The sequence below is a fragment of the Paraburkholderia sp. RL17-373-BIF-A genome, assembly GCF_046030175.1.
Lineage (GTDB): Bacteria > Pseudomonadota > Gammaproteobacteria > Burkholderiales > Burkholderiaceae > Paraburkholderia.
Window position 1 is genome coordinate 1 of sequence record NZ_JARESO010000011.1, and the last position, 114128, is coordinate 114128.

A 114128-nucleotide genomic window follows, 5' to 3' on the forward strand; every position below is an offset into this window, starting at 1 on the left:
GACGGCGGATATCGCGGCTTTTACGGCCCAGGCTACTACGAGCCCCATTACTACCCCCGTTACTATGGCCGTGGATACTACCGACATCGCGGGTGGCGCCGCTAGCGCCCGTCGAGTGTCGACGAAACTATGTCCTTAGTCGCCCAACCCTGCCGAACGATGCTCCGCAAGCACATCAGCAGGGTAAAAGGCACTGTCAACTTCTTGGCCCGGCGTGGTATCGAACTCGCAGTACTTAAGGACAGCCAAATTAATCGGCAAGGCGCTTGAACGAGATCACCATCAGGTCTGTATCGGAGTCCAGAAAGATATCCTTCAAGAATTAATCGGACCTGATGCATTGCAGGCAGTCAAGTTGGGTGCGCTGAATCGCATCAATCACGCGAGTGCATGGAACACGCCGGACACCAGTGTCCGTTCATATTGCGTGCGAATCAGGTCTTGTCCGGTGTTTTCAGCTCGATCAACATCCGCTCGCAACCGCCTTGATCCGGCGCCATGCAGCCGAGCAAATGTTCACTGTTCGGCATCAGCATCTCGCCGGCCGTCTGAATCGCCAACGTCATGCCGGGATTCTTCTGCCACGACGAGGCCGAAACATGCAAGCGCCAACACACGATGAGCGAGAACGCCGGAGGTGTTGCGCCTGTATCTTGAAACTGCCCTTTTAAAGCGAGGGTCATTCCATACAATGAATTTAAATTCAATTCGAATTTTACATTTACATTTCTATTCTTCTAAATAATCTTACACAACTGACAGGCGGCCGCTGCGGCTGTCTTTCCATTCAGCCATAGCCGAAAACACGTGATAGCCATCCTGTTCCACGGGGAGGAACCACGCTCAAAGCCCTTACCGATGCCAGGTTTTGCAGGGCTTTCATACGTATGTCACGCCATGGCCTCATGACGTTTAAAACGCCGGATCCCAAATAGCAGTCTTAATTGTGTTTCCATTCTCCCGGCCCCAAAACTCAATAGTTAAATCTCGTTTAATCCATACCGAAGACACTTGATGTGCAAAATTAAAACAGTTAGATTGCACAACAAAAATCGGGGTAGACATGAAACTTGTTCTAGAGGCACGTCATCTGTTCGACGGCAGCATTGCCGCCGTCGCTAACAAAGCAGCGCATTCTGCACACGAACACACCCATCCCGATGCGTCGCACGCGACGACTCATGTCCACCACCATCACCACCACGGGCTGAACGCGGAGCTGCATAGCGAGTCGGCGAATGCGGCGCTCTACCCCGGCGTCCCGGCCCTCGCGCCCAACCCGCACGCAACCGAAATCCTCTTCGTCGATCCACGCGTTTCGAACTGGCAAACCTTGGCGGCGGGCGTAAAGAGCGACGTCCAGGTCGTGTTGATCGACCCGGATCGCGACGGTATCGCGCAGGTCACGGCAGCGCTCAAGGGGCGTTCGGACCTTACCGCGATCCACTTCCTCACCTACGGCCAGGCCGGTCAGCTCGAACTGGGCAACGCGCCCGTCACGGCCGCCACGCTCGCGAGCCATGCGGGCCAGGTGGCGTCGTGGGGCGACCATCTCGCCGCCAATGGCGACATCGAATTCTGGGGTTGCGACGTGGGTGCGGGCGACAGCGGCGCGGCCTTCGTCAACAGCGTTCACGCGCTGACGGGCGCGCAGGTCGGCGCATCGACCGATGCCACCGGCGCCGCGCAACTGGGCGGCGACTGGACGCTCGAACGCACCACGGGCGTACTCGCGGTCGGCACGCCGTTCACCACGGCGGCCATGGCGGCCTACACCGGTGTGCTCGACACGCCGCTCCCGACCGTCACCTTCGACCCGACCACCGTGCCCGGCGACATCCTGCTTGGCAGCACCTTCACGGAAACGGTGAACTTCTCGAACGCGGCGGGCAACGCCGTCGGCTACGGTCCGTTCATCGACCTGTTCGTGCCGTCCGACGCCAACCAGAAAGTCACGCTGACTAGCGCGACGTTCCTCGGCACGGCCGTGAGCTTCCAGAAAATCACGATCACCAACGTCGCCGGCGAAGGGCTGGGCGCGTTCAGCCCACTCGCGCTCGGCAGCGACGGTAAGCCGGTGTTCATCACCGCGCCGCCCGGCTACCAGGCCGGCGATTCGATGTACGTGCTGGTGTTGCCGTTCGGCAGCTTCACGCCGGGCCAGCCCGCCGCGGCGATCAAGCTCACGTTTACGATGGACAACAGCACTGAGCTGTCCAGCGCGCCCACGGGCCAGCCGCTGAAAATCACGGCGAGCGGCGGCTTCCAGTACGGCGCCGATCCGCTCAACGACCCAGTCGTCGACCAGTCGCTGATCGGCGCATCGACATCCTCGTCGTCGACGGTTTCGTTGCTCGACGTCAGCGCCACAACCGACCTGCACGAAGGCGAAACCGCCACCGGTCCGGACTATCCGTTCAACTACGTCGTGACGATCACGCCCGCGCCCGTCACGAACGGCGACGCGATCCAGGGTCTCGATTTCACGTTCAAGCTGCCCGACCAGGTGGAATACACCGCCGGCACGATCGGCATCACCGGCCCCGGCGGCGTCACCGGCACGGCCACGTTCCATCCGGGCACCGGCGGCCCGGGCACGGCGGGCGGCACCGTTACGATCCATTTCGACTCGCTCGGCACCGACGCCAGCGGCGCGCCGATCGTTATCAAGATTCCGGTCTTCGTGCCGCAATTCGACGCCAACGGCGTGGCCGTGCTGACGCCGGACGGCGCGCCGCGCACGATCGACACGACCGCGATCTACAGCTACACCGGCGCGTGGCAGGCCACCACCGCGTCCGTCGATCACGCCGCCGGCCTGCAGCCCATCTCCGGCAACAGCTCGACCAACACGGATTCGACGTCGTTCGTCGCGAAGGCGCTCGCCATCCAGGTCACCGACAACTCGATGAACGGCAACATCGTGCCGGGCGAGCCCGTCACGTATTCGATCGCCTTCGAAGTGTCCGATTATTTCTCGCTGAACAACCTGAAAATCGCCGACCTGATCGGCGACGGCGTGACGCTGCTGGCGCCCGGCGACGTCGGTTACGTGACGCCGACGCTCCAGCTCACGAGCGGCGGCGCGACCCAGACGCTTCAGTTCGACGACTTGCCCAATAACACGCCGGCCGTCGTCAACGGCGAAACGGTGAACGCGAGCGGCTCCAGCGTCACCTGGGATTACAGTCGCGACGACAGCGCCGGCGGCACCGGCGCGACCACCGTGAACTTCAACGTCGGCATGCTGATCAGCATGATCGAAGGCGGCGCGCTCGGCTCGGTGCTGGTGGGCGGCGAAGTCGGCAACCCCGGCGCAACGTCGGTCGGCCCGACGCAAGGCGTGATCTCGTTCGTCGCCAAGGTGCTCGACAAGTACACCAACGCCAACAGCGGCGCGAGCCTGCGCGAAAAGGACACGATTTCCGACACGGTCACGCTGGCCGGCACGAGCGCGACGGTCGTGGCGGTCGACACCACGGCGCAGACCATCACGAATCCCAACCTCGGCACGGTCAGCGACGGCTCGGCGGTCACCGGCACCGTCGCGCCGGGTTCGATGGTGCTGAGCGTGATCGCGGTGAACGGCGACACCAGCAACACCACGGTCATCGAACCGGGCGACACCGTCACCTATGGCATCACGTACACGCTGACCACCGGCGACTACGGCAACCTCGACCTGACGGCCTTTCTGCCCGAGCCGGTCTTCAACACCGCCGACCCGCTGTCGAACGGCACCAACGTCGTCTACTCGGAAGACACGAACGGCGCCGACGTCGTGCCCGCCGCCGGCACCTACAAGGTGATCGACCCGCTCACCGGCGAGACGAGCACGCCGGCCGTGGTCGCCAACGGCACCGCGAACAGCATCTCGTTCAATTTCGGCACTCGCGACGACCCCAACAACACGCCCGGCCAGCAGGTCCAGGTACAGTTCAGCGTGGTGGCGTCAAACAAGCCGTTCGCCGACGGCCTCGCGCTGACCAGCCAGGGCACCAGTTCGTACACCAACGCGGCGGGCGACACGGTCGCCGCGTCGGCCATCAAGCAGACGCCGCTGGAAGAGCCTGAAGTGACGGTCAAGACCGGCGTGGTGTCGACTACCGGCGACAGCGCCGGCAACCCGTCGAAGGGTACTTTTTCGCCGGATACGTCCAACCCGAACGCCGCCAACCCGGGGCCCCCGCAGACGGGCATCCCGCCGAGCGGCACGAGTGGTCCGTTCGCGGTCGCCGGAACGGCGGTGGGCACGTTGTTCAGCCCGAGCGGCGCGAGCGATCCGGCTTCCGCGCTGAATTCCGACGACCTCAACGTCAGCGGCGTCGATGGCGGCGACCTGGTGCGCGTGGTGTCGACGGTCGACAACGAAGGTCACGCAACCGCCTGGGACGTCAACGTGCAAGGCACGCTGCCGCCCGGCTACACCACCGCCGACGTCCACAACTTCGCGGTCTACAACTCGGCGGGCCAGTTGATCACCGGCCTGTCCGGCACGGCGGAAGCCGACTATTTCAGCACCGGCCTCACCGTCACCACCGGCACGCAGGGCATCGCCGCCGGCGACAAGGTCTACGTCGTGTACGACCTGGGCCTGAAAGCCACGCAGACGACCGGCACCACGCTCGTGGCAAGCTCGGAGATCGTCAACTGGGCGAGCGTCGCGGGCGGCGTGGCGGCGGGCAACGGTTTCGTCACGGGCACCGGCGCGAACGAGCAGACGCTCGGCGAAAACGCGGCGGCGCTGTCGGACTCGGCAACCATCGCCGTCACCGCGCCCACCATAGCGAAGACCGTCATTGGCAGCAGCGATGCGGACGTGCCGCTCAACGATGTCGTACTCGGCGAGTCCGTGCAGTACCAGATCACCGTCACGGTGGCGGAAGGCGTGACGTCGAACGGCAGCAGCGACATCATCGTGACCGATACGCTGCCGGCCGGCATGACGCTCGCCAGCGTCGACGGAATCACCTTCAACGGCGTCGCGGGAAGCGGCAACGCCTCGGTCTCCATCGTCGGCGGCCAGACCGTGCTCACGTTCGATCTGGGCCCGACACTGACCAACAGCCAGCTCGACGCCAACGGCACGGTGGTCATTAAGTACACCGCCACCCTCGCCCCAGGCGCGACGCCCGATCCGGGTGGCACCTTTCAGAACACCGCGGTCCTTTCATACGACACCAACCAGACCGCGCGCGCCAGCACCACGCTCACCGAACTCGATCCGAGCGTGACCGAGCACATGACGGTAGCCGACAGCAACACCGGCGCGCCGATCGCGAACAACGGCACGGTATTCAGTAACGAAGACCTGACCTACACGGTCACGCTGACCAACAACGGCACCGGCATTGCCAACGATGTATCCGATCTGCTCAATCTGCCGCCCGGCCTGATCTACGACGCGGGCACGCTGGCATATACCGGCGGCGGCACGGGCGGCAGCGTCTCCGGCAGCGGCCCGCTGGACATCATGGTCGGCGCGCTCGGCGTCGGCCAGACTGCGACGTTCACGTTCCAGGCGCACGTAGCCACCAACCAGCCGGCCGGCACCACGATGACGGTCGACACGTCGGCCACGGCCACGCCGGTCACGTATTACTCGCTGCCGGGTGCGCAGCAGGGGCATCAGTTCACCGCCAACAGCGCGACGCAAACCGTGGAGATCGGTCAGATCACGCCGACGCTGTCAATCAGCGGCGAATCGAACAACACGGACCCGACGAACCCGCCGGCGCAGAACAATACGCAAGCGACTACCGAAGCCACGGTCGGCGAAGTGGTCACGCTGCACGGTGTGGTGCAGATTCCGGAAGGCGCCAACCCGGCCACGCTGACCTTCGACCTGCCGCCCGGCATGGAATATCTGCCGGGCAGCGTGACGTTCACGCTGGTCAGCCCGGACGGCGACATCGTTTCGAGCAACAACGCGATCTCGGGGCTGCCGCAGATGCAGGACGGCACGCCGGGCAGCGCGAACTTCCTGTCGCCGTCGGGCGCCACGAACACCGTCAGTTCGGCTGACGACGTCGCCACCTTCCGTCCGGGCAACGAGCTGCCGCCGGGCGCGATCACCGTCAACGGCAACACCGTCACCATCGACCTCGGCACGCTCTCCAATAACGACGGCAAGGCGCAGGCCAACTTCGTCATCGTCCAGTTCAACGCGGTGGTCGAGAACATCGCCAGCAACATGCCGGGTACGGTGCTTTCGGCGTCGATGTCGGTGAACAGCGGCGCCGCCACGTCGAACAGCGTCGCCGTCGCCGTCGACGCACCGGCCGTCACGCTGACGAAAACCGCGACCGCCGTCGACAACGCCGACGGCACCGTCACGTACCAGGTCACTGTGCACAACACGGGTTCGTCGACGGCGGACAACGTCGCCGTCGACGACCAGGCCGTGGCGAACGAAAGCGGCATCGCATTCATCGGCGCGACCGGCAGCGCCGTGGGCGGCGTCGATTCGACGACCGGCAGTGACCTGCATTACACACTGGGGTCGCTCGCCGCGGGCGGCACCGAGGTCATCACGTACACGGTGAACGTCGCCTCGGGCATGACGGTGCAGAACGACACGGCCGTCGCGACGTGGCAAAGCCTCGCCGGGCCGCAGACCTTCAACGGCTCGACCACCGGCGCGGCCGGCACGGACACCGGTCCGCGCGACTTCGACCCGGGTCTGAACCCGGCGGTCAACACGTACCGCGCGAGCGCATCGACCGACATCGGCACCGCGCAGGGCCGGGTCTGGCAAGACCTCGGCAACGACACGACGACCTTCTCGCAAACCGGTGGCTCGAACGACACGCCGCTGGCCGGCGTCACCGTCACGGCGACGATCACGCAGCCCGACGGCACGGTCGTCCACGAAACCACCACTACGGGCGCGGACGGAACGTACAACTTCGGCGTGCTGCCCGACGGCACGGTCGTGATTTCGCTCGCGGGCAACATACCGGCCGCCGACACGCTGGTCTTCGACCCGGACGGGTCGATCAGCAACAGCCCGCCGACGGCGACGTTCATATCCGGCGGCAACGCACAGAGCAATGTGGACTTCTCGTTCCAGGCGCCGGACACCGCGCCGGTCATCACGAACTGGAACGGCAGCGTCAACTACACCGAAGGCGGCGCACCCGTGACACTGGCCGGCTCAGCCAGTGCGCTCGACAACGAGATCGCCGCGCTCGGCGGTGACTTCGATGGCGCGACGCTGACGGTCCAGCGCTACAACGGCGCGACCACCGCGCCCGTCGGCACCGACCTGTTCACGGGCACGGGCCAACTGATGCTGTCCGGCGGCAACGTGACGTTCGGGGGCAGCGTGCTCGGCACTTACACGGAGGCGAACGGCAAGCTGTCGATCACGCTCGGCGCCGGCGCCACGAACGCGGCCGTCACCGAAGTGCTCGACAACCTCGCGTATTCGAGCACTGATACCAGCACGGTGAGCACCGGTATCAAGATCGGCGTGACGCTCGACGACCACAACACGACCGGCGCGCAGGGCACGGGCGGCGTGATGACCAGCACGCCCGTATTCGTCACCGTCAACGAAGTGCCGCAGACCGGCATCGTGACAGCCACCTTCGACGATCCGAACAACTCGGACCCGGCTGCCGCGGCCGTAGTGGTGGACCCGGGGCTGGCGGTGACGAGCGCCGACACGTTCTCGGGCGCGACGGTGCAGATCGCCAACTACCGGCCGGGCGAGGACGTCCTCGTCGCAGGCACGATGCCGAGCGGCGTCACCGCCTCGTTCGACACGGCCACCGGCACGATGACGCTGAGCGGCTCGAACCTGAGCGCGGCCACCGTCCAGACGGCGTTGCGGGCAGTCGAGTACTACGATTCCAACGACACCCCCGACACGACCACGCGCCAGGTCACCATTTCGGTGATGGACAGCACGACCGGCACGACGACGAACGCCGCCGCCGCGGCGATCCAGATCGTCGCGCACAACGATTCACCGGTGCTGGCCGGCAACCCCGTGTCGATCGGCACGCCCGAGGATTCCGGCACGCCGGAAGGCGCGGTCGGCACGCTGGTGTCGGCGCTGACGGGCGGCGGCAACGTGACCGACAGCGACGGCGCGAACGCGCATGGCGGCAGCACGCCAGGCGGCCTCGGCGTCGCCATCACGCAGGCGGACACGAGCGAAGGCTCGTGGTGGTATTCGACCGACGGCGGCGCGAACTGGACCGAATTCGCGGGCAGCGGCTTGCCGGTAATCTCCGCGACGAACGCGCTGCATCTGGCCGCCGACGCCAACACGCGGATCTTTTTCGACCCGAATCCGAACTGGAACGGCACGGTGCCGAATGCGCTGACGTTCCGCGGCTGGGACCAGTTCGACGGCGCCGCCAACGGCTCGCTGTCGGCGTTGCCGAGCGGACTCGGCAGTGGCGTCGACACGAGCGGTTCGGCGTATACGGCGACGGCCGAGACGATTGGCTTCACCGTGAACGCGGTCAATGACGCGCCGCTCGCGAGCGGCTCCGCCACGCTGCCTGCCACGCCCGAAGACACCGCCGCGCCGGCGGGGGCGACGGTCGGCACGCTGTTCGGCGGCAATTTCTCCGACACCGCCGACCAGCAGCAGAGCGGCGCCAATCCGACCGGTTCGACGGCCAACACGCTGGCCGGCATCGCGATCACCGGCAACGGCGTGGATCCGTCGCAGGGCGCGTGGCAATACTCGACCGACAACGGCGCGACCTGGAACACGATCGCGGCGACTGGCCTGAGCGATTCGAACGCGCTGGTGTTGTCGTCGTCGGCGGAATTGCGCTTTGTGCCCGCGGCGAATTTCAACGGCACGCCGGGACAACTCACGACGCGCCTGATCGATTCGTCCAGCGTGGCGATTGCCGGTTCGGTGACCGGCGCGGACCTCGCCGCAGGCGACACGGCGCTTACCGGCGTCGACGTATCGGGCGCGCATAACGGCGGCACGACCGCGGTCAGCGCGGCGACGGTCGATCTCGGCACCGCCGTCAGCGCGGTCAACGATGCGCCGCTCGCGAGCGGCAATGCCACGCTCGGCACGGTGAGCCCGGACGATCCGAACCCGCCGGGCGACACCGTCGGCGGACTGTTCGGCCACAGTTTCAACGACGGCGCGGACCAGCAGCAGAGCGGCGCCAATCCGACCGGTTCGACGGCCAACACACTGGCCGGCATCGCGATCACCGGCAACGGCGCGGAGCCGTCGCAGGGCACGTGGCAGTACTCGAGCGACGGCGGCAAAACGTGGACCGACGTGCCCGCTACGGGCCTCGGCGACAACGATGCGCTCGTGCTGTCGGCAACGGACGGGCTGCGTTTCAAGCCGTCCGGCTCGTTCAGCGGGACGCCGGGCGGCCTGACAGTGCGGCTGATCGAAACCACGGATACCTCGGGCAGCCCGGTCGCCGACGCCACCGGAGTCAACCTCGGCGCGGTGGGCGGCACGACGCAGTACAGCGCGTCGACTGTGCTGCTGTCGACCCAGGTCTCGAATTCGAACCGACCGTTCTTCTCCGAACCACAAGACCTGATCCCCGACTTCAACGCGCCGAACGACTACAACAAGCTGACCGATTCGCACGGGCTCGATAACTCACAGTTCCCCGACGACAACCTGGTCACGCCGTCCGAAGGCCGCGGCTACCGGACGAGCCTGTCCGGCGAGCCGATCATTCCGCAGGTCTGGCTGAGCGGCTCGGTCGGCAACCGCTTCGTGATCGAAGAGCAGCACGCGATCATCCAGGTGCCGTCGAACCTGTTCGACGATACGTACCAAGGCGCGGAGCTTTCCTACGACGCCCGCAGCCCCGGCGGCGGACCGCTGCCGCAATGGCTGCTGTTCGACGCGCGCAACCTGACGTTCACCGGCACGCCGCCGCGGGGCACGCACGGCACGGTCGAAGTGGAGATCGTCGCGCGCGACCAGTTCGGCAACGAGGCAACGGCGACGTTCCAGATCATGGTCGGACGCGAGCCGCACGATCTCGATCAGATGCTCAAGCGCCTGGTCGTCAAGGATGCGCCCGCGCCAGTTGCGCGCACGCATGCGCCGGAGCATGGCCAGCCGGTGCACGGACGGCATGACGTACAGCATCAGCCTGCGCACCCGCAACCTCAGCAGCACCCGCAGCAACACGCCCAACTGGGACGCAGTGCGTTTTCTGCGCAGTTGCGCGACGCGGGGCCCATCGGAAGGATTCTCCAGGCACGGCAGATCGTGCAGACGATCGCTGAAGTCGCTCCGGTGGAGTCCGCCTGATTCACTTTCCATAAAGCGAACTGAAAAAATGAAAACTCCAACCGGCGACCGCTTCAATGCGGCGCGGTCGAAAGCGGCGCCGACCACGCCGCAACGCGAACCGCAGTTGTCAGCGGTACGCCTCGGGCTGACGGGCGCAACGCTGCTGTCGGCGGCGTTGCTCTCGGCGTGCGCGGTGAAGCCGCAACCGATCTCGCAGGCCGAGCATCTGCAACGCGCAAAGGATGACTACACGACGCTGTACTCGACCTACGTGCCACTACGCGGGCCGCTAACGCTGCCCGACGCGATCGCCCGCTCGCTCAAGTACAACTACGACGCGCAGCTCGCGAAAACCGAGGAAACGCTGCAGGACCGCCAGCTCGATCTCGCGATCGCGCAAATGCTGCCGCGGCTCGCGGCCAACGCGGGGTACGACTGGCGCAACAACGAAAACGCGGCGGAAAGCGTGTCCGTGGTGACGCGTCAGCAGTCGCTGGAACCCTCGTTCTCCGAGTCGCCTTCGCACGCCACCGCTTCGCTTGAACTGTCGTGGAACCTGCTCGACGTCGGCGTTAGCTATTTCCAGGCGAAGCAGCAGGGCTATCGCACGTACGTGGCGGTGGAGCGTCGCCGGAAAGTGATCGACGGGCTCGTCAAGAGCACCCAGGAAGCGTACTGGAAAGCAGTCGCCGCCGACCGCCTGCTGCCGCGTCTCCAGCCGCTGCTCGTCGACGCGCAGAAGATGCTCGACAACTCGCGCGAGGCGAGCCGCGAAAAGCTCGTGTCGCCGCTGCAAGGGCTCGATTTCCAGCAGAACATGCTGTCGGTGGTCGGCCAGTTGCGGCACATGCAGACCGATTTGAACACCGCCAAGGTGACGCTCGCGTCGTTGATCAACGTGCCCGGCGACGCGCCGATCGAATTCGCGCCGATGGAGCTGGACATGAGCACGGCCACCACCAGCGTCGATCCGCGCAAGCTCGAGATGATCGGTCTCGCGATGCGCCCCGAACTGCGTGAAGAGGCGTATCAGGGAAAGATCGACCAGCAGGACGTCTACAAGGAAATCGTCAAGATGCTGCCGGGCGTGGGCCTGCTGGGCAGTCTCAACTACGACACCAACCGCTACCTGTTCAACCCGAACTGGGCGCAGCTCGGCGTGAACGCCACTTTCAACCTCGTCAACCTGATCGAAGGGCCGAAGGCCATCGCGGCGGCTAAAACGTCCGTCGAAGTATCTCGCCAGCGCCGGCTCGCGTTGAGCGTCGCGGTGCTGACACAGGTGAACCTGAGCTATCAGGAATACCTCGCGGCGGCGCAGGATCTCGACATCGCGAAGCAGATCGACGACGTCGAGCAGAAAATCCGCGTGGCGTCGGCGAATGCGTCGCGCGCCGAGGAGGAATCGGAAGCCGACCGCGTGCGGCGCGAGCTGGCGTCGATGGTGTCCGAGTTCACCTACGACCGCACGGTGGCCCAGGTGCATACCGCGTTGACGAATCTGTACACGTCGGTCGGTGTGGATCTCGTGCCGCCGAACGCGGACACCGACGATCTGTCGACCTTGAGCCGCAGTGTGAAAAGCGCGATTGCCGGCTGGGAAGCGGGTCAGTTGCCTGAGCTGAGCATGGCCATGCCGGCTGCTGCCGCGGCGCAGGTTGGATCGGCGGGAGCGCCTGACGCGGCTCCGGCCACGGCAACGGCAACGGCTCCGCTGGCTGCGACCACGGTTCCGGCCGGCGCGCAAATCACAAGCATCGCCGCGGCGCAGATTTCGCCGTCAGCGAAATGACCACGAAGTCGAAGGTGAAGAAGTTGAAATCGATGAGGTTGCAGGTAACGAAGTTCACGCGCGGTGGCCTGGCAATGGTTGCATTGGGGTTAGGTGTATCGACGGGTTCGCTCGCGTTGGCCGCGCCGACGCCCGCTGCCGGTCTGGCCACCGCCACGGCCAACGCCGTCACACCGGTCAGGCCCATTACGCCGGCCGCACAGCCTGTGGCGGCCGCCCAACCCGCAGCGTCTGAAATCCGCGTACAGGTCGTGGCCGAAACCAGCGCGACCATCGGCGCGCCGATGTCCGGCCGGCTCAGCCAGTTTGCGCTGCGCGACGGCGATCGCTTCAGGCAGGGCCAGGTCATCGCGCGCTTCGTGTGCGCGGAGAAGGAAGGCGCGCTCGCACATGCGCGAGCCGTGTTCGACGGCCGCCAGATCGTGAACGCCAGCAAGCAGCGGCTGCACGCGCTCGGCTCGACAAGCGACGTGGAGTACAAGGTCGCGGAAGCCGACGAAGAACAGGCTGCCGCCGACGTGAAAACCGCGCAGACGCTGGTCGACACCTGCGTGGTGGCCGCGCCGTTCACGGGCCGCGTGTCCGCCGTGTTTGCGCACAACTTCCAGTTCCTGCAGACCGGCGCGCCGCTGCTCGATGTGTTGAGCGACAGGAATCTCGACCTCGAAATGATCGTCCCGTCGATGTGGCTTGCGTGGTTGAAGCCGGGCAACACCTTCAACGTCGCCATCGACGAAACCGGCAAGACCTACCCCGCCACGCTGACGCGCCTGTCCGGCAAGGTCGACGCAGTAAGCCGTTCGATCAAGGTCTACGGTCACATCGACAACCCGCCCGATACACTGTTGCCGGGCATGAGCGGTCGCGCCGTCTTCACGCCGCCCGCCGGTACAGCCGTGTCAGCGCGGCAATGAACGCGCCCAATCCTGGCCAGGCGCTCAACTATCAGTTGCTGCGCCTCGGCGCGCTGCTGCAACTCGAACAGCGGGCGCGCGCGGCGAGCCGTCACGAACTCGAATTCCTGATCGTCAACGAGACGGCGGGAATCGTCGCGTACCAGCAGGCCGCGCTGTGGCAGAACCCGGCGGCCGGCGGCGCGCCGTTGATATTGTCCGGTGTCGCCACGCCCGACGAAGGCGGCCCTTACTACCTGTGGCTCGACCGCGTCTGCGCGGCGATCGGGCGCGGCGCCGACGCGCACCAGTCGCACGGCGTGAACGCGGCCGACCTGCCCGAGGCGCTCGCGCGCGAATGGCCCGAGTGGTTCCCCGCTAACGCGATGTGGTGTCCGCTGACGTGGCGCGACGGTGTGCTGGTCGGCGGGTTGCTGCTCGGCCGCACCGACCCGTGGAACGACGGCGAGCGGCAGTTGCTCGACGCGCTCGCCGGCACCTATGCGCAAAGCCTGCTGCTGCATCAGCGCCTCCGCGAAACGGGCTTCTGGCGGCGCCTGCCTGCGAAGCGCCGGCCGCTGGCGATCGCCGCCGCGGTGCTGCTGCTGGCCGCGTTGCTGCCGGTGCGCGAATCCGTGCTCGCGCCCGCTGAAATAGTGCCGATCGATCCCGCGCCCGTACGCGCGCCGTTTGATGGGGTGGTCGGCGGCTTGCGCGTCGCGCCCAACCAGACCGTGCACGTCGGCGAGCCACTGGTGTCGCTCGATCGCACGCAACTGCAAACGCGCCTTGCCGTGACGCAGAAAGCGCTCGACATGGCGCGCGAAGAATACAGCGACACGTCGCAGCAGGCGATGAGCGACGACAAGGCCAAAGGCCGTCTCGCGATGCTCGTCAGCAAGGTCGCCCAGGAGCAGGCTGAGCTCGCCTACGACCAGGACATGCTGACGCGCGCCGACATCACAGCACCGTCCGACGGCATTGCCGTTTTCGACGACAGCAGCGAGTGGGTGGGCAAGCCCGTCGCGCTCGGCGAACGGATCATGATGGTCGCGTCGCCGACGCATACGCAGTTGCAGATCGAAGTGCCGGCGGCGTCGGTGGTCTCGTTCAAGCCGGGTTCCGAAGTGGTGTTCTTCAGCAACCTGTCGCCCGACGAACCCGTGTACGGCAAGCTGGTTTTCGCGAGCTATTCGAGCACGCTGACCGCCGACGGCGTGATGTCGTATGCGTTCCGCGCCGCGCTCGCTCCCGGCGTGACGCCGCGCCTCGGGCTGAAAGGCACCGCGAAGATTTACGGACCGCGCCGCGTGCTCGCGTTGTGGTTGTTGCGGCGCCCGCTGGCGGTGCTGCGCGAGTGGGTGTCGGTATGAGCACCGCTACCGCCGGCCCCGCTACCGCCGCCGGCGCGGCTATCGGCGCACCGGTCGCCGAAGCGGATGACGCTTCGGCAGCGACTGGAGGAGCGCCGCCGGTTGCCTTGCCGCGGTTGCGCGAAGACCTGAAGCTGCTTGCCGGCGGCGCGTCCGCCGACGGCAGTCCCACCTGGACATTGCAGGATCCCGCGCGGCACCGGTTCATCCGGATCGGCTGGCTCGAATTCGAGATTCTCGCGCGCTGGACACTCGGCAATACCGACGCCGTCGCCCGCTCCGTGTCGAGCGAAACGACCCTTCGCGCGACGTCGCAAGACGTGCTCGACGTGCTGTCCTTTCTGCATCGCGCCGGCCTGATCGCGCCCTTCGGCCCAGCCGCGATGGACCGCCTCGCCGTCGAAAACAGCGGCAAGCGGCTGTCCGCCGCGCGCTGGCTGCTGAAAAACTATCTGTCGATCAAGATCCGCCTCGTCAATCCCGACCCACTGCTAAGCGCGGTGGTGCCGCGCATCGGCTGGGTGTTCACACGCGGCTTCGTGACGCTGCTCGGACTGCTTGCGCTGCTTGGTTTTTATCTGATCAGCCGCCAGTGGTCCGCTTATACGCATAGCCTGCTGCATCTGTTTTCGTTGCAGGGCGCGCTGATGGTGGGGATCGCGCTGACGTCCGCGAAGGTCGTTCACGAAATCGGCCACGGCGTGATCAGCAAGCGCATGGGCTGCCGGGTACCGTCGATGGGCGTCGCGTTGCTGGTGCTGTGGCCCGTGCTGTGGACCGACACCACCGACGCATGGCGTCTGACCGACCGCCGCAAGCGCCTCGCCATCGACGCCGCCGGCATGCTCGCCGAGATGACGCTGGCGATCGTGGCGTCGCTGGCGTGGTCCCTGTTGCCCGACGGGCCGTTGCGCACCGGCGCGTTTTTGCTGTCGAGTTCGACGTGGCTGCTGACCATTGCCGTCAATGTGAATCCGCTGATGCGCTTCGACGGTTATTTTTTGCTGTCCGACTGGCTCGACGTGCCGAACCTCCAGGAGCGCGGCTTCGCGATGGGACGCTGGTGGTTGCGCGAGATATTGTTCGGTCTCGGCGACCCGCCTCCCGAACGCTTCGCGCCTGCTAAACGACGCGTGCTGATCATCTATTCGCTGGCCGCGATGGTGTATCGCTTTTCGCTGTTTCTCGGCATCGCGCTCGTCGTGTATCACATGGCGTTCAAGGCGTTTGGGCTGTTTCTGATGTGCGTGGAAATTGGCTGGTTTCTGGTGCGGCCGATTGTCGGCGAGATCGCGATATGGCGGCGGCGTCTTGGCGGCGCGCGTCCCGACCGGCGGGCGGTCATCAGTTTGAGCCTGCTGGGCGTGGCGTTGGTGCTGTTTGTCGTACCCTGGCATCGCGACCTGTCCGCACCCGCGCTTTTGCGGGCCGGCAAGCAGACGACGTTATATGTCGCGGAGCCTGGACAGTTGCTGAAGTTATCCGTCGACGGGACACGTGTTGCTGCCGGCAACCCGGTGTTCGTGCTGGCGTCGCCGACGGTTGCGTACCACAAGGCCGTTGCGGTGGCGACGCTGGAGGGCGTCGACACGCGGATGAAGGGACAGTCGTTCGATCCCGAACAGGCCGCAATGATTGGTGTTGGGCAGCAGGAACTCGAAGGCGCGCTGGCGACGGTTGATCAGGTCGCTTCCCAGGAGGCCTTGCTGACCGTGCGGGCTCCTTTTTCCGGTGTGCTCACCGATGTGCCTGCCGGCTTGCGGGCGGGGGAATGGTTGCCCCGGCGGGAAGTGCTGGGGATGTTGATCGATCCTTCTTCGCAGATCGTCGAGGCTTATATCGGCGAGGCTGATCTTGGACGCGTTCATCCCGGCGCCCGCGCGCGGTTTTTTCCCGAGAACGGAGATGCGGGGGTGGAGCTCGCTGTTGTCAGCGTCGGGAGTGTTTCCGTGCGGGCGCTGGATGTGCCTGAGCTTGCTTCTGTCTATGGCGGTGGGGTTGCGGTTCGCAAGGATAGCGAGAATCGGCTTGTGCCTGAGACCGCGGTTTATCGGGCGGTGCTTGCGCCCTCCCCGGCTGGATCTGGTTTTGCCGCGGCTGGCGGAGAGCCTCTTGTCCCCAAGCGGCTGCGTGGCTCCGTTCGGATCGAGGCCGATCGTAGCAGCCTCCTCGGACGGGTCTATCAACGTGCCGTCGCTGTCGTTATTCGTGAGAGTCAGTTGTAGTCTGGTTTTTTTCGTTCGCACTTTCGCTGTTGTCTGGTGCTGATTTATCACTGAGAGATTGATGCGTTGCCCTGTACGGGCAATGCTCTCAGCTTAAGCGCCATCACCGGACAGCACACGCAATTCAAGATGGGCCAAGATCGATTAGTCGACCGGCGTAAAACGAAGTAAAGTCGTCACCAAAAATGAAGTAAGGTCGTCAACACCCGGTTTTGCGTATCGCACACGACAGTTTTGGGGCGTCGATCGTTGGAAGCTTCTCAAGCACCGCCCCTGCCACCTGAGCCCGCGAGCTGCAGGTCGCGATCGTCAATGCCAAGGCGAAAGCTGCCTGCCATGCGATTATGGAAATGTCGCGCGATAGCAATACGATGCTCGTTGCGCATCGCTGGCTTCGTTGCAAAAGCTGGAGGCGATCGGGTTGCGTAAAGCGCGCCGCAGCGCGCACAACGATACGGTGAGCCCACAAGACTCGCGTTGAGGATGTAGGGTGCCTCCTGCCCGCAATGCTGGCATTTCGTCTCAAGCTTCTGTCGGTGAGCGGGACACCGGTTTTCACTGAACATCTGGTACGTCACGCTGTGATGACCAAGCGATGTGCATTGCCTGCAGTACGGGAAAACCGGGTGATACCGTCCCCGCTGGCCAGGGTCAAGGAGTGAAGCGCGCAGCACGTTGCCGGGCAGTAGCAGCATGCGCCTCAGATGCTTCAGATCAATGACATCACGTATCGGCTCAACGCCTTCGTACGGGTCAATGTCCCGATCCATCAGCCGGACCAGTGCGTGCCCGGGTAGTCCATTTGCACGCGCGAACTTCCACAGGATCGATACGATCGATTCACGAGGCAACAGCCACTCTGCATCGAATATGAAGCCCAATGCCGGGGTCAGTCGTCGCTCATCGAGGCTGACGATCGGAAAGCGCGGCGCAATGAGCGCCGGGCGCCTCCTTACGCGTGGACGAGCACACGCCCGGTTGCATGGCGCGACTGGACATAGGCGGAGCGGCGCACCGCGTGTGCTCACGAGGATGGGTCCGGGCAATACCCTGGAGCATCCATGAGTTGGCTATCCTTGAGCACAACCTCGACGGCCCGTGCGAACGATTCCATCGGCGCCTCCAGACGGCCAGGCAGGGTCGCCTTGTGATGCGCGGCCTCGAAGGCATTCCAGAGTACGGCCGCATCGTTGACAAGTCGATAACCTGCATCGAACGCCTGTGGCAGGTAGAACCTCGTGAAGCTCCACTGCCTGCCCTCGGGATAGGCGGTCTGGTCGTAACCGTTCAGACACGTGGCGACATCTTCGGCATTGCGGATGCCGAGGAAAGCAAGTTCTTCGACCATCAGGCGCGCGACGATCTGCGTCTTGCCGGCGATCTGCAGTGCGCTCTTCTGGGCGAGCAACTCCTGCTGACCAACGAGGAACGTGAACAGCTTGATCTGCTGGCGGTCGAGTGCATCGTGTACATCCCTCCGCCACTCGTATTCGCTTTCGTTGTAACGTTGCGCCTCATCGCAAAAGAGCAGAACCGTCCCGCTGCCAGCGCGCGCAGCCGCTTCCCGGATCCGCAGCGAAAGCCGCATGCGTTTTGTGGGGTTGGTGCCCGCGTTCGGATCATGATCGCCGACAGCTTCCAGCAGGTTTGAAAAGCGCCACGCACCTTGTGCATCAAGGAAACCGATCTCGCTGCCATCAGCGATGGAAAGCACGTACGCAGCGCAGATCGTCAGCGTTGATGTAGACGCGAAGCGACTGGCCAATCAGCTGGGCGCTGCTGGCTAGGACCATGTTGGTATAGCGCACGCCGAACAGGTTAATGTGAGGACGGACGCCGAGCGCAAGATAGCCGCGCACACGGCAGTGCCGCGCGGATTGCATCAGGCATAACTTACGTCGGCGCACTTCGGGCAACCAGGCCAGCAGTTGCCCTCTTCCACGAACAAAGAACTCCATCGCTTCGAGCGGCGTCGCGCCATTCAGCCCTCCGTGAAGCGTGCCGTGATAGCTTGCAATCGAATAAGTGATCAACTCGTCCAGCCCATCGAGCGACACATACAGGCGGAGATTACCTTTCGGGTCGGCCAGCGCGCCGCGCAGGTCACGAGGATGGGAGCCCGTGTAGCCTGGGAGGCGTAAGGACAGCCTGCTAGCGATTGTGACCATCCCGAGAAAGACGCTGCCAGTGCCCGCGTGCAGCACCCATGCGAACATGGGCAGCACCGCTAGAATCGACAGGAACTGCGGCACGACCAGCAAACGGCTGCGCGGAAAGCGGTCGGAATACATCCCCGCGCTCAGGGACGCGAAGATACCGACGCCGCCCGTGACAAAGCCCACGAGCATCGACGTCGAGGTCGGCAGATGCAGCACCCGGATGCCATACGTGGTCATGTAGTGGCCCACCACATACACGGTGATGGTCAGGCCGATCAGCACGCAACAGGCGAGCACCAGTTCGGACAGTGCGCATCGACGATGCCGCGCAGCAGCTCGCGATTGCTCTTCACCGCGTGTTCGGCGCTGAGCGTCTCACGCAGCCGGCTGGGGATGTAGATGCCGAGCGGCGCGATCAGCAGCCCGAGCATGAACGGAATGCGCCAACCCCATGCACTCAGTGCTTCGGCAGACAACACCAGATCGCGGCGCGCCCTCCCTTCATCACAAACGCCGGGCACTGTCATCGGCGTGAGAAATGGTTATGTTTATTCGTTGACGGGTCAAACCGCGAAAAAAAAGACGCGCATGAAATGCGCGTCAAATTGCTGTGGTCCGGGTCTTGCTTTGTGCCGCGGTCGGAGCATGTCTAGCGTTCCCTCAGCACACAGTCGACCGCATGAAAGACACGTCTGCTCAGTGGGTCGGACGTATTGGCATCGTCGATAATGGTGTCCTTCAGGCTTTGAATGAAGACCTTCGCCGCCGCGCTTAACGGAGTTCCGCGCCGATACATCAGGTTCACTTCCACTTCCGGGATGGTCTCCGTCACGGGCAGCACGCAGAACCCTTCTTTCGCGACGAGCAGTTCCGCGAGCGGCCAGGGCATGATCGAGAGGACGTCGGTGTTACAGATCAGGCCAATCATCATCGACGAGGAATGTGCGACGTGCACGCGCGGCTTGTAGCGGCGAAAGTACTCTCCGAACGGGCCGTCGCCTTCGGCGTCGTTTTCCGTGAAGTCGCGGTTCAACACCAGCTCGCGCCCTTCAGTTGCGACAACGTGCGGCATTTCGCGAGCGGATGCCCCGCGCGTCCCACTACCGCGTAACTCGAGAGGAAGAGCGGCACCTGCTGGAATTCGTCGCGGCATGAAGGCGGGCAGGCGCGATTGACCGAAAGGTCGAGTGTGCCGTCACGCAGTTTCGGCACGGCGACGCTCAGCAGGCTTTCGTAGAACACGATCCGCGTATCGGGCATTTCCTGCTCGAAGCGCTTCATGATGCCGCCAAGCAGCGCGATGGCGATCCACGTCGGCAGCGCAACCGTCAGCCGCTCCCGGCCCGCTCCGGAGAAGCGGTCCATCTCGTCCTGCGCACGTCGCAACTGCTGGATCATCAGACGCGCGTGCGCCAGCTAGGCTTGCCCGGCATCGGTCAGAATGATCCCGGAGGCCTCGCGGACGATCAATGCCACCCCAACCTGGGCCTCGAGTTCGCGCATCGCCTTGGTGACAGCCGCAGGCGAAAGGTCGAGCGCCTTCGCTGCGTTGCGAATGCTTCCGGTATCGGAAATCGCAACGAGCGTGCGCAGTTGATGAATCTTCATGAGGGGGGCGTCTCCACATCCAGTTCGCAACCAAAAGTGAACGGGCTTACTTCCATTGATGCCCGCCGCAGCCCTTCTCGCCTGGTGCGCATGCGAACGGGTGCAGGTCCCTCGCGTGCCGGTGGGCGGTATCGTCCTCGAGTATCGGAGCACGTGACGGAACATGGTGCAAAGGTAATGCAGTCTGCCGCGTGAATAAAGCGAAAAGAGCGGCCTTGCCGGATCGACAGGCCGCACGACACGTGGATTGAATGACAGGAGCACAGACAGGCGGGGCAACGCACGAGGCGCTGATGAATGCCGGCGAGAAGGCGCCGCGAGCAGCGCGACCCGGTCCTGCCGGGCCGACGTGCTCGCGCCGTATCAAAAGTAGTGTTGCACGCCGAAGCGCAGCGAGGCCTGCGAACTCGTCGACGAAGGAGCGAGCGACGGCAGGGCCGCCTTGGCGCCACCGCTCGCGTGCTGATACGTCGCTTCGGCGTAGAGCATGGTGCGCACCGAAAGATGGTACAGGTCCGACAGCGCGACCGTGGTGTAGGCGTGGCCGTTGAACCAGGTCGTCGAACCACCCGCGACGACCGCGTTGAATGGCGTCATGCTCCAGTTGACGCCCAACTCCGCAGTCGTGGCATGCGCCGCGTCGGCCGCATCCGCGATTCGCACCGTGTTCAATACGCCGTGCACGGCCCACGTGCGATTCGGGGTCCACGAGCCAGCCATGCCCGCGATTCGCGTACTGCTCGCACGAAACGCGCTGCCGCCCGCGAGATTCTGACCCAGAAACGACGCATAACCGAGTGCCGTGTTGAACGCATAGGCCTTGTTGCGTGTGTCGCTGTACACGGCAGACAATTTCAACGGTCCCGATGCGTAGAAAACATCGGTGCCGAAGTAGCGTCCCTGCCCCGTCGACGCATCCGCGAAGGCGTACATCACGTGCGCGGACATGCCGTACCAGACGGGGCTCGCGTACCTGATCGTATTGCTGAGCGGGGTGACCGCGGCATTGTCGATATTTCCGGGATGATAGGCGAGATAGTTGTACTGAACCGCTCCATTCGCGTTCGGCGTAAACACCTCGTTGGTCAGGTCCCACTGCCGCCCCATGGTAACGGACCCGTAGCGCTCATTCGACAAGCCAATCCACGCCATTCGACTGAACAGCACGCCTGCCGTTGCGAAACTGCCGGTATTCGAAAAATAGCCGTTTTCGAGCCGGAAAATCGCGCTGGTACCGCCTCCCAGGTCTTCGCTTCCCTTGAAACCGAACTGGTCCGGGACGGCTATCGGCCCCATCACCACTGCGTGGCCGCCCTTCGTGTTGGTCACATACCCCATGCTTTCGTCGATGCTGCCGTAAAGTGTATAGCTCGATTGTGCATTTGCATCCGCGCATGCGGACGCCAGCACGCTCGCAATTACGAGCGTGCCTGCTTTATGTAGGCTCATTGTTGTGTGGTATGGAAGAGGCCGTCGCTTCTTGACCCCGTGTCACGACGGCCGTGAAAGGGTCGACTAGGGCTTCAGTGCAAGGAGCGTTTCTGCCCACATCGGGTGATGAATGTTGCTGCCTTCAAACGGTGGGAATTCTTCGAAATCCGCGCGCATCTCGTGTCTGACTGGCGAATTCATCGCGCACGTGATCGCTTCGGCGCTGTCGAACATCAGCTTGTTGCGCTGCATGTAGTGCACCCGCTTCCACGGCATCGCATCGACCCAATCGACCCGCGTGAAGATCTCGATTTCGCGCACGCCGTCAAAGAATTTCATGATCTGCGGATGATGCGACAGATAGTACGCAAGCCATTCGTCGAAATTCTCGGCGCGGCCCGGATAGTGAACGAGAAACTGGCAAGGCAACGCCCCTTGCGGCACCTGCGCTTGCGAATCCAGCACCGGAAAAGGCCGCCGCGCCATGACCTGCTGTTCGACCGCACATGTCGCGAGGCTCGGGTAATCGTCCCTCGCCAGTTGCTGCAGATGACCGTCGGCGGCAATCGCCGATTCCAGATCCGCAAGCCGTTCGAAGTCGAGCTGCACGGCGAAGATCGGCGATGGACCGTCGTCCGTGTAATAGTCATTCGCCGCGGATGGCGTGTACAGGCGCGCGCGGCTCAATGCAGGCGTATTTTCCACGCACGCGCGGATATGGCGCCGATCCTCGTCGCTGATACGCGCACTTGGGTCGGGATGCTGGAAGGTGACGAGATAGGAGAATTGCATGTTCGGTCCGAGTGGTTCGATCGAATGAGGTGGCGGCGCGGTCGGGCAATTCACTTCACAGTTCGAGCAAAATCCTTTGCACGGTGTCGCGATCCACCTGGGTGCGATCACGCGGGGCCGCATCGCTCACGCCGAAGCTCGCGAGTATCAGCATCAGTGCGATGCGCAACTTCTGCGCGGAGAGATCGCCACCCGCGACTATTCCGTCGGCGGCGAGGAAACGCTGCTTCGGCACCGTGCCGCGCGGCGCGCGCGTGGCCTGCACCACCACCACACCAGCCGCGACGGCGTTGCACAACGCCTCGCGCTCCCCGGACGCGGGACGCCCAGGCGCAAGCCCCGCGGAGACGATGCCGCGCGCACCCGCCGCGACAAACGCTTCGATCGCCGCGCCGTCGGCACCCGCATACGACATGGCAATGTCGACCCGCGGCAACGCGGTCGACGCGGCTGCATCCAGTACCGATGCGAAACGCGGGCTCTGCCGCGACGGCCCCGCATCACGAAACACGCGACGCCGCCAGACCACGCCGGCGTCCGCATCGATCCTGCCGAGTGGTCCATACGGCGCGGCCTCGAATGCCGCGAGTTCGAAGCTCGCCGCCTTGGTCACGTCACGCGCGGCGAAGAAAAGGCCGCCCATGGCAACGAGCACGCCCGCACCGCGCGACTCCGGCGCGGCGGCCACGGCAACCGCGCCGCGCAGATTCGCCGCGGCGTCGCTGCCATCCGTGTTTGCCGGGCGCTGAGCGCCCGTCAGCACCACGGGCTGATCGAGCTCCAGCACAAGGTCGAGAAACCACGCGGTTTCCTCGAGCGTCGCCGTACCGTGCGTGATCACGAAACCCGTCAACGCGGGATCGCTTGCAGCGGTGTCGCGGATCAGCGTGGCAAGCTCCAGCCAATCGCGCGGACCGATGGACACGCTCCCCAAGCTGCGAAACGGCACGGGCACGATCTCGACATGCGGGACCAGCTCGCCCAGGCGTTGCAGCAGATCGTCGATCGGATGGATCACGCCGCTGTCGGCGTATTCGATCCAGTCGAAGCGATGACGCCCATGCATTGCAAACGTCCCGCCGGTGCCGATCACGGCGATGCGGGGACGCTTTGCAGACACAGCTTGCTCGCCGACGAGTGTGGACACCGCGGGAGCAATCGGCTCTTTCACGTCAGCGCCGTTCATGCCTGCACTCTCACGAAAAGCACGTCGGCCTCGACCCTGGTCTCATGATGCCGGGTGTCGCGCGACACAGGCGCGGCAAGCGCTCGGCCCGTTCGCACATCGACCAGACCGGCATGCAGCGGGCATTCCACTTCATGCCCCTCGAAATCGCCATCGCTGAGCAAAGCCGCGCCGTGCGTGCAGATGTCGTCAAGCGCGTGAATCTCATCGTCGACACGGAATAGTCCGATCTTGACGCCCTCGATCTCGATGCCACGGCACGCGCGCGCGCCGAACACCTCGTCAAGCGATCCGATTGCAAACCAGCCGTCGTCGCCGCGCACGTACTCGCGTGCGTCGGCGGAGTTTATCTGGATCACCGCGTTCATAGCGCCACCCGTTGCTGGAGACTGACAGGTTCGTGCATCTTCACCGCGCCGATCAGGTCGGTGAGTTTTGCCACGCCGTGCCGCTTGCACCACTCTGTCAGATCGTCGATCAAGCGCGGCATCGCCGTGGGCGAAACGAAGTTCGCGGTGCCGACCTGCACCGCGCTGCAACCCGCGAGAAGAAACTCGAGCGCGTCCGCGGCCGTGGCAATGCCGCCGCATCCGATGACGGGAATCTTGACGGCCTGCACGCATTGATAGGCGATCCGCAGCATGATCGGTTTCGTGGCGGCGCCCGTGAGGCCGCCCATGACGTTCGCCACACGCGGGCGAAATGTCTCGACATCGATCGCCATTGCAAGAATCGCGTTGCTCACCACGAGCGCATCCGCACCCGCGTCTTCAGCAGCCAGCGCGACCTCGACCACGTTGCCCGCATTGGGCGTCATCTTGGGCCAGATAGGCAGCGAGGTCGCGGACTTCATCGCCTTGATCACCTGCCAGGTGGCTTCCGGATCCATGCCGAACGCCTGACCGTTCTTCTTCAGGTTGGGACAGGAGACATTCGCTTCGATCGCCGCGACGCCTGGCACGCTGATTTTTTCCGCGAGCCTGCCAAACTCCTCGATCGTGTTGGCCGAAATGCTCGCGACGAGAGGCGGACTATAGCGCCGGTAGTAGGGCACGGTCTGTTCGACATAGTAGTCGCTGCCCTTGCTCGGGATGCCGATCGAAAAGAGCGTGGCGTCGCGAAACTCGGCGACACGCGGAGGCGGCACGCCTTCGCGCACGTCATGAGTAATCGTCTTGGTGACGATTGCGCCGAGACAGTTGAGGTCGAATATCTGCGACGTGCCTTCGGCGAAAGTACCCGAGGCCGGCATCACCGGATTCGCGAGCTTGAGCGAACCAATATTGACGCTGAGATCTACCATGATGTCGTTTCCTGAAGATCGAAGACCGGGCCTTCCCAGCACACACGGCGGTAACTGAGCTCTTGTGAACCCGCCTCTTTCCGAAAAGGCCGCACGCATGCGTAGCACGCTCCGTAACCGCAACCCATGCGCTGTTCGAGCGCGACCTGGCCACGGATGCCTAACTGCGCGGCCACGCGTTGCAACATGACGAGCAGGCGGTTCGACCCGCACGTGCTGACGAATGTGATGCGACGTTGCTCGTGCACTTCCCGGATCAGGCTCTCGACCTGGACCACGTCGCTGGTCTGCTCGTCATCGGTGACAGTGATCACATCGGCGCCCACGGCTTTCAGATAATCGGCCGACATCATCAACGCCTCGCTGCGCGCGCTGAGGACTGCGGTGACATGCGCACCCGCCGCGCTCGCCTGCTGCGCGAGCGGCGCCATCGTCGCGAGGCCGACGCCGCGGCCAAGCAGCAGCACGTGTGCCGGTTCCGTCGATGTGGGCAGCGCAAAGCCGTTTCCGAGCGGGCCCAGCGCGTCGAGCGTATCGCCCGGCCGAAGTTGAGCCAGGCCACGTGTTCCCGCACCCTGTACCTTGTAGAGAAATTCGATGCGGCTGTCTTCCGCGGCCACGCAGTAGATGCTCATCGGCCGGCGAAGATAAGGCGTGTCGTCGTGCGAAGCCGGACACGCGAGATGAAAGAACTGCCCGGCGCGTGCCGTCAGCGCGAGCTCAGGCGCCGTGAGTACGAGATGCTTGTACTCCGCGTTGAGCCATGCGTTCGAGCGCACGTGGCACTGGTTCTCCGCGATCGTCGGCGTACTCTGGCAGGTGTGGGCGACATCCGCGTGCGCGCGATCCGGACACAATGTAATCACGCGCGCGGTGGCGGGATCGGTGGCCGTGTCGCTTCGCGCCGCATTCGGCTCTGCAGAAAATGTGTTCATAAGAATTCCATCCATCAAACGGTTCGGGTCGTTTCGCTGGGTCCGGACTTGCGCAATGCGGTCAACGAAGCGAAATCGCTTGCCAGCGGCGACATCCGGTCGTCGGGCTCCATCATATGAAGCTGCGTGAAGCGCATTTCACTGATCAGCCACGTGCCGGAGGGCGTACGCTCATACTTCTCTTCGGTGACCGCCCCAAGCAGTACCGCGCGCGCATCGTCATCACGCAGCGCGAGTTGCCAGAGCCGCCAGTTGCCAGTCGCGTGCATGGCCTCGGTCACTTCGAGTGCTTCACTCACGTAGTAATGCATCGCGAAGCGCCACGGCGAACGCTGAAACCATTCGCACAGAGCGGCGCGTCCGACGAGGTCGTTGCCGAATCCCGCGCCGCCGGTCCACACCGCGCGCTCCGTGAAGCACATGGCCTGCTGCAACGCGATTTCGTGCATCACGGGTTGCGGCTGCCGTTGATAGTCGTTCGTGTATTTCTGATCGGCGAGCGCGGCGTAGCGTGCCTTCAGCGAGCGGATCGCGTCGATCGCTTCGAGCCGGGCGACGCGCGCCTCCAGCGACTGTATCGGCGAGTTGCGTTCCGTCATCACGCCAGCTCCTTCAAGGGAACCGACGTGTCGGCCAATCGGCCCGTTTCGATGCGCCTGCGCGCGCTGACGAGACGTTCCAGATGCCGCCGCTCACGGCTCTGGTTGACCGTCACGCCCGCGGCCACGCAACCGTCGCGCAGCGAAATCACCGTCGCGTCCGCCAATGAAAGCGAGCCGCGCACGACGATTTCATCGCCGGGTTCGTGCACGCCCGTCACCTGGATTGCGTGGCCGAGTTGATCCGTCCACATCCATTGAATCTCTGCATACGGTTCCATTCGCCCGGTGATGATCCCGGCTACGGCGCGCGCCTGATTCTCGGCGTTGCGCCACGTTTCCTGCCTGACGTGGCGACTGGATACGCTGTCCAATCCGCAGGCCGCGTCTCCGGCGGCGTAAAGCCAGGGCGCCGAGGGGCTGCGGCAGAACTCATCGACCAGGACACCGCGTTCGTCTGAGAGTCCCGTGCCGCGCAAGAATGCGGGATTGCAGTCGACGCCGATCGCGACCAGCACGCAGTCGGCATCGATGGTCACCGGCGCGCCGTCTTGCAACGCGTCGATGCGCAACGCGAACGCATCGCGGTCCGCCCCGCCCGCGCGCACGATGTCCGTGACATTGACCCGCGTTCGCACATCGACGCCCTTCGCGGCATGTTCCTGTGCAAGCCATCCAGCCACCTGCGGCGGCAGACAGCGCCCCATGATGCCGTCGCCGGCCTCCAGCACCGTCACCGGCACGCCAAGACTGATCGCGCTCGAAGCCACTTCCATCCCGATGACGCCCGCGCCGATGATTGCAAGCTTGCGGCAGCCTTCCAGCGATGTGCGCAACGCGAGGCAATCGTCCAGCGTGCGCAGCGTATGCACACCTTCGACGGGCTGCGTGGGGAAACGCGGACGCCTCGCCATGCCGCCCGTCGCGACGACCAGCAGATCGAAGTCCACGGTGGCGCCGTTGTCCAGATGCAGGCGCCGTGAATCGACGTCTAGTCTCCGCGCACTCGCGCACACACGCTCAATGCCGGCTCCCGTTAGCGACTCGCTGGTCCAGTAGTCAGGCGAGGTCAGCACGAGGCTCTCTTGCGTCTTCGTACCCAGCAGCAGTTCCTTCGACAACGCGGGACGCTCATACGGTGCATGCGGTTCATCGCCGATCAGCGTGACTCGCCCGGCATGGCCCAGGGCTTTCAGATGCTGGGCGACACGTCCGCCGGCATGACCCGCGCCGACAATCGCGACATGTGGCGAGCTCATTGTTGCGGCTCCTTGTTTGCTTCGGCGTTGCACGTCACGCGATACAGCACGCAGCCTGGTGAGATGCAACGATAGCGGCGCGCTTCGCGCGGCGGGATCAGGATGGCCTCGCCCGCCGAGAGGACGTAGTGCTCATCCGCCGCGACGATGTCGACGCGCCCTTCCAGCACTGCGGCGAGTTCTTCGCCAAGAAGGCCCGCATCAAATTCGACGAGTTCGTCGCGTTGCATGCGTTGGGTCGACGCTGAAAGCGCCGCGCCGTCGGCAACATTTCGCACGATCGGCAACTGAGCCGCCGCGCCTTCATGGGGAACGGCCGGAAGCAGCGTGCAATGCACGGCGCCGGCGTTCGACAGAATCGCTTCGCTCACGATGCGTTCTCCCGACCGGCCAGCGGGTAATAGGGAGCCTCGTCGCCGCCGCGATATTCGGCACGCGGCGGCGTCACCACGTTCAGACGCATGCTCATGCCCGCGCCTTCGTAGGTGTTGACGCCGTAGTGGCTCAAGCCGGCGGGAATGATCATCCCCTCGCCCGTGTTCAGGCGCCGCTCGATCTCCGCGCCGTTGTCGTGCACCTCGAAAATCGAACAGCCGCCTTTGATCTGCAGCGACGCCTCTTCTCCGTGGCTATGCGCATTCGCGGGCAGGCCGTGGCCCGCCGTTTCAACGAACTTGATGACCGCGACGCTCATCGTCTCGCCGATCATCGTCTTCATATAGAGGCCGTCGGCGACAACCTCCTTGAGTGCGTGGTCAACACCAAAAATGCGGCACTTGGGCATGATCTGATCCTTTACTGGCCGAGCGTGTGAGCGTCAGATGGCGGGGCGCATCGAAAACGTTTCGTCCGCCACGAAGCGGAAGGGATCGTATCCGTCGATCACGAAAGGCTGCTGGTAGAACTCGATAGCGGGCGCGACTTCGGCCAGCGACAGCAGCAGACACATCAGTGTCTTCGCGTCTTCGGGCAGCTTGTCCAGTTCGAACTGGTTAAGCCATGCCACGATGTCGTCGACCCTGGCGAGCATCGCGTCCTTGAATTCGACGATGGCCGGCATGCCCGCCGTATGGCGCCGCGTCGTCCGTTCGGTTTCGCTCGGCAACGCCCACACGTCGACAAAGCGGTTCAACTCCTCGAAGGCGGCAGGCAGCGGCGCGCGTGACGACGCGTCCTGCGTGAAATCCGCGCGCTTCGTGACGACGATGACTTTCTGTTCCATGACGTTTACTCCGCAGTGGCTTCGGCTTGCGCCAACAGGCGTTCGATGACGTGATAGCTGTGCCGCACCAGCAGCTCGTTGTCCTGCAGCACCATGAATTTCTTCACGCCGGTTTCCGCCGCCCGTTGCGTACGTTCGAGCGTGCTGAGGTCTTCGAGCAGCACGTCGCGCAACGCCACCTTCATGTACTCGAGGAAGAATCGGCCACCTGGCGTCGTCATTTCCGGGTAATACACGCGCGCTTCGAAAAGCGTCTTGTTATGCGCGATCGGACGGAAGTTGTAGGCCTGGCAGTAGTTGGGACGCAGCGACAGATAGAAGTCCGGAAACATCACGTTGATGTCGAACAGCCAGTTCTCGCTCTTCGTCCAGTTGACACCCTTGGGCAACGCGTCGAGCGGAAACTCATGACGCGCGCTGCCAATGCCCGCGCGCAATGCCGCCGCGGCGATTGGGCGTTTCGAACCGGCGTCGGACAATGCTTCGGCCGCGGCCGCGCCGCCCGATGTCACCGCTTTCGGGTTTCCATAGACCGACTTCTGGTTGCCCGCCAGCGACAGACGTCGATGGAACTCGCCGCACAGCGCGTCGAGCGGCGGCATGCTGCCGCCCGCGCTACTGTCGATGGCGTCGGCGATCGAATTGCCGTGCACATACGCGACGTGATACGCCTCCTGGAACGCGTCGAGCGCGAGCTTCCAGTTGCAGTCGACCACCGTTTCCCACGCGAAGCCCACCTTCAGCTTGTCGAACGGATAGCCTTCGACCTCGCCGTACATCGGCCTGAGAAAGTCGGCGAGCGAGAGCCTGGGCTGCGGGTCCATGTTGACGAAGATGAATCCTTGCCATACGTCGCACGCCACGCGCGTCAGTGCGTAATCTTTGAAGTCGAGCCCGAAAAAACATTGCTCGTCCGGCACGCCCGTCAAATTGCCGTCCAGGTCGTACGCCCAGCCGTGGAACTTGCAGAAGAATTTGCGCGTATGTCCGGTCTTGTCGTACGCAATCTGATTCAGCCGGTGCGAGCAGACGTTGTGCATTGCGCGAATCTCACCGCGCTTGTTGCGCACGACGATGATCTCCGTGTCGCACGCGTCGAGCTTCTTGACGAAGTAATCGCCCGCCTCGGGGATTTCCTCCACGCGGCCGACCTGCAACCAGGTCTTCTTGAAGATGTGCGCCTTTTCGCGCTCGTAGTACCCGGGAGAAATATAGGGCTCGACGGGAATCAGTCCAGCGCCTAGTTCCGCGTAGCGCGCGGTCAACGTGCCCTCCGGGGCGGGAATCGCATTCATGAACGGCGTCCTTCGTGAGGTGAGTGCTGAATCGCTGAATAATGAATATCATTCTGTTTTCAACGAAAAATGCTGTCAAGCTCTTTGTGAAAACTTTTTGAAGCGGCGTCGCTGACGAGACATCCGGCGCGCAGGCGATTGTTAGAATGGCGGGTCAATCAGTTGAATCACCTACCGAGGGAGGCGCGGTGCCGCAGGTAAAAAAAGCAGGAATTCGCGAGGCAATTCTGGCGTCGGCCTTCGCGGCATTCAGCCGCAAGGGCTATTCGGCGACCACCATGACCGAGATCGCGCGCGAGGCGGGTACTACCGTGGCGAACCTGTATGTGTACTTCGATTCGAAACTGATCATCCTGTATGAGATCTATCAGCCGTGGCTGACGCGGCAACTGCACGCGCTGCGCACCGAGGTGATGCTGCTGTCGAATCCGCGCAGCAAGATTCGCCGTATCATCAGTGGAATCTGGGCGGATATTCCGGCAGCCGATCATGCTTTTGCCAACTCGCTCATCGACGCGCTGGCGACCGCGCCCGCAGACCTGCGCAAGCCGGTCAATCTGCTGCAACCTGTCGAGGCGTTCGTCACACAGCTTTTGCTCGACTCGCTTCCGCGGGAACGGGCGAGCGTGGTCCACGGCGATTTGCTGTCCCACCTCATCTGGATGGCGTTCGATGGCTTCGTCATCAATCACCGGATCGGCGACGATCGCGACATCGACCAGATCTCGGCCATGATGGCCGACCTGCTGCTAGGCGAGCAGGAACCGGAAGCGCACTAGCGGTTCATCCGCAACGAAGCGGAATTTTGAAAACTTTGACAGCACGCAAAAAAGAATGTCATTCTGTATTTAGGCTGCTGATTTCAGCGGCCGGACTCCCTGATCCTCGGGTTGTTCAAGGCGTGAGACCTCGCTGCGGCGCACACTGAATCAGCGCTGGAGCGCGGGCCGAACCTGCCGGACAATCGGATGGCCGGGCAATCAATGGCGTTTACTATTTGCCTGAGGTGCTGGCATGGCCGCAATCTCCGAAAGCGCGCAATTACGTTCATTCAACCCGCCGTCCAGAACCACGTATCTGGTCCTGGTTCTGTGTTTCCTGACGATCGTCGCCGAGGGCTACGACATCGGCGTGATGGGAACGATCGTCCCGTCCCTGCTGAGCGACCCGGTCTGGAAGCTCACCCCGATGGAAATCGGCGCCATGGGTAGTGCCGCCCTGTTCGGTACCTTGTTCGGGTCGTATTTCATCAGCGTGATCAGCGACCTGGTGGGCAGAAAACTGCTGCTGATCAGTTGTGTCGCCCTCTTCTCATTGTCGATGCTCGGCGCAGCGTGGGCACCGACGCCGTTCGTGTTCTCCGTCAGCCGCTTCATCGGCGGGCTCGGCCTTGGCGGAGTCATTTCGGCGGCGGCGGCACTGACCGTCGAATATTCGCCGTCCGACAAGCGCAATCTGAATTTCGCGCTGATGTACTCGGGCTACTCGCTCGGCGCGCTGCTATCCGCGGTCATCGGTATTTTCTTTGTGCAATCCCACGGATGGCGCTTCGTCGTTGCGCTCGGGGCAAGTCCGCTGTTAGCGGTTCCTCTTCTCGTGTGGCTTCTGCCTGAATCACTCGACTTTCTGCTTGCGAAGGGCCGAGAAACTCAGGCGAAGACTTTGGCCCAACGCCTGGGCATCGATTCATCCGTGTTTCAGCGCGCAAGCCGCGGCGCGGCACCGGAACCCTCGCTTGGCGCCGTGTTCCGCGAAGTGTTCTCGCCGCAGAATTTCTGGGCAACGATTTGCCTGTGGGTAGCTCAGGTCGCCGCCGTGCTGGTGATCTACGGCCTGGGTACGTGGCTGCCGCAACTCATGCGCAAGCTCGGTTACGACCTCGGTTCGAGTCTGTCGTTTCTCGCAGTATTCATGCTGTCGTCCGCGTTGGGCGGCATCCTCATCGGTCAGATCAGCGACCGGCTGGGCGCGCGCAAGACCATCGTTGCGGGCTATATCATTGGCGCGCTCGCGGTGTGCGGCCTCACCCTCAAGGGAAGCCTTGTCTTCAACTATGCGCTCGTCGCACTCGCCGGCTTCGGCAGCATTGGCGTCGCAATGGTTCAGTTGGGCTTCATCGCCAACTTCTACCGCGCCCATGCGCGCGCGAGCGCGACCGGCTGGGCCGTTGGCATCGGACGTTTCGGCGCGATGAGCGGTCCGATGGTGGGCGCCTATCTCGCCGCGCACAACGTCGAAGTCCAATGGAATTTCTATGCGTTTGCCGCCTCCGCACTAGTTGCCGCACTGGCCATCGCTTTGACCGGCGACCCGCACTCACGCATGGCACGGCTCGACTCGTCGAGTGTTTCGCTGGAAGGTTGAAAAGATTTGCCGCGCACGCGCGGATCGCGCGGCACGCTTTTCACAAAACACACCATGGAGACAAAACAATGAGCCTCGGCTTTGGCACCTTGGCCCGGATCGGTCATCTCTATCCGTCTGGCGGACTCTGCGACTTCGAGGTTCAGTTGATGGCGCCCGAGGGCGTGCAGTTCGTGACAACGCGCTTGCCGTTCCGCGATACGTCGCTCGAATCCGACACGAACATCATCGACAACCTTGAATACCATGCGGGCCTGCTCGCCGACGCGAAAGTCGATCTGATCGCGTTGAATTGCACGGCGGCTGGTGTGGTGAATGGCTCCGAGACAATCAGGCGGCGCATTACGGACGCGACGGGCATTGCCGCTGTCACGACCATCGATGCGGTTCTCGCTGCTTTGGACGCCCTGTCGGCCTCGAGAATTGCGCTGCTGACACCCTATCGGCAAGAGGTCGTGTTGAAGGAGATAGGCTTTCTGCGCGGACAGGGGATCGATGTCGTCGGCCATGCAAGCCTGCCATGCCAGACGCCTTGGGAACAGGCGGCGATCACGCCGCAATCGTGGCTCGATCTAGCGGCAGGCATTGCAGGTAGCTTCGACGCCTTATTGATAAGTTGTGCGGGCATTCACGTCAGCCCGGTGATCGAGACGCTTGAAATCGAGGTCGGGGTCCCCGTCGTCACGAGCAATGCCGCTCTGCTTTGGCATTGCCTGTGCAGGTTCGGAATTGTCGAGCGGCCCACCCGCTACGGCTCACTTCTCGCGAAGGCCCTCGCGCACGAACAGGTTCCTCCCGATGCGCGTGCCAAGACCTTGCAAGAAGTATCGCCGCTGCGGTAACGCGCGCTTAACCGGCCGAAGCCGGCGACTCGACGCGCATCAGACCGGCTTGCCTTCGCTGCTGGCCCAGTTGCGCATCAGCGTATTGCTCGGCAAGCTTTCTTCGATCAACTTCTTTGCGGTCAGGATTCCGGTATTCGGCAAACCGGTTGGATCGAGCACGCCGACCTTCACCAGCTCCGACGCTTGATCCAATAGACCTGCTCGGTGTAAAGCTTGTTGTTGGCGTTCACAATTGATGCTAGCCGTGTTCACAGGAGCGCTAGCAAGTTCAGTAACGCTGCTAGCGTAACCAAGTTCGAGGCTGACGTACGACACGGCCTCCCGCAGAAAAATGCTACCAGGCCAGCCGCGCTGAGTCCAGGCCGACAGTCTGAACACTATGTTCCTGCGCGACTGCCGCCTCGTCCGGTCGCAGTGATTCGACCAAGAGACCGTTGGCAATGACGTCTGACGGCTTGCCCGTGGCCTCAGGCCCCGTTCACTGCATCCTTGAACGCCTTGCCCGCGGTGAACTTGACTGTCTTTGCGGCCGGGATCTGGATCTCGGCGCCGGTCGCCCGGTTGCGGCCGACCCGTGCGGCACGCGCGCCGGTCGAAAACGAACCAAAGCCGATCAGCTGCACCGTCTTTCCCTTAGTCAGTTCACCGGTGATGGCCGCGATCACCGCGTCAATCGCCTCACCGGTGTTCCCGAAACGCAATTTTCGCGTTCCCGCACACTTTGTTGTGCGCCGATACAAAAAAAGAGGAAGTTGACAAACTATCTTAAGATATATATCTTAAGACACATCTTAAGACACAAGCGGGAGTACCAAGATGCGTCATCGACACCGTTTTTCGCGTCCGCGCACAGCGGACGACACTTTCTCCACCGGCCACCAACGCGGCGCACTTCATGCGTTCTGGCACGCCTTTGCCCATCACCACGACTATCGGGGCGAGCGCGGCGGCGAAGCACGCGGTGACGGCTTCGAACGCCGTCGCGGCGAACGCGGCCGCAGTGACCGCGACGAATTCCGTGGCGACCTGCGCGGCGGCCCTGGCCGTCACGGCTACGACCGCTTCTCGCTGCATGCGCTGTGGCACGCCATCGGCCGTCATCACGAGCATCGCGGCGGCGGGCGTGGCGGGCGCTTCGGCGGCGGCCCGGGCGGCTTCGGCGGCGACGGCGACGGTTTTCCGCGCGGCCGCAAATTCAGTTCCGACGACCTGCAACTGCTGCTCCTGTCGATGATCGGCACGCAGCCGAGCCACGGCTACGAACTGATCAAGGCGCTCGAAACGCGCTCGAACGGCTTTTACAGTCCGAGCCCGGGCATGGTCTATCCAGCGCTCACGTATCTGGAAGAACTCGGCTACGTGACCGTGCAACTCGAAGGCAACCGCAAGCGCTACGAACTGTCGGAAACGGGCCGCGAATATCTGGCCGCCAACCGCGACCGCGTCGAATTGATGCTGGCCAAGCTGAGCCATATCGCCCGCAAGATGGATTCGGTGCGCCGCGCGTTTGCCGGCGAAGAGCCGGCCGACATCAGCGAAGGCGGCTGGCTGCCCGAACTGAACGAAGCGCGCCGAGCCCTGAAGCATGCGTTGCTGCGCCGTGACAACGCGCCGGCGGCGCAGCAGCGCCGCATCGCTGAAATTCTGATGCGCGCGGCGAAAGAAATCGAAAGCGAAGTCAAACCGGACAACAGCGAAAACGGCAACGGCGGCGAAGCGGCCCGTTGAAATCGTGCCGCCCGTTCCCCGCGTGCGCTTGCACGCCGGGAGCGCCGCCCGCGCGTGAGCGCGCGCCCATCGAACCAACCGCAACCATCTTGCATGGGACCGGAGCAAGGCGCTCAAGCGCCAACCTCTGGTCGACAGGAGCACCACTCTTATCCCGACTAAAGACCACCAAACCGACAATCAAACCGGCCTCGCAGTCCACCGCGTACGCCATCCGCTGAAGTTCCGTCTGCTGCAAGTCAAGCAGGTGCGCGCGCTGACCCCGCATCTGATCCGCGTCACATTCACGGGCGAAGATCTGCACGACTTCGTCTCCGCTTCGTTCGACGACCACCTCAAGGTGTTCTTCCCCGAACCCGGCGCGGACAAGCCGGTGCTGCCTGAAGCGGGCCCCGACGGTCCGGTGTTTCCCGCCGGCCAGCCGCGTCCGATCGCGCGCGATTTCACGCCGCGCCGCTTCGATCGCGAGGCGGGCGAACTCGACATCGAGTTTGCAATGCACGAAGCGGGCCCCGCGGCGACGTGGGCGGCGCAAGCCAAAGTGGGCCAGTATCTCGGTATCGGCGGCCCGCGCGGTTCGCTCGTGATACCTAAGGGCTTCGACTGGCATCTGCTGATCGGCGACGATACCGCGTTGCCCGCCATCGCCCGGCGTCTCGAAGAGCTGCCGGCCGGCAAGCGCGTCGCGGCCGTGATCGAAGTGGCTGATCCGTCGGCGCAGATCGAATTCACGACGCAGGCCGAGTTGCATCTCGTGTGGCGCTATCGCAGCGAAGCGGGTGTGCGCGGCGAGGCCTTGCTGCAGGCCGTGCGCGACACCTACCTGCCCGAAAACGGCGAAGGCTATGTCTGGGCAGCCGGCGAAGCCGCGACGATGCGCGCAGTGCGCTATCACCTGTGCACGGAACGCGGCGTCGACAAATCACGCATTCGCGCGGCCAGCTACTGGAAACAGGGCGCCGAAGCGGTGCACGAAACGCTCGACGATTGAGTGTCGGCCGTCCGCGGGATCACATGCGTTTTGAGGCGCGTGCGATCCGGCGGCGGCGCGAGTCGCGCGAGCACTGTGCTTCCAAAAACAACAACAAGGAATCGATCGATGTACTCAATAAGCGCAAAGCACGAACGCCGCCTGCTGTGGCTGCTCGCGCTGACGCAGTTCACCATCATCATGGACTTCATGGTGATGATGCCGCTCGGCCCGCAGATCATGCACGCGTTCGCGATCACGCCGGCTGCATTCGCGACGGCCGTGTCGGCGTATTCGTGGTGCTCGGGACTGTCGGGACTGTTCGCGGCGACCTATATCGACCGCTTCGACCGGCGCCGTCTGCTGCTGACCATGTATGCGCTGTTCGCGCTGTCGAACCTGGCGTGCGCGCTGGCGAGCAGCTTTCCGCTGCTGCTGGCCGCACGCGCGTTCGCGGGCATCACGGGCGGCGTGCTGGGCTCGGTGATCATGGCGATCGTCGGCGACGTGATCCCGGTTCAGCGCCGCGGCGCCGCCACCGGCACGATCATGACCGCCTTTTCCCTCGCGGCGATTGCGGGCGTGCCGGCCGGCGTGATGCTCGGCGCGCACTTCGGCTGGGCCGCGCCGTTCTTCCTGCTGGTGGCGCTGTCGCTGCTCGTGTGGACGGCGGGACGGCAACTGGTGCCATCGCTGGCGGAGCATTTGAGCCGCCGTCAGCCGCCGCTCGCGGAAGTGCTGCCGGATTTGTGGCGGCTCCTGAGCAACCCGCGGCATCTGAATGCGTTTGCGCTGACCTTCATGATGATGGTCGCGCACATGCTGGTGATTCCGTTCATTTCGCCGGTGCTGGTCGTCAATCACGGCGTGGCGCCCGAGCAATTGTCATGGCTCTATATGGCCGGTGGCGCAGCGACGTTCTTCACTTCGCGCCGGGTGGGCGAACTCGCGGATCGTTACGGCACGCGGCGCGTGTTCCGGATCGCGGCGGTACTCGCGTTTTTGCCGGTGCTGTTCGTCACGCATCTGCCGAATCTGCCGTTTTACGCGCTGGTGATGTTTTTCCCAGTTTTCATGGTGCTGATGTCCGGGCGCATGGTGCCCATGCAGGCACTGCTGACCACCGTGCCCGAGCCTGCCCGGCGCGGCGCTTTTCTCAGCGCGAACAGTGCGCTCCAGGCATTGGGCACGGGATGCGGCGCATGGATCGGCGGCTTGATGCTCAGCAGTTCGCCGAGCGGCCAGATCATCGGTTACGGGACGGTCGGCTGGGCTTCGGTTGCGGTCGCGCTGGCCGGCGTGTTGTGGGTTTCCCGCGTACGCGGCGCGCAAGGCGATGCGCCGGCGCCTGGGATGTTGCATGCTGAAGCGGTCGGCGAAAGTTGATTGCGTGTCTCGCGCGGCGCTGTTGTGCAAGGCGCCGCGCGGAGACGCTTCAGTCTGTTAGGCGGGCATCGTTCAGTTGGCCGGCCACCACCACGAACTTGATGCCGCCTTCGGCCAGACGCAGCGCGGCCTCCTTCAGCGGCGCTTGCACACAGTGCCCTCCCCACTTTCACCCCTGCTGCGCGCCCAACGCAGCCAGCGGATGCGCCTCGCTCTTCCACGGCGAGGCGAGAAAATGTTTGACGCGCTCGGGCCGCACCTCGGCGAGCGTGGCAGGTGCCCAGCGCGCCTTGCGATCCTTATCGATCAACTGGGCTCGCACGCCTTCACAGAAGTCACCCTCCTCGATCACGCGTTTGACGATACCCAACTCCATGCGGAAGCACTCGGCCAAGCTCATCTGCCGCCCACGCAAAAGCGCCTCACGCGTGACGTAAAGCATGGTGGGCGAATGGCTGGTCAGCGCATCGTAGATGGATTGCAACCACTGCTTCACCTCGCGCGGCGGCTCGCGCTCCAGGTCGTGCCGCACCGTCGCGACCATCCGCTCGACGCTCGAACGGCGGTCGAAATGCCGCAAGATCAGTTGCGTGAACGCGGCCAGCGGCGCGTGCGGAATGATGTTGCACGGCGGCTCGAACACGCCGCGCAAGGCAGCCATCAGATCGCCTTCGAGCGGCATGCGCTGCAGACGCTCTTCGAAACTGGCGAGCCATTCGGCCGGCACGCACAGATCGGCCAGTTGCAGGCGCAACGCATCGGCGCCGGACAAGGTCGCGCCGGTCAGCCCGACATATAGCTCGAGCTCCGCCGGCATCACGCTCAGAAAGCGTGTCGCGCCGACGTCCGGCAGAAAGCCGATGCGCGTCTCCGGCATGGCGATCTTGCTGCGCTCGGTCACGATGCGCAGCCGCGCCCCCTGGCCGAGCCCCATGCCGCCGCCCATCGCGATGCCGTCGAGCAACGCGACCACCGGCTTCGGAAACGTGTGCAGCGCATAGTCGAGCCGGTATTCGTCGACGAAGAACGCGAGCCACCGGCTGTCGCCGTTCTTCGCGAGCCGCTGCACTTCGCGCACGTCCCCGCCCGCGCAGAAACCTTTGGCGCCCGCGCCTTTCAGCACGAGCGCGACGATGCCGTCGTCGGTGCGGCAATGCTCGACCAGCACGGCAAGCTCGCGCACCATCGCGTGCGAAAGCGCATTGAGCGCGGCGGGACGGTTCAGCGTGATGATCGCCACGCGATTCACCACGCGAAACAGGATCTCGCGTTCCGCTTCGAGGCTCGTTTCGGCTATGACGCTTTGCAATGCGCTCATCAACGCGTCTCCTGCTGCGAGGAATCCGCCTGCGCGGCCTGCGTCACCTGCCAGCGCGGCGTGCGCTTTTCGAGGAACGCATTGACGCCTTCGCGCTGATCGGCGCCGTCGAACAGATCGACAAAGCGCTCGCGCTCCAGCGCCAGCGCCGCCGCGCGCGGCACGCCGTTGCGCCCCTGATGAATCAGCGTCTTGCTGAAGCCGACCGCCTGCGGACTCAACGTAGCGACACGCGCCGCCATGGCCAGCGCGGCCTCGCGCGCCGCGCCCTTCTCCACCACTTCTTCGACCAGACCGATGCGCAACGCCGTCGCCGCATCGACGCGCTCGCCGGTCAGAATCATCCGCTTGGCCCAGCCTTCGCCAACCAGCCACGGCAGCGTCTGCGTGCCGCAACCACAGGGCAGCAAGCCGACTGCCGTCTCGGGCAACGCCAGCAACGCATGTTGTTCGGCGATGCGAATATCGCAAGCCAGCGCGCATTCGAGCCCGCCGCCCATCGCATACCCGTTGATCGCCGCGATCACCACCGGCCGCGCGTTCTGCAAGGTCTCGAACGCCGCGCCAAAGCGCGCCGCCGCGGTGCGCGCGACTCCGCGGTTGCCGTCGGCGAACGTGTTCAGGTCTGCGCCCGCGCTGAAGAACTTGGGGCCGTCGCCGGTAATCACGATTGCCCGCACGCGCGCCTCGCCGTTCAGGCGCTCGACGGTCTGCTGCAATTGCAACAAGCCCTCGGGCGTGAACGCGTTGGCGGGCGGCCGCTTGAGGGTGAGTTGCGCGACGGCGCCTTCGTGCGCGTAGTCGAGTTCGATCATGCCGCGCCTCCGTCCTTGCCGTCCTGACGATAAAGCTTGATGACCGCGGAAAAGTCGAGACGTCCCGCGCCTTTCGTGCTCATCGTCTGGTAAAGCTGTTGCGCGAGCGCGCCGAGATAGAGCGGTTGACGCGCGGTTTTAGCGGCGTCGGTGGCGAGTCCTAAGTCCTTGAGCATCAGATCTGTGCCGAAGCCGCCGGTGTAACCGCGCGTGGACGGCGCTGTCTCGATCACACCGGGCATCGGGTTATACGTGTCCGAACTCCAGCAGCGCCCGGTCGACGTATTGATGATGCCGCCCAGCACATTCGCGTCGATGCCGAGCGCCTCGCCGAGCGACATGGCTTCGGCCACGCCCGCCATCGTGATGCCGAGCACGAGGTTGTTGCAAATCTTCGCGACCTGGCCCGTGCCGGTATCGCCGCAATGCACGATGTTCTTACCCATCGCCGAGAGTACCGGCTTGACCAGCTCATACGCGCTCGCGCTGCCGCCGACCATGAAGGTCAGCGTGCCGGCCGCCGCGCCGCCAGTGCCGCCGGACACGGGCGCGTCGACAAAAGTGTTGCCGTGTTGCTGCGCGAGTTCGGCGAATGATTTCACGCTCGCGGGATCGATCGTGCTCGAATCGATGATGGTCACGCCCTTCGCGATGCCGGCGAAGATGCCGTCGTCCGCGGTCAGCACGCTGCGCACATGGGCGGCGGCGGGCAGCATGGTGATCACGCATTCCGCGTCGGTCGCCGCCGCTTTCGGCGAACCCGCCGCTTTCGCGCCGGCATCGACGAGCGCCTGCACGGCTTGCGCGTTGAGGTCGAACACGTTGACCGCGTGGCCCGCCTTGAGCAGGTTGTGCGCCATCGGCGCACCCATGTTGCCGAGTCCGATAAAGCCTATTTTCATGATCTCGTCTCCAGTCTTCAGAAGCCGCGTGGACTCAGCGCAGGCTGATGGTCGTATTGACGCCGTCGTTGACGGTGTCGTCGTCGAACCAGCGGGCGGTGACGGTCTTGGTCTGCGTGTAGAACTGCACGACCTGTTTGCCATACGGGCCGAGATCGCCGAGTTTCGAGCCGCGCGAACCGGTGAAGCTGAAGAACGGCACCGGCACCGGAATCGGAATGTTGATGCCGACCTGACCGATATCGATCTCGCTCTGAAATTTGCGTGCCGCCGCGCCGCTCTGCGTGAAGAGGCCCACGCCGTTGCCGAACGGATTGCGGTTGACCAGCGCGATCGCGTCATCGAGCGTTGCCGCGTTCAGCACCACCAGCACCGGCCCGAAAATTTCCTGACGGTAGATTTCCATTTCAGTGGTGACGTCGCTAAAGACCGTCGGACCGATGAAGTTGCCTTGCTCGTAGCCCGGCACTTTTACGCCGCGACCGTCGAGCGCGAGCGTGGCGCCTTCTTTCACGCCGGTTTCGATCAGGCCGAGAATGCGCTGCTTTGCCGCGCGCGAAACCACCGGGCCGATGTCCGTGTTCGGTTCGTTGCCCGCGTTGACTTTCAGCGTCTTGGCCTTGGCGACCAGGTCCGGCAACCATTGCTGCGCCGCGCCCACCAGCACAACCGCCGAGGTCGCCATGCAGCGCTGTCCCGCTGCACCGAATCCTGCGCCAGCCAGCGCGTTCAGCGTCTGCTCGCGGTTCGCATCGGGCAGCACCACGGCGTGGTTTTTCGCGCCCATCATCGATTGCACGCGCTTGCCGTGCTCGCTGCCGAGGCGGTACACGTGCGTGCCGACCGCCGTCGAGCCGACGAACGAAATCGCCTTAACCAGTTCGTGCGTGCAGAGCGCGTCGACCACCTCCTTGCCGCCGTGCACCACGTTCAGCACGCCCTTCGGCACACCGGCTTCGAGCGCGAGTTCGACCAGTTGCATGGTCGAGAGCGGGTCCTGCTCGGAAGGCTTCAACACGAACGTATTGCCGCACACGATTGCCATCGGGAACATCCACAGCGGGATCATCGCCGGGAAGTTGAACGGTGTGATGCCGGCGCACACGCCGATCGGTTGCCGCAGCGTGTACGTGTCAACGCCGCCCGCCACGTTCTCCGCGAATTCGCCCTGCTGCAAGGTGCCGATCGAACACGCATGCTCGACCACTTCGAGGCCGCGGAAGATATCGCCTTCGGCATCGGGAATCGTCTTCCCCTGTTCCGCGCTCAAGGTCTTCGCGATACGCGGCATATGCTCGCGAATCAGCGCCTGGTACTTCAGCATGATGCGCATGCGCGCACCGATCGGCGTGTCCTTCCAGGTCTTGAACGCGGTGTGGGCGGAACGGATGGCTTCGTTCACCTCATCGGCGGTGGCGAACGGGACGCGCGCCAGCACCTCTTGCGTGGCGGGATTGACGATGTCGCGCCATTCGCTGGTCTTCGATTCGACGAACTCGCCGTTGATCAGCAACTTGACGGTGGCAACGGCAGCAATTGCGCTCATGCTGAAACTCCTCTGCAGTGGCCGCGAGGCGGCCGGACAGTGACTGGGGACAAATAAAATCAACGCAGATCCGGGAAATCTTCTTCCCAATACTCATCAGGCAGGCGCGCGGGCTCGGCCTCGCGCTCCATTTCGCGGCGCCGCAATTCGACGCGGCGAATCTTGCCGGAAATGGTCTTGGGCAACTCGCTGAATTGCAGGCGGCGAATCCGCTTGTACGGCGCGAGCTTTTCGCGCGAGAACGCGAACACCGCGCGCGCGAGTTCGGGGCCGGCTTCGTAACCCTGGCGCACGGTGACGAACGCCTTGGGCACCGACAGACGCAGAGCGTCGGCGCTCGGCACCACGGCGGCCTCACCGATCGCCTCGTGTTCGATCAGCACGCTTTCGAGTTCGAACGGACTCAGGCGGTAATCGGACGATTTGAAGACGTCGTCGGCGCGGCCGACATAGACGTAGTAGCCGTCGTCACGGCGCAGCGCGACGTCGGACGTGCGATAGAAACCGTTGCGCATGGCCTGTGCGGTAGCCTTGGCGTTGTTCGCGTAACCGGTCATCAAACCGAGCGGCCGTTCGGCCAGCGGCAGCGCGATTTCGCCTTCCGTGACGGGCTGGTCGTCGGCATCGATGAGCTCGATGGTGTAGCCCGGCAGCGGGCGCCCCATCGAACCGGGCACGACCGGTTGGCCCGGCGAGTTGCCGATCTGGCATGTGGTCTCGGTCTGGCCGAAACCGTCGCGTATCGTGATGCCCCACGCGTGCTTCACGCGCTCGATGACCTCGGGATTCAACGGCTCGCCGGCGCCGACGATTTCGCGCAGCTTGACCGGGTAGGCGGTGAGATGCTCCTGCACCAGCATGCGCCAGACGGTCGGCGGCGCGCACAGCGTGGTGATGTTGAAACGCACCAGCGCGTTCAGCGTGTCTTTCGGCACGAAGCGCGGGAAGTTGAAAACGAACACGCAGGCCTGCGCATTCCACGGCGCGAAGAAGCAGCTCCACGCGTGCTTGGCCCAGCCCGGCGAGCTGATGTTCCAATGGATATCGTTCGGTTGCAGACCGATCCAGTACATCGTCGACAGATGGCCGACCGGATAGCTTTGATGCGTGTGTTCGACGAGCTTGGGCTTCGAGGTCGTGCCCGAGGTGAAATACAACAGCATCGGATCGGTGGCCCGCGTGACGCCCTCGGGCGTGAATTGCGGCGATGCGTCATAGGCCGCGGAGAGATCGATCCAGCCCTCGCGCGGCGTGCCCACCGACAGGCGCGTGAGCGGCGCTTCGAGCGCATCGAATTTGGCCAGCTCCGCGCTATCGACCACCGCGAAATTCGCGCCGCCGATCTGCACGCGGTCGCGCACGTCGTCGGCGGAAAGCTGGGTGGTGGCGGGCAGCACGATCGCGCCGAGCTTCATGGCCGCGAGCATCACGTCCCACAGTTCGACGCGGTTCGGCAACATCAGCAGCAGACGGTCGCCGCGGCCCACGCCCATGCCGCGCAGGAAATTCGCCATGCGCGCCGAGCGCTCCGACATCTGCGCGTAGGACAGGCGCAGGCCGTCGCTGGCGGGATCGTCTACGATCCACAGAGCGGGATTGTCGTTATTGCGCGCGATTACGTCGAAATAGTCGAGCGCCCAGTTGAACTCGCCTAGTGCCGGCCACGCGAATTCGCGGTACGCGCGGTCGTAGTCGGTTCGATGGCGCAATAACAGGTCGCGCGCGTCGAAAAAGGCCTTCGCTGCAGTCATCGTCGTCTCCTGGTGGCGCGGTATGCGCTCCGCTTTTTTTGTCCCGCGTTGCACTGCTTTCTACTCGGCGGGCAAGCTATTTTGCACTCAAAACCAGCCTCACTTCTATTTACACATGCCGCGCGATCAGCATGCGCTGCACTTCGCTGGTCCCTTCGTAAATCTGCGTGATGCGCGCGTCGCGGTAATGGCGCTCCACCGCGTAGTCTTCGAGATACCCATAGCCGCCGTGAATCTGGATCGCGTTCGAGCAGATTTCCTCGGCCAGTTCCGACGCGAACAGCTTGGCCTGCGAAGCCTCCGACAAACACGGCTTGCCCGCCGTGCGCAGCCGCGCCGCGTGATGCACGAGCAGGCGCGCGGCGTTCAGGCGCGTGGCCATGTCGGCGAGCATGTTGGCGATAGTCTGATGCTCCTTCAACGCCTTGCCGAACTGGATGCGTTCGTTTGCGTAGAGACGCGCGGCATCGAACGCGGCCCGCGCGATGCCGACCGCCTGCGCGGCAATGCCGATGCGGCCGCCTTCGAGATTCGACAGCGCGATGCGCAAGCCTTCGCCCGGCTCGCCGAGCAGATTGGCTTCCGGCACGGCGCAGTCGTCGAGCGAAATCGGACAGGTGTCGGAGGCGCGAATGCCGAGCTTGTGTTCCGGCTTGCCGACGTTGAAACCCGGCGTATCGGTCGGCACGATGAAGGCCGACAGACCACGCTTGCCGCGCTCGGGATCGGTGACGGCGAAGACGATCGCGAGGTCGGCGCGCGAGCCGTTGGTCACGAACTGCTTGCTGCCATTGAGAATCCACTTGCCGTCGCGCAGCACGGCGCGCGTGCGCAGATTGTTCGCCTCCGAGCCGGCCTGCGGCTCGGTCAGGCAGAACGCGCCGATGCGGCGGCCGGTCGCGAGGTCCTGCAAATAGCGGTCTTTTTGTGCTTCCGTGCCGAAGTTGAGAAGCGGCCCGCAGCCGACCGAGTTGTGCACGCTCATCAGCGTGGCACAGGCGGCGCAGCCCGCGGCGATCTCTTCGAGCGCGAGCGCATAGGCCACGTAGTCGGTGTAGGAGCCGCCCCACTCCGCCGGCACGATCATGCCGAGAAAACCAAGGTCGCCCATCTGCTTGACGACCTCGGCGGGCAGTTGCGCGTCGCGGTCCCATTGACCCGCATGCGGGGCGAGCCGCTCGGTGGCGAAGTCGCGAGCGGCGTCGCGGATCATCCGTTGTTCGTCGGTGTAGAAGCTGTCCATGGCGCTCGGTCCTGTGCTGTGCGTGTGATCGCGGCTCATGTCGCGCCTCGTGGCGGCGTCGCCCAAGGCAGGCTGTGCGCGATCGGTTGAGGCCCAGTGTAGGCAAGCCGCCGGGCAGGTTCGATGCTCAGCCCGATCATTCTGATTGAGCGCATTTGCCATACTGTTACGATATGAGGCCGCATACGTCCACGATTTCAGGCACTTGGCGAATTTCCACAAGGAAAACGCTGAGCGCTTTTGCCAGACTCTCCGTAAAGCCGGACACGCATGAAAAACGATAAAGGGACGATTTCCGTCAGCATGGTCGAGGAAGCGCTCGCGCTGGCGCGCTCGCGCGGCCTCGACGCGCTGCCGCTTGCCGAAGCCGCCGGCATCGCGGCGCCGATGCTGGCGTCGCAGAAAAGCCGGGTGTCGTCGGCGCAATACGGCGCGCTGTGGGCGGCGATTGCGCGCGCGATGGACGACGAGTTCTTCGGCCAGGATTCGCATCGCATGAAAAGCGGCAGCTTCATCGCCATGACGCAGACGGCGCTCACCGCGCGCAATGGCGCCCAGGCGCTGGCACGCGCGGTCGGTTTCATGCGCCTGGTGCTGGACGATCTCGGCGTGCGGATCGAAACGGACGCGCAGCGCGTGCGCCTGCGCTTCGTGGAAAACGCCGGCGCGCCGCCAACGGCCATGTTCGCCTACGCGACCTACTTCATCCTCGTGTATGGGCTGTTGTGCTGGCTGGTCGGGCGGCGCATTCCGTTGCTCGAGGCGCGCTTTCGCTGCGCCGAGCCGCCCGCCGCGCACGAGTACCGGTTGATGTTCTGCGATCAGATGAGCTTCGATCAGGCCGAGTCGTACGTGGACCTCGCGCCGGCGTTTCTCGACCTGCCCGTGATTCAGACGACCAAATCGGTCAAGCCCTTCCTGCGCGATGCGCCCGGCAGCTTCATCGTCAAGTACCGCAATCCCGGCTCGCTCGCGGCGCGCGTGCGCAAGATGCTGCGCGCCATGCCGATGGCCGGCTGGCCCGCCGCCGATCAGATGGCCGATCGCCTGCACGTCGCCGAGGCCACCATGCGGCGGCGTTTGAAACAGGAAGGCTATACGTATCAGTCGATCAAGGACGACCTGCGGCGCGACATCGCGATCGGCGAACTGCAGGACACCGACCGCACCATCGCAGACATCGCGACCTCGGTGGGCTTTGCCGAACCGAGCGCGTTTCATCGCGCGTTTCGCAAGTGGACCGGCATGCGGCCGACCGATTACCGTCCGGCGCGCGCGGATTTCACGCGCCGGGCGGAATCGGACTAAGCTGTAAGGAGCAGGCCAGCCTTCTTTTGGGGTATCGGCCCGCGCCGGTCGATACGCCCTGACCGCGCGCGGCAGCCGTCAGCGATGAGCACGTATCCACGTCTCCCGTTCCGGCAGTCTGGCTCGCGCATGTCGCTTATCCGTGGCGATGTCGTGGGCCGGTTGATGCGCGGCATGACCGTGCTCGGCGTGCTTTTGACGTTTGGATTCGCGTCATGCGAATTGAATGTCGCTAATGTCCCACTTCGCGCCGCCGTCGCCCCCAACAGCGTCGTCGTCATTCCGGTGAACGGGGCGATCAGTCCGGCCAGCGCCGACTTCATCGTGCGCAGTCTGCAGCGCGCCGCTGACGATCGCGCGCAGCTTGCCGTGCTGCAACTCGATACGCCGGGCGGGCTCGATACGTCGATGCGGCAGATCATCAAGGCGATTCTCGCCTCGCCCGTGCCGGTCGCCACGTTCATTGCCCCGAGTGGCGCGCGTGCGGCGAGCGCCGGCACGTATATCGTCTATGCGAGCCACATCGCGGCGATGGCGCCGGGCACCAATCTCGGCGCGGCGACGCCGATCCAGATGGGCATTGGCGGCGCTGAGCCGCCGGGGGGCGGCGGAACGCCGGGCTTGCCCGGCATTGGCGGCGGCGGTGGCAGCGGCGGGTCGGCAAAACCCGCGGCGTCCGCGCCCACCGGCTCCGCCAGCGCCCTGCCGCTCGACACCCAATCGACCGAACTGCGCAAGCAGGTCCACGATGCCGCCGCCTATATTCGCGGCCTCGCCCAGATGCGCGGGCGCAACACCGACTGGGCCGAGCGTGCGGTCCGCGAAGCCGTGAGCCTGTCGGCGGCGGACGCGCTCGCACAGCACGTCGTCGATCTGAATGCGCGCGATGTGCCCGACCTGCTGCGCCAACTGGACGGCCGGGCGATCGTCACGAGCGCGGGCAACGTCAAGCTCAATACGGCCAACGCCCCGATCGTCACGCTCGAAGCCGACTGGCGCAGCCATTTCCTCGCCGTGATCACCGATCCCAACGTCGCGCTGATCCTGCTGATGATCGGCATGTACGGCCTGTTCTTCGAATTCGCCAATCCGGGCTTCGTGCTGCCCGGCGTGGTCGGCGCGATCAGCCTGCTGCTCGGCCTCTTCGCCATGCAGATGATGCCGATCAACTACGTCGGCCTCGGTCTGATCTTTCTCGGCATAGCGTTCCTGATCGGCGAGGCGTTTCTGCCGACCTTCGGCTCGCTCGGCTTCGGCGGCGTGGTCGCGTTCGTGATCGGCGCGCTGATGCTGATCGATACCGACGTGCCCGGCTACGGCATCCCTCTGCCGATGATCACCGCCGTGGCCGTGTTCAGCGTGGTGTTCGTGCTGGGCGTATCGCGACTCGCGCTGCACGCGCGGCGCCGCCCGGTGGTGACGGGTTCGGAAGCGCTGATCGGCAGCGTCGGCGTGGTGCTCGACGGCGGCCTGTCGCCGGCGGACCTCACCGCGGATGGCGCGCTGGGCGGTTGGGCACAAGTGCATGGGGAACGCTGGCGGGTGTCCAGCACGGCCCCGGTTGCGGCGGGCCATGCGGTGCGCGTTACGGCGCGGCGCGGCCTGACGTTGACCGTGGTGCCCGCGGAAGCACGACAACAAGGAGAAAGCTCATGATCGGTTTCACATTCGGCTTCAGCAGCATTCTGATTCTGCTGGTGGCCGCGCTGATTGCCTCATCGATACGGATTTTTCGGGAGTACGAACGCGGCGTCGTGTTCATGCTCGGGCGCTTCTGGAAGGTCAAGGGACCGGGCCTCGTGCTGATCATTCCGATCGTGCAGCAGGCCGTGCGTATGGACCTGCGCACCGTCGTGTTCGACGTGCCGCCGCAAGACGTGATCACGCGCGACAACGTCTCGGTGAAGGTCAACGCGGTGGTGTATTTCCGCGTGGTCGATCCGGAGAAAGCGGTGATCCAGGTGGCGCGTTACTTTGAAGCGACCAGCCAGTTATCGCAAACGACGCTGCGCGCGGTGCTCGGCAAGCACGAACTCGACGAACTGCTGGCGGATCGCGAGCAATTGAACGCCGATATCCAGAAAGTGCTGGACGCGCAGACCGACGCGTGGGGCATCAAGGTATCGATCGTGGAAATCAAGCACGTGGATATCAACGAAACGATGATCCGCGCGATTGCCCGTCAAGCCGAAGCCGAGCGCGAGCGGCGCGCCAAGGTGATTCACGCGGAGGGCGAATTGCAGGCCTCGCAGCACCTGCTGGAAGCGGCGCAGACGCTCTCGCGCCAGCCCCAGGCGATGCAGTTGCGCTACCTGCAAACGCTCACGACGATTGCCGCCGACAAGAATTCGACGATCGTTTTCCCGCTGCCGATCGACTTGCTGAGCGCCGTGTTGGACCGCTTCAGCAAACCGTCGCCGCCCTGAGTCACAGGATCATTCAGCCCGGTTTGAATCGCTGGGCGAAATGGTGCATTGCCTTCAATCGCCTTACTCGAAATGCATATGAAAACTAGAATACCGCTGTCGTTTTTAACCGCTCCATAGGAGCTCGTCATGAAAATCGTTTCTCGAGTTGGACTCGGCGCGCTGTTGGCCGCCGTGAGCATGAGCACCGCGTTTGCGCAGACTTCGGCGCGGCCCTACGATCCGTCGGCGCCGAAAACGCGTGCCCAGGTGAAGGCCGATCTGGCCGACTGGCGTGCCGCCGGTTACGATCCGCTCGACTGGATCGACTACCCGGAGAATGCGCAACGCGCCGGCCGTATCGTCGCGCAACGGCGGGCGCAGGGATCGGGTGGAACGATAGCGCAGTAAGCGCCAGTTGCCGCGTGGCATGCGGGGCTGCCTGCGACTGCAACGGTCGCGGGCGCTTTTAGCCCCATATGCCTTTCCTGCTTTCCACTTTCCGCTTTCCACTTTCCACTTTCCACTTTCCACTTTCCACTTTCCGCTTTCCGCTTTCCGCTTTCCTGCTTTCCCGCTTTCCCGCTTCCCCGCTTCCCCGCTTCCCCGCTTCCCCGCTTCCCCGCAACATCGTAAATTCGCTTGCCGCGCCGCCCCGCGCGCTGGCAAGGTATCATCTCGCCCCTTCGACAACCCGCCGCCGGAATCCGAACCATGTCAATCTGGGTTGACGCCGACGCCTGTCCGGCCGTGATCAAGGACATGCTGTACCGTGCCGCGCGCCGCACCGGCATGAGGCTGACGCTGGTCGCCAATTCGTTTCTGCGCGTGCCGCCGTCGCCGTTGATCCGCGCGATCCAGGTGCCGGCCGGCTTCGACGCCGCCGACGACCTCATCGCCGAACGTGTCGCCGCCGACGATCTCGTGATCACCGCCGACATCCCACTCGCCGCCGCCGTGCTGGCCAAAAACGCCCAGGCGCTCGATCCGCGCGGCAACTGGTACACGCCCGGCACGATCGAAGAACGGCTGCGCATGCGGTCGATGCTCGACCAGTTGCGCGGCAGCGGCGTCGATACCGGCGGCCCTTCGGCCTTCAGCCAACGCGACAGTAAGAGCTTCGCGGGCGAACTGGATCGCTGGCTGGCGCGCCAACGGCCGCAGCCTGATGCATCGGCGCCACAATCTCCCGACGAACCGCCCGCCGAATGAGCGTTTACACAGCCGCTCAGCCACACAATGCGGCACACCGCCGCCAATCCTGACTACAATCCGCCCGTGACCCCAGCGCCCGCAGCCTCAGCGACGCGGCGCCTTCACCGCCCCAACCACAAGAAACGCTTTCTGAACGACGAGAGACCCGCCTCATGGACTCCATAAAACGCTACTTCGGCTTCGAAGCCGCTGGCACCAACCTGCGCACCGAAGTGCTCGCCGGACTGACCACCTTCCTGACGATGGCCTACATCATCTTCGTCAACCCGGCGATTCTCGGCGACGCCGGCATGCCGAAGGACGCGGTGTTCGTCGCGACCTGCATCGTGGCCGCGCTCGCGTCATTGATCATGGGTCTCTACGCGAACTATCCGATCGCGCTCGCGCCGGGCATGGGGCTGAACGCGTACTTCGCGTACACCGTCGTGAAAGGCATGGGCTTCACCTGGCAGGCCGCGCTCGGCGCGGTGTTCATTTCCGGCTGCCTGTTCCTGATCGTCACGCTGTTTCGCGTGCGTGAGGTGATCGTCAACGGCATTCCGCATTCGATACGCATTGCCATCACCGGCGGTATCGGCCTCTTTCTCGCGATCATTTCGCTGAAGTCGGCCGGCGTAGTGGTCGGCAGTCCGGCCACGCTCGTGACGCTCGGCGATCTGCACAACCCGCACGTGATTCTCGCGGTGATCGGCTTCTTCGCGATCGTGACGCTGGATCATCTGCGGGTGCGTGGCTCGATCCTGATCGGGATTGTCGGCGTGACGGTGTTGAGCTTTTTCTTCGGCGGCAATCAGTTCCACGGCATCGTCTCCGCGCCGCCGTCCATTTCGCCGACGCTGTTCCAGCTCGACATTCGCGGCGCGCTGTCGGGCGGCGTGCTGAACGTGATCCTCGTGTTCTTCCTCGTCGAACTGTTCGATGCGACCGGCACGCTGATGGGCGTGGCCAATCGCGCCGGGCTGCTGGTGGAAGGCAAGATGCACCGCCTTAACCGCGCACTGCTTGCGGACAGCACGGCAATTCTGGCCGGCTCGATGCTGGGGACTTCGTCGACCACCGCGTACATCGAAAGCGCGTCGGGCGTGCAAGCCGGCGGACGTACGGGCGTGACGGCCATCACCGTGGCCGTGCTGTTCCTCGCGGCGCTCTTTTTCGCGCCGCTGGCGGGTGTGGTGCCCGGCTATGCGACGGCGCCGGCGCTGCTGTACGTGTCGTGCCTGATGCTGCGCGAAATGCTCGACCTGCCGTGGGACGACGCCACTGAAGTCGTGCCGGCCGCGCTCACCGCGCTGCTGATGCCCTTCACCTATTCGATCGCCAATGGCGTCGCGTTCGGCTTCATCTCGTATGCGGGCCTGAAGCTGTTGACCGGCCAGGCGCGCAAGGTGAAGCTGGTGGTATGGATCATCGCGGCGATTTTCCTGTTCCGCTATTTCTATCTCGGCAGCGAGTAGGCGCGGCGCGGACGCTCGTCGGCCAAACCCGGGGCTGGATCAACGACGGTTTTATTCACGGTGCCCATTCCGGTCGGGCACCGTTTATCATCTGACGATTAATAAAACGATCGACCTGGACACGGGAGTCCCCTACATGTCTTACAGCCGCACCTCGGACCGCTATACGGCGCCCGCCATTTTCTTTCACTGGGCCATGTTTCTGCTGATCGCGCTGGCTTATCTGGCGATCGAGATTCGCGGGCCCAAGGGCAGCGACAGCCGCGCGTTCTGGAGCAGCGTGCATTTCTGGTGCGGCACGCTGGTGCTGGGGCTGGCCTGTTTGCGTCTGCTCTGGCGACTGTGGGCCGGCGCGCCCGCCGAAGTCGACAGCAACCGGCTGCTCGCCTTTCTGGCGCGGGCCGCGCATCTCGCCTTGTACATTTTCATCTTCGTCCAGCCGCTGCTCGGCATCCTGATGATCAACACCGGCGGACATCCGGTCACGCTGGCGTGGGTCAACATCGATTACACGCTGGTCGGCGCCGATCCCGTCGCGCGGCCATTGCTCAAGACCGTGCATGAGTGGCTCGGCAATGCGTTCTACTGGGTGATCGGCTTGCACGCGCTGGCCGCAATCGCGCATCACGTAGTGTTGAAAGATCGGACGCTGCGGCGGATGATTTGAGCGCACTCGCGCGCAAGTTGGGACGCCGGCGGCACGGCTGGCCGCGGACGGTTTGAATGATCGATGCCGCGCGTGGGTTTCCTCGCCTTCTGCTTCTTGCGCGGCTTTCCTGCTTGCGGCGTTGACCGACAGGACGTCGGAAACGCCTTCAGTCAATTACGCCAATTGGCTTCGTAGAAGCGCACATAGCCGCTTCTCAGCACGAGACATTGCGCTCTCGTTTCCGATATCAGGCGTCGCGTGGCCGCTTCGATCCTGGCGCGGTGCGCGTCGAATGCGCCGACCATGTCCTCCAGACGCGGCGATGCGGCGCCGTAGTGGTCTTCCAGTGCCTCCGCCGTGATCATGCATTCCACCCTCTGCCCATCGACCATCGCCGGGAACGCCAAGGTGAGTTCGCGACCTGAATATTCAGGAGTTTCATTCGGGAATAGGATCTGCATGGGTGTTCACCTGGAAGGTAGGTGCTGCGCATGGTGTAGCCTGGTAGTGCGCACGCCGGTTGCGTCTGATCGCGTCGCTAGCCCACAACCTCCTTGTCCAATGCTGACGACGCGGGCTCGTCACCTGATTGCGGCGGCGGAATAGTTCGCGGCCCGCGGAGGTGATTTGATTCACTTTAGACGAGTTCGGCCACGGCGCAAGTTTTCCTTTTTGTTTGCCTGATTTTGGTGCTCCGCGCGTTTTTTTGAGGCATGCGGCGCCGCACGGCCTCCGTTTTTTCCCTGCCGTGCGCCGCGCGATTCGTCCTGTAATATCGGTGTTCGGCCGTGGGCGCGCATGTTGCGCTGCGGCATCGAGCGGAGGGCAACGTACCCGCCGTGTCCGTTTCACCGGAGACATGCCTTGACCCAACGTTCCGCCACGCCGCCCACTGTGGGTCGGCCCGATGTCATCGCGCAAGCTCACGCCCGCTCGCTCGAAATCGGCCTGCGCGCGTCGGAGACGCCGGACTTTCATCCGCTCCCCCGGCCTGCGCTGCGTGAGCTCGTCGATCGCAATCAATCGCTGTTCACGCATGCGCTTCCTGTCATGGAGACGCTGCATGCGCAGATCGTCGATACGCAAAGCATGGTGCTGCTCACCGACAATCACGGCGTGATCCTGCACAGTCTCGGCGACAGCGACTTCGTCGAAAAGGCCAATCGCGTCGCGCTGTGTACGGGTGTGTCGTGGGCCGAAGCGGATCGCGGCACCAATGCGATCGGCACCGCGCTCGTCGATGGCCAGCCGACCGTCGTGCACGCCGGCGAACACTTCCTGCACGCCAACCGGATTCTCACGTGCTCGTGCGCGCCGATTGCCGATCCGTTCGGGCGCACTATCGGCGCGCTCGATGTGAGCGGCGATACGCGCGGCTTTCATAAGCACACGCTCGCGCTGGTGAGGATGTCGGCGCAGATGATCGAAAATCATCTGTTCTCCAATCAATTCGTCGACGCGATTCGCGTGCACTTTCACGCGCGCGCGGAATTCATCGGCACGCTGTTCGAAGGGCTCGCCGCGTTCGCGCCGGACGGCACGTTCCTGTCGGCCAATCGCAGCGCGCTGTTTCAATTCGGGCAGCCGCTCGCCGAACTGCAACGGCAACCGTTCGATGCGCTGTTCGGCGTGGCCTTCGCGAGGCTGTTGCAGCAGATCGCGCGCGCTCCCGGCGAGAGCATTCTGTTGACGCTGCCGAGCGGCGTGCGCGTGGTGGCGCGCGGCGAATATACGCTGCCACGCTACGTCGGGCCGACGGAAAGCTTCGCCGGCACTTCGCGCGCGCCATTGTCGGGCGACGCGCGTCATGCGCCGCGCTGCATCGATCCCGCGCCGCTAGCCACGCTTGAAACGCTCGACACCGGCGACGCGCAAATCGCCGCGATCCTGCGGCGTGTCGCCAAACTGCGGGGCCGCGATATTCCGATCCTCGTGCTCGGCAAGACCGGCACCGGCAAGGAGTGGCTGGCGCGCGCCATCCATCACGATTCGCCGCGCCGGGCCGCGCCGTTCATCGCGCTGAATTGCGCGTCGTTGCCGGATACGCTGATCGAGGCGGAGTTGTTCGGCTACGAAGACGGCGCGTTCACCGGCGCGAAGAAACGCGGCAGCATCGGCAAGATCGTGCAGGCCGACGGCGGCACGCTGTTCCTCGACGAAATCGGCGACATGCCGCTCGCCCAGCAAGTGCGCCTGATGCGCGTGCTGCAGGAGCGCAACGTCGTGCCGCTCGGCGGAACCCGGGCGATTCCGGTGGATTTGCGCATCGTCTGCGCGACCCACCGCAACCTGCGCGCGATGATCGAAGCCGGCACGTTCCGCGAAGACCTGTACTACCGGATCAATGGACTCGTCCTGACCTTGCCGACGCTGCGCGAGCGCACGGATCTTCGTGTGCTCGTCACGCGCATACTGGAATTGCAAGCCGACGGCGAACGCCTGCCACGGCGCGTCTCCGCCGAAGTGCTCGAACAATTCGCGCAATGCCGCTGGCCGGGCAATCTGCGGCAACTGGCCAACGTGTTGCGCACCGCGAGCATCATGGCCGAAGGCGCGGAACAGATCGAACTCGACGATTTGCCCGAGGACTTCTTGCAGGATTGCGTCGACACCGCGGCTGAGCCACGAGTGAAATCACTGGCAGCGCTTGCGGGCTCAGAATCCTGCGATGAGGTCCGCGCCGCGGCGCAAGCGCAGGGGCAGCCGGCGTCCAGCAAGATGGAGGCATGGCAGGCCACGCTGATCGCGCAAACGCTCGAACGGCTCGACGGCAATGTGTCAGCGGCGGCACGCGAGCTGGGATTGGCGCGCAATACGGTGTACCGCTATTTGCGACGCAACGGCACGACTCATTGAAGATGCAACGTGTAAAGTGTGGCGCAATCCGTCACAGATTCACACGATGTCCGACTCTACCCGCCCGCCTCTCGTTCGCGTCGAGCCGCTCGGCCACACCTTCGAAGCGCCCGATTCGCTCACGATTCTCGAAGCCGCCGGCTTTGCGAATCTGCGCTTGCCGCGCTCGTGCCGTAATGGGACGTGCCGCACGTGTCTGTGCAAAATGACTGCGGGACGCGTGCGCTACACGATCGAATGGCCCGGGCTCAGCCGGGAAGAAAAACAGGAAGGCTATATTCTGCCGTGCGTAGCGATCGCGGAATCCGATGTGGTGATCGAAGCGCCGGATGCGGTCGAATTGCCGCCGCTCAAGTGAAGCGCGGCGCGCATCGCCGGCCTTAACGCCCGTTACCCATCGCCCGGGCGATTTTCTTGTCGGTGTTGTACTGGCTCAGCGCGTACACCGACCAGATCGCGGCCGGAATCCAGCCGATCAGCGTGATCTGCAGGATCAGGCAGATGATGCCCGCGAACGGGCGGCCGATCGTGAAGAACTGGAACCACGGCAGAATGATGGCAAGCAGTAGCCGCATGCAGATTTCCCTTTGTTGATAATGGCTAGTTGATCGGTGCGAAGCGCGGCACCTTGGCGCCGTCGACTTCGACCAGTTCGAAAAATACCGAGGCTGGACGCGTCCAGATCGTACCATCGCTGGCTTTGTAGACGATCATCGTGACCGTCGGATCCGGCTCGAGCGTGGCCTCGCAAACCAGTTCGTAAATCCCGCCTTTGTAGTGCCGGTAACGCACCATGCTTATCCTCCCTGAATTGACCAATCTCGGCGATTCAGCGACGGTCGAACCGTCAGCCGCCCTCTTTCATCTGCTTCAGAATCTTGTAGACGGTGGCGCGTCCCATCGTCAGCACGGCGGCCACGTAGTTCGCGGAACTGCGGCCGCGAAACGCGCCTTGTGCGTGCAGTGCCTCGACGATTTCCCGCTTGTGTTCGCGCGTGAGCGCATTGATGCCGATCTGGCGTTCGCGCAGCCACGTATGCAGGTATGTGTTGATGCGGTCCTGCCAGTCGTCGCGGAACAGTTCCTCCGCGGGCGCGTCCGTCAGATTACCGCCCTTGATGAACAGATCGAGCGTGGAGCGCACATCTTCGAACACCGCGATATTGAAGTTGATGCACAGCATGCCGGCCGGCTTGCCGTCGTCGTCGAACAGGATGTTGCTCACGCAACGCATGCGCCGGCCGTCCCAGTTGAGCTTCTCGTACGGTCCGATGGTCTGGCCGCGCGCCGCGTAATGGACTTCGTCCAGCACCGACGGCCCGCCGACTTCGAGCTTCGACAGGTTGTTCACGAGGTACGCGATGGTCTGATCGCGCAGGTCGTGAATCACCACTTCGGCGCACGGATAGAAAAGCGCCGCGATGCCGTCGGCGATGGGAGCGTAGCGCTCGAGCAGCAGGTCTTTCACAGGAGACACGTTTGGGTTGCGCATGGGGTCGCAGTGTTCGAAGGATGCGGCAACTCGCCATTGTAGCCACCCGGCCCGGCCACGGCGACCGTGGCGCCGGCCACGTCGTCAAAAAAGCAAACGCTGCCCCCCTTCGTCACGCGGCGATTTTTGTCCGCTTGGCGAGCGATTTTTTTTCGTGCGATAAAAGACCCATCTATTTGACGGAGCAACAGATGGCCACGCTTGAAGCGTTTCGCGCCGTGCTCGATGACGAAGGCACGCCGGAAATCATCCGCAATCACATCATCGATTCGCTGCAATACACGCTGCGCAATCACGGACAGATCTTCACGTCGAAGGAAGTCGAATGGCTGGCCGGTTGGGACGACGCCCGCATTCCGCTGGCGGCATCGCGCGAGTTGCAAAAGCGCGTGAGCGAAACTTCCCGCTGAAACGCGAGTCTGTTGATCGTCCAGCGCCCGCGCCGTCACGGCGCAACCCCTCACCCGGCGTGCCGCTCATGCCCCGGCACGCCGTTCGCGACGATCGCGTCGCTCGCAAAGCCCCGCCGGCCGGGCGGTTTGTCCCTGCGTGGAACTTTTTGCTATCCAATTAGCCCTATTTAGTGCATCATATTGGAATAGCTGTATCCCGCATTCGCCGCATTCGCATTAGTAGGCAACAACCGGCTTGATCAGGCAACACCGGGCAGTCTAAAACCGGCGTCTGCGCACCACCCCCGACTGTTCGACCGCCTGTCGGCGATCCCGTCACCCCGGCAATGCGTCGCATGCATTCGCCGTCGCGAGTTGTGCAGCTGAGTGTTCAGCTTTACGCGCCCGATGTCCGCGCGACATCAGCGTGTTTCTTCTCCATCGAATCCGCGATTTTGCGCGGCCGCGCTCAAGCCCTTGCGATCGGGCCTGTGCCAACCTTTTTCCATGGCGGCGCGCCCCAAGGTGCTGCGCTGCCCGGCCTGTCGTGCCGCGCGTAACACGCGTGACACGCCGGCCACGTATTACAGGACACGTGCTTCATGAATTCAGTTGTCAAGACGTACAAGGGTTATGAAATTCACCCGCTCGTCTATCCGCGCCGCCCGGCGGACGGTCAGACGAGCCGCAATCCGGACGCCGGCTACGACGCGTCGGTGCGCATCTGCCGCGTGGGCGCAAATCCGGCCGCCGACGGGCGTGTGTTCCGTCTGCAGTACCTGTTTCCGTTCGACGGCACGGGCAAGGCGCGCATTGCGTGCATGGCCCACGCCGAGCAATTGATCGACGGCCGTGTAGACGGTCAGTCCGTCGCCGATCTTTGAGCGGTACTATCAGCGCATAGGCTGATGCCGCAGGACGGCGGGCTCGAAAAGCCCGCTTTTGCCCCCATCTGATGTTGTGCTGCCCGGCGTGGGCGACCAACACCCCTTATCCCATCGACCAGGAGTTATGCATGGCGAAAGAAGAACTGCTTGAACTTGACGGTATCGTCGACGAAGTACTTCCGGACAGCCGTTACCGCGTGACGCTCGACAACGGCGTCGTGGTTGGCGCTTACGCGTCCGGACGCATGCGCAAGAACCACATCCGTATTCTCGCGGGCGACCGCGTGACGCTGGAACTGTCGGTCTACGATCTGACCAAAGGCCGGATCAATTTCCGTCACAAAGACGAGCGCGCCACCGGTGGCGGCGGTGCTCGCAACACGCAATTCCGTCGCCGTTAAGGCTGGCGGCACGCTGACCGCGCCGCGCACGGTCTTGGCGTGATCCATTGCGATTAAGTCGTACGCGAAGCCATTCGCGCGCCTTCTCCGGCTTGACTCGTTGACTCGAGCCTGAGCGGCGCGCTGCGGCATCGCTTCGTTGCAGCCTGGTTTTGCCCGATTCGCTTTAGCGCGTGGCCCTTTCTGTTGCCAGCGTGCGTTTCACACGCCTTCCTCGCTTCCTGCATACACGCGTTTAAAGCCCGAACACCGTCCCGAGATCCTCGCGGACGGCGCTTTTGCGCACCTGCTCGACTACCCGCTCCTCCAATTCCGCCAGATGCTCGCGCATAGCCGACAGTGCAACGTCGAGATCGCCCGCGTCGAGGGCGTCGATGATTTGCGTGTGTTCGTCCGCGGAACAGGTCGAACCCTTCGACGGGTCGAACAGCGCTTTATATAACTCGGTTTTGGCGACCAGTTGCCCGACCAGCCCGAGCAACTCCGTGCCGCCCGCCAACTCCGTCAGCAGCACGTGGAACTGGCCGGCAAGACGCACGGACTCTTCGACGGCGCCCGCGCTCAACGCCTTCTCTTCGCTGCGCACATGCGCGCGCAAGCGCCGCTTGTGCTGCGCGCTCAACGCCCCGCACAAAGCCGCGACGATGCCCGCCTCGACGATCTGCCGCGCGCGATACACCTGGCGAATGTCCTCTTCCGACGGCGACGGCACGAACGCACCGCGATTCGCCTCCAGCACGAGCTTGCCCTCGAAGCCCAGCCGCGCCAGCACCTTGCGCAGCGCGCCGCGCGTGCAGCCGAACGCGGCAGCAAGATCGCGTTCGACGAGTTGCGCGCCCGGCCGCAGGCGCCCCTGCAACAGCGCGGCGGTAATGGACGCGTAAATACGCTCTTCGACGCTGATCGAATCGTCGTCGCGTGCAGCTTGAATGGGCGTTTCCGTGTCGGCAGACGACGGACGCCGGGGACGTGGAGCCATGAATTATGTAATCGGGAATGGAGCGATATCGGCTGGCATTCTAGCCGCGGCGGGCAGCCTGCGCCATCATCCACGGTTCGGGCAAGCAGATGCCCGTGTCGTGCTTGCGTTGAATCTTCTCCGCGCGAAGACGGTCGATGGACATCGCCAGTTTTCAACGTGAACGCCGAAGAGCCGCGGCGATGCTGCTGCGGCGGCACTTCGTGGTTTAAGTTGAAGAGATGCAGGTTTCCGGCTTTGCGGCAGACGTTCTACACGACGTGGGATCGTAAGGGCGTCGACCGTGCCGATGTGAAGACGTCTCAAACACGGCCGAAAGTCGCGCGCTTCTATTGTCCCGTGTTGAGCACAACCCTGAACCGTGCGGCGCCGCTCATCATCCGGTCGTAGGCCTCGGCAGCTTTCGTTAGCGGGAATTCTTCGATCATCGGTTTGATGCCCGATAGCGCGCTGAAGGCGAGCGTGTCCTGCGAATCCGCCGACGTGCCCGACGGCCAGCCTTGCACCGAATTTCGCCCCATGATGAACTGCGCGATCGGCACCTCGACGGGCTCTTCGGAGAGTCCGACCATGATCAGCTTGCCGTTCAATCCGAGGCCGCCCACTACGGCGCTCATCGCTTTACCGCTGGTGACGGTGGCAAGAATCACGCGAGCGCCGCCCAAAGCCTGCAACGCCTCTGCGACGTTCACCGCCGTGCTGTCGATGTAGTGATGGGCGCCAAGCTCTTTCGCCAGACTTGCCTTGTCTTGCCCACGCGCGATGGCTACCGTGACAAATCCCATCTTTCGCGCGAACTGCACGCCGAGATGGCCAAGTCCGCCAATGCCCAGAACGGCGACCACGTCCCCGGCACGCGCGCCGCTGTTGCGCAGCGCGTTGAATGTCGTGATGCCCGCGCACAGAAGAGGGGCGGCATCGACATCGGAAAGATCATCCGGAATGCGCGCCAGTGCTTCGACCGGGGCCACCATGAACTCGGCATAGCCGCCGTCGTAGCTGATGCCAGGTACGAGTGCGCGCTGACACAGAACAAAATCGCCTCGACGGCAATGCTCGCACCGTCCGCAATGTCCGCCGTGCCAGCCGACGCCGACTCGCTGCCCCGCCTGCCATCCTTCAACGCCTGCGCCGACCTTGTCGATGACGCCTGCGATCTCGTGCCCGGGCACCCGCGGATATTCCAGGCCCGGCCACTGCCCTTCTTTCGTCAACGCGTCACTGTGGCAGATACCGCACGCCTGGATCTTGATGAGCACCTGTCCGGCACCGGGTTCCGGCACGTCCCGTTCAACGACCTCCAGGGGTCCGCCGGCCTTTGCCACCTGCACTGCCTTCATCGTCCGCATCGCTTTCCTCCTTGTGAAAGAGACGAACGCGAGTCGACCGAACCCGGTTCGCAAATTTGCCGCCGACGTCACCCTCCGGTCGAGCGCTCAGCTTACGCCATATTTTCGGCAGCGCGCCACGGCCTTGCCAATCTGGCCATGAGCGCTGACTCTGTCTCGCACGGGTCTTGCAAGCGGGATCATGGTGGCCGATGGAGCATGTGGCATGGCGTATGGTCACCGTTGGAGAAAGTCGCTTTCCAGGTCTGCGAACCGCGTCGAGTTCCAGGCTGTGGCCGTGGGGACGAGCATTCGACCGGATCACCGAGCGGGTCATGGAAGCGATGAGCTCAGCCCCCGGCCCTCTTCGCGCTGTGGCCATACTTTTTTAGCGCCTCGATGACTCGCTCGCAATGGTCACCCTGCACTTCGATCACGCCATCCTTGACCGTTCCACCAGAACCGCAGGCCGCGTGCGCAACTGCTTGCCTAGCAACGCCAAGGCAAGAGGATCGAGCGCCAGCCCTTTAACGAGCGTCACGCTTTTCCCGCCCCGGCCCTTGGTCTCGCGACTCACTCGCACCACACCATCACCTACCGCTCGTGCCTTGGCGAGCGTCTTGCAGACACATTGCGCGAGCACCTGGCTGCATTCGGGACACATCCGTCCGCCATCGGTGGAATAAACAAGGCCGCCTTTTGAACTACTCTTCATGATTGGCTTACTCAAAGACACTTAAGTCGGAAATCACGACGAGTTTAGCAGGGGCTCCTGTACTGCCTCTCAATGTTTAACGCGCCGCCGCTCGCCACGCGGCGACGATTTCTCGTGTCCGGCCTTCTCCCGGCATCTCTACGGTGATTACACCGATGCAGTAGAGATAGCCGCGAATTCAGTGATAGCCGTCCTTGCGCCCGCTTCAATGACAAGCGCGCCCGGTTCGGTTTACTGGGCCACGGGCATCGCGAATTCGGCACCTTTGGCGATGCTGTCGGGCCAGCGCTGCATGACGCTCTTGTAGTGCGTGTAAAAGCGCACGGCTTCCTCGCCGTACGCGTGATGATCGCCGAACAACGATCGCTTCCAGCCCCCGAACGAATGCCACGCCGGCGGCACCGGACTCGGCACGTTGATGCCCACCATGCCGATGTGAATCTGCCTGGAGAATGTGCGCGCCGCGCCGCCATCGGAAGTAAAGAGCGATACGCAGTTTCCCAGTTCGTGCGCATTGACGAGTGCTATCGCACTCGCGAGATCCGGCACGCGGACAACCGACAGGACCGGTCCGAAAATCTCTTCCCGATAGATGCTCATCTCAGGCTTCACGTCGTCAAAGAGCGAGCCGCCGAGAAAGAAACCCTCTTCGTGGCCGGGCACGCGATGGCCGCGACCATCGACGACGAGCCTGGCACCTGCCGCGACGCCCGCATTGATATAGCCCAGCACCTTGGCGCGATGCGCGGCGCTGATGAGCGGCCCCATGTCCAGATCGGGCTCCATGCCGCCGCCGATCCTGAGCGAGCGCACGCGCGGCGCGAGACGCTCGATCAGCTCGTCGCCGATACGCCCCACCGCCACCGCGACCGAGGTCGCCATGCAGCGCTCGCCGGCCGAGCCATACGACGACGCGATCAGCGCATCGACCGCCTGATCGAGATCGGCGTCGGGCATGACGACCAGATGGTTTTTCGCACTGCCCAACGCCTGCACGCGCTTGCCGCGCTTTGCACTTTCGCTGTAGATGTATTCAGCGACCGGAGTCGAGCCGACGACCGATATCGCGGCCACATCGGGGTGCTCGATCAGCGCATCGACGACCGACTTGTCGCCATGCACGACATTGAACACGCCTTTGGGAAAGCCCGCCTCGATGAACAGCTCGGCGAGCCGGATCGATGCCGACGGCGTGCGCTCCGAGGGCTTGAGCACGAACGTGTTGCCGCACGCGGCTGCCATCACGAACATCCAGCACGGCACTACCATCGGGAAATTGAACGGCGTGACGCCCGCGGCCACGCCGAGCGGCTGACGTAGATTCCAGTTGTCGATGCCGCCGCTGATCTGATCGGTGAAATCGGTCTTGAGCAGGTTCGGAATGCCACACGCGAATTCGACGATTTCGATACCGCGCACCACCTCGCCCTTCGCGTCCGAAAACAGCTTGCCGTGGTCGCGCGTAATGAGTTCGGCGAGTTCGTCCGAATGCGCCTCGAGCAGTTCCTTGAACTTGAACATCAAACGGGCGCGCTTGAGCGGCGCCGTTTCGCTCCAGGCCGGGAATGCGGCTTTCGCGGCGGCGACGGCGGCGGCGACTTCAGCTGCGTTTGCGACCGGCACGCGGGCCGCCACCCGGCCTTGCGCCGGATCGAATACGTCGTTGAACCGCCCGCTCGCGCCAGCGGCGCGTCGGCCGTCGATGAAATGACTCAGCTCGCGCACAGCGCCTTGATTTGCTTCGCTCATGTGTACTCCTATGGCGGGATGCGGGCGCTGCGCGCGCCACGCCTCCTCATGTCTTCGAACATGGGTCGTTCGGCTTCACTGTCGATCGGGCCGACGGCTCCGATAGAGGCCAATGTAGGCGCATTGATTCGGATTTCGAACACCCGCGTCCGACAAACAGTCTTGCGCAGCAGGAACAAATCGAAATTAGCGGAAAGGCTTGGCAAGCTGGAGTGAACGGTGATGTTCTGTGCAGTGCCGCCGCTAAAGGCGCGAAGTCGGATTGATGTGCGTATCTTCTCTCGACGTCGGCTTCACTTTTTGAACAGGGCGCGTTGATGCGTCCACTGTGTAACTCTATTTACTAGAGTCGAGAAGCGCCGGATATGCCTACGAGGCAATTATTAAATACCGCTACACGAGACTCGCCGGATGGTGGGCTCGGCACCAACAGCTGAAGAGGCCCTAACTGTTCACAAGTCGCCAACAGGCGATTCCTCATCAACGATGTGCAACAGCATGGAGAAACGTCATGATCAACCTTACCGTCAAAGACATCAGCGATTGTGCAGCGATGGACAGCGAGGCAATGTCCATAGTGTCCGGTGGCGCTGGACGCAAGACCGTTTCTGAGGCCATTGCCGACACGATCCGTTTGTTGAACGGGATTCGTGACGGCTCAACCACCATTGGGGATCACGGTGGAACCACCGTGGAACACGCACCCGACTGATTACGCTCGCCCCTGCGCGTCGCAGTTCGTCTGTCCGAGGCGCACACTATTTTCTCAAGTTTTAACCCTGACCTTCGCTTGACGCGCGCCCCAAATCGTTCAAAGCGACTGCAAGGCGAGCACGATGCCCGCACCCAAAGCGACAAGGAAGATTACCGCGCCTGTCGTCCGTCGACGATTAAGCCCGGTCCAGAGCACCACGCCGGTGAGTGAGAGCAGCACGAGGCTTCCCGCCATCGAGTCCGCCAGCAAAATCCAGCCTGCTCGCGCACCTTCGGCCCGATGCAAGCCTTCCAGCGTGTTGACGAGACCCTGATCGCGGCGTTCGATATCGATTGTGTTGCCGCCCTTCCAGTACTCCGCGCTGAGAAGGTAGCTCGGTGCGATGAAACGGATCTGCCAACGCTCGGGTTGCATCACGGACCGGTCCCCCCATGTAACAGCGTGAGCAGGTTCACGGTTCGCCCGTTCCGCAGGACGGTCCAGCTTGAGTTCCGAGCGCAGCCAGTTCGCCATGTCGCGCGGAGACTGGGGAGCCGGATCGGGCACCTGCAAATGTATCTTCGACACGACCGGCGCGTCGCCAACGCGGATCTTCATGGTCGCCCGATGATTCTGCAGAAAACCCGTCACGCCGAAGAGCAGGCCAAGAACGGCGCCCCACAGTCCAATCCAGCCATGGATCCGCCGCAACCATTTGAGAAAGACGCCGCGACGGCTTGATGACCTGCCCTTTTGCGACAGCGGCTCGGCAGCTTCAGCGCGTGGCTCATTCATTTCGGTTACCTGAGTATTCATGGTCTGGTTCTCATTGTTTGCGTGGAGTCTAGAAATCGAGCGTCGAGGTCAATTCAAGTGTGCGTCCGAGACCCACGCCGAGCTGGTTGGAGCCGGCCGCGCTCCAGTACCGCTTGTTCGTGGCGTTCTCGAGGTTGGCCTGGAATGACACATGCTTGCCGTAGACCCGCGTCGAGTAACGCGCGCCTGCCGTAAAGAGCGTGTAGCCGCCAATGCTCGCCTGATCCGCGCTGTTGACCGGTCGCGAGCCGATGTAGTACACACCTGCGTTGACCGACAGCCCGGCGAGGACGGGAACCCGGTATTCGGCAAAAAGACTGGCGGTCACGTGTGGGGTGTTCTCGGGCGTCTTGCCGAGCAGCGTGGGGTCGGACGAATCGACCTGCTTTGCGTCGAGATAGACCGCGGACGCAGTCAGCGAAACATCCCGTGCCACATCGCCCTGTATGGAAAACTCGACGCCGCGATAGCGGGCGTTACCGTCCAGCACATAGACGTTGTCGCTGTTGACCTCCGCCGACGGCTGGCGCAGATTGAACAGCGCCAGAGACACGAGCGTATTGCCTGGAATACGCGTACGCACGCCAACTTCTTCCTGGCGGCTAACGACCGCAGGCAGTATCTGATTGGCGTTATTCGCCGTCGCCGGAGCACTGCCGGCCGATTCCAGCGCCTCGACGTAGCTCGCGTAGACGCTCGTATTCGGCGTCAGGCGAAAGCTCACGCTGCCCGAGGGCGAAGTCCGGCTAATGTCCGAGTTCGGCGTACCGGCCTGCGACGTGATGTATTCCGAGCGACGCACGCCCGCCACCACTTGCAGTCGCGACGTGAGGTCGATCTGATCGAACGCGTAGACCCCGCTATTGCGGATATGCTGCGCAAAAAACTGCTTGGGTGTCCCGCTCGGCGTGAGCTTCGTGATTGGAACGGGATTGTAGAGGTTCTGGTTCGCCGTGAAGAAGTTCGTCGTGAAGTCCGGCTGGAATAGCCAGTTCTGCGTGACGCCGACTGTCAGTGTGTGGCCGATCGATCCTGTTTTGAAATCGCCGTTGACGTCCAGCCGAACGTTTTTGTTCTCGTACATCTGGCCGTTCTGCTGGCTCGCCTGCAGAGTGCCGGCCCCCGTGACGACGTTGTACTTCTGGAAGACCCATGCCCAACGGTCGCGACGCGTTATCGACTGGCCGAGAGAAAACGTCGCGCTCCAGTGGTCGGAGAACGCGTAGTCGGCGCGCAGCAATTGCGTGTTGGCGCTCGCGAGCGTGGGCTGACTGCCGCTGACGAGGAGCTTCGACGGATCAGGCAGGGCCGGAAGCGAGATGACACCGTTCTTCGGTGCCAGCGGCACGATACCCGCCTGCTCGACGATGCTCGTTTCGATATGCTCGAAGTCGTACTGGAGCTTGAGCTTGCTGTTCACGCGCCAGTCGAACGCCGCGCTGATGAACTTGCGGTAGCCGTGGTCACCGTCGATGGGCGTCTCGACGTGTTCATCCATTGCGTTCACGCGAATGCCGAACTGATCATCCGGCCCGAAGCGTCGCGCAATATCGGCGTGAGCACCATACGATCCATGCGAATCGCCGAGCAGCGAAATGCTGGTCACGGGTTCGGAGCCCGCCCGTTTGGTCACCATGTTGACGATGCCGGCGGGGACCGTGAAGCCGTAGTACAGCGCGGACGCGCCCTTCAATACTTCGACGCGCTCCTTGTCCTCCATCGGCATCCAGATGTTGTTGTCGATCGGGAGTACGCCGTTGAAGTAGAAGCTCGAGCGGTTATCGAGCGGAATGCCGCGAATCGAGATGTTGTCGTACGCAAGGCCGCTCAGTTGCTGGCGCGTCACGCCGGCAACGTTACGCAGCGCGTCGTAAAGGCCGGTATCGCCCTGAGCATCCATCACGCCTCGCGTGACGACGTTCACCGTGGCCGGCACGTCGAGTGCATCGAGTCCGCGATACGGGCCTGTTTCAACGGTCGTGGGAGCGAAGCCCTGCGCCTTCGTGCTTGTGACACGGACCGGGGCGAGTTGCTGCGGATCGGACGCCGCGGACGCCTCGCTGGCTGCATCGCCCGTTTCAGCGGCCTCGGCAAAGGCTGGCGAGCCGCCGATTAGCCCCGCGGCCAGCAGTGCATTAACCAGCAAACTTGTTGTGTCGAGCAATGAGACCTTGCTCGCGTTCCTGCGGCGAAACATATACCCCCCGATCAAGCGGACACCATCCCTTTCACCAATCAAGGCGAGGCGCTTGGTGTCGGCACGTTGCTTTCAAAAGGGCGCATGTTAATACGAATCGTTACTGTTTGCATTTATTCAAATTTTCGTCAATCTGACACATTCGGATTGCCCATCTGAAAATTACAATTTACTTTCGAAAATCAGGGCTGACGTGCCTGCCCGAGGACCGACTGTCATCTCTGCGAGACGCGCCGCGCGGTTCACTGCGACGCACGCGGCACTATCGATACATCCGTCGACGGCTCTTCGCCGTCGACGTGCGCGGACGTCACAAATTGTCCGGGACGCAGTCTTCGAGAAAGTCCGTGATCGCATCACGGCTCGGGCGGAGGCCCTTCAACTGAAGAACGGCACCCGCATTCCCCCGGTGATAAGTGCCATGCAGGCACACATGCAGAATGATTTCGCCTCGCCGCATGCGCGCCGGCTTTCCGCTAGTGAAGACGAAATCGACAGGCTGCTCGAAGTCGCTCTCCGTCAAACTGTCCACATACTCCGCATACCAGTCGTCGACTTTTCGCGCACTGTTTGCCAACGCCTGGAGCCCCGGCATGCTCTCCGATCGCGGCGCCTGAAACGGGTGCGAGAGTCCCTGCAAATGATGCTGAAAGATTCTGTCGACCACATGGATATGGTCGAGGATGCGAAGCATGATCGACGATTCCTCACTGCTCAGCCGGTCGAAATTCTGGCTGACAGCATCGTAGAGGCCGCGATCGGCCCACCGTTTGACGGCAACAAGTTTTGCATAGGGCTGATCTATCATAAGACGTCTCCTTTCAGCGTCGAAGGTTGCGATTCGCGTTCGATCCAGCGTGGCTTCAGCGTTGCCATTCGATTCGCGAGATGCATAATACGAGTGAAAACCCGTCCTTACCTACTCGCATTTGGAGCGCGAGAAATGGCGCGAAAACCGCTCACGAAACCCAGGAAACACGCGTCTCAAGGCAGATCGCGTGTCACTGTCGATGCCTTGATCGAAGCAACCGCTCGCATTCTGGTCAGGGACGGGTTCGACAAAGCCAGCACCAACCGTATCGCCGAAAGAGCGGGCGTGAGTGTTGGTTCGCTCTACCAATATTTCCCCGGCAAAGAGGCGCTCGTGAGCGCCGTCATGGAGCGCCATAGCCAGGAAGTCATGCAGGTCGTCCGTGGCGCGTTGGCAGAGGCGGCGGCACTGCCGATGGAGCAAGCGGTGCGCACGCTCGTCGCCGCGTCGATCGAGGCGCATCGGATCGATCCGCAGCTGCATCGCGTGCTCTCGGAACAGACTTCGCGCACCGGGCGGCTTGAAAACACCGCACTACTGAACGGGGAAACCTATGCGCTGTTCAGGACCTTCCTCGAGGCGCACCACGATGAATTTCGCGCACTCGACCTCGAGCTTGCGGCGTTTGTGTGCGTGACAACCATCGAGGCGCTGACGCATACAGCGGTCGTGCACCATTCCGAGAGTCTCTCGGACGAAGCGTTTGCAGCGCTCGTCGACGAGGCCACGCGGCTGATAGTCCGGTATCTGCAGTAGTCGCCGTGGTTGACGGAAGAGCAACGAGCACTCACGGAGAGTTTCCCGTGAGTGAGCGTCTCTTTTCCGGCTAACACATCGCCTCTCCTTCGCTCGCTCACCCACCTCGAACAAAAGCCAGAGCGACTCTCTGTCCGTTGAACGCACAACCCTCGCAAGTTGCCCGGATCTCGTCGCGCCCCACATCGTGAGCGGCGCAAGCTGAAGCTGCGCGCTAGCACTTCCACGAACACCTATTGCACTCGGCACGCAAAGCCGAGAACTGTCCCTATGCAGCGCGCTATACCGGACATTATGAAAATGGTTAACCATTTTTTGTTATTATGGTTGACCAAAACCGAGCCTTCGCAGGTTTTTTCACACCGCCCATCCCTCGCCACAGGACCATTGTGAATTCGCCCTCCAGCGCCAGCCCGCCCCGTATTCCCGCTCACCACACCGCCACGGCGCTGAAGTGGCGGGACGTCGTGTGGCTGGCTGCGATCGTCGCGATCGGCATCAATCTGCGCCCGCTGCTCACGTCGATCAGCCCTTTGATGACGACGATCCGCGACGCAACTGGCCTCAGTTTCTACGGCGCGTCGTTGCTGACCAGCCTGCCGGTCGTCGCGATGGGCATCGGCGCATTCGGCGCGGGCGCGCTGACCCGCACGATCGGCGAAACACGCGGTGTCGTGCTCGGCTTGCTAGCGATCGCGCTGGCCTGCGCGGCACGGTGGACGGCGTCGAGCGGCACGGCACTGCTCGCCACCGCGTTGCTCGCGGGCGTGGGCGTCGCGGCGATCCAGGCGCTGCTGCCCGCCGTGATGAAGCAGCGCTTTCATGCGCGCGTGCCGCTTGCGATGGGCGTGTTCTCAGCGTCCATCATGGGCGGCGGCGGGTTGGGCGCGAGTTTGAGTCCATGGGTGAGCCGCGCGACGCAGTCGTGGCATGCGGGGCTCGCGGTGTGGGCGATTCCGGCTTGCATCGCGCTGGTCTGCTGGTGGGCATTGAACCGGCAGGCTTCTGCCAGCAGCGCCACGGCAAAGGCTGTTCCCGTCAACGGCGTTACCCTTTCGCTTTGGCGCACGCGGCGCGCGTGGACGCTCGGGCTCTACTTCGGCATCGTCAACGGCGGCTATACGAGTCTCGTTGCATGGTTGCCGGCGTTTTATCAGCAGCGCGGCGTGAGCGTCGCGGCAAGCGGTTCGCTGCTGGCGGGCATGACGGTGTTCCAGGCCACCGCCGCCCTGTTGCTGCCGCTCGCCGCGGCGTCGTTCCGGGATCGGCGGCCGTGGCTCACGCTCGGCCTCGCGGCGCAACTGTTCGGATTGCTTGGCTTGATCGTCTGGCCCGACGCGGCGCCCTTGCTATGGGTCGGCGTGGCAGGCGCGGGACTCGGCGGCACTTTTTCGTTGACGCTCGTGACCGCGATGGATCATTCGGCCGACCATCGCGTGGCCGGCAAGCTCGTCGCGTTCACCCAGGGCGTCGGTTTCATCGTGGCGGCTAGTGCACCGATCGTGGCCGGCCTCGTGCGCGGCTGGAGCGGAAGCTTCGGTGTCGCGTGGATCATGCTGGCCGGCTGCGTCGTCGCAATGATCGCGGTGAGTTTTCTGTTCTCGCCCCGCAGTTACAGCGAATGGCGTCGATGAAGTAAGCGGCGCCGCCGTGCGCCGCTTCGGTGCATCGGCCTCGTGTGCCCCGCGCAGGTGCAGCCTCGGCGGCCCATGCAGCCGCTAAGTCCGTGATTGCTTTCGTTACACCTTCGCGCGCATCGCCTGGCATAGCCGTTGCTTAATACAAGGCTAGCCGTTGATAAAGCCCCACTCCATGCTGCGCGTTCTCCTCGTAACCGACACCGATAAGCCCATCGGCGACCTTCGCGACGCCCTTGCCCGCCTCGGCTACGAGATGCTGGCAGGCACCGCCACGCCGCAAGCGCTGCATCGCGTGGTGCAGTGCGAGCGGCCGGATGTCATCATCATCGATACGGAATCGCCGTCGCGCGATACGCTCGAACAACTCGCCGTGATGAACGCCACCGCGCCGCGTCCGGTGCTGATGTTCAGCCACGACGCCAACCAGCAGTTGATTCGCGACGCCGTCGGCGCGGGCGTCACGGCCTATCTCGTCGAAGGTCTCGCGACCGAGCGCCTCGCGCCGATCCTCGAAGTCGCGCTCGCGCGTTTCGCGCAGGAATCGCAGTTGCGCGAACGTCTCGCGCAAGTCGAGAACGAACTCGCCGAGCGCAAGCTGATCGATCGCGCCAAGCGCATCCTGATGGATCAGCAGAAAATCACCGAACACGCCGCCTACGCCAACCTGCGCAAACGCGCGATGAACCAGGGCGTCAAACTCGCCGAGGTCGCGCGCGCCATCATCGCGGCGGCTGACTCGCTCAAATGAAGCGCCGTCCATGAACTCTCCTACTTCACTCGCCAGAACGTCCACATCGGGGCAGCTCGAGAAGACCCATTTGCGGCTCGGCTTCGTGGCGCTTTCGGACGCCGCACCGCTCGTCGCCGCCAAGCTGCTCGAATTCGGCCATGCACACGGCCTGACCCTGGAGCTGTCGCGTCAGCCGTCATGGGCCGCCGTGCGCGACAAACTGCTGTCGGGCGATCTGGATGCGGCCCACGCGCTCTACGGACTCGTCTACGGCGTGCAACTGGGCCTGGGCGGACCGCAAACGGATATGGCCGTGCTGATGGTGCTCAACCGCAATGGCCAGGCCATCACGCTGTCGAACCGGCTCGCCGATGCGTTCGCCGAACACGGCACGCTGCCCAAGGCACTGGCGACGCTCGGCCGCAAGCCGGTCTTCGCGCAAACCTTCCCGACCGGCACGCATGCGATGTGGCTGTACTACTGGCTCGCGTCGCAAGGCGTGGATCCGCTGCGCGAGATCGAGAGCGTGGCGATTCCCCCGCCGCAAATGGTCGCTGCGCTCGCCGAAGACAAACTCGACGGCCTGTGTGTCGGCGAGCCCTGGAACGCGCAGGCGGAAGCGCAAGGTGTCGGCAGAACGATCGCTTATACGAGCGACGTGTGGCCGGATCATCCCGACAAAGTGCTGGCGTGCCGGCGCGATTTTGTCAGCGCGAATCCGAATGCAGCACGCGCACTCGTGCAGACCATGCTCGAAGCGTGCCGCTGGCTCGATGGCGCGGGACATCGCGAGGAAATCGCGCATTGGCTTGCGCGGCCCGAGTATGTCGGCATCGATGAAACATTGATCGCCGCGCGCCTGGGCGACGAAATTGCCGCTTCCGCACCTGGCGGTCTGCCCATGCGCTTCTTCGGCAACGGCGCGGTCAATTATCCGCAAGCGTTCGAAGGCGCGTGGTTTCTCACGCAGTTCGAACGCTGGGGCATGATCGACGCGCGCGCGGATTACGCGGACATTGCCGCGCGGATCAACCAGACGCAGTTGTATCGCGAGGCGGCCACCGCAGTGAACGTGGCGGTGCCGGAAGAAGGCGCTTCAAAGGTATTGATCGACGGCGAAACGTGGAGCGACAGCACGTCACCCACCGCTTACGCACAGCGCTTTCCGATTCGCCGCTGAGTTGCTGAGTTGCTCGCCAACGTCACACCGCTTTCAACGGCGGAAACAACACGCTGACGACCAACCCGCCACCTTGCGCGTCGGTAAGCGCGACCTGCGCGCCGTGCACGCGCGCGATCTCCCGCACGATCGATAAACCCAGGCCGCTACCCTCGACCGCCTGCGTCGCTTCGCTGCGATAGAAACGTTCGAACACCGCGTCGCGTTCGCCGGCGGCAATGCCCGGCCCGTTGTCGATCACCTGCAGCAACGCTTGTTCTCCTTCGCGCGCCACCCGCACGGTAATCACCGCGCCATCGCCGGAATAGCGGATGGCGTTGTCGATCAGATTGCCGACCAGTTCCGTAAGCAGATCGATCTGGCCCATGACATCGACACGCACGTCCTGTTCGAAACCGAGATCGATGCCGCGCGAGCGCGCCACCGGCGACCAGTCGAGCGTGACGCTGCGCGCCACCTTATGCAGCGGCACCGACGCATGCTTGACCGTGTAGCCGCTGTCCGCGTCGAGCCGCGAGAGCGACAGCAACTGCTGCACGATGCGCACCGCCTGCTGCACGGCGCGATTCAGGCGCCGCAAATGCACCCCTTGCCGGCGATTGCCCCCCGTACTTTCCTCCACGACGTCGATATCGCGCAACGCCAGTTCGGACTCCGCCTGAATCACCGCAAGCGGCGTTTTCAACTGATGCGCGGCGTCGTTGAAAAACCGCCGGCGCGACGACTGCATCAACTGCGTGCGGCCGATGTACTGATTGATCGAATCGACCAGCGGCGCCACTTCGCTCGGCAGACCGACGGTGTCGAGCGGCGTCGGATCGTCCTCGGCGCGCGCGGCCACTTTCGCCGACAGGCGGTTCAACGGCCGCAAGCCGCGCGCCACGCCCAACCAGACGATGCCGAGCGCGAGCACCACCAACAATCCTTCCTGTTGCAGCGACCCGGTCAGAATCTCGCGCGCCAACGCTTGACGCTGCTCGATCGTTTCGCCGACTCTCACCAGCACCACACGCGTCTGCGCGCTCGGCACGTCGTGCACGGGCAGCCTGAGCATGGCGATGCGCAGCGGACGGCCGCGAAACACGTCGTTGTAGAACCGCACGCTGTAGGGCTCGCCCGGCACTTTTCCGGGGTCCGGCAAGTCGGGATAGCCCGTCACCACGCGGCCACCTTCCTCGCGAATCTGATAGTAGATGTTGCCGCCGCCGTTCGATTCGAACATCTCCAGCGCGAGGTACGGCAGATCGACTTCGATCTCGCCGTCGCGCAAACGGATGCCGTCGCGGATCGAGCGCAGTGAAAATTCGAGCGCCCGGTCGAAGGCCGCGTGCGCCGCGTTCATCGCGCGCTGATAGGTGAGCCATGCGTCCAGGGCGAGCAGCAGAAGCAGCGGCAGCAACAACCACAGCGCGATCCGTACGCGCAGATTCGGCCGCGTCATGCGCTTTTTGCTTCCAGCAGATAGCCGAGCCCGCGCAGCGTCACGATGCCCACCGAACTGTGTTCAAGTTTCTTGCGCAAGCGGTGCACATAGATTTCGATGGCGTCCGCGTTCACCGATTCGTCGAGCCCGAAGATCTTCTCCGACAACGTGTCCTTGTTGATCGCGCGGCCATTGCGCAGGATCAGCACTTCGAGCACCGAACGCTCGCGCGGCGTCAGCGCGAGTGCTTCGCCGTCGAGCGTGAAGCCGCGATCCACACTGTCGTAAAGCAGCGTGCCGCATTGCGCATGCAACGGCTCCTGCCCATGACTGCGGCGCAAGAGCGCACGCGCGCGCGCTTCGAGTTCGGTGAGCGCGAATGGCTTGGCGAGGTAGTCGTCGGCGCCGAGATCGAGACCGCGCACGCGCTCTTCCACCGAACCGTGCGCGGTCAGCATCAGCACCGGCACTGCATTGCGGCGCGCCCGCAAACGGCGCAGCACTTCGAGGCCGCCGAGCTTCGGCAAGCCGATATCGAGAATCACCAGTGCGTAGTCCTGGGTGCGCAAAACATGGTCGGCAGACTCGCCGTCATGCATGCAGTCGACGGTGAGTTTCGCGCTGGTCAGCGCGTCGGTCAGCGAGCGGGAAAGGATCGGATTGTCTTCGACGAGGAGCACACGCATAGAACGGAATCCCAGGGAAATCCATGAGGTGAATTCGACCATTGTGACGCATTTCCTTCGAAAACTGAAAGCGTTCAGAAAGCACCAGTCTCTTACCATTCGCCTACACAAAACCAACACGAAGTTTTCTGGAGGAAGACGTGCAAAACGCTTTGAAGGTTCTCGCAGCCGCTCTCGCATTCGCCGCAAATTCAGCGTGGGCGGCCATTCCAGCCGGTTATCCGAGTGATTACCAGGCCACGGTCGACGGTGCAAAAAAGGAAGGCAAGCTGATCGTCTACTCGGTCACGGACACCGCGCTGGTGCGCCCGCTCATCAAGGATTTTGAAAGCCTGTACGGCGTCAAGGTCGAGTACAACGACATGAACAGCACCGAGCTGTACAACCGCTACATCAGCGAAAACGCGGCGAGCAGCACCAGTGCCGACGTGCTGTGGAGCTCGGCCATGGACCTGCAGGTCAAGCTCGTCAACGACGGCCTGATGGCCACTTACGAATCGCCCGAAGCGAAGCAGTTGCCGCAATGGGCGCAGTACCAGAAGCAGGCTTACGGCACTACCTACGAGCCGCTCGCGATCGTCTACAACAAACGCCTCGTGCCGGCCGGCGACGTGCCGCAAACGCGAGCCGATCTGATCAAATTGCTGCAAACCAAGCCCGATCAGTTCAAAGGCCGGGTCACCACTTACGACATCGAAAAGTCCGGCGTCGGTTTCAACTACCTGACCCAGGACGCACGCGTCAACCCGCAGGTCACGTGGGATCTGGTCAAGGCCATGGGCGCCACCGGCCCCAAGCTGCAATCGAGCACGGGCGCGATGATGGAGCGTATTTCTTCCGGTGAGAACCTGATCGGCTACAACATTCTCGGCTCGTACGCGCTGACCAAGGCGAAGAAAGATCCGTCGATCGGTTATGTCTATCCGAAGGACTACACGCTGGTCGTCAGCCGCCTCGTGACGATTTCGAAGAAAGCGCAAAGCCCGAATGCCGCGAAGCTGTGGGTGGACTATCTGCTCTCGCAACGCGGTCAGACGCTGCTGGCTAATCAGGCGAGCCTGTTCTCGATTCGCGCCGACGTGGAAGGCGAAACGTCGATGGCCGGCCTCACGAAGCAACTCGGTGACTCCCTCAAACCGATCCCGATCGGTGCGGGACTGCTGGTCTATCTCGACCAGTCGAAGCGCCTCGAATTCCTCAAGCAATGGCAACAGTCGATCAAGCGCTAGCCATGCGCGTTTGATACGCAAGCGGCCGCACTGCGACGCGGCCGCCGGCCCTTCCTTCCATACCTGTCGATATGCGGCCTGCGTGCCGCAGGAGGACCCTCATGCTTTCCACTAGCGCAACCGGACGCCGCGCCGCGCCGCCGCACGCGGCAGACGGCGGCTCCATCGGCGCGCTGCCGCGCGGCGGACTGCAACCGTTCATGGGGCTGCTGCGCTGGCTCGTCGTCGCGGTGCTGACCGTGGCCGTGGCGCTGCCGCTCGGCTTCATCCTGTTGCAGAGCGTGCTCAACGCGCCGTTCTTCGACGCGAAACGCACGCTCGGCCTCGCTGGCTTCGAATTCATTTTCAGCGACCCGGACTTCTGGTCCGCGCTGAAAAACTCTTTTGTCATCGCGGCCGGGATGCTGTTCATCTCGATTCCGCTCGGCGGCATTCTCGCGTTCCTGATGGTGCGCACCGACCTGCCGGGCCGCCGCTGGCTCGAGCCGCTGCTGCTCACGCCCGTGTTCGTCTCGCCGATGGTGCTCGCCTTCGGCTATGTGGTCGCGGCCGGCCCGGTCGGCTTTTACTCGGTGTGGTGGATGGAGTTGTTCGGCACCGCCGAAGCACCGTGGACCGTTTACTCGGTGTTCGCCATCACGGTGATCGTCGGCCTCACGCATGTGCCGCACGTGTATCTGTATTCGTCGGCGGCGTTGCGCAATCTCGGCTCGGACGTCGAGGAAGCCGCGCGTGTCGCCGGCGCGCGGCCGTTTCGCGTCGCGCTCGACGTCAGCCTGCCGATGACATTGCCCGCGCTGCTGTTCGCCGGCGTGCTGGTGTTCTTTCTCGGCTTCGAAGTATTCGGCCTACCGCTCGTGCTCGGCGATCCTGAAGGGCACCTCGTGCTGGCCACGTATCTCTACAAGCTCACCAACAAGCTGGGCGTGCCCTCGTATCACCTGATGGCCGCGGTCGCGATGTGCATCGTCGCGATCACGTTCCCGCTCGTGCTGCTGCAACGCCGGCTGCTGAAGAGCGCGAACCGTTTCGTCACGGTCAAGGGCAAGGCGGGACGTCAAACCGTGCTGCCTCTCGGCGCGTGGCGCTGGGTCGCGCTGGCGATCGTGGCGCTGTGGCTGCTGCTGACGGTGTTCGTGCCGCTCTCCGGCATCACGCTGCGTGCGTTCGTTACGCACTGGGGACATGGCGTGCATCTCGCGGATACGCTCACGCTCGCCAACTTCACCGAACTGTTCGAGCAGGACAACCTGGTGCGCGCGATTCTCAACACGCTCGGCATCGGCGTGTTCGGCGGAGCGCTGGCGGTGGGCTTCTATTCGCTGGTGGCGTTCGCCGGCCACCGCCGCAACGACTGGGCCACGCGCCTGCTCGATTACCTCGTGCTGCTGCCGCGCGCGGTGCCGGGCCTGCTCGCCGGTCTCGCGTTCCTGTGGGTGTTCCTGTTCGTGCCCGGCCTCAAGGAACTGAAGAACTCCATGTCAAGCATCTGGATCGCGTACACCGTTGTGTGGCTCGCCTACGGCATGCGTCTGATTCAGAGCGCGCTGCTGCAAGTCGGCCCTGAGCTCGAAGAAGCAGGACGCAGCGTCGGCGCAACGCGCGCACGCGTCAGCCTCGATGTGACGCTGCCACTCGTGCGCTTCGGCCTGCTCGCTGCGTGGCTGCTGATTTTCATGATCTTCGAGCGCGAGTATTCGACCGCCGTCTATCTGCTCTCGCCCGGCACGGAAGTGATCGGCGCGCTGCTCGTCTCGCTATGGGCCACCGGGTCGGTCGATCAGGTCGCCGCGCTTTCTGTCATCAACATCGCGATGGTCGGCGCCGGACTCGGCGTCGCGCTGCGCTTCGGAGTGAAATTGCATGGATAAGCTCTCGGTCGACAACCTCTTTCTCAGCTATGGCGACAACCCGATTCTCAAAGGTGTGTCGTTCGAACTGAATCCCGGCGAAGTGGTCTGCCTGCTGGGCGCGTCGGGCAGCGGCAAGACCACGCTGCTGCGCGCGGTGGCCGGTCTCGAACAGCCGTCGTCGGGCCGCATCGAACTGGACGGCAAGGCGTTTTTCGACGGCGCGGCGCATGTCGATCTGCCGGTCGAGCAGCGCTCGCTCGGGCTCGTGTTCCAGTCGTATGCGCTGTGGCCGCATCGCACAGTGGCCGAGAACGTCGGGTATGGATTGAAACTGCGGCGCGTCACCGCTACCGAGCAGAAAAAACGCGTGCAGGCCGCGCTCGACCAGCTTGGCCTTGGCCACCTTGCCGCGCGTTATCCGTATCAGCTTTCCGGCGGCCAGCAACAACGCGTGGCGATTGCGCGGGCGCTCGTCTACAACCCGCCGGTGATTCTGCTCGACGAACCGCTCTCCAATCTCGACGCCAAGCTGCGCGAAGAAGCGCGCGCCTGGCTGCGCGAGCTGATCGTGTCATTGGGCCTCTCGGCGTTGTGCGTGACGCACGACCAGACCGAGGCGATGGCGATGTCCGACCGCATCCTCTTGCTGCGCAACGGACGCATCGAACAGGAAGGCACGCCGGCCGAACTGTACGGCGCGCCCCGCTCGCTCTATACGGCCGAATTCATGGGCAGCAACAACCGCATCGAGGCGCGCGTGACCGCGGTCGACGGCGAACGCGTGACGCTTGCCGGCGACGGCTGGCAACTGCAGGCGCAAGCACGCGAAGCGCTCACGGCCGGTCAACACGCGCAAGCCGTGATCCGCCTCGAGCGCGTGCAGGTCGCCGACGGTCCCGGCACCAACCGGCTCGAAGCCGAGCTCGTCACGTCGATGTATCTCGGCGACCGCTGGGAATACCTGTTCCATTGCGGCGACCTGCGGCTGCGCGCCTTCGGGCACGTGCCGCGCGCGGCCGGCCGTCACTGGATCGAATTCCCCGCCAACGACTGCTGGGCGTTCGCTCAGGCGAGTTGAAAGCGGCACGCCACGAACCGAAGCAAAAAAAACCAACCACCGGAGACTATTGATGAAGTGGAGCATGAAGAAAGCGACTGTCGGCGTGACTTGCGCCGGGCTCGCCGGGTTTGCAGCGGGCACGCACGCGCAGTCGAGCGTGACCTTGTACGGCATCGTCGACGCGGGTGTCGAATACGTGAACCATGCAAGCAAGGACGGCGGCGCCACGCGCCTCGTCTCGGGCGGCAAGAACACGTCGCGCTGGGGTTTGCGCGGCGTCGAGGATCTCGGCGGCGGGCTGAAGGCGGTGTTCCAGCTGGAAAGCGGCATCAACATCGCCAACGGCCAGTTCGACGACGGCCCCGGCGCGATCTTCGACCGCCGCGCGACCATCGGCCTGAAAAACCGCTTCGGGCAAATCACGCTCGGCCGCAATTTCACGACCACCTACGATTACATGCTGCCGTTCGATCCGATGGGTTACGCGCCAAACTACTCGTGGGCGACGTCATCCACGGCGACGGGCGGCCGTAAAGACGGTCTGTTCTCGCGCTCGGCCAATGCGGTGCGTTACGACGGCACATTTTCCGGCTTCAAGTTCGGCGCGATGTATGGTTTCGGCAATGTGCCGGGCAGCATGAAGTCGAGCTCGAAGTACGACTTCGGTCTCGGCTACGAGAGCGGTCCATTCGCGGCGGTCGCGACCTTCGACCGGCAGAACGGCGCGAACGACAGCGTCACGCCCGCCGATACGACCAACTACATTCAGGGCATTCACGCGGGCTTGAGCTATGACTTCGGCGCCGTGAAGGCGATGGCGGGCTACCGGAACTACCGGCGCACGTTCCACACCAGCGCGCCTACGCTGCGCAGCGACATGTACTGGATCGGCGGTCAATACGAAGTGACGCCGTTCATCTCGCTGTTCGCCGCGCTCTACCATCAGGACATCAAGGACGCGAGCGATGCCGATCCGACGCTGTTCTCGCTGCGCGCGCAGTACGCGCTGTCGAAACGCACGGTGCTGTATATGGCGGGAGGTTATGCGATGGCCAAGCACGGCAATGCAGTGAGTCTGTCGCGCGATTTGATTGGCGCGGCGGATACGCAAGCGGGTGTCACGGCGGGTATCCAGCATCGCTTTTGAAGTTTTTCGCTCGCCGAGTCGCACGGCGACGAAGTGGGCACGCTTGATGAATTTTGCCACCTGTAAAGCAGATTTTTCTCGGATCAAATGGAGGTAATGTGAAACCACAACTGATCCACCCACCGCGCCCACCGTGAACATGAGTCCACACGCAAGCGTGTGGACAGATACCAAAACCACGTGAGCAAGGTTAAAGAATGTCTTACGTAGCAAATATGGCTGAAGCCAATTCTCTTAAAGGACAACTTGTCGGCAACGGACAATGCGTGACGTTCGTCCATGCTGTTGTCTCCATTCCACCTTCCTCGTCGTGGCACCAGGGAGAAAAAGTAAGAACCGCGAATCTGATCAGACCAGGATCGGTTGTCGCAACATTCGACCCTAACGGCAGGTACGGAAACCACATTGACGGACGCAGCCATGCAGCCATTTATCTTGGCCGCAACGCCGCCGGTATTCAGGTTCTGGATCAGTGGAACGGACATGCGGTGCAGCCCGTCCACGAACGAACAATCCGCTTCAGAAACGGACACGGAGTGAAAGCCAACGACGGAGATCAATTCTATGTGGTCGAGTGAAAGCCTTTGTGTGGTGTTCTGGGCGGTAGCAAGCGGCGCCGCGGTGGCAGCACCGGTTGCTTGTCCGGCCAATGTGCTCGATTCCGGAGTCCGGCATGTCTTGAACAACGCGGCTTTGTACGATGGGCCGCCGGACCAGATGGTGAGCCTTGCACCCGTACCCGCTGGTCCTGTAGATCACTGGGATACCGATAAGATTGACCCCTATCTCGTCTGCAAATACAAGGGCACAGCCAGGACTGTTACGCTTCACGCGAAGAACGTGAGTATGTGTTCAGCAGGCATGAAGCCATTCAGGGCACATTGCAAGTAACAGACGGATGCCACCTTACGAGCTTGGGACAGCTTCCGAACTCGCAACAGCCAAAACAGCGCGATCCGGCCGACGAGGCAACACTCAATCGTGAGCACGATCGCGTTGTGGAACACGCTGTACATGAACGCGGTGCCGACCCGAATATCACATCACGCTCAACGGACCCAACCTCACGACGAAGATCGCGCCCGATCTTTAGCGTCGGCGAATTGCGTCAGTCAAGCTTTAAAAAACACGCGGCGCGTGGACCGCTGAATCGCCCTCGCGCCGCGTGTTTCGTGCGTTGCCAAACACTTCAGCCGCGCAACGTCACGCGGTGAAGTGTTGCCGCTCAGAAATTGAAGTTATCGATATTGCTCGAATCAAACGTGGTCGGCGGTCCAAGAATGATTTCGCCTTGCGGCCCGATGGTGCGTTTGCCGAGCTTGCCGGCGTCGAACGACTCGCCTTCCTTACCGCTGATTGTACCCGACGACAGCGCCGCCGCGGCATATGCGGCCAGGTAGCCGAGTTGACCCGGATCCCACAACTGGAACGCCTTCACAGTGCCGTTCTTCACGAACGCGCGCATCTGATTCGGTGTGCCCAGACCAGTCACCGCCACCTTGCCCTTGCTCGACGAGGTCGAGATATAGCGCGCGGCGGCGGCAATGCCGACCGTGGTCGGCGCGACGATCGCCTTCAGGTTCGGATACGCCTGCAACAAGCCCTGCGTTTCGACGAACGACTTCTGATCGTCATCGTTACCGTAGGCGATTTTCACGAGCTTGATCTTCGCATACTCCGGCTTCTTCAACTCCTCCTGCATCCACTTGATCCACGTGTTCTGATTGGTCGCGTTAGGCGTGGCCGACAGCACCGCGAACTCGCCCTCGCCGCCCATCAGTTTGGACACCAGTTGAATCTGGCCGCGGCCGATGCCTTCCGCGTTCGCCTGGTTGACGAACAGTTGCCGGCCTTCGGGCGCCGTGTCCGAGTCGAAGGTCACGACCTTGATGCCTTGCGACATCGCCTTCTTCAGATACGGCACCACCGCATTGGCGTCGTTGGCGGCAATCACGATCGCGTCCTGGCGCTGTGTGATCAGCGTATTGATGTACTGCACTTGCGACGACGCACCCGCGTCCGACGGACCCACCGCTTTGCCCACGCCGCCGAATTCCTTGATCGCGGCCATGCCGCCGTCGTCGGCGATCACTTCGTAGGGGTTGTTGATCTGCTTCGGCAAGAATGCGATTTTCAGGCCGCTTTTCAGGCCCGCGGCGGACGCGGCGCAACTGATCGCGATCAACGCGACGCACAGCGCCGCGGTGCCGGTGTGACGTAGAGGTTTGAACATAGAGTGTCTCCTGCCTTGTTGTTGGACGTGGTGTTGTCCGGGTTATCGGTTGTTGGACTTTCTCTTCGTAGACGCAGGCCTTGCTAAAAACGTTAGATGGAAGAAGCGGACTTCGCGATGAAACGCCGGTCGCGCGCCGCGCGCCAGCGGGCAACCAGATTCGGTATCAGCACCGACGCCAGCAGCAGCACGCCGGTAACGATGGTGAGCGTTTCGCTGGACACGTCGTCGAGCGTCAGCGCGTTTTTCAGCACGCCGATGATCAGCAGCGACAGCAGCACGCCGATCATCGACCCGCGTCCGCCGAAAATACTCACGCCGCCGAACAGCACCGCCGCGATCACCGACAACTCGAAACCTTCGCCATTGTCGCCGCGCGCGCTGGTAAAGCGCAGCGTATAGACGATGCCCGCCAGCGCGCTCATGGCACCGGACAGCACGAACAGACGCAAGCGGATCTTCGCCACTTCGATGCCGGAGAACGCCGCGGCGGTCGGATTCGCGCCGATCGCGTAGAGACTGCGGCCGAACGCCGTGGACTGCAGCAGCACGGTGAAGACGATCGCGCCGACGATCACGATGACAAACGGCAACGGTATGAAACTCCCGCCCAGCGTGTCCATGCCGAACGCCGTATAAGCGGGCGGGAAATCCGCCACCGCCTGGTCGCCGAGCAACACATAGGCAAGGCCGCGAAACAGCGCCAGCGTGCCGATCGTGACCGCGAGCGAAGGCAGATTGAGTTTGACGATCACGAGGCCGTTCAGTAACCCGGCCAACGCGCCGGCGGCCAGCACCAGCACGATCACGAGCGGCATCGGCAAGCCCATGTGCCACAGCACGCCCATCAACGCGCTGGATGCGCCGAGCACCGACGCCACCGACAGATCGATTTCGGCGGCGACGATGATGAGCGTCATCGGCAGCGCCATCAAAGCGATCTCGGTCAGATCGGCTAGCACGTTGCTCAGATTCGCGCCGGTCAGAAACACCGGCGACAGCAAGCGTCCGAGCGCGAGCGAAAGAATCAGCACGATTACCAGCAGCACTTCCCATTGCAGCGGCGTTTCGCGTTTGCGCGTGAGCAGCGCGGAATCGGGTTTAGCCATGATCGCGTTTCCTCATCATGCGTTTGGCGACGGAGCGGGCCAGCAAGGTATCGGCGGTGATCGCGGCGACGATCAATGCGCCTTCAATGGCCTGCTCCCAGAACGGCGACACGTGCAGCACCACCAGCGCGATGCTGATCACGCCGAGCACGAGCGCGCCGAGCGTCGCGCCGAGAATCGTGCCGACGCCGCCGGTGATCGCGACGCTGCCCACCACCGCGGCGGCCACCACCTGCAATTCGATGCCCTTCGCAGTGCTCGCATCCACGGTGCCGAAGCGGGCCAGCCACAATGCGCCCGCAAAACCGGCAATCGCGCCGGACAGCAGGAACCCGGCCATCACGCGACGTTCGACATTCACGCCGGCCAGACGCGCCGCCTCCGGATTCGAGCCGATCGCGTAGTGTTCGCGGCCGCCGCGAAACTGCTTCAGATAGATGGCAAGACCAATCAGCACGACGATCGCGATCAGTGCGAGTGTCGGGATGCCGAGGAACGTGCCTGTGGCAAGACGCGAAAACGCATCGGGCAAGCTGGTGGCGTTGATCTGTCCGCCGTGCACCCACGCGTAGTCCGCACCGCGAAAAATGTACAGCGTGGACAGCGTCGCGACGAGCGACGGCACGCGCCCTACCGCGACCAGCAGCGCGTTGATGGTGCCCGCTACCAGACCGATGGCTAGCCCCGCTCCCAAAGCGACGATCACCGGCATATGCGGAAACGCGACATACAGACTGCCGACCGCATACGCGCTGACGCCGACCGTCGATCCGACCGAGAGATCGATATGCCGCATCAGGATCACCACGGTCATGCCGGCTGTCAGCAAGCTGATAATCGACACATTCAGCAGCACGTCACGCAGATTCTGCAGATTCAGAAACTGAGGCTTCGCGAGCCCGGTGCCCACGATCAACAGAACCAGCACGACGAAGAGCGTCGTCTCGCGGCTCTTCGCGATGCTTGCGGCGAAACCGCCCGGCGAACTGACCGCGCGCTTCGAGACCGGCGCCTGCACCGGTGCGGGATGAGTGGAAGAATGGCGCATCATGCGGCGTGTCCCAGCGGTGAAATCGGTTGACCGGGTTGGCCAAGTGCCGCGCCCATGATGCGTTCCTCGTCGGCATCGGCACGCGCTATATCCGCGCTGATACGCCCCTCGTGCATCACCAGCACGCGGTCGGCCATGCCGAGGACTTCCGGCAATTCGCTCGAGATCATCAGCACCGCCATGCCGTCGCGCACCAGTTCGGCGAGCGCGCTATACACCTCGGCCTTCGCGCCGACGTCGATGCCGCGCGTGGGTTCGTCGATGATCAGCACTTTTGGTCCCGTGGCCAGCCATTTGCCGAGCACGACCTTCTGCTGATTGCCACCCGACAACGTGCCGACCGGCGCGTTGGGATCGCCTGCCTTGAGGCGCAGGCGCGTGCCCCATTGATTAGCGAGTTGCGTCTCGCTGCGCGTGGAGATGAGGCCGTGTTTGACGAGACGCCCGAGCACCGTCATCGATGCATTGCGCGCGATGCTCAATTCCAGCGCGAGTCCTTGCTGCCGACGATCCTCCGGCACGAGTGCGAGTCCAGCGCGCACTGCGGCCGCAGGGCGTCCAGCGGTGAGACGCTCGCCGGCAATCCAGATTTCGCCCGAGTCGAGTGGATCGATGCCGAAGATCGCCCGCGCGACTTCGCTGCGCCCCGCGCCGACCAGTCCGGCGAGCGCGACGATCTCGCCCGCGCGCACGTCGAAGGAAATGTCCTTGAACACGCCGATGCGCGTGAGGCCACGTACCGACAGGCGCACTTCGCCGGGCGGCCGCTCGGCCTTCGGATAGAAGGTTTCCAGATCGCGTCCGACCATTTTGGCGACGATCGACTCGGTGTTGAGATCGGCGGTCAAACCGTCGAAGACTTTCGCGCCGTCGCGCATGATCGTGACGCGTTGTGTCAGCGCGAATACTTCGTCGAGCCGGTGCGTGATGAACAGAATCGCCACGTCACGCTCGCGCAGCTTGCGCACGATGGCAAAGAGCCGCTCCACTTCGGGCAGCGACAACGCCGCGGTCGGTTCGTCCATGATCAGCACGTTGGCGTTCAGCGACAACGCCTTGGCAATTTCGATCACCTGCTGATCGGCAATCGACAAACCACGCACCAGTTGATCGGCGCGCAGATCCACACCGAGCGACGCCAGCAAGCCGTCCACCTCGCGGCGCATCGCGTCGTACTGAATCCGGCCGATGCGGTCGACCGGTTGCCGTCCCATGAAGATATTCTCCGCGATCGACAGATCGAAGAACAGCGTCGGTTCCTGATAGATGACCGCGAGCCCGGCGTCGCGCGCCTCGGCGGGTGTCGCGAAGCGGCGCGCCGCGCCGTCCACCAACAACTCGCCGGTGTCCGGCTGATGCACGCCCGCGAGAATCTTCACGACCGTGGATTTGCCTGCGCCGTTTTCGCCGAGCAAGGCATGCACTTCGCCCGGCCAGAGCGCGAGGTCGCCGTCGGAGAGCGCGCGAACCCGCCCGAAAGATTTACTCGCATGCCGCAATTCGAGCCTCGGCACAGCGGATGTGGGTTGCTGCACTACGTGTCTCCTTCTTTTTCGTGTTCCAGGCAACGTCTTTCAGATGCGGTAGCAACGTTCCGCGTTACGGCAAAACAGCGCTTCTTTTTCGACGACGCTCGCGCCCTCCACAATCGACGCATACGCATGCCACAAATCCGCGTAAGAGCCGAACAGCCGGTCGACCGGAAAGTTCGAGGCGAACATCGCCCGCTCGACGCCGAATGTATCTATCGTTTCGAGTACGTAAGGCCGCAGGCTTTCAACAGTCCACTTATGATCGAACATCGCGAGTCCGCTGATCTTCACGGCGACATTGCGGCAACCCGCGAGCAAGCGCATGCCGTCGCGCCATGCGCGATAACCGGCCACGCTGCTGCGGTCGACGAACATGCCCGCGTGGTTGATCACGAACTGCGTGTCGCCATGCGCGCGCGCCAACGCCGCCGCCTCTTCCATCTGTGACGGATACAGTTGCAGATCGAACGACATGTCGTAACGGCGCAGCAACGCAAAGTGCTCGCGCCATTGCGGCTCGCGCATGAAATGACGGCCGACGTAATCGAACAGCTTGTTCTCGTGCACGTTCAGAATCTGCCGGATGCCACGCGTGTTGGCGAACGATGCATGCGCTTCGAGCACGGCCGGCGCATTCGGCGCAGACAGATCCACCGCGGCGACGATCGCGTTCGGCATGCCGCGCGATTCCTTGCGATCCGCAATGGACTGCAGCCAGCGCGTTTCTTCGACTGGATCGGCGGGATCGTGATTCGCTTCGACGTGCACGAGTTTCAGCACGTCGATATCGCCCGCTTCGCTCAACAGATCGTCGAGCAGGTAGTCGTGCTTCAGATCGCGCGCGTCGCCCACGAACGACACGCCCGGGTTTTCCAGCCACGGATAGCGATGCGTTTTCAGATCCCACAAATGGATATGCGAATCGACCACCTGCATGCGACATCCTCCGTCCGGTAAAGTCGTTTCGAGGTTTGAGATCCTGCCGGATCAGTTCAGCTTAGCGAATTCAAATGAAAGACCGGTTCGAGCGGCTGCTGCACGGGCGTGTGATCCGGGGCCGTCTGCATGATGTCGGCCATGTAATCCCACCATTTGCGCATCACCTCGAGTTGCGGCAGTTCGTCCATGGTGTGATGGCTGTTTCGCGTCAGCACGGCGAAAAGATGATCCGAGCCCGGATCGAAGAAAATCCGATAGTCGCGCACACCGGCGTTGTGCAATGCATCAACCAGCTCAGGCCAGATTTGCGCATGACGTCGTTCGTATTCCTCGCGCATGCCGGGGTTGAGCACCATCCGGAAAGCGATTGTCTCCATTGCGGCCTGTCTCCCGTCGTATCCGGGCGCTTTTCCTGCGAAGCGTGGAAGCGTCTGATACGACTATAATTCCTGCGTCGATAGCATCTCAATCCGAAGTTGGGATTGGGCGATCCACAAACCGAATCGCACCCGCCCCATGAGCCAACACTCAGCAACCGTCGCACTCGTCAATCGGCTCAAGTTCAAACACCTCGCGCTGCTCGTCGCGCTCGACGACGCGCGCAATCTCCATCAGGCCGCCGAGGCCGTCAACGTGGCCCAGCCGAGCGCGAGCCGCATGCTCGGCGATATCGAAGAAGCGTTCGGCTTCCTGCTGTTCGAGCGCAACGCGCGCGGCATGACGCCCACGCCGCTCGGCGTCGTCACGCTGGCTTACGCGCGGCGCGCGCTGGCCGAACTGACCCGTTTCGCCGAAGACCTCGACGTGAAACGCCGCGGCGGTCACGGCCAACTGACGGTCGGCGCGATCATGGGCGCCGCGCCCGATCTGCTCGCCATGGCGGTCGCCGCGCTGAAAACCGAAAGCCCGCTGCTGAACGTGCGCATTCTCGGCGAAACCAGCGACCAGGTCGTGCAATTGCTGCATCGCCGCGAAGTCGATCTGGCGCTTGGGCGCCTGACCAGTCCGCTGCAACACAACGATTTCAGTTTCGAGCCGCTCGCGCGCGAGACGTTGTTGCTGGTGGTGCGTTCGGTGCATCCGCTCGCGCAGCGCACGCGCCTCACGCTGCGTGAACTGATCGACTGGCCGTGGGTGGCGCAACCTGTCACCAGTCCGGCGCGTGTACTGTTCGAAGAGGAACTCGCGCGCGCGGGACTGGCCACGCCGGTGAACCTGACCGAATGCGCGTCGATTTTCGCCACGCTGCAATTGCTCGAAAATTACGATGCGGTGGCGATGCTGCCCGAGTCGGTGGTGCGTGATCATTTGCGCGGCAAACTGCTGGTCGCACTGCCGCTCGAAATCGGCAAGAGCCTCGCCGGCTTCGGCATTCTCACGCGCAAGGAAGAACCGCTCGCCGAACCGGCGTTGCGCTTCATCGACCTGTTGCGCGGTTTCTCGCGCAAGCTCAAGCGCGATGACACCGCCGCGGCCGCTCCCGACTCGGTGATCGCGTCTTCGGCTCCCGTGAACTGAAATCGGCATCGGCGCGTTACTGCAGGTTGACGAAGAGACCGCCGTCCACCAGCAACGCCGCGCCGGTCACATAGCGCGCGCGGTCGGAAGCGAGGAACGTCACGCAATCGGCGACATCTTCCGGGCGGCCCAGTCTGCCGAGCGGAATGCGCCTTTCGAAGTAGGCTTTTTTGGCTTCGTCGGCGAGGTCTTCCGCATTCAGGTCGGTTGCGATGGTGCCCGGCATCACCGAGTTGCAGCGAATGCCGTACGGTCCCAATGCGACTGCGCAGGATTGCATCAGCGAATGCACGCCAGCCTTGGTCGGCGTGTAATGCGTTTGCATGCCGCCGCCCACTAGCGCGCTGATCGAACTCGTCGCCACGATCGCGCCGCCCGTGCCCTGCAGCTTCATCTGTTGCGCGGCGGCTTGCGTGACATAGAAGGCGCCGTTCAGATTGACCGCCACCGTCGATTCCAATACTTCCGGCGGCATGTCGAGAAACGCGTGGAACGGACAGATGCCCGCGTTGCTGGCTAGCACGTCGACTTTGCCGAAAGCTTCGACCGTATGGCGCACCAGTTGCTGACCGGTTTCGCGCGCGGCGACGTTGCCCTCGATCGCAATCACGCGCCGCCCCAGCGCCTCGATTTCGGCGACCACTTCCGCGACCGCGGAGCGGCGTCCATACGATGCATCGTTATCGCCCCAGTAGTTGATCGCCACGTCCGCACCTTCGGTTGCGCACGCAACCGCGATCGCACGGCCGATGCCGCGCGAGCCGCCGGTGACGATCACGACCTTGTCCTTGAGCAGCACGTCATTCTCCTTTTATGTTTCTACGTTGCGGCGGGTTACGCGCAGCGAGCGCCGCAACTCAACTAACGCAATCAACGCGCGTAATCAACGCGGATAAGGCCGCACCAATGCACATTCCGGATTCAGCCTCACACCGAATCCCGGCGTGTCCGGCACCTTCATGCGTCCGTTCACCGGCACCGGCTCGTCGAGCAGCAGCGGCGTGAACATCGGCACGACCTCGTCAGCCTTGGGCGCCATCATCAGAAACTCGGCGAACGGCGAGTTGTGCCGCGTGACCACGAAGTGATAGCTATACACCGATGAACCGTGCGGCACGACCATCACATTATGGGCATCCGCTAACGCGGAGATCTTGATCAATTCGGTAATGCCGCCGCACCAGCCGACATCCGGTTGAATCAGATCGCAACATTGCATCTCGAGCAGCATGCGAAAGCCCCAGCGCGTCGCTTCGTGTTCGCCGGTCGACACCATCATGCCGCGCGGCACGTTGCGGCGCAGTTCGGCGTAACCCCAGTAGTCGTCGGGCGGCAGGCATTCTTCAATCCACTTGAGGCCGTATTCGTGCGCCGCTTGCGCGAGCCGCGTCGCATACGGCACGTCGAGGCTCATCCAGCAGTCGTACATCAGCCAGAAGTCGTCGCCGACGCGGCTGCGCATGTCCGCGAGCTTTTCCAGATTCTGCTTGAGGCCCGCTTCGCCTTCAGCCGGACCGTGCTGCAACGGCAGCTTGCCGCCGATAAAACCCATCTCCTTCGCGAGATCGGGCCGCGCGCCGGTTGCGTAGAACACGAGTTCGTCGCGCACCGGACCGCCCAATAGCTGGTACACCGGCTCCTTGCGCACTTTCGCGAGCAGATCCCACAACGCGAGATCGACGCCCGAGATCGTATTCAGCACCACGCCTTTGCGGCCGTAGTACAACGTGGAGAAGTACATCTGATCCCACATCTTCTCGATGTCGGTAACGAGTTGGCCTTCGAGAAAACGCGCGAGATGTTTCTCGACGATGAATGCGCCGATCTCGCCGCCCGTCGTCACCGCGAAACCGACGGTGCCGTCGCTCGCTTCGATCTCCACCACCAGCGTGCCGAGCACGTTGATACCGAACGACTGGCGGCTCTGCCGATACTCCGGATAACGCGCCATCGGCGTGGAAATGTGATCGTCGATCCAGTGTCCGCCGGGTTGGTCGTGATAATCCGCACCGCCGCCGCGGACGATGAAGGCACGCACGTGCCGGATGGTAGGCATGGCCATGAATGGGGCTCCGTTATGAGTGCGTCGAGCGAGCGCCTAGCGGGCGCGATGCAGTAAGGTTTCGAAAGTGGTGTGCGGCTGCGCGGGATCGCGGCGCAAGAGCGTGCCGATCAGCAGCGCGGCGAGCAGACTCGACACGCCCAGCACGACCAGTCCCGCCGACGTCGACGAAAACGCGTGTTCCGCCGCGGTGCGCAAGCTCGGTGCGATGAAGCCGCCGAGTCCGCCGAGCGAATTAATCAAGGCGATGCCGCCCGCCGCGGCAGCGCCCGTGAGGTAACGCGTGGGGAAGGTCCAGAAGAGCGGCTGCGCCGCGATAAAACCGCTCGCCGCACAACAAAGGGCGAGCAAGCCGAGCAGCGGGCTATGCACGAGTCCCGACACGCCGATGCCGAGCCCGGCGACGATCAGCAAGGCCACCGCCCAACGCCGATGCTCACCCGTGCGATCCGCGCGCCGCGGCACATACCAGGTCACGGCCAGCGCGCACAGCCACGGCAACGCGGCGACGAGTCCCACGCGCAAACCGACCGTCGTGCCAAGGAATGCCGCCACCTGTTGCGGCAAATAAAAGATCACGCCGTACACGCTCATCTGGATCAGCAGATAGATCGCCGACAGCAGCAACACACGGCGGTCCACCAGCGCCGCGAGAATGCGATGCGGGCCGTGCGCGGACGCAAGCAGTGCGTCGTCGTCGAGAGCCGCGCGCAAGCTGGCGCGCTCTTGCGGTTCGAGCCAACGCGCATCTTCGGGACGATTGTCGAGATACCAGAAGGCCCACACGCCGACCACTGACGCCAGCGCGCCTTCCACCAGAAAGAGCCATTGCCAGCCGGTAAGTCCAAGTGCACCGTGCAATTCGAGCAGCGAGCCCGACAAGGGGCTACCGAAAATAAACGCCAGCGGCGCGCCGAAATAGAAGACGCCCACCGCGCGCGCCCGGGACGACTGCGGAAACCAGTGCGTCAGATAATAGATCACGCCGGGAAAGAAACCCGCCTCGGCGACGCCGAGCAGAAACCGCAGCGTGTAGAACGCGGTTGGCGTATGAGCAAGGCACATGGCCGCCGATACGAGCCCCCACGTCACCATGATCCGGCACATCCAGGCACGCGCGCCGACCCGATGCAACAGAAGATTGCTCGGCACCTCGAACAACGCATAGCCGACGAAAAACACCCCCGCACCGAACGCAAACGCCGCATTCGACAGACCGGTATCGTGCTGCAAGGCCTTCTGCGCGAAACCGATATTGGCGCGATCGAGAAATGCCAGCACGTACATCAGCAGCAGAAACGGCAGCAGCCGGCGCATAACCTTGCTGTTGATCGCCTCGAGTGAAACGGGCGCAGGCGCTTCCATGTCGTCTCCTTCGCAGAGCGCGCGGGCGGCGGCTCTGCGTTTTCTTGTCTTGTGTACCGCTACTGAGATCAGGCTCGCGTGATGCCGCGTCGCCTCAGTACGTTGCGCGACCGCCGGACAGGTCGAACACCGATCCGGTGCTGAACGCGCAGTCCTCGGACGAGAGCCACAGAATCAGCGACGCCGCTTCTTCCGGCAACAGGAAACGGTTCATCGGAATCTTCGAGAGCATGTAGTCGATGTGCTGCTGCGACATCGAATCGAAGATCTCGGTTTTGGCCGCGGCCGGTGTGACGGCATTGACGAGAATGTTCTTCGTCGCGAGTTCCTTGCCGAGCGATTTGGTCAGGCCGATGAGACCTGCCTTGGAGGCGCTGTAGTGCGAGGCGTTCGGGTTGCCCTCCTTGCCGGCCACCGAGGCGATATTGACGATCCGGCCATAGCCCTGCTTGAGCATTTGCGGCACGACCGCGCGACAGGTGAGATACGGGCCGATCAGGTTCACGTCGATCACGCGGCGCCAGACGTCGGGCTCCAGTTCCCACGTGGCGCCGTTGCCGCCGGTAATGCCGGCGCAATTGATCAGCACGTCGATCGCGCCATGATCCGCGACGGTTTGCGCCACCGCCTGCGCGACGGCGGCTTCCTGCGTGAGTTCGACGGTGACCGCGGTGACTTTGCCCAGTTCGCTAAGCTCACGCTGGCTGCGCGCGAGGCGGTCCGCGTCCACGTCCCATAGCGCGACCGAGGCGCCCGAGTTCAGCGCCCGTTGCGCCACCGCGTAGCCAATGCCACGCGCGCCGCCGGTAATGGCGACTACGCGCCCCTCCAGATCGATTCGATTCATCGCTGTGCTCCTTGGCAGGCCTATGCGGCGTGCCTTTGTGTTGTTGTATGCCGGCTGGTTGTGCTGTCAGTGCTGCTTGTGCTGACGGTTCAGCCAATATACGAGCGCTGCGATGCGCTAACAATTCGAGTATTGGAGGGGGTGATAACAAAAGTGGATCGCGGAAAGCGAGGCAAACCCTGGTATTAATCCGCCCTCCCCGTCATTGAAACTTCATATATTGACGGGACAATCGCGCCACTGAGAGAGAGAGCGGGCTGTTGTTGCCCATAAAAATCGAATGCAAATCCAGCTGAATACACCGGCCAGCAGAGTCAGTTTTCATCGGGGATTCGGTCTGCGTGCAAGTACGACGCCCACGGGCGATGGCTTGCACTCGGCGGATCTCGTCATCGAAGAACCCGGACGCCCTCCGCGCGCGTTCAACTCGCTAGACTTTTTCTACGACCACGAACAGGCAATCGGCTACGCAACCGCTTGGGGGCGTATCTGGGTCGACTCGAAGATGTAGAGCGCTTCATTGGACGTCCGTGCCTGCGTCACCGTTGCCAGGACGACGCCTTATCCCTGTGGCAGCGCACGCCTCGCTGGTCCATACTAGTGCAGCGCAATCGCGCTCAAACCCCGGAGGGACGGCCCCATCCAACCCCTTTTACTTTATTTTTTTGCACTTGCACAACCGCTCCATCGAGCCGGATACTGATTTGGCCCGCGCTGTCACCGGGTGCATCAGTCTTCGCCCGCTCCGCGCGGGCTCATTTCGAACGATGGATGCGAACGTCAGGAGGCGCCATGGAAGTCTGCGATGGATGCTCCTACATCGACGGCCTGCCAGTCGATGTGCAACGGCAGGAAAACCTCACGCTCATCGGTGTCGCGGAGTGCAACGGCACGCTCGTCCTCGAGCACTATCGCTGCGATAAATGCCGGGCCGTTATCGCCAGACAATTCACGGGCGACTCCGACGAACGGGTCTGGAGCGTAATCGAAGCCTCTCCTTAGGCAAGCGACGCCACCATCCGTCAGCTCAGTGCCATTCACGGTGAACGCCTACAATCAGCAAGGCATGATGCGGCACACACACGCCGCAGCGCTTCCCTGTTGATTCCGGAGGAACCATGAGTCGAACTGAGACTGCATTGATTGTCGGCGCGGGTAAGGGCTTGAGCGCCTCCCTCGCACGCCTGTTTTCGGCGGAGGGCATGCAGGTCGCGCTCGCCGCCCGCGATACCAGCAAGCTGACGGACCTGGTCGACGAGACGGGCGCCCTGCCCGTGAGTTGCGACGCCAGTCAAACAGACCAGGTCACGGCACTCTTCGAGCGCGTGGAAAAAGCATTCGGCGTCCCCGATCTCGTCGTGTACAACGCGAGCGGCCGCTATCGCGCGCCAGTTGAAGCCATCGAGCCACAGAAGCTCGAAGACGCCTTCAAAGTGACTGCCCTCGGCGGCTTTCTCGTGGCCCAGGCCGCGGCGGTGCGCATGTTGGCGCGCGGCCACGGCACTGTACTGCTGACCGGCGCGACTGCCAGCGTGAAAGGACTGCCCGGCTCGACACCATTCGCCATGGGCAAATTTGCGCTACGAGGCATGGCCCAATGCATGGCGCGCGAGTTGGCGCCAAAGAATATTCACGTTGCGCATTTCGTGATCGACGGCGGCATCGCCAGCAGCGCGAGAGGTCCGGAAGAAGGCGGCGCGGACGACAAATGGCTGGACCCCGATGCCATTGCAAGGGAATACCTTCACATTCATCGTCAGCATCGCAGCGCGTGGACGTGGGAGGTCGAACTGCGCCCGTGGGTCGAGCGGTTCTAGGCCTCGTTGCTCGTCTGACCTAACGCACCAGAAACCCGTAGGTCAGCGGGTCACGCTCGTCGATAATCCAGGTCGCGAAGCCGCACACAAAGGCGTTGCCTTCGACTTCCGGAATGACGGCCTTGAAATCGCCCACCGTGGTTTCGCTCAGGACGCGCCCTTTGAACACGGTGCCGATAATGGACTCGTTCACCAGGGTGTCGTCCTTGCCCAGCTTTCCACGCAAATAAAGCTGCGCGACCCGGCCTCCCGTTCCGGAGCCGGTCGGTGAACGGTCCACCTCACGATCGGCAAACACACAACAGTTGGCTTGCGTCGAAGCCGCATGCCGCGGCGCATTCGCAATGATGGTGCCGTAGATGTGGTTGATCTCGGGGATAAAAGGATGCTCGACAGGAAACGCCTTGTTGGCCGCCTGCTTGACTTCATCGCCGAAGCGGATGAGCTCTTCCACCGACGACTCCCGCACCGCGAGACCATGCGGCTCGCCGTCGGTGTAAAAGTAGAACGCGCCGCCGAACGCGATATCGCCCGTCACCGAACCGAACGACGGTGTCTCGACGGTCACGTCCTGCTTCCAGATAAACGACGGCACGTTGACGAAGCGGACATTGCCGGCGTGCTCGCCATCCCACTTCACGAATGCTTCGATGAACCCGCACGGCGCGTCGATGCCCACGCGCGTTTCGGTTTCGGGTATCTCACGCTGAACCCAACCCAGTTCGACCGCCGCCGTCGACAGCGCGATGACACCGTGGCCGCAATGGTCGCTGTACCCTTCGTTGTGAAGGAAGATGATGCCGAAGTCGGCATTCGGGCTGACTGGTTCTGTCAGATACCCGCCGTACATATCGGCATGCCCACGCGGTTCGAACATCAACGCCCGGCGGATATCGTCGGCGTTTTCCTTCAGCCATGCGCGCCGCTTGACGATCGTGTCGCCGGGCAGACGCGGCAAACCGCTGGTGACAATGCGGAATGCCTCGCCGCCGGTGTGAACTTCAACAGTCTGGATAGTGCGTGAAATTTTCATGTTTGCTTCATGAAGTCAATGGGTCGCTTGCCGTTACTGTCCGTAAGGGACCGGCAAGCCGTTCTTGATGACGTACACGGTGGTCGGCGCGCCCTTCAGGTCACCGGACTCGTCGAACGAATAGGTGCCCGCGACGCCCTTATAGTTTTCCTTCGCGAGTTGGGCGGTCAGCTTGGCCTTGTCCGTTGTGGTTCCCGCCTTCACCATCGCGTCGGCCAGCAACTTGACGCCGTCGTAGTAACTCACGGCATAGACCTGCGTATCGATGTTATAGGCCGCCTTGTACTTTTGCAGAAATTCGCGGCCGGCCGCTGTCTTCTCCAGCGCAATGCCGCCCTGCGCGCAATACACGATCGATGCCGCTTCGCCGGCAACCTTGCCCATGTCAGCCGAGCAGATGCCGTCGCCGCCGAGCAGCTTCGCCCTCAGTCCGCGTTGGCGCATCTGTTTGGCCATCGGCGCCCCCTGCGACGCGTACCCGCCGAAGAAAATCACATCGGGATTTTTGGCCTTGATGGTCGTCAGAATGCCGAGGAAGTCGGTCGCCGACGAGTTGGTGAATTCCTGAGCCACGATCTGAATGCCGTTCGCCTTGGCGACCTTCGTGAACTGTTCGGCGACGCCTTGACCATACGCCGTGCGATCGTCGATGACAGCAGCCGTCTTGGCCTTCAAGGTCTTCGCGGCGAACTGCCCCATCGTGCCACCCAGTTGCTCGTCGCTCGCGCCGATCCGGAAGATGTTCTTGAAGCCCTGCTTGGTCAGCGCCGGGTTCGATGCGACCGGCAGCATCGGCACATTGCCGGTGTTGTAGACGCGCGAGGCGGGAATCGCCACGCCCGAGTTGTACGGTCCGACCACCGCGACTACGCCGCTGTCCACCAGTTTCTGCGCAACCTGCACGCCGATTTTCGGGTCCGCCTGGTCGTCTTCCGAGTCCAGTTTAAAGGTGACCTTCTGACCCGAGACAGTGACGCCCGCCTTGTTCAACTCGTCGATGGCGAGCCGCGCCCCGTTCTCGTTGTCCTTGCCGTTCGGTGCCTGCGGACCGGTGAGCGGCGCCGAATGACCGATGGTGACGACAACCTGGGCACTCGCGGACAGGGTGAAACCAGCGGCCATCAATGCGGCCGCAGTCATTGCAAGACATCGCATACCGGACTCCGATTGGACTAGGGAGCAATCACCTTATGCTCAATTGGGTTCCAGTTCAATCGAGCGGTACGCCAGGCTCCGCGTCTCCAGATGATCCGTGCGTCACCGCTCGGCTCGAAAATCATCAAAGCCGCAGCAGTTCGTTTTTCATCCACTCGTGAACCGCGTGACTCAATTCCTGCTGAGTCATGTCCTGCGGAGACAACGGCGGGCCGACCACCACTCGAATATGCCCGCGGCCGTCGGGCCAGCCTTTCGTCGGCCAGACCTTGCCCGCGTTCAACACCACGGGCACAGCCGGCACGCCGGTCGCGCACGCCAGCCGAACGCCCCCGGACGTCATTCGCAACGGTGCATCGTGCGCCACCCGGGTGCCCTCCGGGAAAATGACGACGACGTCGCCCTTGGCCAGCCTCTCGGCGCTTTCCTTAGTCACAGCCTGGTGAGCCTGTCGCGCGGAACCGCGATTCAGGCTGACCATATCGAGGCCGCGCAACACCCAGCCGAAGAACGGGATGCGCAGAAGATCCTCCTTGAACACAAAACTGATGCGGCGCGGGAAAAGCGCGAGGAATGCGAGCGTTTCCCACGTCGACTCATGACGGCTCAGGATGATCACCGGGCCGTCGGGAAGATTGTCGAGCCCGTCTACCGAACATGAAACGCCGGGTAGCCAACGCATGACGAAAACCAGCGCACGACACCACTGCTTGGCGAGCCAGTATCGTCCAGCGCGTCCGACGAAGGGAAAGAGAAGCAGGATGAGGATTGAATACAGCGTGCCGCTACCGAGCAGGTAGACGATAAAAAGCCATTTGGTAAAAGTTGAGCGCATCGGGACCTGAATCGGATGGTAAGCGGCGGAAGGATTTCATGGTAACGCGTTGAGACTCCGACGTGAGTGATACGTTCGGTCGCGCGCGGGAGACGCGCGCCGGGCGCTCCCGCCGCTCACCGACGGATCGAATTCGGCTTGCGTTCCTCGTTCTTATCACGCATCCGTTTCTGGACGACACCCGGCGCACTCAAAACGGCCCCCGACTCGCGAGCCGGGCATAGTCGTCCTTGAGCGTGCCAATGCGTCTTCGGTAGGCATTGAGCAGACACGATTGATTACCGCCGCATGCTTTTCTGGACTTCAGCCACACCTGCTGCTCGTCCTGCATATTGCCCCGCGTGCCCATTGCAACCAGGCCCGTGAGCATCTGGTAGCGCACGGACATTTCGACGTCCATCTCACTCAGTTGCCGTGATGCGCATACGGCCTTTTCGTCCGGCAAGCGCGCCCGGCCGCAGTCGAAGCTGGCGGCGAATGCAGACGCGGAACTGAGCGTGACCATTGCCAACAGCGTCCATCGCAAGTGTCGTTTCATGCCTTGATCGCGTTGTCGATTCATCACTCTTTCGCGGTCGAGTTGAACTATCGTGAGCATGGTCCGAACGGCTGGACCGATACCCGACAATTATTCCGTACACGCCGGGCAAGCCACCGCTTCAGCGGCGACCTTCTGCTCGCTGCGGCCAAAGCTGGCCAGCGCGGCGAGCCCCAGCAACGCGAGGCCGCTACCGAACAGAAAGTCCGCGGAAATCCCCACATGATCGACCACCACGCCGCCCACCAGCGACCCCATCGCAATCGCCACCTGAATGATGCTCACGAACAATGCCGAGCCGGCTTCGGGCGAATCCGGCGTGGCACGCTGAATCCAGATGCTGAAACACAGCGGCAACGCGCCGAAGGAAATGCCCCAGGCAAGCACCAGCGTCACGACGCCGATCGTCGAATGCTGCAGCGGCGGTAGCAACACCAGGGCGAACATCAGCAGTGAAACCATCGCACCAACCGACACTTTCAGATTGCGCGTGACCGTCGACGATACGGCGAAGTTCGAGAAGAACCCGATAATGCCAAAGCCAAGCAGCAGCCACGTGATGGTCGACATGTCCAGATTCGCGTTGCGCAGCAGGAAAGGCGTGATGTACGTGTACGAGGAAAAATGCGCGCCGAAAGCGAGTGCCACCATCAGCATGCTTCGGCGCGGATGCGGCTGGCGCAGCAGCGCCACCAGATCACGCAGACGCAGCGCGGCAGTCGACGGCAAGGACGGCACGAAGAAGAATTGCGCGATCAGCGCGACCGCGACCAGCACGCCGGTCGCCATGAACGACACGCGCCATGATGCGAAGCTCGCGATGAACGTGCCGAGCGGCACGCCGATCACCGTTGCGCACGTCACGCCGGTGAGGATCGTCGCCATGGCGCGCGCCGAATCCTTCGGCTTCACGAGACGCCCGGAGGCCGCCGTGGCCAGTGTCCAGAAACCGCCCAGTGCGGCGCCGAGCAGCGCGCGCCCGAGCAGCATGCAGAGGAAATTCGGCGCAAACGCGGAAATCAGATTCGACGCCAGCAGCAAAGCCGTCAGTAAAAGAAAGACCCGCCGGCGATCCATGCGCCCCGCCACCAGCATCAGCCCCGGCGCTGAAATAGCCGCGATGACGCCGGGGACGGTGACCATCAGGCCGGCCGTGCCAGGCAACACGCCCAGATCGGCGGCGACGCGCGGCAACAGTCCGACCGGCAAGAACTCCGTCGTCACGAAAGCGAACGCGCCAATGGCGACTGCCATGACAGCCAACCAGGAACGCAGGGACGACGAGGCGCCATCGTCCAGCGAGGCGGTGCTCGCGGGCAGATTGTCTTCGATCAACATAGTATTGTTTGCGAGTCTCTTAACAACGGGTGGGATTGGAGCGGCCGCACCTCGCTAATCCAGTCGCAGATCGCCCGGCACGATTAAAAAAGCAGGCCATATTGGCCTGCTTGCCGGAAAGTGACGCGATTGCAGTCTGGACAATCAGCGGGTGAAAACCCGAATGGACTACACCATAACATCGTATTAATTCGCTCGCTGACGACTCCGGAAAATTGCAGTCGAGCGTGGGGTTATTGGTGCGGATCTCACGCTTAGCTGCCTGCGTGCGAATGACGCGGCAGGGCATGGCGAAGCGCGAGCGTCACCTGGGCACAGCGCTTGCTGAAGCGCACGTCAGCGTTTTTAACAACCGCTCATCCGCTCACAAGAAAAGAGGACATCGCCCATGGTTACTACCCGCCCTTGCACCGCCACTTGCGTGATCGACGGCATGCCGCTCACCGTCACCTTCTATCCGGACAACGGCGTGCTGCGCATCGCGGATTCGTTGGGGACGTGCATCAAGGAAACGCGCTGGCATGCGTCGTGGCGCGCACTGCTGGACGAATTGCGCGGATTCAGCGAGCGCGCCGCCGTGGAAGGACAGGGCTTCAACACGATGATGGGTCGTTTCGGCGAGCGCGCCGATCATCCGCTACACACAATGGCATTCGCATAACGGCAGCTGACGGGAAGCGGTGCCCGCCATCGCGCACCGCATTCCCAAAGATAGACCGGTCATCGACCAAAATAGATTCTGCATTGCGGCCCGGAAGACGTGCAGGGCTGGCCTTGCCGGCCTCCCGCTTCCGATTGCCCCGTGGCCACGCCTCCGTAGGACACGTTGCGCACCGGCTGGGCGCCGGGCATGCCCTGTCCCGATTCGCTGAACGACATGTCGGTCGTCGCTTGCGCCGATTCGTTCGCGTTCTGTTGCATCAGCGCGCGGCCCGACATGCCGGTGCTCTGCTGGCCTTCGATGCCCAGCGCGGCCGCAGTTTTCGGCACCAGCAGAAGCACGGCGCTGGCCAGCGCCATCCATAATCGTAGTTTCATGTCCAGACTCCTTGAATCCGGCGCAGCAGTTCTCGTCCTCCAAAGAATTGATCCGCGAAAAAAAGCCAGGCTGCCCAATGGGCTGACGGACGAGTCGATGCCGATGCCAACTGCTGCGGCGAGTCATCGAACTAAACGAGTAATGAGTTGCCAGACCTGCAACCGATGTCGGACGCGTTCTCGCGGCTGGCCGGAATCAGTCGCCGCAGGCTGGAAGCACGGATTTTGGCTCCGCTGTTTTCTTTATAGCTCGGCCAATCAGGAATTCAATCGCGGAACACCCGGTCCGGTCTGCCGCAGCCGGAGTAGTTCGATAGAAGGGATTTGCACAAAATCATCCAGACCGGTACGTGCGTTGGCCGCACAGTGCGTTATGATGCTGACATAACGTCAATAATCGGCCCCACGCGAAGTACCGGCGAGAGACGGAGCGTGGAGATGAAACCGGCCTGCCGCAATCAGTGCATCGTCAATACCGTTTTTTCCCTTGTGGGCATGAGGCTCAGCGTGAGTCGTACGCAGCCTTCCTTGCCGCGCGGCAAAGCGCTTGAATATTCACTGATCGACATCCCTGAATTTGATAGGCGGCCGGGTCGGCTAATTGCTGCGCCGCGATATATGGTGCGACGTTTTTTAAATGCTGCCTTTGGAATTTCCTTCAATCGATAACCACACCGCGGGCCGTCCCCATTTATATGGGCCGATGCTTTCGCGGATTTCCCTTGCAATCTGTAATTGACAGAACGCCGGACGTTTTAGAAGGACGAATATCTTATGGACGAAAGGAAGCGAGATAGCATGATTGCGTATCTCCGCCATCGCATGGAAGAGTTTGGCATCAAACCAGAAGACCTTGCTGCAGTGCTGGCATCCGAGCCGGCCGCGCAAAAGGCTGAACGCTACCGTAGCGCAACTGGAGATAGCTGGGACGGCCAGGGCGAAATGCCCCAGTGGCTGAAACAGGCAATCAGCGCAGGTCAATCCATCGACCACTTTGAATTGTCGGCCGCGCCGGCGCCTGCCCCGCAGCCGAAAAAGCGCGTGGACTGGCAGAACGACCCGTTCGCCGGAAGCCCGCTTGCGCGTTCGAACAACCGATAGACCACCGCATTTTCCAGCCGCTAGCGTAGAGAAATCACCCCGCACTTCCTCCGTGGAAATCGCTGTTTCGGCAGATTCGCAAGCACGCCTGTACCCGTGCCACGCACGCATGTGATGCGTTGTCGCGTGCGCTTGACCTGCGTTGCCCCCGCATTGCTCATTTGCATCCAGACGCCTGTGCCCGCCGTATATCCCGACAGAGCAGCGCAATGGCGCGTTGCATCTCGAGGACCGCTCACGGCAATCACGAGCCGTATACGTTCGGCTCACAGCGGTCCTGATGCCGATGAGCTCGCAAGGAGAAAGGTCATGCGCAACTCAATGCTGAAAATCATGCTGGGGTGCGTCGCCGCGCTTTCCGTGGCAAACGGTGCGGCGCTCGCACAAGGCGGCGGCAACGGCCAGGGCGGCAGCGGCGGAGGCAACGCGCACAGCGCGGCGACCGCGGGCATGACCCATTGGGGCGATCCCGTCTCGAATCCACTGGACCCGATGCCGGGAACCATCATGAAAAACATGGATTCGGCCAATGGCAAACCGCAGCCGGTGTCGCCCGGCGATTCAATGAATGCAGGGAAACCCGCGCAGTGACTCTTGCTGGCGTTTCGCCTCAGGCCTGACTAAGACCGAGGCGGCGCCTGCGCAAAGTGTTCAGGCGTCACACGTCGTGACGCGCTGCGTCGAGGCGCTCAAAGCGGGGATCGCGGCCGCAGTGGCCGCAACGCTGGCCGGCGTCGCATATTGCGGCAGTTCGATAAACGCGCTCATCTGCCGCACGATTTGCCAGAACACCTTCTCGAATAGACGCGCCCGCTCGGACTCGGCGATGTCGTCGGCAAGCGGATCGGCGAAGGCCCAGGTGCACGACGCAGGCTCGCCAGGAAACGCGGGCGTGTGATGTGCGTCGACGGATTCGTCGAGCGCGACGACTAGATCCATGCGCGGTGCCCACTCGCCGGTGAATTCCAGCCAGCTTTTCGGGCTGAGAATGCCGAGGTCCGAGATGCCGGGCCGCAATTGCGCGACCGCGAATGGATGAACCCGCGCGGCCGGTTCCGGCCCCGCGCTGAACGCGTCGAACCGGTGTCCCGCCAGTTCCCGCAACAAAGCTTCGGCAATGATGCTGCGTGCTGAATTCTCTCGACAGAGAAACAGCACCTTATATTTTCTGGTCACGCTTACCCCGTACCCGTGTTTTTTTGTTTGATTCTGTGTGCAATTCTGCCGGCTCAGTCTTGCGCCCTCGTGACACTACGATGTTCAAATTTGTTGCGCCACGAGAATTTGTACCAGGGTTGGTCGCTCACGGGCACCGCGCGTCGCGCTTGCGCGGGAGTGTACCAGCGCAAGCGTCGAGCTTTCATTAAGCCTTCAGTGGGGCGCCAGCCGGGATCGAGCGCTTCAGACAGCAGCGTCGCTCTCGCGTCGGTCGGAGACGATCCGGTTGGCCGCGTCGTTTCCGTCGGACGCCGCGGCGGGCGACGTGTCGAACATCATGGCCGCGGGCGGGTTGCTGATTGCCTTGACGCCATTGGCGATGCTCGGTGCCGCGACGTAGGGAACAAATGCCGCCACCGCAACTACAACGATGAAAGTGAACATAGCCGTCGTGCCTCTCAGGATTGACTGCGTGAAAGTCAAACGAAGCAGGACCGCGTGGCAATGAGCAGGCGTCGCTCTTCACGGCGGCGTTCGAGCGACCACTGTCGCGGACGTGTCATTGATTCTAGAAGTGCAAATTCGAACGCTAAAGGCCGCTGTCTATATCAATTCGGTCTACCTCTATCGCCTACCGGCCAGAGCGTCATTCCTCACACGGCTGCGGATTCGGTGGTCTCGCATTGCGGCTCGCCGCTTCGATCGTCGCGCGATCCTGTGCGACTCAAAAACGCGAACGACGCAAATGCGGACAGCAGCGTGATCGCGATCAACACGTGCAACAGGCGAGTGAACGCGTGAGTGTAGGTCAGCGCCAATTCGCGCCTGCCGATTTGGGGCAGGCTCGCGGCCGCTTGCGCCAGGTCGCCCGTCGTCAACCGCTGCGCGGCTTCGGCGAGATGGGCGGCCATCGCGGGGTCGGCGTGCGGCACGAGTCGCGCGAGGCTCGCCTGCGCCAGTCCGGCGAGCAAAGCCGTGACGATGGCCAGCGCGATGCCCTCGCCCGCCACGCGCGTCGTGCTGAAAATGCCCGACGCCATGCCCGCGCGCTCCTTCGGCACGACGCTTACCGAGAGGCCGTCCATCAAGCCCCACGGCATGCCCGCGCCGATGCCGGTGACAAGCATCGGCAGGATGATCGACGCCCGCGAGGCGCTCATGTCGACGCGGCTCAACCAGTAAAGCCCCGCTGCGGCGACCAGAAAACCGATACCCGACAACACGCCCGCCGAGATCCAGCGCGTGAGTGAAGCGGCGAGCATCGGCACGACGAGCATCGGCACCGATAGCGCGATCATCAGAAGACCGGCGTCCATCTCGCTGAGACCTTCGGCGCCGATGAAGCGCAGCGGCAGCATCACGATGAGCACGATGTAGCAATAGCAGGTGCCGACCGGCAGAATCTGCACCCCCACGAAGCGCGGATAGCGGAACAGGCTCAGTTCGAGCATCGGCCGCGCGACGCGCATTTCCACTAGCACGAACGCCGCCAGCAACAGCGCCGACGCCGCCAGCGTGCCGGCCACCAGCGGGCTCGACCAGCCGCTTTGCGGCGCCTGGATCACGGCGAAAGTGAAGAGCGCCAGCGTGGCGGTGAAGGTGATCGTACCCGGCCAGTCGAGGCCGCTTGCGACCGGATCGCGCGTCTCGCGCATACGCGGCACGCCGAAGATGAAGGCCAGCGCGCCGATCGCGGCAATCGCCAGGAAGATCGCGCGCCAGCCGAAGTGCGTGATCAACGCGCCGGCCATCAGCGGACCGAACGCGAGTCCGATGCCGAAGCTCGTGCCCAGCATGCTGAACGCCCGGGTGCGGGCGTGGCCGTCGAATTCCTGCGCGAGCGCCGCCGATCCACTCGCCAGCGACGCCGCCGCGCAGACGCCCTGCATCGCGCGCAAGACGTCGAGCCAGACGACGGACGGCGCGAAACTCATCGCCAGCGAGGTCACGATGAAGCCGCCCAGGCCGCTCACGAAAAGCCGCTTGCGGCCGAACTGGTCGGCGAGCGCACCGGCGGCCATCAGCAGGCTGCCGAAACTGAGCATGAAGGCATTCGTGACCCAGGTCAACGCGCTCGCGCTGCCGCCCAGGTCGCGCCCGATTGCGGGCGTCGCGACCGCGCCGCCGGAAAAAGCTAGCGGCAGCACCAGCGCGGCGAGACAGACGGCGGCGAGAATCAGCGGTTTGCCGCTGTCCGTTTTGTATGAGGTTGCAGTGTTCATCAACTGGCCCTTCGATAAGAATCCGGAAGTGGCGCGGACGATCGGGCACCGGCCAGGCGCGGGCCGAGCGCGCTTCGTCAAGCGCTCAAGGTCGCTATTCTGTTGGCGGATTGGCGACGGATAAAGAGCGTGCTTGTCGTCACTGAGCCGCCTGAAATGCGGCAATCGCCGCCGCCTGGCCCGGCCCGCCGCTAGGGCATTCGGCGTTGCGTGCCCGCCGATTGTGCTGCTGAGCGCGACGCACTATTTACCCCAGACGGATTTATCGCGGCCAGTCCCGCCTTCATACTGAGCTTGAGAGTTTTTGCGCGGACGTCATGCCGACCGGCCGAGCGCCACGCCACACCACGACGGAAATCACGGGATGCTGAACAGAAACGCCATTAGCTCGGGCGCCTACCTCGAAAGTTTTGAATCGCTGCCCAAGGAAATGCTGTGGACGCAGGCGCAAATCGACGCGTCGCTCGCGCACACCATGCAGCAGCGTCCGGACACCGGCGATGTCTGGGTCTTCGCCTACGGCTCGCTGATGTGGAATCCGATCTCGGACTTCGACAGCCGCCGCATCGCGACCCTGCACGGCTGGCATCGCAGCTTCTGCATCCGCATGATCGCCGGACGCGGCACGCCGCAGCAGCCAGGCCGCATGCTTTCGCTCGAACAGGGCGGCAGCACGCAAGGCGTCGCGTTGCGCCTGTGCGGCGAGACGCTCGAAGAAGAGCTGCGCATTCTCTGGATTCGCGAGATGGTGACCGGCGCCTATCGTCCGACGTGGGCGCCGCTCACGCTCGAGGACGGCACCGAACTATCGGCGATCGCCTTCGTGGCGGATCACGGGAATTCGCAATACGAAGGCGACGCGCGAGCACCGCTGATCGCACCGTTGATGGCGGTGGCGACCGGTCTGTTCGGCACCAACGCGGAGTACGTGTTCAAGCTGCAGAGCGCGCTCGCAGACTGCGGCCTGAACGATCCTTATATCGACGAACTCGCCTCAGAACTGACGCGAATCGCCCGGCAGCCGGCGTGATGCGTCAAAACCGCAAGCCGTTGAGGAACTGAAACCACAAACCTTCGAGTACGCCGGCCGGATGGGTCTCGGCAGCGGGTTCTTCGCGCTTGCCCGAATTGGCGCGGCCGGCCGGCGCGCCATGCCTGGCGGCGTCCTGTTTCACTGAAGTTGCCTCGGACTGGGCTGAAACATCGGAGACCTCAGACGCCTCTGCGGCCTCGGCCTCCGCCTTCGCCGCTTCGCGGCGCGAGGCCTGCAACGCCGACACGCTGTCCGCGATCTGCGCGGCTCGCCGTGCCTCGCATTGGCGCCCGAGCAGCACGCCGAACAGCACATCGCGGTTGTGGCCGTCGTCGGCGAAACGCATGGCGAGCGAGACCATCTCCGCATACGCGGCTTCGTCGGCAGCGCGCGCCGCCGCTTCGCGCTCGGCTTGCGCCTTCTGCTGGCGTGCGTGCTGCGCTTCCCAACTGCGCATCTGCTCGGCGTAGACCGCGTCGTACACCTTGCGCTGCGCGGCGTCGGAGAGGATCGCGTACGCGTCCTTGATTTCCTGGAAGGTGGCGCGTGCCACTTCTTCGGCGCCGCTATTGCGGTCGGGATGCCACTTCATCGCGGCCTTGCGGTAGGCCCGCTTGATTTCTTCGTCCGTGGCGTGCGTAGGCACGCCGAGGGTGTCATAAAGAGTTGCCATTGCTTGCTCGACCTCGCCGTGATTGGCTTCGCGGACGATCGTAACATGCAAAAAACGGCTTTATCGTGAAGTGGCCCGCGTATGCGCCCTTCAGCCGGCGGATAAAAAAAAGCCCCGCCACTGGCGTGGCGAGGCCGAGTCCCATGTCAAGGAGGTGTCATGGAGGAGACGATTCGATCATAGCCGCAGGTCATCGCGCCCCCAAACAATGCTTCGCCATATGCTTATCCGGGGCGGCTTCAAGTGCATTGCAGCGTACGCGGCATGGGCTCCACGACGCCGGCTGCGGGCGCGCCGCCGCGCTGCCAACACGCCGCGCGGTTATATCGTTAGAACAAAAAGTCGCTTCGTGCGGCGCCCGGCGCTGATTAAGATGACACTTCAAAGTCCGGTTCGCCCCGGCCCGCTGCGCGCAGCCCCGCGCCGGCGCGCCGTGAGCCGCTACCGAAGGAGCATTTCGTTGACCAGTTTCGATCATCATCGCCGGCCGCTCGTCATCGGCATTGGCGGCACGACACGCGCCGCCTCGTCGACCGAACGCGCGCTCGGCTTCGCGTTGCGCGGCGCGCAAGCAGCCGGCGCGAACACCCGCCTGTTCGGCGGCACCTTCCTGCATAGCCTGCCCCACTACGCCCCGGAACAGGCTCACCGCACGGACGAACAGCTTGAACTGATCGAGGCGGTGCGCCACGCGGACGCGTTGATCATCGCCACGCCCGGCTATCACGGCGGCGTGTCCGGTCTCGTCAAGAACGCGCTCGACACGCTCGAGGAATTGCGCGCCGACGAGCGCCCCTATCTGGATGGCCGGGCGGTTGGCTGTATCGTCACCGCGTATGGCTGGCAGGCCGCGGGGTCGGTGCTGACGTCGTTGCGCTCGATCGTCCACGCGTTGCGCGGCTGGCCAACGCCGTTCGGCGCTGGCATCAACACGCTGGAAACGCGCTTCGACACCGTCGATACCTGTTCCGACGCGAAGGTGATCGATCAACTCGCCACCGTCGGCCAGCAGGCCGCGCAATTCGCGCTGGCATTCAACACACACCGCACGCCGGACGCCGCGCCGCTTGCCGGCACCGCGCTCAAGGAAGCACAACCCGCTCGCCTCCTGCACGCGGTTTAAATCCCCGGTTTAAGTCCCCCGGTTTACATCCCTTTCGCCACAAGACTCACGACGCCGTGGACCCGCTTGCGCGGCCCACGGCGCGGTCGTTCGCGCGAACCGTGCGGCATATAACAGACCCGTGATCCGCAACGCCGGATAGTGTGTTTGAACACAGCGAATATGATCCGATCGGGGCTCCTGTACACCTCCCTCCTGATTTGCTTACGACGAAAGATTGGTTCACCCGCTGCGCAGCGCGGCCTAGGCTTGATCCTGCCCGCTGATTTACCGGCCGCGTGACGCTACGGGTTGCGTCCGACGTGCCGGCCTTTTCGCAACGCAAGCGGGGCACAACGATTGCCAAAAATCATGAACGCACATATTCGCTACAAGGGTTACGAAGTTGCACCGGCCGCACAACAACTCCCCAACGGCCTGTTCGCCGCCAACCTGACCATCGAGAAAACTTCCGCGAATCACGAGCAGCATTATTCATTCGACGCGCTCGATTACTTCTTCGACGAAGAGCACGCGCTGGCCTACGCATTCCGCTGGGGACGCATGTGGATCGATAACCACCAGTAGAATCACCGATCGCGTCATTTGCATCATTTTGCGCTGGGAGCGGCGCGGGCCAGCTTGCGCCGCTCGGCATCGGAATTTGAACGGTTGTGCCAGAATAGGCGACACATCGAGTTCGCCCTCTGTACGCCTGCCATGTCCGATACACTGACAGATGTTGCCGAAGACCGCACCCTACGCCACTGGACATTCCGCGGCCCCGCCCGCGTGAAGATCGGTTCCGAGCCGCACAAGCAGATGTTTTGCCGGATGCTGCTTGAAACCCACAACCCTTATAAACCCGCCGTGATCGAATGGCCGGCGCTGCCGCCCGATGCGCTCGAGCGGTTGTGCTCGCTGCCGATCTGGGACATCGCGGTGCAGACCGAAGGCCGCGCGTCGATCGCCGTCCATACCTATGCCGCGCAACTGAGCGATCCCCTGCTGCGCGAAGCCATCACCATGGACGGCGACGAAGAAGCGCGTCACAAGCACGTGCTCTCGAAGCTGGTCGCCGCGTACGGCATCGAGATCGCGCCCGAGCCGGACTATCCGCCGCCGCGCGACGCCGAATGGGAATGGATGCGCACGGGCTATAGCGAGTGCGTCGACAGTTTCTTTGCGTTCGGGCTATTCCGCTCGGCGCGGCAGTCGGGCTTTTTTCCCGAGGCGCTGGTCGAGACTCTCGAGCCCGTGATTCACGAAGAAGCGCGCCACATTCTGTTTTTTATCAACTGGGTCGCGTGGTATCGGCGCACCATGCCACTCTGGCGCAGACCGTGGCATTCGCTGCGCGTGGCCGCGATCTGGGTGGTGCTGGTGTGGCAGCGTCTCGCCATCGCGAGAGGCATCGACGCTAAAGGCATGGCGCACGATTCGAATTTTCTGCCCGCGAGCAGCAGCGTAATCGGTGAAGCCATGAACGCGCGCGACCTGTTCGCGCTCTGCCTCGCGGAAAACGTCCGGCGCATGAGCGGTTACGATGCGAGACTGCTGCGGCCCAAGCTGGTGCCCACGCTGGCGCGCTTCGCACTGCGCTTCATGAAACCCTCGCGCCGGGAAATCCCATCAGGACAAGGAGACGCCGGCCATGACATGGACCGTCGATGAACAACTCGCGTTGACCGCTACAGAAGCCGTCGCCGCGATACAGTCCGGCCGCCTGAACGCCGCCGACTACGTGGCCACCTTGCTCGCGCGCGCAGCGGCGCTCTCGAGCCTCAATGCGCTCACCACGCTCGAGCTCGACGGCGCGCTCGCCGCCGCGCGGCGCATCGACGCCTTGCCCGCGGCCGACAAGGCTCGCTTGCCGCTCGCCGGTTTGCCTATCGTCGTGAAGGACAACATCAACACGGCGGGCATGCAGACCTCGGCGGGCACACCGGCGCTCGAGGGCTTTATGCCGAAGACCAACGCGCCTTCGGTGCAGCGCCTTATCGACGCCGGCGCGATCGTGCTCGGCAAGGCGAATATGCACGAACTGGCATTCGGCATCACGAGTACGAACCTCGCCACGCATGCCGGGCCGGTGCGCAATCCCTACGATCCCACGCTGATTCCGGGCGGCTCGTCGGGCGGCACTGCCGCGGCGATTGCCGCGCGCATCGTGCCCGCGGGCCTGGGCACCGACACCGGCGGCTCGACCCGCATCCCGGCCGCGTTGACGGGCACGGCGGGGTTTCGTCCGTCGGTCGGCAACGGCGGCCCCGAACGGCGCTATCACGATCCGAACGCCGTGGTGCCGATCAGCCATACGCGCGACACGGTCGGGCCAATGGCGCGCACCGTCGCCGATATCGCGCTGCTCGACGGCGTGATCACCGGCGCCGGCGCATTGCCGGCCGTCGCGTTGAACGGGTTGCGCATCGGTCTGCCCGCGCCGCTCTGGGAAGGGCTCGAACGCCAGGTGGAAGACGTCGCGCGGGCCGCGTTGAAGCAACTCGAAGCGGCGGGCGTGGTGCTCGTGCCGGTGGCGATGAGCGAACTGGACGAGCTAAACGGCATGGTGGGCGGTCCGATCGCGATCCATGAGCCGCTCGAGGACGTGCTGGGCTGGCTCGTCGCCAACGACGCGCCCGTCAAAACCGTCGTCGAAATGGCGGCCCGCATTGCCAGCCCGGACGTGCGCGCGATCTACGACGGCGTGCTCGACGATGTGCTGGGCGACCGCTACGAGGCCGCGCTGAATCATTGGCGTCCGCGCTTGCAGCAGTACATGGCCGCGACGTTCGCCGACGAGCGGCTCGACGCGCTGCTGTTTCCGACCACGCGTCTCGCCGCCGTGCCGATCGACGACATCAACGGCTCGTCGGTAGTCTCGATCGACGGTTCGGCAGCGATCGACACCATGGACGCGTTCCTACGCAACACCGATCCGGCCAGCACCTCGGGCATACCGGGGCTTTCGCTGCCGGCGGGCATGACCGCGAGCGGCTTGCCGGTCGGACTCGAACTGGACGGCCCGCTCGGCGAAGACCGGCGTCTTCTTGCGATTGGCGTGGCGTTCGAACAGCTTCTCGGCGCGCTGCCGGCGCCGGTGCTTTGATACCGCAACGAGCTTCACAACGCCTTTAAAAAACTCGACTAAAACGCCGATGAAAACACCAACGCCCGCTCTCCTGCAGCGGGTCCTTTTGCGCCACGGCGCGCGAATCGCCGCGGCGTTAGCTATCGCCTTGGCCGCCAGCGCATGCGCGCGCCTCGCCGCGGTCGATTCGAATGCGCTGTGGAAGATCGTCGATTTGCGTTGCGTGCCGTCTCAGCAGGCCACCGGCACGCCGGGTCAATGCACGTTTGTCGACCTGAACAAACGTTACGCGATCCTGAAGGATATCGTCGGACGCTCGCAGCATCTGCTGATTCCGACTGACCGCATTACCGGGATCGAAAGCCCGCTCGTGCTCGCGCCGCACGCGCAGGATTACTGGGTCGACGCTTGGGACGCGCGCACCTATGTCGAGAAGTCGGTCAAGCGCTCGCTGCCTGACAATCAGCTCAGCCTCGAAATCAACTCGCAATATCGCCGCACGCAGAACCAGTTGCATATCCATATCGATTGCATACGCGGCGATATCAGCGAAGCGCTCGCGCGCCACGCCAAAGACTCGCCCGATGAATGGCGCTGGGAGACGCTCGACGGCAATCGCTACCGCATCATGCGCGTGACTTCGCTCGAGGGGGCCGACAACCCGTTTCGCATCGTCGCGCGGGACAACCAGGGCGCTGCGGCGATGGCCGGGCAAACCATTCTCGTGACGGGCGCGGGGCCGTCCGCTCAGAAGGACGGCTGGCTGGTCGTGAATAGCGGGCTCGACGTGGACAACGGCAGCGGCTCGGCGGAAGGCCTCCAGGATCACGCCTGCCGCGTGGCGGACGCGCCGTAAGCGCCTGCCCCGCAAGCTCGCAGAGCGCGCCGGTGCTTAGGCCCGCGCGCCTATGCACGTTTGAGCAGATGCATTGCTGAACAAATTGGTTCTGGCAACGCGCGCGGGTCCGTAGGATCGGTCTGAACCTGCATTCCGACCGATCCCGCCCATGGCGATTTATCTCGACGACACGCAACGCAACGCACTCGCCCGCCTGGCGACAAGCTGGACCTGGCGCACGCAATGGCCGACCTGGGCGCTGATCGTGACGATCTATGGAGGATGGTTCGGCGTGGCGACGCATGCGCGCGAGCTCGGCTTGCCGCTCACCGCTCTCTTGCTGGCCGTGCTCGGCACGTGGTACATGTCCTTGCAACATGAACTGCTGCACGGCCATCCGACGCGTTCGCCGTTCGTCAACGCTCTGCTAGGGTTCGCGCCGCTCGCCGTGTGGTTTCCCTACGGCATCTATCGCGACTCACATCTTCAGCATCACGACGATCCGCATCTGACGCATCCCGAGCGCGACCCCGAGAGCTACTTCGTCAGCGCGCTCGTGTGGCGACGCGCGGGTTGGGCGATTCGCGCACTGCTGACCTTCCGCAATACGTTTATCGGGCGCCTGCTGATCGGGCCGGCGTTCGCCATTGCCGCAACGGGCGTGCAAGCGCTGCGTCGAATCAGAAGCGGCGATTGGCGCGATGTCCCGGTGTGGCTCGCGCACTTCGCCGCACTCGCCGGGCTCACGGCCTGGCTGCAACGTGCGTGTGGGATTCCGGCGTGGGTCTTTGTCGTCGGCGCGGGTTATGGCGCGCTGTCGTTGGGCTCGATCCGCTCGTTTCAGGAACATCGTGCGGCGCAGGCACACGAGCATCGCACGGTCATCAACGAAGCGGCGTGGTTCTGGCGTCTGCTGTTTCTGAACAACAACTACCATCTGGTTCATCACGACTTGCCGCATGTGCCGTGGTTTGCGCTTCGAGTCGTCTACGAGACCTCCCGCCAGCTGTACATAGAACGTTCAGGAGGCTTTCTCGTACAGGGTTATAGCGAGTGGTTGAGGCTCTACGCATACGCACCGGTTGCGCATCCGGTGCATGGCAATCTGCCCGATTTCATCGAGAGGAATCCGCCTGCTTTCGGCAGGGCGTAGCGCACAGGCGGTCCGAATCGCCGAGCAATCGCGAACCCGGTGGTCTACTACCAGCCGCATGCATGCGAAGCTGCCAGTCGATAGGAGACGGCGAATGTCCGCACGCAATCTGCTGAGAGGACATTCGCAGGTGACGCGCCGATACATTGATTGTTCGCGCCGGTTCCAGCACCTGAGGTGAAGAGTCTACGGAAACGCACGATCAGGGCGTCCAGCGATAAACAGTAATACTGGAGCCCTTGACGTTGTTCTTCGTGACCACGTACTCGCCCGTCGATCGAAGGTATGCCCTGATGCCGTACATCGCATCGATCGCGCTGCTGGCGTCCACGGCACGGCTATTGGTGTTGACCAGCGTGGTGTCGAGGTTGCCTGTAGCGAGATTGAAGGCGTCGATGTTCGGCAAAGCTTGACCGCTGCCGAACCAGTAGCCGACGAAAAGGTAGCGGCCGGCCGCGTCAATCGACTTGGCGCCGGCATGGGTGAGGTTGATCACCGGATTGGGTGACGTGGTGTTGCCCGCGCTCCAGCCGTGATACACCTCGATCCGCGTGCCTATCGAGGTCCAGTCCGTACTCCCGACGACACCCTGCCCGAGAATCATGGTGTCGCTGTCCGCGAGGTAGACGATGCGCGTCAGCGGCTGGATGCTCGCGGGAATGCGGATAGGGATGCCGGGTCCCCATGTTGGCTTGCCGCTGGCGTCGAAGCCGGTCAGCGGGTAGTGGTAGATGAAGCCCGTCTTATCCAGACCCGCCCACACGCCCCCCTTGCTGTCGATGCTGAATCCGTCCCTGACCGCCGCGGTCGTTTTGAACGCCGGACCAGGAAGCGTGGCGTCCGGTATGGCGATGTAGCCATTCGCAGCATTGAAGTGGAAGAAGTAGAAGATATCGGGATTCTGGCCGGACGCCACGAGGATCCGGTTGGCACCGACGGTGGCAAGTTGACCGAAGTGCTCGTCCCGTGAGTGATCGTTCATGTTGATGCGCGGGTCCGAAGGGTAGGTGAACGGATCGACGGTGTTCGCGACGAAGGTGCCTCCAGCGCTGCCGCTGTAGATGTTGGTGCCGCCATAGAACAAGGCGCCATCCGTGGCCGGGTCCGGGGCGGCGATGCCCTCGAGGTTGAGGGACTGAAGCGTCCACCGCAGGTTGCCGGCACTGTTATACGCATGAATGTCGGTGCCGCCATTGCGGCCGAGGTCCCAGCTTCCGCCCCACGGGTTGTTGAGCACATAGAGGTTGCCGGCGGTGTCCTTGCCGATGCCAGTGACGCGGGTGAAGCGCTTCGCGCCGACCTGGCCTTTGATTCCCGTCGTGGTGTCGAGATAGCCGCCCTGAATGCCGAATGTACCGGCCAGCGTCGGCGTGCCCGAGAGTTTGTAGCGCTTGATGTTCATGTCGGGGCCCTCGTCCCCTATCATGAGCTGCCCCGACGATGCATCGAAATAGAGCGACGACGGCTGCGATCCACTGGGCATACGGATGGTGTTCAGCAGCGCGCCAGTCGGACTGAACTCGACAGTCGAGCCCTCGCTCTTCTGTGCGACCCAGACGTTGCCCGCGGCATCCAGGGCGAGCGCGCCCGGCCCCGACACGTTGATGTCCCGCTTCCAGACACCGTCGGTGGTGTAGATGCGGACGCGATTGCCATAGAAGTCGCTCGCATAGAGGAGCGAGCCCGCCGTGGCGAGTCCGGTGATGACGTCGACCCGAGGCTGGTTGGTCGACGCACTGACCTGAATCAAAAGATCGCGAGCCTTGGTGGTGCGGTTGTATCGTCCCACCGCGCCGCTTCCGTACGACCCGCCGGGCTGCAGTGCCGCGAAGATCGACGTCGCGTTGCCCGTGATCGCGCCGCCCTGAAACTCGCCGTGCGCGCCGATCGAGCCGAGGCTCTTGCCGTTCTGGTAGATCGCGACGCCACCCTCGAACTCGTCCCACATGGATGCCGTATAGATGACGCCCTCGGGCGCGACCCACATGGAACGCGCGGTGTTACCCACGTGGGCGGCGAGAGTCCCATAGGTGTTCGCCAGCCAGTCGGTGGTATTTTGCGCCTGACAGGCCGGCGCAATCGTGGCGATCGCTGCGGCGA

Annotated in this window: 107 protein-coding genes and 4 pseudogenes (1 of these 111 running past the window's edge); 49 read left to right on the forward strand and 62 right to left on the reverse strand. The window is 63.4% G+C overall.

Annotated elements, in window-relative coordinates; translation table 11 throughout:
* Nucleotides 1–434 precede the first annotated feature (434 nt).
* Nucleotides 435–566 carry a hypothetical protein gene (locus P0D80_RS15560; protein ID WP_408178072.1) on the reverse strand — a complete coding sequence of 44 codons (132 nt, stop codon included), beginning with the start codon at nt 564–566 and terminating at the stop codon, nt 435–437.
* 497 nt (nt 567–1063) lie between these two features.
* Here P0D80_RS15560 and P0D80_RS15565 point away from each other — a divergent pair, with 497 nt between their 5' ends.
* The 5 genes from P0D80_RS15565 to P0D80_RS15585 are packed head-to-tail and all read left to right on the forward strand — an operon-like array spanning nt 1064 to nt 16538.
* Nucleotides 1064–10273 carry a DUF4347 domain-containing protein gene (locus tag P0D80_RS15565; protein ID WP_408285075.1) on the forward strand — a complete coding sequence of 3070 codons (9210 nt, stop codon included), beginning with the start codon at nt 1064–1066 and terminating at the stop codon, nt 10271–10273.
* A gap of 28 nt (nt 10274–10301) precedes the next feature.
* Nucleotides 10302–12047 carry a TolC family protein gene (locus P0D80_RS15570; RefSeq protein WP_408178074.1) on the forward strand — a complete coding sequence of 582 codons (1746 nt, stop codon included), beginning with the start codon at nt 10302–10304 and terminating at the stop codon, nt 12045–12047.
* On the forward strand, nt 12044–12961 hold the full coding sequence (locus P0D80_RS15575; RefSeq protein ID WP_408285078.1) for an efflux RND transporter periplasmic adaptor subunit: 918 nt from the start codon (nt 12044–12046) through the stop codon (nt 12959–12961). The genes P0D80_RS15570 and P0D80_RS15575 overlap by 4 nt, the downstream gene beginning before the upstream one ends.
* A complete protein-coding gene (locus P0D80_RS15580; RefSeq protein WP_408178076.1) occupies nt 12958–14313 on the forward strand; it encodes an efflux RND transporter periplasmic adaptor subunit in 1356 nt (451 codons plus the stop codon). The genes P0D80_RS15575 and P0D80_RS15580 overlap by 4 nt, the downstream gene beginning before the upstream one ends.
* A complete protein-coding gene (locus P0D80_RS15585) occupies nt 14310–16538 on the forward strand; it encodes an HlyD family efflux transporter periplasmic adaptor subunit (RefSeq protein ID WP_408285082.1) in 2229 nt (742 codons plus the stop codon). The genes P0D80_RS15580 and P0D80_RS15585 overlap by 4 nt, the downstream gene beginning before the upstream one ends.
* A 260-nt stretch (nt 16539–16798) precedes the next feature.
* Here the strand turns inward: P0D80_RS15585 and P0D80_RS15590 are convergent, their stop codons facing one another.
* From P0D80_RS15590 to P0D80_RS15680, 19 genes and pseudogenes are all read right to left on the reverse strand, one after another.
* Nucleotides 16799–17419 (reverse strand): hypothetical protein, encoded by a 621-nt coding sequence (locus tag P0D80_RS15590; RefSeq protein WP_408285085.1) that lies wholly within the window; start codon nt 17417–17419, stop codon nt 16799–16801.
* Between the two features lie 71 nt (nt 17420–17490).
* A pseudogene (locus P0D80_RS15595) lies at nt 17491–18192 on the reverse strand (ATP-binding protein); the annotation flags it as partial.
* Nucleotides 18193–18700: pseudogene (locus tag P0D80_RS15600) on the reverse strand (integrase); the annotation flags it as partial.
* Between the two features lie 272 nt (nt 18701–18972).
* A complete protein-coding gene (locus tag P0D80_RS15605; RefSeq protein WP_408285087.1) occupies nt 18973–19173 on the reverse strand; it encodes a hypothetical protein in 201 nt (66 codons plus the stop codon).
* A gap of 173 nt (nt 19174–19346) precedes the next feature.
* Nucleotides 19347–19730: a LysR substrate-binding domain-containing protein gene (locus tag P0D80_RS15610; RefSeq protein ID WP_408178078.1), complete on the reverse strand. Its 384-nt coding sequence runs from the start codon at nt 19728–19730 to the stop codon at nt 19347–19349.
* Nucleotides 19727–20095, reverse strand: coding sequence for a LysR substrate-binding domain-containing protein (locus P0D80_RS15615; RefSeq protein WP_408178079.1), 369 nt, complete (start codon nt 20093–20095; stop codon nt 19727–19729). The genes P0D80_RS15610 and P0D80_RS15615 overlap by 4 nt, the downstream gene beginning before the upstream one ends.
* Nucleotides 20096–20113: 18 nt before the next feature.
* The gene (locus tag P0D80_RS15620; protein WP_408178080.1) at nt 20114–20305 is read right to left on the reverse strand and encodes a helix-turn-helix domain-containing protein; all 192 of its coding nucleotides are present in this window, start codon (nt 20303–20305) and stop codon (nt 20114–20116) included.
* A 363-nt stretch (nt 20306–20668) separates the two neighbouring features.
* Nucleotides 20669–21754, reverse strand: a complete 1086-nt coding sequence (locus P0D80_RS15625; protein ID WP_408178081.1) for a porin — start codon at nt 21752–21754, stop codon at nt 20669–20671.
* Between the two features lie 66 nt (nt 21755–21820).
* Nucleotides 21821–22528 carry a hypothetical protein gene (locus tag P0D80_RS15630; RefSeq protein WP_408285090.1) on the reverse strand — a complete coding sequence of 236 codons (708 nt, stop codon included), beginning with the start codon at nt 22526–22528 and terminating at the stop codon, nt 21821–21823.
* 55 nt (nt 22529–22583) lie between these two features.
* Nucleotides 22584–23714: an asparaginase gene (locus P0D80_RS15635; RefSeq protein ID WP_408285092.1), complete on the reverse strand. Its 1131-nt coding sequence runs from the start codon at nt 23712–23714 to the stop codon at nt 22584–22586.
* Complete coding sequence (locus P0D80_RS15640; protein ID WP_408178084.1) at nt 23711–24082, reverse strand: non-heme iron oxygenase ferredoxin subunit; 372 nt, start codon at nt 24080–24082, stop codon at nt 23711–23713. Before P0D80_RS15640 ends, P0D80_RS15635 begins: the two co-directional genes overlap by 4 nt.
* A complete protein-coding gene (locus P0D80_RS15645; protein ID WP_408285095.1) occupies nt 24079–25017 on the reverse strand; it encodes a dihydroorotate dehydrogenase in 939 nt (312 codons plus the stop codon). Before P0D80_RS15645 ends, P0D80_RS15640 begins: the two co-directional genes overlap by 4 nt.
* The gene (locus P0D80_RS15650; protein ID WP_408285097.1) at nt 25011–25952 is read right to left on the reverse strand and encodes a dihydroorotate dehydrogenase electron transfer subunit; all 942 of its coding nucleotides are present in this window, start codon (nt 25950–25952) and stop codon (nt 25011–25013) included. The genes P0D80_RS15645 and P0D80_RS15650 overlap by 7 nt, the downstream gene beginning before the upstream one ends.
* A 14-nt stretch (nt 25953–25966) precedes the next feature.
* Entirely contained in the window at nt 25967–26551 is a 585-nt protein-coding gene (locus P0D80_RS15655; protein WP_408285099.1) for a nuclear transport factor 2 family protein, read from the reverse strand.
* Nucleotides 26551–27810 carry an NAD(P)/FAD-dependent oxidoreductase gene (locus P0D80_RS15660; protein WP_408285101.1) on the reverse strand — a complete coding sequence of 420 codons (1260 nt, stop codon included), beginning with the start codon at nt 27808–27810 and terminating at the stop codon, nt 26551–26553. The genes P0D80_RS15655 and P0D80_RS15660 overlap by 1 nt, the downstream gene beginning before the upstream one ends.
* A complete protein-coding gene (locus P0D80_RS15665; RefSeq protein ID WP_408178089.1) occupies nt 27807–28181 on the reverse strand; it encodes a cupin domain-containing protein in 375 nt (124 codons plus the stop codon). Before P0D80_RS15665 ends, P0D80_RS15660 begins: the two co-directional genes overlap by 4 nt.
* A complete protein-coding gene (locus P0D80_RS15670) occupies nt 28178–28594 on the reverse strand; it encodes a cupin domain-containing protein (RefSeq protein WP_408178090.1) in 417 nt (138 codons plus the stop codon). The genes P0D80_RS15665 and P0D80_RS15670 overlap by 4 nt, the downstream gene beginning before the upstream one ends.
* Nucleotides 28595–28627: 33 nt before the next feature.
* Nucleotides 28628–29032, reverse strand: coding sequence for a hypothetical protein (locus P0D80_RS15675; RefSeq protein WP_408178091.1), 405 nt, complete (start codon nt 29030–29032; stop codon nt 28628–28630).
* Nucleotides 29033–29037: 5 nt separating this feature from the next.
* On the reverse strand, nt 29038–30327 hold the full coding sequence (locus P0D80_RS15680; RefSeq protein ID WP_408285103.1) for an aromatic ring-hydroxylating oxygenase subunit alpha: 1290 nt from the start codon (nt 30325–30327) through the stop codon (nt 29038–29040).
* Between the two features lie 188 nt (nt 30328–30515).
* Between P0D80_RS15680 and P0D80_RS15685 the strand changes: the two genes are divergently transcribed.
* The 3 genes from P0D80_RS15685 to P0D80_RS15695 all read left to right on the forward strand — a co-directional run bounded on the left by P0D80_RS15685 (nt 30516) and on the right by P0D80_RS15695 (nt 33533).
* Complete coding sequence (locus tag P0D80_RS15685; RefSeq protein WP_408178093.1) at nt 30516–31106, forward strand: TetR/AcrR family transcriptional regulator; 591 nt, start codon at nt 30516–30518, stop codon at nt 31104–31106.
* Nucleotides 31107–31341: 235 nt separating this feature from the next.
* A complete protein-coding gene (locus tag P0D80_RS15690) occupies nt 31342–32691 on the forward strand; it encodes an MFS transporter (protein ID WP_408285106.1) in 1350 nt (449 codons plus the stop codon).
* A gap of 68 nt (nt 32692–32759) precedes the next feature.
* Complete coding sequence (locus tag P0D80_RS15695; protein ID WP_408285108.1) at nt 32760–33533, forward strand: maleate cis-trans isomerase family protein; 774 nt, start codon at nt 32760–32762, stop codon at nt 33531–33533.
* Between the two features lie 39 nt (nt 33534–33572).
* On the opposite strand, the pseudogene P0D80_RS15700 reads toward P0D80_RS15695, so the two are convergent.
* Both P0D80_RS15700 and P0D80_RS15705 read right to left on the reverse strand, forming a co-directional pair.
* A pseudogene (locus P0D80_RS15700) lies at nt 33573–33754 on the reverse strand (dienelactone hydrolase family protein); the annotation flags it as partial.
* A 249-nt stretch (nt 33755–34003) separates the two neighbouring features.
* Complete coding sequence (locus P0D80_RS15705; RefSeq protein ID WP_408285110.1) at nt 34004–34237, reverse strand: HU family DNA-binding protein; 234 nt, start codon at nt 34235–34237, stop codon at nt 34004–34006.
* A 115-nt stretch (nt 34238–34352) separates the two neighbouring features.
* Here P0D80_RS15705 and P0D80_RS15710 point away from each other — a divergent pair, with 115 nt between their 5' ends.
* From P0D80_RS15710 to P0D80_RS15720, 3 genes are all read left to right on the forward strand, one after another.
* Nucleotides 34353–35264 carry a PadR family transcriptional regulator gene (locus tag P0D80_RS15710; protein WP_408285113.1) on the forward strand — a complete coding sequence of 304 codons (912 nt, stop codon included), beginning with the start codon at nt 34353–34355 and terminating at the stop codon, nt 35262–35264.
* Nucleotides 35265–35415: 151 nt separating this feature from the next.
* On the forward strand, nt 35416–36255 hold the full coding sequence (locus P0D80_RS15715; RefSeq protein WP_408285403.1) for a siderophore-interacting protein: 840 nt from the start codon (nt 35416–35418) through the stop codon (nt 36253–36255).
* A gap of 108 nt (nt 36256–36363) precedes the next feature.
* Nucleotides 36364–37620 (forward strand): MFS transporter, encoded by a 1257-nt coding sequence (locus P0D80_RS15720; protein ID WP_408285116.1) that lies wholly within the window; start codon nt 36364–36366, stop codon nt 37618–37620.
* A 169-nt stretch (nt 37621–37789) separates the two neighbouring features.
* Here the strand turns inward: P0D80_RS15720 and P0D80_RS15725 are convergent, their stop codons facing one another.
* The 6 genes from P0D80_RS15725 to P0D80_RS15750 all read right to left on the reverse strand — a co-directional run bounded on the left by P0D80_RS15725 (nt 37790) and on the right by P0D80_RS15750 (nt 45195).
* Nucleotides 37790–38938, reverse strand: a complete 1149-nt coding sequence (locus P0D80_RS15725) for an enoyl-CoA hydratase/isomerase family protein (RefSeq protein WP_408285119.1) — start codon at nt 38936–38938, stop codon at nt 37790–37792.
* Nucleotides 38938–39753, reverse strand: a complete 816-nt coding sequence (locus tag P0D80_RS15730; protein ID WP_408285122.1) for an enoyl-CoA hydratase — start codon at nt 39751–39753, stop codon at nt 38938–38940. Before P0D80_RS15730 ends, P0D80_RS15725 begins: the two co-directional genes overlap by 1 nt.
* Nucleotides 39750–40655 (reverse strand): 3-hydroxyisobutyrate dehydrogenase, encoded by a 906-nt coding sequence (gene mmsB, locus P0D80_RS15735; protein ID WP_408285125.1) that lies wholly within the window; start codon nt 40653–40655, stop codon nt 39750–39752. Before mmsB ends, P0D80_RS15730 begins: the two co-directional genes overlap by 4 nt.
* Nucleotides 40656–40689: 34 nt before the next feature.
* Nucleotides 40690–42201, reverse strand: coding sequence for a CoA-acylating methylmalonate-semialdehyde dehydrogenase (locus tag P0D80_RS15740; RefSeq protein WP_408285127.1), 1512 nt, complete (start codon nt 42199–42201; stop codon nt 40690–40692).
* A 59-nt stretch (nt 42202–42260) separates the two neighbouring features.
* The gene (locus tag P0D80_RS15745) at nt 42261–43952 is read right to left on the reverse strand and encodes an AMP-binding protein (protein WP_408285130.1); all 1692 of its coding nucleotides are present in this window, start codon (nt 43950–43952) and stop codon (nt 42261–42263) included.
* Nucleotides 43953–44061: 109 nt separating this feature from the next.
* Nucleotides 44062–45195, reverse strand: coding sequence for an acyl-CoA dehydrogenase (locus tag P0D80_RS15750; protein WP_132379340.1), 1134 nt, complete (start codon nt 45193–45195; stop codon nt 44062–44064).
* A gap of 270 nt (nt 45196–45465) precedes the next feature.
* On the opposite strand from P0D80_RS15750, the gene P0D80_RS15755 reads away from it, so the two are divergent.
* From P0D80_RS15755 to P0D80_RS15785, 7 genes are all read left to right on the forward strand, one after another.
* Entirely contained in the window at nt 45466–46503 is a 1038-nt protein-coding gene (locus tag P0D80_RS15755; protein ID WP_408285132.1) for an AraC family transcriptional regulator, read from the forward strand.
* A gap of 84 nt (nt 46504–46587) precedes the next feature.
* The gene (locus tag P0D80_RS15760; RefSeq protein ID WP_408285135.1) at nt 46588–48159 is read left to right on the forward strand and encodes an NfeD family protein; all 1572 of its coding nucleotides are present in this window, start codon (nt 46588–46590) and stop codon (nt 48157–48159) included.
* Nucleotides 48156–48929: a slipin family protein gene (locus tag P0D80_RS15765; protein ID WP_132377452.1), complete on the forward strand. Its 774-nt coding sequence runs from the start codon at nt 48156–48158 to the stop codon at nt 48927–48929. Before P0D80_RS15760 ends, P0D80_RS15765 begins: the two co-directional genes overlap by 4 nt.
* Before the next feature lie 129 nt (nt 48930–49058).
* Nucleotides 49059–49319, forward strand: a complete 261-nt coding sequence (locus P0D80_RS15770; RefSeq protein ID WP_408285138.1) for a DUF4148 domain-containing protein — start codon at nt 49059–49061, stop codon at nt 49317–49319.
* A gap of 303 nt (nt 49320–49622) precedes the next feature.
* The gene (locus tag P0D80_RS15775; protein WP_408285141.1) at nt 49623–50120 is read left to right on the forward strand and encodes a YaiI/YqxD family protein; all 498 of its coding nucleotides are present in this window, start codon (nt 49623–49625) and stop codon (nt 50118–50120) included.
* A gap of 155 nt (nt 50121–50275) precedes the next feature.
* On the forward strand, nt 50276–51577 hold the full coding sequence (locus P0D80_RS15780; protein ID WP_408178107.1) for an NCS2 family permease: 1302 nt from the start codon (nt 50276–50278) through the stop codon (nt 51575–51577).
* Nucleotides 51578–51713: 136 nt separating this feature from the next.
* Nucleotides 51714–52244 (forward strand): cytochrome b, encoded by a 531-nt coding sequence (locus tag P0D80_RS15785; RefSeq protein ID WP_408178108.1) that lies wholly within the window; start codon nt 51714–51716, stop codon nt 52242–52244.
* Between the two features lie 152 nt (nt 52245–52396).
* On the opposite strand, the gene P0D80_RS15790 is transcribed toward P0D80_RS15785, so the two are convergent.
* Nucleotides 52397–52687 carry a DUF1488 family protein gene (locus P0D80_RS15790; RefSeq protein WP_132377457.1) on the reverse strand — a complete coding sequence of 97 codons (291 nt, stop codon included), beginning with the start codon at nt 52685–52687 and terminating at the stop codon, nt 52397–52399.
* A 403-nt stretch (nt 52688–53090) separates the two neighbouring features.
* On the opposite strand from P0D80_RS15790, the gene P0D80_RS15795 reads away from it, so the two are divergent.
* The gene (locus tag P0D80_RS15795; protein ID WP_408285145.1) at nt 53091–55082 is read left to right on the forward strand and encodes a sigma-54-dependent Fis family transcriptional regulator; all 1992 of its coding nucleotides are present in this window, start codon (nt 53091–53093) and stop codon (nt 55080–55082) included.
* A 46-nt stretch (nt 55083–55128) separates the two neighbouring features.
* The gene (locus tag P0D80_RS15800) at nt 55129–55440 is read left to right on the forward strand and encodes a 2Fe-2S iron-sulfur cluster-binding protein (RefSeq protein WP_132377459.1); all 312 of its coding nucleotides are present in this window, start codon (nt 55129–55131) and stop codon (nt 55438–55440) included.
* A gap of 22 nt (nt 55441–55462) precedes the next feature.
* Here P0D80_RS15800 and P0D80_RS15805 read toward each other — a convergent pair whose 3' ends face one another.
* Genes P0D80_RS15805 through P0D80_RS15815 form a run of 3 tightly spaced genes read right to left on the reverse strand, consistent with a single transcriptional unit; the run spans nt 55463 to nt 56574 of the window.
* The gene (locus P0D80_RS15805) at nt 55463–55657 is read right to left on the reverse strand and encodes a YqaE/Pmp3 family membrane protein (protein ID WP_028194701.1); all 195 of its coding nucleotides are present in this window, start codon (nt 55655–55657) and stop codon (nt 55463–55465) included.
* 25 nt (nt 55658–55682) lie between these two features.
* Nucleotides 55683–55877, reverse strand: a complete 195-nt coding sequence (locus P0D80_RS15810) for a DUF1653 domain-containing protein (protein ID WP_132377460.1) — start codon at nt 55875–55877, stop codon at nt 55683–55685.
* A gap of 52 nt (nt 55878–55929) precedes the next feature.
* Nucleotides 55930–56574 (reverse strand): helix-turn-helix transcriptional regulator, encoded by a 645-nt coding sequence (locus P0D80_RS15815; RefSeq protein WP_095421107.1) that lies wholly within the window; start codon nt 56572–56574, stop codon nt 55930–55932.
* A gap of 191 nt (nt 56575–56765) precedes the next feature.
* Between P0D80_RS15815 and P0D80_RS15820 the strand changes: the two genes are divergently transcribed.
* From P0D80_RS15820 to infA, 3 genes are all read left to right on the forward strand, one after another.
* Nucleotides 56766–56984 carry a hypothetical protein gene (locus P0D80_RS15820; protein ID WP_132377461.1) on the forward strand — a complete coding sequence of 73 codons (219 nt, stop codon included), beginning with the start codon at nt 56766–56768 and terminating at the stop codon, nt 56982–56984.
* Between the two features lie 584 nt (nt 56985–57568).
* Nucleotides 57569–57850 (forward strand): hypothetical protein, encoded by a 282-nt coding sequence (locus P0D80_RS15825; RefSeq protein ID WP_035557986.1) that lies wholly within the window; start codon nt 57569–57571, stop codon nt 57848–57850.
* Between the two features lie 131 nt (nt 57851–57981).
* Nucleotides 57982–58254 carry a translation initiation factor IF-1 gene (gene infA / locus P0D80_RS15830; RefSeq protein ID WP_012427521.1) on the forward strand — a complete coding sequence of 91 codons (273 nt, stop codon included), beginning with the start codon at nt 57982–57984 and terminating at the stop codon, nt 58252–58254.
* A 235-nt stretch (nt 58255–58489) separates the two neighbouring features.
* On the opposite strand, the gene P0D80_RS15835 is transcribed toward infA, so the two are convergent.
* From P0D80_RS15835 to P0D80_RS15850, 4 genes and pseudogenes are all read right to left on the reverse strand, one after another.
* Entirely contained in the window at nt 58490–59233 is a 744-nt protein-coding gene (locus tag P0D80_RS15835; RefSeq protein WP_408285149.1) for a GntR family transcriptional regulator, read from the reverse strand.
* Between the two features lie 329 nt (nt 59234–59562).
* Complete coding sequence (locus P0D80_RS15840) at nt 59563–60582, reverse strand: alcohol dehydrogenase (protein WP_132377462.1); 1020 nt, start codon at nt 60580–60582, stop codon at nt 59563–59565.
* 329 nt (nt 60583–60911) lie between these two features.
* Nucleotides 60912–61276: pseudogene (locus tag P0D80_RS15845) on the reverse strand (translation initiation factor Sui1).
* 231 nt (nt 61277–61507) lie between these two features.
* Entirely contained in the window at nt 61508–63025 is a 1518-nt protein-coding gene (locus P0D80_RS15850; RefSeq protein WP_408285152.1) for a CoA-acylating methylmalonate-semialdehyde dehydrogenase, read from the reverse strand.
* 511 nt (nt 63026–63536) lie between these two features.
* Here P0D80_RS15850 and P0D80_RS15855 point away from each other — a divergent pair.
* The gene (locus P0D80_RS15855) at nt 63537–63737 is read left to right on the forward strand and encodes a hypothetical protein (protein WP_408285155.1); all 201 of its coding nucleotides are present in this window, start codon (nt 63537–63539) and stop codon (nt 63735–63737) included.
* A 99-nt stretch (nt 63738–63836) separates the two neighbouring features.
* Here P0D80_RS15855 and P0D80_RS15860 read toward each other — a convergent pair whose 3' ends face one another.
* The 3 genes from P0D80_RS15860 to P0D80_RS15870 form a co-directional block, all read right to left on the reverse strand.
* Complete coding sequence (locus P0D80_RS15860) at nt 63837–64535, reverse strand: PepSY-associated TM helix domain-containing protein (protein WP_408178113.1); 699 nt, start codon at nt 64533–64535, stop codon at nt 63837–63839.
* Between the two features lie 28 nt (nt 64536–64563).
* Nucleotides 64564–66699: a TonB-dependent siderophore receptor gene (locus tag P0D80_RS15865; RefSeq protein WP_408285162.1), complete on the reverse strand. Its 2136-nt coding sequence runs from the start codon at nt 66697–66699 to the stop codon at nt 64564–64566.
* Nucleotides 66700–67042: 343 nt separating this feature from the next.
* Nucleotides 67043–67540, reverse strand: a complete 498-nt coding sequence (locus tag P0D80_RS15870) for a DinB family protein (RefSeq protein ID WP_408285164.1) — start codon at nt 67538–67540, stop codon at nt 67043–67045.
* A gap of 135 nt (nt 67541–67675) precedes the next feature.
* On the opposite strand from P0D80_RS15870, the gene P0D80_RS15875 reads away from it, so the two are divergent.
* From P0D80_RS15875 to P0D80_RS15890, 4 genes are all read left to right on the forward strand, one after another.
* A complete protein-coding gene (locus P0D80_RS15875; RefSeq protein ID WP_408285166.1) occupies nt 67676–68299 on the forward strand; it encodes a TetR/AcrR family transcriptional regulator in 624 nt (207 codons plus the stop codon).
* A gap of 389 nt (nt 68300–68688) precedes the next feature.
* A complete protein-coding gene (locus P0D80_RS15880) occupies nt 68689–69933 on the forward strand; it encodes a cyanate transporter (RefSeq protein WP_408285169.1) in 1245 nt (414 codons plus the stop codon).
* Between the two features lie 178 nt (nt 69934–70111).
* Entirely contained in the window at nt 70112–70687 is a 576-nt protein-coding gene (locus P0D80_RS15885; protein WP_132377466.1) for an ANTAR domain-containing response regulator, read from the forward strand.
* A gap of 10 nt (nt 70688–70697) precedes the next feature.
* The gene (locus P0D80_RS15890; RefSeq protein ID WP_408285171.1) at nt 70698–71849 is read left to right on the forward strand and encodes a CmpA/NrtA family ABC transporter substrate-binding protein; all 1152 of its coding nucleotides are present in this window, start codon (nt 70698–70700) and stop codon (nt 71847–71849) included.
* A 22-nt stretch (nt 71850–71871) separates the two neighbouring features.
* Here P0D80_RS15890 and P0D80_RS15895 read toward each other — a convergent pair whose 3' ends face one another.
* Together P0D80_RS15895 and P0D80_RS15900 are read right to left on the reverse strand one after the other, a co-directional pair.
* Nucleotides 71872–73290, reverse strand: coding sequence for a sensor histidine kinase (locus tag P0D80_RS15895; protein ID WP_408285173.1), 1419 nt, complete (start codon nt 73288–73290; stop codon nt 71872–71874).
* Nucleotides 73287–73958, reverse strand: coding sequence for a response regulator (locus tag P0D80_RS15900; RefSeq protein WP_132377469.1), 672 nt, complete (start codon nt 73956–73958; stop codon nt 73287–73289). The genes P0D80_RS15895 and P0D80_RS15900 overlap by 4 nt, the downstream gene beginning before the upstream one ends.
* Before the next feature lie 140 nt (nt 73959–74098).
* Between P0D80_RS15900 and P0D80_RS15905 the strand changes: the two genes are divergently transcribed.
* The 6 genes from P0D80_RS15905 (at nt 74099) to P0D80_RS15930 (ending at nt 80138) form a co-directional block, all read left to right on the forward strand.
* Entirely contained in the window at nt 74099–75187 is a 1089-nt protein-coding gene (locus tag P0D80_RS15905) for an ABC transporter substrate-binding protein (RefSeq protein ID WP_408178120.1), read from the forward strand.
* A 101-nt stretch (nt 75188–75288) separates the two neighbouring features.
* On the forward strand, nt 75289–77058 hold the full coding sequence (locus P0D80_RS15910) for an ABC transporter permease (RefSeq protein WP_408178121.1): 1770 nt from the start codon (nt 75289–75291) through the stop codon (nt 77056–77058).
* Nucleotides 77051–78118, forward strand: coding sequence for an ABC transporter ATP-binding protein (locus P0D80_RS15915; RefSeq protein WP_408178122.1), 1068 nt, complete (start codon nt 77051–77053; stop codon nt 78116–78118). The genes P0D80_RS15910 and P0D80_RS15915 overlap by 8 nt, the downstream gene beginning before the upstream one ends.
* Nucleotides 78119–78170: 52 nt before the next feature.
* On the forward strand, nt 78171–79247 hold the full coding sequence (locus tag P0D80_RS15920) for a porin (protein ID WP_132377473.1): 1077 nt from the start codon (nt 78171–78173) through the stop codon (nt 79245–79247).
* A gap of 197 nt (nt 79248–79444) precedes the next feature.
* Complete coding sequence (locus tag P0D80_RS15925) at nt 79445–79825, forward strand: BPSL0067 family protein (protein WP_408178123.1); 381 nt, start codon at nt 79445–79447, stop codon at nt 79823–79825.
* On the forward strand, nt 79812–80138 hold the full coding sequence (locus tag P0D80_RS15930; RefSeq protein WP_408178124.1) for an STY0301 family protein: 327 nt from the start codon (nt 79812–79814) through the stop codon (nt 80136–80138). The genes P0D80_RS15925 and P0D80_RS15930 overlap by 14 nt, the downstream gene beginning before the upstream one ends.
* A 334-nt stretch (nt 80139–80472) precedes the next feature.
* Here the strand turns inward: P0D80_RS15930 and rhaS are convergent, their stop codons facing one another.
* The 6 genes from rhaS to rhaM all read right to left on the reverse strand — a co-directional run bounded on the left by rhaS (nt 80473) and on the right by rhaM (nt 86488).
* Nucleotides 80473–81480 (reverse strand): rhamnose ABC transporter substrate-binding protein, encoded by a 1008-nt coding sequence (rhaS, locus tag P0D80_RS15935; protein ID WP_132377476.1) that lies wholly within the window; start codon nt 81478–81480, stop codon nt 80473–80475.
* A 92-nt stretch (nt 81481–81572) separates the two neighbouring features.
* Nucleotides 81573–82589, reverse strand: coding sequence for an ABC transporter permease (locus P0D80_RS15940; RefSeq protein WP_132377477.1), 1017 nt, complete (start codon nt 82587–82589; stop codon nt 81573–81575).
* Nucleotides 82582–83640, reverse strand: coding sequence for an ABC transporter permease (locus P0D80_RS15945; RefSeq protein WP_408178125.1), 1059 nt, complete (start codon nt 83638–83640; stop codon nt 82582–82584). Before P0D80_RS15945 ends, P0D80_RS15940 begins: the two co-directional genes overlap by 8 nt.
* Nucleotides 83637–85175: a sugar ABC transporter ATP-binding protein gene (locus tag P0D80_RS15950; protein ID WP_132377479.1), complete on the reverse strand. Its 1539-nt coding sequence runs from the start codon at nt 85173–85175 to the stop codon at nt 83637–83639. The genes P0D80_RS15945 and P0D80_RS15950 overlap by 4 nt, the downstream gene beginning before the upstream one ends.
* A 39-nt stretch (nt 85176–85214) precedes the next feature.
* Nucleotides 85215–86108, reverse strand: a complete 894-nt coding sequence (locus P0D80_RS15955) for an amidohydrolase family protein (protein WP_408178127.1) — start codon at nt 86106–86108, stop codon at nt 85215–85217.
* Nucleotides 86109–86164: 56 nt separating this feature from the next.
* Nucleotides 86165–86488 (reverse strand): L-rhamnose mutarotase, encoded by a 324-nt coding sequence (gene rhaM / locus P0D80_RS15960; protein ID WP_132377481.1) that lies wholly within the window; start codon nt 86486–86488, stop codon nt 86165–86167.
* 139 nt (nt 86489–86627) lie between these two features.
* Between rhaM and P0D80_RS15965 the strand changes: the two genes are divergently transcribed.
* Complete coding sequence (locus P0D80_RS15965) at nt 86628–87629, forward strand: LysR family transcriptional regulator (protein ID WP_408285183.1); 1002 nt, start codon at nt 86628–86630, stop codon at nt 87627–87629.
* A 16-nt stretch (nt 87630–87645) separates the two neighbouring features.
* Here P0D80_RS15965 and lra1 read toward each other — a convergent pair whose 3' ends face one another.
* The 4 genes from lra1 to P0D80_RS15985 form a co-directional block, all read right to left on the reverse strand.
* Nucleotides 87646–88428 (reverse strand): L-rhamnose 1-dehydrogenase Lra1, encoded by a 783-nt coding sequence (gene lra1 / locus P0D80_RS15970; protein WP_408285185.1) that lies wholly within the window; start codon nt 88426–88428, stop codon nt 87646–87648.
* Between the two features lie 84 nt (nt 88429–88512).
* Nucleotides 88513–89691: an L-rhamnonate dehydratase gene (gene rhmD, locus P0D80_RS15975; protein ID WP_012427543.1), complete on the reverse strand. Its 1179-nt coding sequence runs from the start codon at nt 89689–89691 to the stop codon at nt 88513–88515.
* 36 nt (nt 89692–89727) lie between these two features.
* Nucleotides 89728–91056, reverse strand: coding sequence for an MFS transporter (locus P0D80_RS15980; RefSeq protein ID WP_408285188.1), 1329 nt, complete (start codon nt 91054–91056; stop codon nt 89728–89730).
* A 94-nt stretch (nt 91057–91150) separates the two neighbouring features.
* Nucleotides 91151–91903, reverse strand: a complete 753-nt coding sequence (locus tag P0D80_RS15985) for an SDR family NAD(P)-dependent oxidoreductase (RefSeq protein ID WP_132377485.1) — start codon at nt 91901–91903, stop codon at nt 91151–91153.
* Nucleotides 91904–92183: 280 nt separating this feature from the next.
* Between P0D80_RS15985 and P0D80_RS15990 the strand changes: the two genes are divergently transcribed.
* From P0D80_RS15990 to P0D80_RS16000, 3 genes are all read left to right on the forward strand, one after another.
* Nucleotides 92184–92414, forward strand: a complete 231-nt coding sequence (locus P0D80_RS15990) for a hypothetical protein (RefSeq protein ID WP_408178131.1) — start codon at nt 92184–92186, stop codon at nt 92412–92414.
* Between the two features lie 281 nt (nt 92415–92695).
* The gene (locus P0D80_RS15995; protein ID WP_408285191.1) at nt 92696–92905 is read left to right on the forward strand and encodes a hypothetical protein; all 210 of its coding nucleotides are present in this window, start codon (nt 92696–92698) and stop codon (nt 92903–92905) included.
* 116 nt (nt 92906–93021) lie between these two features.
* Nucleotides 93022–93720 carry an SDR family NAD(P)-dependent oxidoreductase gene (locus P0D80_RS16000; RefSeq protein WP_132377488.1) on the forward strand — a complete coding sequence of 233 codons (699 nt, stop codon included), beginning with the start codon at nt 93022–93024 and terminating at the stop codon, nt 93718–93720.
* 19 nt (nt 93721–93739) lie between these two features.
* Here the strand turns inward: P0D80_RS16000 and lhpH are convergent, their stop codons facing one another.
* The 5 genes from lhpH to P0D80_RS16025 form a co-directional block, all read right to left on the reverse strand.
* Nucleotides 93740–94753 (reverse strand): trans-3-hydroxy-L-proline dehydratase, encoded by a 1014-nt coding sequence (lhpH, locus tag P0D80_RS16005; protein WP_408285195.1) that lies wholly within the window; start codon nt 94751–94753, stop codon nt 93740–93742.
* 33 nt (nt 94754–94786) lie between these two features.
* Nucleotides 94787–95908: a branched-chain amino acid ABC transporter substrate-binding protein gene (locus P0D80_RS16010; protein ID WP_408178134.1), complete on the reverse strand. Its 1122-nt coding sequence runs from the start codon at nt 95906–95908 to the stop codon at nt 94787–94789.
* A 124-nt stretch (nt 95909–96032) separates the two neighbouring features.
* The gene (locus P0D80_RS16015; RefSeq protein ID WP_132377491.1) at nt 96033–96743 is read right to left on the reverse strand and encodes a lysophospholipid acyltransferase family protein; all 711 of its coding nucleotides are present in this window, start codon (nt 96741–96743) and stop codon (nt 96033–96035) included.
* A 190-nt stretch (nt 96744–96933) separates the two neighbouring features.
* A complete protein-coding gene (locus P0D80_RS16020) occupies nt 96934–97281 on the reverse strand; it encodes a lysozyme inhibitor LprI family protein (protein ID WP_408178135.1) in 348 nt (115 codons plus the stop codon).
* A 90-nt stretch (nt 97282–97371) separates the two neighbouring features.
* The gene (locus P0D80_RS16025) at nt 97372–98619 is read right to left on the reverse strand and encodes an MFS transporter (RefSeq protein ID WP_408285200.1); all 1248 of its coding nucleotides are present in this window, start codon (nt 98617–98619) and stop codon (nt 97372–97374) included.
* Between the two features lie 388 nt (nt 98620–99007).
* On the opposite strand from P0D80_RS16025, the gene P0D80_RS16030 reads away from it, so the two are divergent.
* Nucleotides 99008–99280 carry a hypothetical protein gene (locus tag P0D80_RS16030; protein ID WP_408178137.1) on the forward strand — a complete coding sequence of 91 codons (273 nt, stop codon included), beginning with the start codon at nt 99008–99010 and terminating at the stop codon, nt 99278–99280.
* 59 nt (nt 99281–99339) lie between these two features.
* Here P0D80_RS16030 and P0D80_RS16035 read toward each other — a convergent pair whose 3' ends face one another.
* Nucleotides 99340–99657 (reverse strand): hypothetical protein, encoded by a 318-nt coding sequence (locus P0D80_RS16035; RefSeq protein ID WP_132377494.1) that lies wholly within the window; start codon nt 99655–99657, stop codon nt 99340–99342.
* A 438-nt stretch (nt 99658–100095) separates the two neighbouring features.
* On the opposite strand from P0D80_RS16035, the gene P0D80_RS16040 reads away from it, so the two are divergent.
* From P0D80_RS16040 to P0D80_RS16050, 3 genes are all read left to right on the forward strand, one after another.
* Entirely contained in the window at nt 100096–100326 is a 231-nt protein-coding gene (locus P0D80_RS16040) for a hypothetical protein (protein ID WP_408178138.1), read from the forward strand.
* A gap of 105 nt (nt 100327–100431) precedes the next feature.
* The gene (locus P0D80_RS16045) at nt 100432–100758 is read left to right on the forward strand and encodes an H-NS histone family protein (RefSeq protein WP_132377496.1); all 327 of its coding nucleotides are present in this window, start codon (nt 100432–100434) and stop codon (nt 100756–100758) included.
* 309 nt (nt 100759–101067) lie between these two features.
* Nucleotides 101068–101349, forward strand: coding sequence for a hypothetical protein (locus P0D80_RS16050; protein ID WP_408285204.1), 282 nt, complete (start codon nt 101068–101070; stop codon nt 101347–101349).
* Between the two features lie 60 nt (nt 101350–101409).
* Here the strand turns inward: P0D80_RS16050 and P0D80_RS16055 are convergent, their stop codons facing one another.
* The 3 genes from P0D80_RS16055 to P0D80_RS16065 form a co-directional block, all read right to left on the reverse strand.
* Nucleotides 101410–101934, reverse strand: a complete 525-nt coding sequence (locus P0D80_RS16055; RefSeq protein ID WP_408285207.1) for an arsenate reductase/protein-tyrosine-phosphatase family protein — start codon at nt 101932–101934, stop codon at nt 101410–101412.
* Nucleotides 101935–102159: 225 nt separating this feature from the next.
* Entirely contained in the window at nt 102160–102360 is a 201-nt protein-coding gene (locus P0D80_RS16060) for a hypothetical protein (RefSeq protein WP_132377499.1), read from the reverse strand.
* Nucleotides 102361–102569: 209 nt separating this feature from the next.
* On the reverse strand, nt 102570–104138 hold the full coding sequence (locus tag P0D80_RS16065) for an MFS transporter (RefSeq protein ID WP_408285210.1): 1569 nt from the start codon (nt 104136–104138) through the stop codon (nt 102570–102572).
* Between the two features lie 364 nt (nt 104139–104502).
* Here P0D80_RS16065 and P0D80_RS16070 point away from each other — a divergent pair, with 364 nt between their 5' ends.
* Nucleotides 104503–105168 carry a gamma-glutamylcyclotransferase gene (locus tag P0D80_RS16070; RefSeq protein WP_408285213.1) on the forward strand — a complete coding sequence of 222 codons (666 nt, stop codon included), beginning with the start codon at nt 104503–104505 and terminating at the stop codon, nt 105166–105168.
* A 4-nt stretch (nt 105169–105172) separates the two neighbouring features.
* On the opposite strand, the gene P0D80_RS16075 is transcribed toward P0D80_RS16070, so the two are convergent.
* Nucleotides 105173–105844, reverse strand: coding sequence for a J domain-containing protein (locus tag P0D80_RS16075; RefSeq protein WP_408285216.1), 672 nt, complete (start codon nt 105842–105844; stop codon nt 105173–105175).
* Nucleotides 105845–106304: 460 nt separating this feature from the next.
* Between P0D80_RS16075 and P0D80_RS16080 the strand changes: the two genes are divergently transcribed.
* The 6 genes from P0D80_RS16080 (at nt 106305) to P0D80_RS16105 (ending at nt 112028) form a co-directional block, all read left to right on the forward strand.
* The gene (locus tag P0D80_RS16080) at nt 106305–106967 is read left to right on the forward strand and encodes an NADPH-dependent FMN reductase (RefSeq protein ID WP_408285219.1); all 663 of its coding nucleotides are present in this window, start codon (nt 106305–106307) and stop codon (nt 106965–106967) included.
* Between the two features lie 351 nt (nt 106968–107318).
* A complete protein-coding gene (locus tag P0D80_RS16085) occupies nt 107319–107534 on the forward strand; it encodes a DUF6566 family protein (protein ID WP_106277508.1) in 216 nt (71 codons plus the stop codon).
* 132 nt (nt 107535–107666) lie between these two features.
* On the forward strand, nt 107667–108620 hold the full coding sequence (locus tag P0D80_RS16090) for a ferritin-like domain-containing protein (RefSeq protein WP_408285222.1): 954 nt from the start codon (nt 107667–107669) through the stop codon (nt 108618–108620).
* Nucleotides 108601–110055, forward strand: coding sequence for an indoleacetamide hydrolase (gene iaaH / locus P0D80_RS16095; RefSeq protein ID WP_408178146.1), 1455 nt, complete (start codon nt 108601–108603; stop codon nt 110053–110055). The genes P0D80_RS16090 and iaaH overlap by 20 nt, the downstream gene beginning before the upstream one ends.
* A gap of 49 nt (nt 110056–110104) precedes the next feature.
* Entirely contained in the window at nt 110105–110893 is a 789-nt protein-coding gene (locus tag P0D80_RS16100) for a CDP-diacylglycerol diphosphatase (protein ID WP_408285225.1), read from the forward strand.
* A 151-nt stretch (nt 110894–111044) separates the two neighbouring features.
* Complete coding sequence (locus P0D80_RS16105) at nt 111045–112028, forward strand: fatty acid desaturase (protein ID WP_408285228.1); 984 nt, start codon at nt 111045–111047, stop codon at nt 112026–112028.
* A 202-nt stretch (nt 112029–112230) separates the two neighbouring features.
* On the opposite strand, the gene P0D80_RS16110 is transcribed toward P0D80_RS16105, so the two are convergent.
* Nucleotides 112231–114128, reverse strand: the 3' portion of a protein-coding gene (locus P0D80_RS16110) for an SMP-30/gluconolactonase/LRE family protein (protein ID WP_408285230.1). 34 nt of this gene lie beyond the right edge of the window; the window shows 1898 of its 1932 coding nt (coding positions 35–1932); its start codon lies off the right edge, out of view; it ends in the stop codon at nt 112231–112233.

Excerpts from the sequence above, each read along its gene's own strand:
- P0D80_RS15560 (WP_408178072.1), bottom strand. The coding sequence starts at position 566 with ATGACGTTGGCGATTCAGACGGCCGGCGAGATGCTGATGCCGAACAGT.
- P0D80_RS15565 (WP_408285075.1), top strand. The coding sequence starts at position 1,064 with ATGAAACTTGTTCTAGAGGCACGTCATCTGTTCGACGGCAGCATTGCC.
- P0D80_RS15570 (WP_408178074.1), top strand. The coding sequence starts at position 10,302 with ATGAAAACTCCAACCGGCGACCGCTTCAATGCGGCGCGGTCGAAAGCG.
- P0D80_RS15575 (WP_408285078.1), top strand. The coding sequence starts at position 12,044 with ATGACCACGAAGTCGAAGGTGAAGAAGTTGAAATCGATGAGGTTGCAG.
- P0D80_RS15580 (WP_408178076.1), top strand. The coding sequence starts at position 12,958 with ATGAACGCGCCCAATCCTGGCCAGGCGCTCAACTATCAGTTGCTGCGC.
- P0D80_RS15585 (WP_408285082.1), top strand. The coding sequence starts at position 14,310 with ATGAGCACCGCTACCGCCGGCCCCGCTACCGCCGCCGGCGCGGCTATC.
- P0D80_RS15615 (WP_408178079.1), bottom strand. The coding sequence starts at position 20,095 with ATGATCCAGCAGTTGCGACGTGCGCAGGACGAGATGGACCGCTTCTCC.
- P0D80_RS15620 (WP_408178080.1), bottom strand. The coding sequence starts at position 20,305 with ATGAAGATTCATCAACTGCGCACGCTCGTTGCGATTTCCGATACCGGA.
- P0D80_RS15625 (WP_408178081.1), bottom strand. The coding sequence starts at position 21,754 with ATGAGCCTACATAAAGCAGGCACGCTCGTAATTGCGAGCGTGCTGGCG.
- P0D80_RS15630 (WP_408285090.1), bottom strand. The coding sequence starts at position 22,528 with ATGCAATTCTCCTATCTCGTCACCTTCCAGCATCCCGACCCAAGTGCG.
- P0D80_RS15635 (WP_408285092.1), bottom strand. The coding sequence starts at position 23,714 with ATGAACGGCGCTGACGTGAAAGAGCCGATTGCTCCCGCGGTGTCCACA.
- P0D80_RS15640 (WP_408178084.1), bottom strand. The coding sequence starts at position 24,082 with ATGAACGCGGTGATCCAGATAAACTCCGCCGACGCACGCGAGTACGTG.
- P0D80_RS15645 (WP_408285095.1), bottom strand. The coding sequence starts at position 25,017 with ATGGTAGATCTCAGCGTCAATATTGGTTCGCTCAAGCTCGCGAATCCG.
- P0D80_RS15650 (WP_408285097.1), bottom strand. The coding sequence starts at position 25,952 with ATGAACACATTTTCTGCAGAGCCGAATGCGGCGCGAAGCGACACGGCC.
- P0D80_RS15655 (WP_408285099.1), bottom strand. The coding sequence starts at position 26,551 with ATGACGGAACGCAACTCGCCGATACAGTCGCTGGAGGCGCGCGTCGCC.
- P0D80_RS15660 (WP_408285101.1), bottom strand. The coding sequence starts at position 27,810 with ATGAGCTCGCCACATGTCGCGATTGTCGGCGCGGGTCATGCCGGCGGA.
- P0D80_RS15670 (WP_408178090.1), bottom strand. The coding sequence starts at position 28,594 with ATGCCCAAGTGCCGCATTTTTGGTGTTGACCACGCACTCAAGGAGGTT.
- P0D80_RS15675 (WP_408178091.1), bottom strand. The coding sequence starts at position 29,032 with ATGGAACAGAAAGTCATCGTCGTCACGAAGCGCGCGGATTTCACGCAG.
- P0D80_RS15680 (WP_408285103.1), bottom strand. The coding sequence starts at position 30,327 with ATGAATGCGATTCCCGCCCCGGAGGGCACGTTGACCGCGCGCTACGCG.
- P0D80_RS15690 (WP_408285106.1), top strand. The coding sequence starts at position 31,342 with ATGGCCGCAATCTCCGAAAGCGCGCAATTACGTTCATTCAACCCGCCG.
- P0D80_RS15695 (WP_408285108.1), top strand. The coding sequence starts at position 32,760 with ATGAGCCTCGGCTTTGGCACCTTGGCCCGGATCGGTCATCTCTATCCG.
- P0D80_RS15710 (WP_408285113.1), top strand. The coding sequence starts at position 34,353 with ATGCGTCATCGACACCGTTTTTCGCGTCCGCGCACAGCGGACGACACT.
- P0D80_RS15720 (WP_408285116.1), top strand. The coding sequence starts at position 36,364 with ATGTACTCAATAAGCGCAAAGCACGAACGCCGCCTGCTGTGGCTGCTC.
- P0D80_RS15725 (WP_408285119.1), bottom strand. The coding sequence starts at position 38,938 with ATGAGCGCATTGCAAAGCGTCATAGCCGAAACGAGCCTCGAAGCGGAA.
- P0D80_RS15730 (WP_408285122.1), bottom strand. The coding sequence starts at position 39,753 with ATGATCGAACTCGACTACGCGCACGAAGGCGCCGTCGCGCAACTCACC.
- mmsB (WP_408285125.1), bottom strand. The coding sequence starts at position 40,655 with ATGAAAATAGGCTTTATCGGACTCGGCAACATGGGTGCGCCGATGGCG.
- P0D80_RS15740 (WP_408285127.1), bottom strand. The coding sequence starts at position 42,201 with ATGAGCGCAATTGCTGCCGTTGCCACCGTCAAGTTGCTGATCAACGGC.
- P0D80_RS15745 (WP_408285130.1), bottom strand. The coding sequence starts at position 43,952 with ATGACTGCAGCGAAGGCCTTTTTCGACGCGCGCGACCTGTTATTGCGC.
- P0D80_RS15750 (WP_132379340.1), bottom strand. The coding sequence starts at position 45,195 with ATGGACAGCTTCTACACCGACGAACAACGGATGATCCGCGACGCCGCT.
- P0D80_RS15755 (WP_408285132.1), top strand. The coding sequence starts at position 45,466 with ATGAAAAACGATAAAGGGACGATTTCCGTCAGCATGGTCGAGGAAGCG.
- P0D80_RS15760 (WP_408285135.1), top strand. The coding sequence starts at position 46,588 with ATGAGCACGTATCCACGTCTCCCGTTCCGGCAGTCTGGCTCGCGCATG.
- P0D80_RS15765 (WP_132377452.1), top strand. The coding sequence starts at position 48,156 with ATGATCGGTTTCACATTCGGCTTCAGCAGCATTCTGATTCTGCTGGTG.
- P0D80_RS15770 (WP_408285138.1), top strand. The coding sequence starts at position 49,059 with ATGAAAATCGTTTCTCGAGTTGGACTCGGCGCGCTGTTGGCCGCCGTG.
- P0D80_RS15775 (WP_408285141.1), top strand. The coding sequence starts at position 49,623 with ATGTCAATCTGGGTTGACGCCGACGCCTGTCCGGCCGTGATCAAGGAC.
- P0D80_RS15780 (WP_408178107.1), top strand. The coding sequence starts at position 50,276 with ATGGACTCCATAAAACGCTACTTCGGCTTCGAAGCCGCTGGCACCAAC.
- P0D80_RS15785 (WP_408178108.1), top strand. The coding sequence starts at position 51,714 with ATGTCTTACAGCCGCACCTCGGACCGCTATACGGCGCCCGCCATTTTC.
- P0D80_RS15790 (WP_132377457.1), bottom strand. The coding sequence starts at position 52,687 with ATGCAGATCCTATTCCCGAATGAAACTCCTGAATATTCAGGTCGCGAA.
- P0D80_RS15800 (WP_132377459.1), top strand. The coding sequence starts at position 55,129 with ATGTCCGACTCTACCCGCCCGCCTCTCGTTCGCGTCGAGCCGCTCGGC.
- P0D80_RS15805 (WP_028194701.1), bottom strand. The coding sequence starts at position 55,657 with ATGCGGCTACTGCTTGCCATCATTCTGCCGTGGTTCCAGTTCTTCACG.
- P0D80_RS15810 (WP_132377460.1), bottom strand. The coding sequence starts at position 55,877 with ATGGTGCGTTACCGGCACTACAAAGGCGGGATTTACGAACTGGTTTGC.
- P0D80_RS15815 (WP_095421107.1), bottom strand. The coding sequence starts at position 56,574 with ATGCGCAACCCAAACGTGTCTCCTGTGAAAGACCTGCTGCTCGAGCGC.
- P0D80_RS15820 (WP_132377461.1), top strand. The coding sequence starts at position 56,766 with ATGGCCACGCTTGAAGCGTTTCGCGCCGTGCTCGATGACGAAGGCACG.
- P0D80_RS15825 (WP_035557986.1), top strand. The coding sequence starts at position 57,569 with ATGAATTCAGTTGTCAAGACGTACAAGGGTTATGAAATTCACCCGCTC.
- infA (WP_012427521.1), top strand. The coding sequence starts at position 57,982 with ATGGCGAAAGAAGAACTGCTTGAACTTGACGGTATCGTCGACGAAGTA.
- P0D80_RS15835 (WP_408285149.1), bottom strand. The coding sequence starts at position 59,233 with ATGGCTCCACGTCCCCGGCGTCCGTCGTCTGCCGACACGGAAACGCCC.
- P0D80_RS15840 (WP_132377462.1), bottom strand. The coding sequence starts at position 60,582 with ATGCGGACGATGAAGGCAGTGCAGGTGGCAAAGGCCGGCGGACCCCTG.
- P0D80_RS15850 (WP_408285152.1), bottom strand. The coding sequence starts at position 63,025 with ATGAGCGAAGCAAATCAAGGCGCTGTGCGCGAGCTGAGTCATTTCATC.
- P0D80_RS15855 (WP_408285155.1), top strand. The coding sequence starts at position 63,537 with ATGATCAACCTTACCGTCAAAGACATCAGCGATTGTGCAGCGATGGAC.
- P0D80_RS15860 (WP_408178113.1), bottom strand. The coding sequence starts at position 64,535 with ATGAATACTCAGGTAACCGAAATGAATGAGCCACGCGCTGAAGCTGCC.
- P0D80_RS15870 (WP_408285164.1), bottom strand. The coding sequence starts at position 67,540 with ATGATAGATCAGCCCTATGCAAAACTTGTTGCCGTCAAACGGTGGGCC.
- P0D80_RS15875 (WP_408285166.1), top strand. The coding sequence starts at position 67,676 with ATGGCGCGAAAACCGCTCACGAAACCCAGGAAACACGCGTCTCAAGGC.
- P0D80_RS15885 (WP_132377466.1), top strand. The coding sequence starts at position 70,112 with ATGCTGCGCGTTCTCCTCGTAACCGACACCGATAAGCCCATCGGCGAC.
- P0D80_RS15890 (WP_408285171.1), top strand. The coding sequence starts at position 70,698 with ATGAACTCTCCTACTTCACTCGCCAGAACGTCCACATCGGGGCAGCTC.
- P0D80_RS15895 (WP_408285173.1), bottom strand. The coding sequence starts at position 73,290 with ATGACGCGGCCGAATCTGCGCGTACGGATCGCGCTGTGGTTGTTGCTG.
- P0D80_RS15900 (WP_132377469.1), bottom strand. The coding sequence starts at position 73,958 with ATGCGTGTGCTCCTCGTCGAAGACAATCCGATCCTTTCCCGCTCGCTG.
- P0D80_RS15910 (WP_408178121.1), top strand. The coding sequence starts at position 75,289 with ATGCTTTCCACTAGCGCAACCGGACGCCGCGCCGCGCCGCCGCACGCG.
- P0D80_RS15915 (WP_408178122.1), top strand. The coding sequence starts at position 77,051 with ATGGATAAGCTCTCGGTCGACAACCTCTTTCTCAGCTATGGCGACAAC.
- P0D80_RS15920 (WP_132377473.1), top strand. The coding sequence starts at position 78,171 with ATGAAGTGGAGCATGAAGAAAGCGACTGTCGGCGTGACTTGCGCCGGG.
- P0D80_RS15925 (WP_408178123.1), top strand. The coding sequence starts at position 79,445 with ATGTCTTACGTAGCAAATATGGCTGAAGCCAATTCTCTTAAAGGACAA.
- P0D80_RS15930 (WP_408178124.1), top strand. The coding sequence starts at position 79,812 with ATGTGGTCGAGTGAAAGCCTTTGTGTGGTGTTCTGGGCGGTAGCAAGC.
- rhaS (WP_132377476.1), bottom strand. The coding sequence starts at position 81,480 with ATGTTCAAACCTCTACGTCACACCGGCACCGCGGCGCTGTGCGTCGCG.
- P0D80_RS15940 (WP_132377477.1), bottom strand. The coding sequence starts at position 82,589 with ATGGCTAAACCCGATTCCGCGCTGCTCACGCGCAAACGCGAAACGCCG.
- P0D80_RS15945 (WP_408178125.1), bottom strand. The coding sequence starts at position 83,640 with ATGATGCGCCATTCTTCCACTCATCCCGCACCGGTGCAGGCGCCGGTC.
- P0D80_RS15955 (WP_408178127.1), bottom strand. The coding sequence starts at position 86,108 with ATGCAGGTGGTCGATTCGCATATCCATTTGTGGGATCTGAAAACGCAT.
- rhaM (WP_132377481.1), bottom strand. The coding sequence starts at position 86,488 with ATGGAGACAATCGCTTTCCGGATGGTGCTCAACCCCGGCATGCGCGAG.
- P0D80_RS15965 (WP_408285183.1), top strand. The coding sequence starts at position 86,628 with ATGAGCCAACACTCAGCAACCGTCGCACTCGTCAATCGGCTCAAGTTC.
- rhmD (WP_012427543.1), bottom strand. The coding sequence starts at position 89,691 with ATGGCCATGCCTACCATCCGGCACGTGCGTGCCTTCATCGTCCGCGGC.
- P0D80_RS15980 (WP_408285188.1), bottom strand. The coding sequence starts at position 91,056 with ATGGAAGCGCCTGCGCCCGTTTCACTCGAGGCGATCAACAGCAAGGTT.
- P0D80_RS15985 (WP_132377485.1), bottom strand. The coding sequence starts at position 91,903 with ATGAATCGAATCGATCTGGAGGGGCGCGTAGTCGCCATTACCGGCGGC.
- P0D80_RS15990 (WP_408178131.1), top strand. The coding sequence starts at position 92,184 with ATGCAAATCCAGCTGAATACACCGGCCAGCAGAGTCAGTTTTCATCGG.
- P0D80_RS15995 (WP_408285191.1), top strand. The coding sequence starts at position 92,696 with ATGGAAGTCTGCGATGGATGCTCCTACATCGACGGCCTGCCAGTCGAT.
- P0D80_RS16000 (WP_132377488.1), top strand. The coding sequence starts at position 93,022 with ATGAGTCGAACTGAGACTGCATTGATTGTCGGCGCGGGTAAGGGCTTG.
- lhpH (WP_408285195.1), bottom strand. The coding sequence starts at position 94,753 with ATGAAAATTTCACGCACTATCCAGACTGTTGAAGTTCACACCGGCGGC.
- P0D80_RS16010 (WP_408178134.1), bottom strand. The coding sequence starts at position 95,908 with ATGCGATGTCTTGCAATGACTGCGGCCGCATTGATGGCCGCTGGTTTC.
- P0D80_RS16015 (WP_132377491.1), bottom strand. The coding sequence starts at position 96,743 with ATGCGCTCAACTTTTACCAAATGGCTTTTTATCGTCTACCTGCTCGGT.
- P0D80_RS16020 (WP_408178135.1), bottom strand. The coding sequence starts at position 97,281 with ATGAAACGACACTTGCGATGGACGCTGTTGGCAATGGTCACGCTCAGT.
- P0D80_RS16025 (WP_408285200.1), bottom strand. The coding sequence starts at position 98,619 with ATGTTGATCGAAGACAATCTGCCCGCGAGCACCGCCTCGCTGGACGAT.
- P0D80_RS16030 (WP_408178137.1), top strand. The coding sequence starts at position 99,008 with ATGGTTACTACCCGCCCTTGCACCGCCACTTGCGTGATCGACGGCATG.
- P0D80_RS16035 (WP_132377494.1), bottom strand. The coding sequence starts at position 99,657 with ATGAAACTACGATTATGGATGGCGCTGGCCAGCGCCGTGCTTCTGCTG.
- P0D80_RS16040 (WP_408178138.1), top strand. The coding sequence starts at position 100,096 with ATGAAACCGGCCTGCCGCAATCAGTGCATCGTCAATACCGTTTTTTCC.
- P0D80_RS16045 (WP_132377496.1), top strand. The coding sequence starts at position 100,432 with ATGGACGAAAGGAAGCGAGATAGCATGATTGCGTATCTCCGCCATCGC.
- P0D80_RS16050 (WP_408285204.1), top strand. The coding sequence starts at position 101,068 with ATGCGCAACTCAATGCTGAAAATCATGCTGGGGTGCGTCGCCGCGCTT.
- P0D80_RS16060 (WP_132377499.1), bottom strand. The coding sequence starts at position 102,360 with ATGTTCACTTTCATCGTTGTAGTTGCGGTGGCGGCATTTGTTCCCTAC.
- P0D80_RS16065 (WP_408285210.1), bottom strand. The coding sequence starts at position 104,138 with ATGAACACTGCAACCTCATACAAAACGGACAGCGGCAAACCGCTGATT.
- P0D80_RS16070 (WP_408285213.1), top strand. The coding sequence starts at position 104,503 with ATGCTGAACAGAAACGCCATTAGCTCGGGCGCCTACCTCGAAAGTTTT.
- P0D80_RS16075 (WP_408285216.1), bottom strand. The coding sequence starts at position 105,844 with ATGGCAACTCTTTATGACACCCTCGGCGTGCCTACGCACGCCACGGAC.
- P0D80_RS16085 (WP_106277508.1), top strand. The coding sequence starts at position 107,319 with ATGAACGCACATATTCGCTACAAGGGTTACGAAGTTGCACCGGCCGCA.
- P0D80_RS16090 (WP_408285222.1), top strand. The coding sequence starts at position 107,667 with ATGTCCGATACACTGACAGATGTTGCCGAAGACCGCACCCTACGCCAC.
- iaaH (WP_408178146.1), top strand. The coding sequence starts at position 108,601 with ATGACATGGACCGTCGATGAACAACTCGCGTTGACCGCTACAGAAGCC.
- P0D80_RS16100 (WP_408285225.1), top strand. The coding sequence starts at position 110,105 with ATGAAAACACCAACGCCCGCTCTCCTGCAGCGGGTCCTTTTGCGCCAC.
- P0D80_RS16105 (WP_408285228.1), top strand. The coding sequence starts at position 111,045 with ATGGCGATTTATCTCGACGACACGCAACGCAACGCACTCGCCCGCCTG.